At 71.6% G+C, this 114,339-nt stretch carries 102 protein-coding genes, 5 tRNA genes and 1 riboswitch (1 of these 108 cut by a window edge); of the genes, 32 read left to right on the top strand and 75 right to left on the bottom strand.

The annotated features are described in order from the left end of the window. The 9 genes from IE255_RS29640 to rpsB form a co-directional block, all read right to left on the bottom strand. On the bottom strand, positions 1-1,658 hold the 5' portion of the coding sequence (locus IE255_RS29640) for an ABC transporter permease (RefSeq protein WP_190053455.1). The gene continues 7 nt to the left of window position 1, outside the view; the window shows 1,658 of its 1,665 coding nt (coding positions 1-1,658); it begins with the start codon at positions 1,656-1,658; its stop codon lies beyond the left edge, outside the window. Continuing rightward, entirely contained in the window at positions 1,634-2,671 is a 1,038-nt protein-coding gene (locus IE255_RS29635) for a thiamine ABC transporter substrate-binding protein (protein WP_190053547.1), read from the bottom strand. The genes IE255_RS29640 and IE255_RS29635 overlap by 25 nt, the downstream gene beginning before the upstream one ends. A 125-nt stretch (positions 2,672-2,796) precedes the next feature. Beyond that, positions 2,797-2,903, bottom strand: a riboswitch (TPP riboswitch). A 40-nt stretch (positions 2,904-2,943) separates the two neighbouring features. Further along, positions 2,944-4,050: a dual-specificity RNA methyltransferase RlmN gene (rlmN, locus tag IE255_RS29630; RefSeq protein ID WP_190053454.1), complete on the bottom strand. Its 1,107-nt coding sequence runs from the start codon at positions 4,048-4,050 to the stop codon at positions 2,944-2,946. Between the two features lie 69 nt (positions 4,051-4,119). Then, positions 4,120-4,569: an SRPBCC family protein gene (locus IE255_RS29625; protein ID WP_190053453.1), complete on the bottom strand. Its 450-nt coding sequence runs from the start codon at positions 4,567-4,569 to the stop codon at positions 4,120-4,122. 117 nt (positions 4,570-4,686) lie between these two features. Then, complete coding sequence (locus tag IE255_RS29620; RefSeq protein WP_190053452.1) at positions 4,687-5,838, bottom strand: phosphatidate cytidylyltransferase; 1,152 nt, start codon at positions 5,836-5,838, stop codon at positions 4,687-4,689. Further along, a complete protein-coding gene (gene frr, locus IE255_RS29615) occupies positions 5,838-6,395 on the bottom strand; it encodes a ribosome recycling factor (protein ID WP_190053451.1) in 558 nt (185 codons plus the stop codon). Before frr ends, IE255_RS29620 begins: the two co-directional genes overlap by 1 nt. Positions 6,396-6,562: 167 nt before the next feature. Further along, entirely contained in the window at positions 6,563-7,321 is a 759-nt protein-coding gene (gene pyrH, locus IE255_RS29610) for a UMP kinase (protein ID WP_190053450.1), read from the bottom strand. A 184-nt stretch (positions 7,322-7,505) separates the two neighbouring features. Further along, the gene (gene tsf, locus IE255_RS29605; RefSeq protein ID WP_190053449.1) at positions 7,506-8,342 is read right to left on the bottom strand and encodes a translation elongation factor Ts; all 837 of its coding nucleotides are present in this window, start codon (positions 8,340-8,342) and stop codon (positions 7,506-7,508) included. A 174-nt stretch (positions 8,343-8,516) separates the two neighbouring features. Continuing rightward, positions 8,517-9,425 (bottom strand): 30S ribosomal protein S2, encoded by a 909-nt coding sequence (gene rpsB, locus IE255_RS29600; RefSeq protein WP_190053448.1) that lies wholly within the window; start codon positions 9,423-9,425, stop codon positions 8,517-8,519. A gap of 273 nt (positions 9,426-9,698) precedes the next feature. Here rpsB and IE255_RS29595 point away from each other — a divergent pair, with 273 nt between their 5' ends. Further along, positions 9,699-10,259 carry a M23 family metallopeptidase gene (locus tag IE255_RS29595; protein WP_190053447.1) on the top strand — a complete coding sequence of 187 codons (561 nt, stop codon included), beginning with the start codon at positions 9,699-9,701 and terminating at the stop codon, positions 10,257-10,259. A 97-nt stretch (positions 10,260-10,356) separates the two neighbouring features. On the opposite strand, the gene IE255_RS29590 is transcribed toward IE255_RS29595, so the two are convergent. The 18 genes from IE255_RS29590 to proS form a co-directional block, all read right to left on the bottom strand. Next, complete coding sequence (locus IE255_RS29590; RefSeq protein ID WP_190053546.1) at positions 10,357-10,914, bottom strand: TetR/AcrR family transcriptional regulator; 558 nt, start codon at positions 10,912-10,914, stop codon at positions 10,357-10,359. A gap of 93 nt (positions 10,915-11,007) precedes the next feature. After that, entirely contained in the window at positions 11,008-11,850 is an 843-nt protein-coding gene (gene whiG / locus IE255_RS29585; RefSeq protein ID WP_086843182.1) for an RNA polymerase sigma factor WhiG, read from the bottom strand. 275 nt (positions 11,851-12,125) lie between these two features. Beyond that, positions 12,126-13,283: a DNA-processing protein DprA gene (gene dprA / locus IE255_RS29580; protein ID WP_190053446.1), complete on the bottom strand. Its 1,158-nt coding sequence runs from the start codon at positions 13,281-13,283 to the stop codon at positions 12,126-12,128. After that, positions 13,280-14,905 carry a YifB family Mg chelatase-like AAA ATPase gene (locus tag IE255_RS29575; RefSeq protein ID WP_190053445.1) on the bottom strand — a complete coding sequence of 542 codons (1,626 nt, stop codon included), beginning with the start codon at positions 14,903-14,905 and terminating at the stop codon, positions 13,280-13,282. The genes dprA and IE255_RS29575 overlap by 4 nt, the downstream gene beginning before the upstream one ends. Continuing rightward, on the bottom strand, positions 14,905-15,297 hold the full coding sequence (locus tag IE255_RS29570; RefSeq protein ID WP_190053444.1) for a YraN family protein: 393 nt from the start codon (positions 15,295-15,297) through the stop codon (positions 14,905-14,907). Before IE255_RS29570 ends, IE255_RS29575 begins: the two co-directional genes overlap by 1 nt. A 77-nt stretch (positions 15,298-15,374) precedes the next feature. After that, positions 15,375-15,683 carry a DUF2469 domain-containing protein gene (locus tag IE255_RS29565; RefSeq protein WP_003993268.1) on the bottom strand — a complete coding sequence of 103 codons (309 nt, stop codon included), beginning with the start codon at positions 15,681-15,683 and terminating at the stop codon, positions 15,375-15,377. Between the two features lie 56 nt (positions 15,684-15,739). Next, the gene (locus IE255_RS29560; protein ID WP_190053443.1) at positions 15,740-16,264 is read right to left on the bottom strand and encodes an NUDIX hydrolase; all 525 of its coding nucleotides are present in this window, start codon (positions 16,262-16,264) and stop codon (positions 15,740-15,742) included. Continuing rightward, positions 16,254-17,033, bottom strand: coding sequence for a signal peptidase I (gene lepB, locus IE255_RS29555; RefSeq protein WP_190053442.1), 780 nt, complete (start codon positions 17,031-17,033; stop codon positions 16,254-16,256). The genes IE255_RS29560 and lepB (IE255_RS29555) overlap by 11 nt, the downstream gene beginning before the upstream one ends. Positions 17,034-17,167: 134 nt before the next feature. After that, on the bottom strand, positions 17,168-18,130 hold the full coding sequence (gene lepB / locus IE255_RS29550) for a signal peptidase I (protein ID WP_190053441.1): 963 nt from the start codon (positions 18,128-18,130) through the stop codon (positions 17,168-17,170). Next, positions 18,018-19,109, bottom strand: a complete 1,092-nt coding sequence (lepB, locus tag IE255_RS29545; RefSeq protein ID WP_190053440.1) for a signal peptidase I — start codon at positions 19,107-19,109, stop codon at positions 18,018-18,020. Before lepB (IE255_RS29545) ends, lepB (IE255_RS29550) begins: the two co-directional genes overlap by 113 nt. Then, positions 19,102-19,824, bottom strand: coding sequence for a signal peptidase I (gene lepB, locus IE255_RS29540; RefSeq protein ID WP_190053439.1), 723 nt, complete (start codon positions 19,822-19,824; stop codon positions 19,102-19,104). The genes lepB (IE255_RS29545) and lepB (IE255_RS29540) overlap by 8 nt, the downstream gene beginning before the upstream one ends. 45 nt (positions 19,825-19,869) lie before the next feature. Further along, complete coding sequence (rplS, locus tag IE255_RS29535; RefSeq protein ID WP_003993262.1) at positions 19,870-20,220, bottom strand: 50S ribosomal protein L19; 351 nt, start codon at positions 20,218-20,220, stop codon at positions 19,870-19,872. Positions 20,221-20,355: 135 nt separating this feature from the next. Beyond that, positions 20,356-21,189 carry a tRNA (guanosine(37)-N1)-methyltransferase TrmD gene (gene trmD, locus IE255_RS29530; protein WP_190053438.1) on the bottom strand — a complete coding sequence of 278 codons (834 nt, stop codon included), beginning with the start codon at positions 21,187-21,189 and terminating at the stop codon, positions 20,356-20,358. Next, positions 21,189-21,767 (bottom strand): ribosome maturation factor RimM, encoded by a 579-nt coding sequence (gene rimM, locus IE255_RS29525; RefSeq protein ID WP_190053437.1) that lies wholly within the window; start codon positions 21,765-21,767, stop codon positions 21,189-21,191. Before rimM ends, trmD begins: the two co-directional genes overlap by 1 nt. Before the next feature lie 80 nt (positions 21,768-21,847). Continuing rightward, positions 21,848-22,087: an RNA-binding protein gene (locus IE255_RS29520; protein ID WP_003973401.1), complete on the bottom strand. Its 240-nt coding sequence runs from the start codon at positions 22,085-22,087 to the stop codon at positions 21,848-21,850. Between the two features lie 2 nt (positions 22,088-22,089). Then, the gene (gene rpsP, locus IE255_RS29515; protein WP_020270730.1) at positions 22,090-22,509 is read right to left on the bottom strand and encodes a 30S ribosomal protein S16; all 420 of its coding nucleotides are present in this window, start codon (positions 22,507-22,509) and stop codon (positions 22,090-22,092) included. Between the two features lie 292 nt (positions 22,510-22,801). Beyond that, positions 22,802-23,410, bottom strand: coding sequence for a hypothetical protein (locus IE255_RS29510; RefSeq protein ID WP_114255550.1), 609 nt, complete (start codon positions 23,408-23,410; stop codon positions 22,802-22,804). Between the two features lie 271 nt (positions 23,411-23,681). Next, on the bottom strand, positions 23,682-25,097 hold the full coding sequence (gene proS, locus IE255_RS29505) for a proline--tRNA ligase (RefSeq protein WP_190053436.1): 1,416 nt from the start codon (positions 25,095-25,097) through the stop codon (positions 23,682-23,684). Between the two features lie 199 nt (positions 25,098-25,296). Here proS and IE255_RS29500 point away from each other — a divergent pair, with 199 nt between their 5' ends. Together IE255_RS29500 and IE255_RS29495 are read left to right on the top strand one after the other, a co-directional pair. Further along, entirely contained in the window at positions 25,297-26,151 is an 855-nt protein-coding gene (locus tag IE255_RS29500) for a methyltransferase domain-containing protein (protein WP_190053435.1), read from the top strand. Positions 26,152-26,291: 140 nt separating this feature from the next. Further along, positions 26,292-26,894 (top strand): hypothetical protein, encoded by a 603-nt coding sequence (locus IE255_RS29495; RefSeq protein ID WP_190053434.1) that lies wholly within the window; start codon positions 26,292-26,294, stop codon positions 26,892-26,894. 77 nt (positions 26,895-26,971) lie between these two features. Here the strand turns inward: IE255_RS29495 and ffh are convergent, their stop codons facing one another. From ffh to nsdA, 5 genes are all read right to left on the bottom strand, one after another. After that, entirely contained in the window at positions 26,972-28,519 is a 1,548-nt protein-coding gene (gene ffh / locus IE255_RS29490) for a signal recognition particle protein (protein WP_190053433.1), read from the bottom strand. Positions 28,520-28,602: 83 nt separating this feature from the next. Continuing rightward, entirely contained in the window at positions 28,603-31,050 is a 2,448-nt protein-coding gene (locus tag IE255_RS29485) for a [protein-PII] uridylyltransferase (protein ID WP_190053432.1), read from the bottom strand. A 28-nt stretch (positions 31,051-31,078) separates the two neighbouring features. After that, on the bottom strand, positions 31,079-31,417 hold the full coding sequence (locus IE255_RS29480) for a P-II family nitrogen regulator (RefSeq protein ID WP_003993253.1): 339 nt from the start codon (positions 31,415-31,417) through the stop codon (positions 31,079-31,081). Further along, positions 31,414-32,757 carry an ammonium transporter gene (locus tag IE255_RS29475; protein ID WP_190053431.1) on the bottom strand — a complete coding sequence of 448 codons (1,344 nt, stop codon included), beginning with the start codon at positions 32,755-32,757 and terminating at the stop codon, positions 31,414-31,416. The genes IE255_RS29480 and IE255_RS29475 overlap by 4 nt, the downstream gene beginning before the upstream one ends. Before the next feature lie 334 nt (positions 32,758-33,091). Then, complete coding sequence (nsdA, locus tag IE255_RS29470; RefSeq protein ID WP_190053430.1) at positions 33,092-34,588, bottom strand: transcriptional repressor NsdA; 1,497 nt, start codon at positions 34,586-34,588, stop codon at positions 33,092-33,094. Positions 34,589-35,033: 445 nt separating this feature from the next. Here nsdA and IE255_RS29465 point away from each other — a divergent pair, with 445 nt between their 5' ends. Next, positions 35,034-35,711 (top strand): bifunctional DNA primase/polymerase, encoded by a 678-nt coding sequence (locus IE255_RS29465; protein WP_190053429.1) that lies wholly within the window; start codon positions 35,034-35,036, stop codon positions 35,709-35,711. A 100-nt stretch (positions 35,712-35,811) separates the two neighbouring features. Here the strand turns inward: IE255_RS29465 and ftsY are convergent, their stop codons facing one another. Next, positions 35,812-37,011, bottom strand: a complete 1,200-nt coding sequence (ftsY, locus tag IE255_RS29460; RefSeq protein WP_190053428.1) for a signal recognition particle-docking protein FtsY — start codon at positions 37,009-37,011, stop codon at positions 35,812-35,814. A gap of 307 nt (positions 37,012-37,318) precedes the next feature. Here ftsY and IE255_RS29455 point away from each other — a divergent pair, with 307 nt between their 5' ends. Beyond that, positions 37,319-38,290 carry an LLM class flavin-dependent oxidoreductase gene (locus IE255_RS29455; protein ID WP_190053427.1) on the top strand — a complete coding sequence of 324 codons (972 nt, stop codon included), beginning with the start codon at positions 37,319-37,321 and terminating at the stop codon, positions 38,288-38,290. 53 nt (positions 38,291-38,343) lie between these two features. Continuing rightward, the gene (locus IE255_RS29450; RefSeq protein ID WP_190053426.1) at positions 38,344-38,721 is read left to right on the top strand and encodes a hypothetical protein; all 378 of its coding nucleotides are present in this window, start codon (positions 38,344-38,346) and stop codon (positions 38,719-38,721) included. 112 nt (positions 38,722-38,833) lie between these two features. On the opposite strand, the gene IE255_RS29445 is transcribed toward IE255_RS29450, so the two are convergent. From IE255_RS29445 to IE255_RS29430, 4 genes are all read right to left on the bottom strand, one after another. After that, positions 38,834-40,252: a sugar porter family MFS transporter gene (locus IE255_RS29445; RefSeq protein ID WP_190053425.1), complete on the bottom strand. Its 1,419-nt coding sequence runs from the start codon at positions 40,250-40,252 to the stop codon at positions 38,834-38,836. A 201-nt stretch (positions 40,253-40,453) separates the two neighbouring features. Further along, on the bottom strand, positions 40,454-44,059 hold the full coding sequence (gene smc, locus IE255_RS29440) for a chromosome segregation protein SMC (RefSeq protein ID WP_190053424.1): 3,606 nt from the start codon (positions 44,057-44,059) through the stop codon (positions 40,454-40,456). 211 nt (positions 44,060-44,270) lie between these two features. Further along, positions 44,271-44,474: a hypothetical protein gene (locus IE255_RS29435; RefSeq protein WP_003993245.1), complete on the bottom strand. Its 204-nt coding sequence runs from the start codon at positions 44,472-44,474 to the stop codon at positions 44,271-44,273. 379 nt (positions 44,475-44,853) lie between these two features. Further along, positions 44,854-45,135 (bottom strand): acylphosphatase, encoded by a 282-nt coding sequence (locus IE255_RS29430; protein ID WP_190053423.1) that lies wholly within the window; start codon positions 45,133-45,135, stop codon positions 44,854-44,856. Positions 45,136-45,296: 161 nt separating this feature from the next. Between IE255_RS29430 and IE255_RS29425 the strand changes: the two genes are divergently transcribed. Then, the gene (locus IE255_RS29425; RefSeq protein ID WP_190053422.1) at positions 45,297-46,412 is read left to right on the top strand and encodes a CAP domain-containing protein; all 1,116 of its coding nucleotides are present in this window, start codon (positions 45,297-45,299) and stop codon (positions 46,410-46,412) included. A 91-nt stretch (positions 46,413-46,503) separates the two neighbouring features. Next, positions 46,504-46,908: a winged helix-turn-helix transcriptional regulator gene (locus IE255_RS29420; RefSeq protein WP_190053421.1), complete on the top strand. Its 405-nt coding sequence runs from the start codon at positions 46,504-46,506 to the stop codon at positions 46,906-46,908. Here IE255_RS29420 and mutM read toward each other — a convergent pair. The 8 genes from mutM to recG form a co-directional block, all read right to left on the bottom strand. Then, complete coding sequence (mutM, locus tag IE255_RS29415) at positions 46,881-47,741, bottom strand: bifunctional DNA-formamidopyrimidine glycosylase/DNA-(apurinic or apyrimidinic site) lyase (protein ID WP_190053420.1); 861 nt, start codon at positions 47,739-47,741, stop codon at positions 46,881-46,883. The two genes, IE255_RS29420 and mutM, sit on opposite strands and share 28 nt — an antisense overlap. A 103-nt stretch (positions 47,742-47,844) precedes the next feature. Next, entirely contained in the window at positions 47,845-48,681 is an 837-nt protein-coding gene (gene rnc / locus IE255_RS29410) for a ribonuclease III (protein ID WP_372487571.1), read from the bottom strand. A gap of 19 nt (positions 48,682-48,700) precedes the next feature. Beyond that, positions 48,701-48,874 carry a 50S ribosomal protein L32 gene (rpmF, locus tag IE255_RS29405; protein WP_007493396.1) on the bottom strand — a complete coding sequence of 58 codons (174 nt, stop codon included), beginning with the start codon at positions 48,872-48,874 and terminating at the stop codon, positions 48,701-48,703. Between the two features lie 2 nt (positions 48,875-48,876). Then, entirely contained in the window at positions 48,877-49,521 is a 645-nt protein-coding gene (locus tag IE255_RS29400; RefSeq protein WP_190053418.1) for a YceD family protein, read from the bottom strand. Between the two features lie 128 nt (positions 49,522-49,649). After that, positions 49,650-50,723 (bottom strand): F0F1 ATP synthase subunit B, encoded by a 1,074-nt coding sequence (locus tag IE255_RS29395; RefSeq protein WP_190053417.1) that lies wholly within the window; start codon positions 50,721-50,723, stop codon positions 49,650-49,652. A gap of 121 nt (positions 50,724-50,844) precedes the next feature. Then, positions 50,845-51,324, bottom strand: a complete 480-nt coding sequence (gene coaD / locus IE255_RS29390) for a pantetheine-phosphate adenylyltransferase (protein ID WP_190053545.1) — start codon at positions 51,322-51,324, stop codon at positions 50,845-50,847. Positions 51,325-51,350: 26 nt separating this feature from the next. Further along, on the bottom strand, positions 51,351-51,938 hold the full coding sequence (gene rsmD / locus IE255_RS29385; RefSeq protein WP_190053416.1) for a 16S rRNA (guanine(966)-N(2))-methyltransferase RsmD: 588 nt from the start codon (positions 51,936-51,938) through the stop codon (positions 51,351-51,353). Positions 51,939-52,044: 106 nt separating this feature from the next. Continuing rightward, the gene (recG, locus tag IE255_RS29380) at positions 52,045-54,270 is read right to left on the bottom strand and encodes an ATP-dependent DNA helicase RecG (RefSeq protein ID WP_190053415.1); all 2,226 of its coding nucleotides are present in this window, start codon (positions 54,268-54,270) and stop codon (positions 52,045-52,047) included. Between the two features lie 188 nt (positions 54,271-54,458). Between recG and IE255_RS29375 the strand changes: the two genes are divergently transcribed. Further along, positions 54,459-56,297 (top strand): HSP90 family protein, encoded by a 1,839-nt coding sequence (locus IE255_RS29375; protein ID WP_190053544.1) that lies wholly within the window; start codon positions 54,459-54,461, stop codon positions 56,295-56,297. Further along, entirely contained in the window at positions 56,294-59,263 is a 2,970-nt protein-coding gene (locus IE255_RS29370) for a tetratricopeptide repeat protein (protein WP_190053414.1), read from the top strand. The genes IE255_RS29375 and IE255_RS29370 overlap by 4 nt, the downstream gene beginning before the upstream one ends. Here IE255_RS29370 and IE255_RS29365 read toward each other — a convergent pair. Further along, positions 59,247-61,181, bottom strand: a complete 1,935-nt coding sequence (locus IE255_RS29365) for a DAK2 domain-containing protein (protein WP_190053413.1) — start codon at positions 61,179-61,181, stop codon at positions 59,247-59,249. The genes IE255_RS29370 and IE255_RS29365 overlap by 17 nt on opposite strands. 267 nt (positions 61,182-61,448) lie before the next feature. On the opposite strand from IE255_RS29365, the gene rpmB reads away from it, so the two are divergent. Beyond that, entirely contained in the window at positions 61,449-61,634 is a 186-nt protein-coding gene (gene rpmB / locus IE255_RS29360; RefSeq protein ID WP_003993230.1) for a 50S ribosomal protein L28, read from the top strand. Between the two features lie 85 nt (positions 61,635-61,719). Here rpmB and thiD read toward each other — a convergent pair whose 3' ends face one another. Both thiD and IE255_RS29350 read right to left on the bottom strand, forming a co-directional pair. Beyond that, entirely contained in the window at positions 61,720-62,511 is a 792-nt protein-coding gene (gene thiD, locus IE255_RS29355) for a bifunctional hydroxymethylpyrimidine kinase/phosphomethylpyrimidine kinase (RefSeq protein WP_190053412.1), read from the bottom strand. Beyond that, a complete protein-coding gene (locus IE255_RS29350; protein WP_190053411.1) occupies positions 62,508-63,473 on the bottom strand; it encodes a thiamine-phosphate kinase in 966 nt (321 codons plus the stop codon). The genes thiD and IE255_RS29350 overlap by 4 nt, the downstream gene beginning before the upstream one ends. Before the next feature lie 206 nt (positions 63,474-63,679). On the opposite strand from IE255_RS29350, the gene IE255_RS29345 reads away from it, so the two are divergent. Together IE255_RS29345 and IE255_RS29340 are read left to right on the top strand one after the other, a co-directional pair. Next, entirely contained in the window at positions 63,680-63,913 is a 234-nt protein-coding gene (locus IE255_RS29345) for an Lrp/AsnC family transcriptional regulator (RefSeq protein ID WP_003997603.1), read from the top strand. Between the two features lie 20 nt (positions 63,914-63,933). Next, positions 63,934-64,455 carry a DUF3515 domain-containing protein gene (locus IE255_RS29340; protein ID WP_372487570.1) on the top strand — a complete coding sequence of 174 codons (522 nt, stop codon included), beginning with the start codon at positions 63,934-63,936 and terminating at the stop codon, positions 64,453-64,455. Between the two features lie 22 nt (positions 64,456-64,477). Here the strand turns inward: IE255_RS29340 and IE255_RS29335 are convergent, their stop codons facing one another. From IE255_RS29335 to IE255_RS29325, 3 genes are read right to left on the bottom strand one after another with little or no spacing between them, the layout of a single operon-like run. Further along, the gene (locus IE255_RS29335) at positions 64,478-65,635 is read right to left on the bottom strand and encodes a D-alanine--D-alanine ligase family protein (RefSeq protein WP_190053410.1); all 1,158 of its coding nucleotides are present in this window, start codon (positions 65,633-65,635) and stop codon (positions 64,478-64,480) included. Positions 65,636-65,694: 59 nt separating this feature from the next. Beyond that, complete coding sequence (locus IE255_RS29330) at positions 65,695-66,705, bottom strand: NAD(P)H-dependent glycerol-3-phosphate dehydrogenase (protein WP_190053409.1); 1,011 nt, start codon at positions 66,703-66,705, stop codon at positions 65,695-65,697. Further along, positions 66,702-67,493 carry a lysophospholipid acyltransferase family protein gene (locus IE255_RS29325; RefSeq protein ID WP_190053408.1) on the bottom strand — a complete coding sequence of 264 codons (792 nt, stop codon included), beginning with the start codon at positions 67,491-67,493 and terminating at the stop codon, positions 66,702-66,704. Before IE255_RS29325 ends, IE255_RS29330 begins: the two co-directional genes overlap by 4 nt. A 158-nt stretch (positions 67,494-67,651) precedes the next feature. Between IE255_RS29325 and cofC the strand changes: the two genes are divergently transcribed. Together cofC and IE255_RS29315 are read left to right on the top strand one after the other, a co-directional pair. Next, on the top strand, positions 67,652-68,290 hold the full coding sequence (cofC, locus tag IE255_RS29320) for a 2-phospho-L-lactate guanylyltransferase (protein WP_190053407.1): 639 nt from the start codon (positions 67,652-67,654) through the stop codon (positions 68,288-68,290). A gap of 9 nt (positions 68,291-68,299) precedes the next feature. Then, positions 68,300-68,503 (top strand): hypothetical protein, encoded by a 204-nt coding sequence (locus tag IE255_RS29315; protein ID WP_190053406.1) that lies wholly within the window; start codon positions 68,300-68,302, stop codon positions 68,501-68,503. Between the two features lie 71 nt (positions 68,504-68,574). Here the strand turns inward: IE255_RS29315 and IE255_RS29310 are convergent, their stop codons facing one another. From IE255_RS29310 to leuC, 4 genes are all read right to left on the bottom strand, one after another. Continuing rightward, positions 68,575-69,213: an HU family DNA-binding protein gene (locus tag IE255_RS29310; RefSeq protein WP_190053405.1), complete on the bottom strand. Its 639-nt coding sequence runs from the start codon at positions 69,211-69,213 to the stop codon at positions 68,575-68,577. 136 nt (positions 69,214-69,349) lie between these two features. Then, positions 69,350-69,580, bottom strand: coding sequence for an SCO5555 family protein (locus IE255_RS29305; protein ID WP_114255519.1), 231 nt, complete (start codon positions 69,578-69,580; stop codon positions 69,350-69,352). A 277-nt stretch (positions 69,581-69,857) separates the two neighbouring features. Further along, a complete protein-coding gene (gene leuD / locus IE255_RS29300) occupies positions 69,858-70,451 on the bottom strand; it encodes a 3-isopropylmalate dehydratase small subunit (protein WP_190053404.1) in 594 nt (197 codons plus the stop codon). A gap of 6 nt (positions 70,452-70,457) precedes the next feature. Continuing rightward, positions 70,458-71,888 carry a 3-isopropylmalate dehydratase large subunit gene (gene leuC / locus IE255_RS29295; RefSeq protein ID WP_190053403.1) on the bottom strand — a complete coding sequence of 477 codons (1,431 nt, stop codon included), beginning with the start codon at positions 71,886-71,888 and terminating at the stop codon, positions 70,458-70,460. 195 nt (positions 71,889-72,083) lie between these two features. Between leuC and ndgR the strand changes: the two genes are divergently transcribed. After that, positions 72,084-72,800, top strand: coding sequence for an IclR family transcriptional regulator NdgR (gene ndgR / locus IE255_RS29290; RefSeq protein WP_010044585.1), 717 nt, complete (start codon positions 72,084-72,086; stop codon positions 72,798-72,800). A 167-nt stretch (positions 72,801-72,967) separates the two neighbouring features. Here the strand turns inward: ndgR and IE255_RS29285 are convergent. The 10 genes from IE255_RS29285 to IE255_RS29240 form a co-directional block, all read right to left on the bottom strand. Continuing rightward, positions 72,968-73,040, bottom strand: a tRNA-Glu gene (locus tag IE255_RS29285). Between the two features lie 28 nt (positions 73,041-73,068). Beyond that, a tRNA-Gln gene (locus IE255_RS29280) sits at positions 73,069-73,140 on the bottom strand. 20 nt (positions 73,141-73,160) lie between these two features. Next, a tRNA-Glu gene (locus IE255_RS29275) sits at positions 73,161-73,233 on the bottom strand. A 29-nt stretch (positions 73,234-73,262) separates the two neighbouring features. Next, positions 73,263-73,335, bottom strand: a tRNA-Glu gene (locus tag IE255_RS29270). A 21-nt stretch (positions 73,336-73,356) separates the two neighbouring features. Beyond that, positions 73,357-73,428: transfer RNA gene (locus IE255_RS29265), tRNA-Gln, on the bottom strand. Between the two features lie 92 nt (positions 73,429-73,520). Then, positions 73,521-74,252, bottom strand: a complete 732-nt coding sequence (locus IE255_RS29260) for an HAD family hydrolase (protein WP_190053402.1) — start codon at positions 74,250-74,252, stop codon at positions 73,521-73,523. Between the two features lie 29 nt (positions 74,253-74,281). Continuing rightward, on the bottom strand, positions 74,282-76,495 hold the full coding sequence (locus IE255_RS29255) for a T9SS type B sorting domain-containing protein (RefSeq protein WP_190053401.1): 2,214 nt from the start codon (positions 76,493-76,495) through the stop codon (positions 74,282-74,284). A 174-nt stretch (positions 76,496-76,669) separates the two neighbouring features. Beyond that, positions 76,670-78,154, bottom strand: a complete 1,485-nt coding sequence (gltX, locus tag IE255_RS29250; protein WP_190053400.1) for a glutamate--tRNA ligase — start codon at positions 78,152-78,154, stop codon at positions 76,670-76,672. Then, positions 78,147-78,923 (bottom strand): fumarylacetoacetate hydrolase family protein, encoded by a 777-nt coding sequence (locus IE255_RS29245; protein ID WP_190053399.1) that lies wholly within the window; start codon positions 78,921-78,923, stop codon positions 78,147-78,149. Before IE255_RS29245 ends, gltX begins: the two co-directional genes overlap by 8 nt. Positions 78,924-79,096: 173 nt before the next feature. Then, positions 79,097-79,288 carry a hypothetical protein gene (locus IE255_RS29240; protein ID WP_190053554.1) on the bottom strand — a complete coding sequence of 64 codons (192 nt, stop codon included), beginning with the start codon at positions 79,286-79,288 and terminating at the stop codon, positions 79,097-79,099. Between the two features lie 601 nt (positions 79,289-79,889). On the opposite strand from IE255_RS29240, the gene IE255_RS29235 reads away from it, so the two are divergent. From IE255_RS29235 to IE255_RS29195, 9 genes are all read left to right on the top strand, one after another. Continuing rightward, positions 79,890-83,648, top strand: a complete 3,759-nt coding sequence (locus IE255_RS29235; protein WP_190053398.1) for a sensor histidine kinase — start codon at positions 79,890-79,892, stop codon at positions 83,646-83,648. Between the two features lie 9 nt (positions 83,649-83,657). Continuing rightward, complete coding sequence (locus IE255_RS29230; RefSeq protein WP_030851929.1) at positions 83,658-84,071, top strand: roadblock/LC7 domain-containing protein; 414 nt, start codon at positions 83,658-83,660, stop codon at positions 84,069-84,071. A gap of 111 nt (positions 84,072-84,182) precedes the next feature. After that, on the top strand, positions 84,183-84,578 hold the full coding sequence (locus IE255_RS29225) for a DUF742 domain-containing protein (RefSeq protein ID WP_031121441.1): 396 nt from the start codon (positions 84,183-84,185) through the stop codon (positions 84,576-84,578). Further along, the gene (locus tag IE255_RS29220) at positions 84,559-85,134 is read left to right on the top strand and encodes a GTP-binding protein (protein ID WP_190053397.1); all 576 of its coding nucleotides are present in this window, start codon (positions 84,559-84,561) and stop codon (positions 85,132-85,134) included. The genes IE255_RS29225 and IE255_RS29220 overlap by 20 nt, the downstream gene beginning before the upstream one ends. Before the next feature lie 377 nt (positions 85,135-85,511). After that, positions 85,512-88,811 (top strand): nitrate- and nitrite sensing domain-containing protein, encoded by a 3,300-nt coding sequence (locus IE255_RS29215; RefSeq protein WP_190053396.1) that lies wholly within the window; start codon positions 85,512-85,514, stop codon positions 88,809-88,811. Positions 88,812-88,821: 10 nt separating this feature from the next. After that, entirely contained in the window at positions 88,822-89,235 is a 414-nt protein-coding gene (locus tag IE255_RS29210; RefSeq protein WP_004983065.1) for a roadblock/LC7 domain-containing protein, read from the top strand. Positions 89,236-89,329: 94 nt separating this feature from the next. Then, the gene (locus tag IE255_RS29205; RefSeq protein WP_190053395.1) at positions 89,330-89,914 is read left to right on the top strand and encodes a DUF742 domain-containing protein; all 585 of its coding nucleotides are present in this window, start codon (positions 89,330-89,332) and stop codon (positions 89,912-89,914) included. Beyond that, complete coding sequence (locus IE255_RS29200; RefSeq protein ID WP_014675207.1) at positions 89,895-90,476, top strand: GTP-binding protein; 582 nt, start codon at positions 89,895-89,897, stop codon at positions 90,474-90,476. Before IE255_RS29205 ends, IE255_RS29200 begins: the two co-directional genes overlap by 20 nt. A 78-nt stretch (positions 90,477-90,554) precedes the next feature. Then, entirely contained in the window at positions 90,555-93,575 is a 3,021-nt protein-coding gene (locus IE255_RS29195; protein WP_190053394.1) for an NACHT domain-containing protein, read from the top strand. 59 nt (positions 93,576-93,634) lie between these two features. On the opposite strand, the gene IE255_RS29190 is transcribed toward IE255_RS29195, so the two are convergent. The 4 genes from IE255_RS29190 to IE255_RS29175 form a co-directional block, all read right to left on the bottom strand. Further along, on the bottom strand, positions 93,635-93,829 hold the full coding sequence (locus tag IE255_RS29190; RefSeq protein WP_190053393.1) for an acyl-CoA carboxylase subunit epsilon: 195 nt from the start codon (positions 93,827-93,829) through the stop codon (positions 93,635-93,637). A gap of 35 nt (positions 93,830-93,864) precedes the next feature. Next, positions 93,865-95,448: an acyl-CoA carboxylase subunit beta gene (locus tag IE255_RS29185; protein WP_190053392.1), complete on the bottom strand. Its 1,584-nt coding sequence runs from the start codon at positions 95,446-95,448 to the stop codon at positions 93,865-93,867. A gap of 154 nt (positions 95,449-95,602) precedes the next feature. Beyond that, entirely contained in the window at positions 95,603-97,978 is a 2,376-nt protein-coding gene (locus IE255_RS29180) for a polysaccharide lyase 8 family protein (protein WP_190053391.1), read from the bottom strand. A 503-nt stretch (positions 97,979-98,481) separates the two neighbouring features. After that, positions 98,482-99,339 (bottom strand): SDR family NAD(P)-dependent oxidoreductase, encoded by an 858-nt coding sequence (locus IE255_RS29175; RefSeq protein WP_190053390.1) that lies wholly within the window; start codon positions 99,337-99,339, stop codon positions 98,482-98,484. Positions 99,340-99,678: 339 nt separating this feature from the next. On the opposite strand from IE255_RS29175, the gene hpnR reads away from it, so the two are divergent. Together hpnR and IE255_RS29165 are read left to right on the top strand one after the other, a co-directional pair. Beyond that, positions 99,679-101,178: a hopanoid C-3 methylase HpnR gene (hpnR, locus tag IE255_RS29170; protein WP_190053389.1), complete on the top strand. Its 1,500-nt coding sequence runs from the start codon at positions 99,679-99,681 to the stop codon at positions 101,176-101,178. Positions 101,179-101,193: 15 nt separating this feature from the next. Next, positions 101,194-102,072: a DMT family transporter gene (locus tag IE255_RS29165; RefSeq protein WP_190053388.1), complete on the top strand. Its 879-nt coding sequence runs from the start codon at positions 101,194-101,196 to the stop codon at positions 102,070-102,072. 23 nt (positions 102,073-102,095) lie between these two features. Here IE255_RS29165 and IE255_RS29160 read toward each other — a convergent pair whose 3' ends face one another. Beyond that, positions 102,096-103,397 carry a glycosyltransferase gene (locus IE255_RS29160; RefSeq protein WP_190053387.1) on the bottom strand — a complete coding sequence of 434 codons (1,302 nt, stop codon included), beginning with the start codon at positions 103,395-103,397 and terminating at the stop codon, positions 102,096-102,098. A 138-nt stretch (positions 103,398-103,535) separates the two neighbouring features. On the opposite strand from IE255_RS29160, the gene IE255_RS29155 reads away from it, so the two are divergent. Together IE255_RS29155 and IE255_RS29150 are read left to right on the top strand one after the other, a co-directional pair. Beyond that, the gene (locus IE255_RS29155) at positions 103,536-104,141 is read left to right on the top strand and encodes a YceI family protein (RefSeq protein ID WP_190053386.1); all 606 of its coding nucleotides are present in this window, start codon (positions 103,536-103,538) and stop codon (positions 104,139-104,141) included. Positions 104,142-104,356: 215 nt separating this feature from the next. Then, positions 104,357-105,142, top strand: a complete 786-nt coding sequence (locus tag IE255_RS29150) for a S1 family peptidase (protein WP_190053385.1) — start codon at positions 104,357-104,359, stop codon at positions 105,140-105,142. A gap of 83 nt (positions 105,143-105,225) precedes the next feature. On the opposite strand, the gene IE255_RS29145 is transcribed toward IE255_RS29150, so the two are convergent. Next, on the bottom strand, positions 105,226-105,804 hold the full coding sequence (locus IE255_RS29145; RefSeq protein WP_190053384.1) for a YdeI/OmpD-associated family protein: 579 nt from the start codon (positions 105,802-105,804) through the stop codon (positions 105,226-105,228). 39 nt (positions 105,805-105,843) lie between these two features. Beyond that, the gene (locus tag IE255_RS29140; RefSeq protein WP_190053383.1) at positions 105,844-106,428 is read right to left on the bottom strand and encodes a TetR/AcrR family transcriptional regulator; all 585 of its coding nucleotides are present in this window, start codon (positions 106,426-106,428) and stop codon (positions 105,844-105,846) included. A gap of 72 nt (positions 106,429-106,500) precedes the next feature. Between IE255_RS29140 and IE255_RS29135 the strand changes: the two genes are divergently transcribed. Then, positions 106,501-107,439 carry a DMT family transporter gene (locus IE255_RS29135; protein WP_190053382.1) on the top strand — a complete coding sequence of 313 codons (939 nt, stop codon included), beginning with the start codon at positions 106,501-106,503 and terminating at the stop codon, positions 107,437-107,439. A 164-nt stretch (positions 107,440-107,603) separates the two neighbouring features. Beyond that, a complete protein-coding gene (locus IE255_RS29130) occupies positions 107,604-108,776 on the top strand; it encodes a Cmx/CmrA family chloramphenicol efflux MFS transporter (RefSeq protein WP_190053381.1) in 1,173 nt (390 codons plus the stop codon). Positions 108,777-108,884: 108 nt separating this feature from the next. On the opposite strand, the gene IE255_RS29125 is transcribed toward IE255_RS29130, so the two are convergent. Beyond that, positions 108,885-110,237 carry a hypothetical protein gene (locus tag IE255_RS29125; RefSeq protein WP_190053380.1) on the bottom strand — a complete coding sequence of 451 codons (1,353 nt, stop codon included), beginning with the start codon at positions 110,235-110,237 and terminating at the stop codon, positions 108,885-108,887. Between the two features lie 173 nt (positions 110,238-110,410). On the opposite strand from IE255_RS29125, the gene IE255_RS29120 reads away from it, so the two are divergent. Further along, positions 110,411-111,070 (top strand): SLATT domain-containing protein, encoded by a 660-nt coding sequence (locus IE255_RS29120; protein ID WP_190053379.1) that lies wholly within the window; start codon positions 110,411-110,413, stop codon positions 111,068-111,070. A gap of 25 nt (positions 111,071-111,095) precedes the next feature. Here IE255_RS29120 and cimA read toward each other — a convergent pair whose 3' ends face one another. After that, positions 111,096-112,700: a citramalate synthase gene (cimA, locus tag IE255_RS29115; protein WP_190053378.1), complete on the bottom strand. Its 1,605-nt coding sequence runs from the start codon at positions 112,698-112,700 to the stop codon at positions 111,096-111,098. Positions 112,701-113,001: 301 nt separating this feature from the next. Further along, entirely contained in the window at positions 113,002-114,252 is a 1,251-nt protein-coding gene (locus IE255_RS29110; RefSeq protein ID WP_190053377.1) for a TolB-like translocation protein, read from the bottom strand. Positions 114,253-114,339 lie beyond the last annotated feature (87 nt).

Below are 114,339 nucleotides of genomic sequence, written 5' to 3'. Positions count from 1 at the left end.
TCCCCGGTCCGGTCGGTCCGCAGCCGCTCCAGCACCAGCAGCGCCACGGCGCACACCACCATCAGAATCGTCGACAGGGCCATCGCCTGCCCGTAGTTGAGGTCTCCGGGCCGCCCCAGCAGCCGCGCCACGGCCACCGGCAGCGTCGGGCTGTCGGGCCGCGCGATGAACACCGTCGCCCCGAACTCCCCGAGCGACACCGCGAAGGCGAACCCGGCCGCGATCAGCAGCGCCCGCCGCACCATCGGCAGGTCCACCTCCCGCCACACCCGCCACGGCGAGGCCCCCAGCACCGAGGCCGCCTCCCGCAGCCGGACGTCCACCGCCCGCAGCACGGGCAGCATGGTCCGCACGACGAACGGCACCCCGACCAGCGCCTGCGCGAGCGGCACGAGGATCCACGAGGACCTCAGGTCCAGCGGCGGCTCGTCGAGGGCGATGAGGAACCCGAAGCCGACGGTCACCGCGGACACCCCGAGCGGCAGCATCAGCAGCGCGTCGAAGCCGCGCACGAACCGCCCGGCGTCCCGGCGGGTGAGCGCGACGGCGGCGAGACCGCCGATCACCACGGCGATGGCCGTGGCGGCGACGGCGTACGACAGGGAGTTGCCGATCGCCTCGATCGGCGGGACCAGGAACACTCCCCCGTCGTCGCTGGTCAGCGCCCGGTAGTAGCCGAAGCCGGGCGCATCCAGGGACCGCTGCACCAGCACCGCGAGCGGCAGCAGGAGCAGCACGACGACGGTGACCAGGACCCCGCCCAGCAGCGCCCACTGCCCGGCACCGCGCGGCCGGCGCGCGGTCCCGGCGGCGTCCACCAGCCGCAGCGCGGTCTCCCGCCGCCGCACGGTCCAGGCGTGCAGGGCGAGGACCGCCCCCACCGCGACGAACTGGATCAGCGTCAGCACGGCCGCCGTGGACAGGTCGAAGATCTCGGACGTCTGCCGGTAGATCTCCACCTCCAGGGTGGAGAAGGTGGGCCCGCCGAGGATCTGGACGACACCGAAGGAGGTGAAGGTGAACAGGAAGACCATGAGCGCGGCGGCGGCCACGGCAGGGGCGAGGGCCGGCAGGGTCACCTGCCGCCAGGCCCTCAGCGGTGACGCCCCGAGCATCCGCGCGGCCTCCTCCTGCCGCGGGTCGAGCTGCGCCCAGAGCCCGCCGACGGTCCGGACGACGACCGCGTAGTTGAAGAAGACGTGCGCGAGCAGGATCGCCCACACCGTGGTGTCCAGCCGTACGCCCCACAGCTCGTCGAGCAGTCCGCCGCGCCCGACCAGCGCCAGGAACGCCGTACCGACGACGACCGTCGGCAGCACGAACGGGACGGTCACGACCGCCCGCAGCACCTGCTTGCCCCGGAAGTCGAAGCGCGCGAAGACATACGCGCCGGGGAGCGCGATCAGGAGCGTGAGCGCGGTGGAGACGAGCGCCTGCCAGGTGGTGAACCACAGCACGTGCCGGACGTCGGACTGCGCCAGCACCTCCCCGATCCGCCCGAGGTGCCAGGCCCCGTCGGCCTTCAGGCCGCGCGCGACGATCGCGGCGACGGGATAGGCGAAGAAGACCGCGAAGAACGCGACGGGCACGGCGATCAGCCCGAGCCGCGCCGCCGCGCCCCGCTTCCCGACGGCTACTTCAGTACGAGTGAGGTCCACGACTTGACCCACTGGTCGCGGTGGTCGGCGATCTTCGCCGGGTCCATGGTCTCGGGATCCTTGGCCTGCGGCCCGTACTTCGCGAACTCCGCCGGCACCTGGGCGCCCTCGCGCACCGGGTACACGAACATGTTGAGCGGCATGTCCTGCTGGAACCGCTCGCTGATCAGGAAGTCGAGGAGCGCCTTGCCGCCCTCGGGGTTGCCGGCGTTGCTCAGCAGCCCGGCGTACTCGACCTGCCGGAAGCAGGTGCCCTCGGCGACCCCGGTCGGTGCCGTGCTCGGCTTGGGGTCGGCGAAGACGACCTCGGCGGGCGGCGAGGAGGCGTACGACACGACGAGCGGCCGGTCGCCCTTGGCCTTCTTCCCGCCGGCCGAGCCGGAGAACTCCTCGTTGTAGGCCTGCTCCCAGCCGTCGACGACCTTCACGCCGTTGGCCTTGAGCTTCTTCCAGTAGTCCGGCCAGCCGTCGTCGCCGTACTTCGCGGCGGTGCCGAGCAGGAAGCCGAGGCCGGGCGAGGACGCGGAGGCGTTCTCGGTCACAAGCAGGTTCTTGTACTGCGGCTTGACCAGGTCGTCGAAGCTGCGCGGCGGCTCCAGCTTGTGGTCGGCGAAGTACTTCTTGTCGTAGTTGACGCAGATGTCGCCGGTGTCGATGGGCGTGACCCGGTGCCGGTCCTGGTCGACGCGGTACTCCGGCTTGATCCGGTCGGAGCCCTTCGCCTCGTACGGCTGGAAGAGGCCGTTGTCGAGGGCGCGGGACAGCAGCGTGTTGTCGACGCCGAAGAAGACGTCGCCCTGCGGGTTGTCCTTGGTCAGGATGGCCTTGTTCACGGCCTGCCCGGCGTCGCCGTCCTTGAGGACGTCGACCTTGTAGCCGGACTGCTTCTCGAAGGCCGCGATGACGTCCTTCGACGCGACCCACGAGTCGTGGCTGACGAGCGTCACGGTCTTGGAGTCGCCGGACCCCTGGGAGCCGTCGGACGACCCGCATGCGGCGAGCGTGCCGACCATGCCGAGTCCGACGACCACCGCCGTCAGCCGCTTCTTGTTGGTGCTCACTGGATTCCTCCTGGAGTGACCAGGAGAAGACGCGGCCCTGCCCGGGACTTCTGGGGGTCCCGGGCAGGGCGCAACAGCTCGAGTGGTGACCGATCTCCCTACCCAGAATGACCTGGGCCAGGTTCGGAGGGTCTGCGGCCGTGTGCCGCACTCTCAGCGCTGTGGCGCTCCCCTGTCGGAATATGCAAGGTGTCGAATATGCAGATGTGCTTACGACGGTCAGACTACCGTTCGGTGGCCGCGAGCTGACCACACGCCCCGTCGATCTCCTGACCACGGGTGTCCCGGATCGTCACCGGCACACCATGCGCGGCGATGGCCTCCACGAACGCCTTCTCGTCCTCGGGCCGCGAGGCGGTCCACTTGGAGCCGGGCGTCGGGTTGAGCGGGATCAGGTTGACGTGCACCGGCCGGCCCTTGAGCATCCGGCCCAGCCGGTCACCGCGCCAGGCCTGGTCGTTGATGTCCCGGATCAGCGCGTACTCGATGGACAGCCGCCGCCCGGACCTGGCGCTGTACTCGAAGCCCGCGTCCAGCACCTCCCGGACCTGCCACCGCGTGTTCACGGGCACGAGGGTGTCGCGCAGCTCGTCGTCGGGCGCGTGCAGCGAGATCGCCAGACGGCACTTGAAGCCCTCGTCGGCGAACCGGTGGATGGCCGGGACGAGACCGACGGTGGACACGGTGATCCCGCGCTGCGACAGCCCCACCCCGTCCGGCTCGGGATCGGTGAGCCGCCGGATGGCGCCGACGACCCGGTTGTAGTTCGCGAGCGGCTCGCCCATCCCCATGAACACGATGTTGCTGAGCCGCGCCGGACCGCCCGGCACCTCGCCGTCCCGCAGCGCCCGCATCCCGTCCACGATCTGGTGCACGATCTCGGCGGTGGACAGGTTCCGGTCAAGACCCGCCTGTCCGGTCGCACAGAACGGGCAGTTCATGCCGCATCCCGCCTGCGAGCTGATGCACATGGTCACCCGGTCCGGGTAGCGCATCAGCACCGACTCGACGAGCGTCCCGTCGAACAGCCGCCACAGCGTCTTGCGCGTGGTGCCCTGGTCGGTCGACAGATGCCGGACGACCGTCATCAGCTCCGGCAGCAGCGCCTCCTGGAGCCGGCCGCGGGCACCGGCCGGGATGTCGGTCCACTGCTCCGGATCGTGCGCGTACCGCGCGAAGTAGTGCTGCGAGAGCTGCTTGGCACGAAACGGCTTCTCCCCGACAGCGGCAACGGCCTCCTTGCGCTCGGCAGGAGTGAGGTCGGCGAGATGCCGCGGCGGCTTCTTGGCTCCGCGCGGGGCGACGAAAGTGAGTTCTCCGGGCTTAGGCATGGCTCAACCAGTGTCGCAGATCGTTCACGGTGGCCCGTGCCCCGCCTGCGGCACCCGGAGGGAGACGCCCTACTCGCCCGTGTGCTCCAGCCGGTCCTTGAGGAGCTGCTCGTTGCGCGGGAGTTCCTTGCGGACCTGCGGGCGCACGACGAGCGGTACCAGGACCTTGCCCATGCCGTGGCCCTCGAAGTCGATGTCGATCGTGACGTGGGAGCGCCGCCCCTCGTCGAACGGCTCTACCTCGCCGTGCACGCGTGCCCGCACCGGGCCGTCTACACCGCGCAGACCCCAGGTGTACGGCGGTTCGTACTCGGTGACCTCCATGGTCATCGGCATGGTGCGGCGACCGATGTGCCGGGTGACCCGGACCCGGGAGCCGACGTGGACGGGCCCCTCGTCGAGGCGTTCCGCGGACACGGCGCTCAGCTGCCACTCCGGCATGTGCTGGGCGTCCATGACGTAGTCGTAGACATCCGCGGGTGCGCGGTCGACATCGATGGACTGTCGGATGCTGGTCATGATGACCCCCTTTGCGGCCTTCATCTGAATCGTCCCACTCCATACCGCTCGATGCCTCCCTGGAACGACGGCGAGCCCCCGCCCAGATGGACGGGGGCTCGCCGGACACAGGTCCGCTCAGCCGGACCCCACGAAGAGCACGAGCAACAGCCACACCACCGGAGCCGTCGGCAGCAGCGAGTCCAGCCGGTCCATGATGCCGCCGTGACCCGGCAGCAGCGTGCCCATGTCCTTGATGCCGAGGTCCCGCTTGATCATGGACTCGCCGAGGTCGCCGAGCGTGGCGCTGACCGCGACCGCGAGGCCCAGCACCAGCCCCTGCCACCAGGCACCGTCGTCGATGAGGAACTGCATGCACAGCGCCCCGACGACCATGGCGAAGGAGACCGCACCGGCCAGGCCCTCGCGGGTCTTGCCGGGGCTGATGCGCGGGGCGAGCTTGTGCCGGCCGAAGCGCCAGCCGACGGCGTAGGCACCGGTGTCGCTGACGACCGTCAGCAGCAGGAAGGTGAGCACCCGCTGCGGCCCGTCGTCCGCGGTCAGCATCATCGCGACGAACGTCGCCAGGAACGGCACGTAGAACGCCGCGAAGACGCCCGCGGTGACGTCCCTGAGGTAGTTCTCGGGGGGTTCCGTCATGCGCCAGACCAGCACGGCCAGCGCGGTGAGCGCCATGGCGACCCACGCGCCCTCGGCGCCCCGGACGTACCCGGCGACGACCATCGCGGCGCCGCCGAGCGCGAGCGGCACGAGGGGCGCCCGGATGCCCTTGCGCTCGTCCAGCCGCTTGGTCAGCTCCCACAGACCCACCACGACGGCGACCGCGACGACGCCCACGAACACGGCCTTGACGACGAACAGGGACGCGACGATCACCGCGCCGAGCCCGACCCCGACCCCTATCGCGGCACTCAGGTCGCGACCCGCGCTCTTCTTCTGCGGCTTGGGCGCCGGCTGCGAGGAGTCGGGCATGGGCTCCGGATTCGTGTCGTTCCGGACCGGGGAGCCGCTCCGCCGAGCAGCCCCTCGGTCGTCATCCTGGTTTCCGCCGTATGTGGCTACGCCGGGCACGATGGGCATGGGCCGAGTCTGAGGCGCGTCATGCGCATCGTATGCGGGACCCGCCGGAGCGGCCCCCTGGACGTGCCCGTGGCCGTGGCCCTGGACCTGCCCGTGGCCGGGAACCTGGCCGTGTCCGTGGCCGGGTCCGTGGTCGGTGGGCCCCCAGTACCCGGCCTGCGGCGGCGCGCCCCAGGAAGAGTCGTTCATCAGACCTCGAGCAGTTCCGCTTCCTTGTGCTTCAGGAGCTCGTCCACCTGCGCGACGTACTTCGCGGTGGTGTCGTCGAGCTCCTTCTCCGCACGGCGGCCCTCGTCCTCGCCGACCTCGCCGTCCTTGATCAGCTTGTCGATCGCGTCCTTGGCCTTGCGGCGGACGGAACGGATGGAGACCTTGGCGTCCTCAGCCTTGCTCTTGGCGACCTTGATGTACTCGCGGCGGCGCTCCTCGGTCAGCTCGGGGAACACCACCCGGATGATGTTGCCGTCGTTGCTCGGGTTGACGCCCAGGTCGGAGTCGCGGATGGCCTGCTCGATGTTGCGCAGCGCGCTCTTGTCGAACGGGGTCACCACGGCCATGCGCGGCTCGGGCACCGAGAACGAGGCCATCTGGTTGATCGGGGTCGGCGCACCGTAGTAGTCGGCCACGATCTTGTTGAACATCGCCGGGTGCGCACGGCCGGTGCGGATCGCGGCGAAGTCCTCCTTGGCGACCACGACGGCCTTCTCCATCTTCTCCTCGGCCTCGAGGAGGGTCTCTTCGATCACCACTTGCTCCTGCGTGTCTTGAGTAGGCCCGGCTGCGGTTCCATGTGGGGCGGCGGCCGGCTGCGTCGCGTCTTCTTCCTGCACGGTTCCCGACCGGCAGGACATTGTCCATCCCCCGGCCCGGCTCCGTCCCGTCCGTCCCCCGGACGGGGTTGTTCCCGGGGCGATCAGTCCCGGCTGCCGGGTTCCCCCACCAGCGTGCCGATCTTCTCACCCTTGACGGCGCGCCCGATGTTGCCCTCCGCCAGCAGCTCGAAGACGACGATCGGGAGCTTGTTGTCGCGGCACAGCGTCACGGCCGTGGCGTCGGCGACCTTCAGGTCGCGGGTGATGACCTCGCCGTAGCCGAGGTGGTCGAACTTCACTGCGTCCGGGTTGGTCTTCGGGTCGGAGTCGTAGACCCCGTCCACGCCGTTCTTGCCCATCAGCAGCGCCTCGGCGTCGATCTCCAGGGCGCGCTGGGCGGCGGTGGTGTCGGTGGAGAAGTACGGCATGCCCATACCGGCGCCGAAGATGACCACGCGGCCCTTCTCCAGGTGGCGTACGGCGCGCAGCGGGATGTAGGGCTCGGCGACCTGGCCCATGGTGATGGCGGTCTGCACCCGGCAGTCCACGCCCACCTTCTCCAGGAAGTCCTGGAGGGCGAGGCAGTTCATGACCGTGCCGAGCATGCCCATGTAGTCGGAGCGGGCCCGGTCCATGCCGCGCTGCTGGAGTTCGGCGCCGCGGAAGAAGTTGCCGCCGCCGATGACGACCGCGATCTGCGCGCCGTCGCGCACGACGGCCGCGATCTCGCGGGCGATCTTGTGCACCACGTCGGGGTCGACGCCCAGGCCCCCACCGCCGGAGAAGGCCTCTCCGGACAGCTTCAGCAGAAACCGGCCGCGTACTTTGCCGTCGTCGCTCTTCTGGGCCTTGGTGGTCATGGGGGATCCCGCCTCTTTCACGTGGTGCACATGCGAGGAAGGCCATTGCCGGTGGGGCGTGTTTCGCATCCCATACGGCAATGGCCTCCTCGTCAGATCTGCTGTCGTCCGCCACCGGTGTGACGGCGTACGCGGACGACTGCTGTCGACCCTATCGGGGTCGGGCGTCGATCGCGGTACGGACTCAGATGCCGACCTTGATGCGCACGAAGCGCTTCAGGGTGACACCCGCCTCGTCCAGGACCTTCTGGACGGACTTCTTGTTGTCGAGCGCGTACGGCTGGCCGAGCAGCGTGGCGTCCTTGAAGAAGCCGTTGAGGCGACCCTCGACGATCTTCGGCAGGGCGGCCTCGGGCTTGCCCTCGGCGCGGGTGGTCTCCTCGGCGATGCGGCGCTCGGCCTCGACGACCTCGGCCGGGACGTCGTCCTTGGAGAGGTACTTCGGCGCGAAGGCGGCGATGTGCTGGGCGACGCCCTTGGCGACCTCGGCGTTGGGCTTGTCCAGCTCGACGAGGACACCGATCTGCGGGGGCAGGTCGGGCATCGTGCGGTGCATGTAGGCGAGGACGAAGCCGTCGGCGAACTGCGCGAAGCGGTCCAGGACGATCTTCTCGCCCAGGTTGGCGTTGGCCTCGTCGACGAACGCCTGGACGGTCTTGCCGGCCTCGATCTCGGAGGCGAGCAGGGCGTCGAGGTCGGCCGGGGCGGTCTTCGCGACGTGCTCGGCGATGGTCGTGGCGACGGCCTGGAACTTCTCGCCCTTGGCGACGAAGTCCGTCTCGCACTTCAGCTCGACGAGGACACCGGAGGAGTTGTCGTCGGCGATGATCGAGACCACGGCGCCGTTCTCGGCGGAGCGGCCCTCGCGCTTGGCGACGCCCTTCTGGCCCTTGATGCGGAGCGCCTCGACGGCCTTCTCGACGTTGCCCTCGGCCTCGTCCAGCGCCTTCTTGCAGTCCATCATGCCGGCGCCCGTGAGCTCACGGAGCTTCTTGACGTCGGCGGCGGTGTAGTTCGCCATGAGTCTGTGAATCTCTCTCGAAGTCTGGAAGATCGAAGATCTGCGGATGCGCCCATGGAGCCGGAGGACGCTGTCCTTCCGCTGACCTACGGGTGAACGGCGGGAGCGGACTTCACCACGCCGAAGGCGCTCTTGGCTGTAGTGCCGCTCCCGCCGTCAACTCGGACTGACGGGTCAGGCCTGCTCGGCCTCGGCGGCCTTCTCGCCCTCGGCCGGCTTCTCGGCCTCGGCCTCGGCGGGGGCGGCCTCGGCGGCCGGAGCAGCCTCGGCGGCGGGGGCCTCGGCAGCCGGAGCGGCCTCGTCGGCCTTCTTCTCGCCCTCGAGCAGGTCGCGCTCCCACTCGGCGAGCGGCTCGCCCGCGGCCTTCTCGCCCTTGCCCTCGGTGGCGACACCGCTGCGGGCGATGAGGCCCTCGGCGACGGCGTCGGCGATGACGCGGGTGAGCAGGGTGACGGAGCGGATCGCGTCGTCGTTGCCCGGGATCTTGTAGTCGACCTCGTCGGGGTCGCAGTTGGTGTCGAGGATCGCGACGACCGGAATGTTCAGCTTCCGGGCCTCACCAACGGCGATGTGCTCCTTCTTGGTGTCCACGATCCAGACGGCGCTGGGCACCTTCTGCATCTCGCGGATACCACCGAGGGTCTTCTCCAGCTTGGCCTTCTCGCGCGAGAGCACGAGAAGCTCCTTCTTGGTCAGACCGGACGCGGCGACGTCCTCGAAGTCGATCTGCTCGAGCTCCTTCAGGCGCTGGAGGCGCTTGTAGACGGTCGAGAAGTTGGTGAGCATGCCGCCCAGCCAGCGCTGGTTGACGTAGGGCATGCCGACGCGGGTGGCCTGCTCGGCGATGGCCTCCTGCGCCTGCTTCTTGGTGCCGACGAACATGACCGTGCCGCCGTGGGCGACGGTCTCCTTGACGAACTCGTAGGCGCGGTCGATGTACGACAGCGACTGGAGCAGGTCGATGATGTAGATGCCGTTGCGCTCCGTGAAGATGAAGCGCTTCATCTTCGGGTTCCAACGGCGGGTCTGGTGACCGAAGTGGACGCCGCTCTCCAGCAGCTCCCGCATCGTGACGACGGCCATGGCCGTATCTCCTTGTGCTTCTCGGTTGTGCCGCGGATGCCGGACGGCTTCCGCGCCTGACGCCCACTGCGCGCCGTGCCACGAGGGACCGAGGGGCGCTGATACGGCCCGTTGCCGGGGTGCGTATCGGGGCGTGCGAAGTCGACCCGGTGACCCGGATCGCCACCAGAAGTGTACGGGACCCGCGGGGCACCGGGTGACGCCGTTGTCCACAACCGGGCGACGGTCCACAGCCGCGGGTGGTGACCGACGGTGATCCGGGACGCTGTCCGCATGCGAGCGAAGCGATGTGTGCGCGTGTGCGCGCGGCTGATCCTGCTGCTGGTGGTCACGGTGACGGCCCTGCTGTCCCCGCCGCCGAGCCTGTCCGCGACCGGCACGGATGCCACTGTGCCGGCCGTCGGCCGCGCCTGGCCCGTGGGGTTACGGCCCCCGGTCCTGCGCGGCTGGGAGCCCCCGGCGACGGTCTACGGCCCGGGCCACCGGGGCGTGGACCTGGCGGCAGCACCCGGGACACCGGTACGGGCGGTGGCGGCGGGCCGGATCTCCTTCGCGGGCCGGGTGGCCGGCAAGGGAGTCGTCTCGGTGGACCTCAAGGGGACCGGCGATCCCCCGCTCCGCACGACCTACGAGCCGGTGACGGCGTCCGTGGAGGAGGGCGAGGAGGTGGCACCGGGCGAGGTGATCGGCACGGTGGACGCGACGGGCTCGCACTGCACGGCCACGTGCGTGCACTGGGGTCTGCGGCGGGGCGAGACCTACCTGAACCCGCTGTCACTCCTGCCGCCCTGGCTCCTTCAGAGGGGCCCGTCGCGGCTACTGCCGCTCGCTTAGCTGCGGGCAATCGTGCCGCCAAGGGCGGCACGGGTGGGCGCAGCGGCACCCCGCAGCGCCGGGTTGCGCACCCACCCGACCCCAGCCTCCACAGGGCTCAGCCCCGCACACCCCGCAGAGCCATCGACACAGCCGCATCGGTGATCGCCCCGGGCTCCTCCGCGGCCCCCAGCTCGATCCTCCGCACAGCCGCGTCCACCACCCCCTGCACCAGCATCGCCGCGAGCCGGGGCTGCTCATGCCGCAGCTCCCCCAGCGCCTCGACGATCATCGCGACGAGCCCGCCATGCGCCGCGCGGATCTTCTCCCGGGCCCCCGCGTCCAGCTCACTCGCGGAGATCGCGACCACGGCCCGGTGCCGCCGGTCCCCGACCAGCTCCAACTGCTGCCGCACATACGCCTCGACCTTGCCCTCGGCCGTGTCCGCCCGCTCCATCGCCGCCGACACTTCCGCCGCCCAGACCGGGAAGTCGACCTCGCACAGCTCTTCGACCACGGCCGCCCGCGACCGGAAGTACTCATAGACGGACGAGCGCGCGAGGCCCGTCCGCTCGGCGAGGGCCGGGAAGGTCAGCGCCTCCGTACCGCCCTCGGACAACAAGGAACGAGCCGCGTCCAGCAGGGCGGCTCGCTGCATCGACCGGTGCTCGGCCACGGAGGCCGCTCGAATCCTTGGCACGTCAACACTGTACGGACGCACCGGGCACGGCGGGAGTGGCTCCCTGCGAGCCGTCGCCATCCGGCCAGGTCAGCGGCCGAAGCTCGCCAGTTTCGCGCGGAGCTGGAGCACGGACTTGGTGTGGATCTGGCTGACCCGGCTCTCCGTCACGCCCAGCACGTTCCCGATCTCGGCCAGCGTGAGGCCCTCGTAGTAGTACAGCGTGACCACGGTCTTCTCCCGCTCGGGCAGCGTGTTGATCGCCCGCGCCAGGAACCTCCGCAGCTCCCGGTCCTCGGCGACCTCGACCGGGTTGTCGGCGGCCGTGTCCTCCAGCGTGTCCATGACGCTCAGCCCGTCGCCGCCCTCGCCCCCGCCGTGCAGCAGCTCCTCCAGGGCCACCACGTTGGCCAGCGACAACTGGCTGAACACCGCGTGGAGTTCCTCCACGGCGATGCCCATCTCGCCGGCCACCTCGCCCTCGGTCGGCGTCCGCCGCAGCCGCGCCTCCAGCGTGGCGTAGGCCCGCTCCACGTTGCGCGCCTTCTGCCGCACCGAGCGGGGGATCCAGTCCAGCGCCCGCAGCTCGTCGATCATCGCGCCGCGGATCCGGGTGATCGCGTACGTCTCGAACTTGATCTCCCGGTCGATGTCGAACTTCTCGATCGCGTCGATCAGCCCGAACACCCCGGACGAGACGAAGTCCGCCTGCTCGACGTTGGACGGCAGGCCCACGCTGACCCGTCCCGCGACGTACTTCACCAGCGGCGAGTAGTGCAGGATCAGCTGCTCCCGCAGCCGCTCGTCCCCCGTCGCCTTGTACGACCGCCACAGCTCGTCGAGCGTCGAGGGAGCGGGCGGCCGCACGCTGCCACCGTCACGGGCGGCTGGGGGGATCGCCGCCCGGTCGGACCCGGAGGTGTGCTGGGGCATTCGTCGCCTTGTGCCGTTCTGCTGCGGAGTGGTGCTGCTGGGGTGAGCTGTCTGTCTGATGTCGAGTTGCCTGTCCGTGTCGGGATCCTCGTGAGCGTAGCGTGACTGCGGTGTCGCGGTGCGCGAAGGAGGGAGGCCGAAGCGGGCGCAGATACGTTCCGGAAGGCGTCCCACCAGGGCGCCGCGATCGCTCGGGGTGATCACCGGAGAACCCCAACTGGGCGAATTTCCAAGGGGTGTCGGGGTTCCCCCGGACGGCCGAACAGGGGCGGTCCTCATGGCTCGGGACCACCGCGGACCGACATCACCGCCTGGCGTGTCAACTTCCAGCCGTCGCCGTGTCGTTCGACGTAACCGAGTGCTCGGAGTTCGTACAGTCTCGCGATCGCGTCGTCCTGTGCGGTCTGCGCGCGGCGCGCGATCTCGTCCGGCCGGGCGGCCCGGCTCCCCGGCAGCGCGGCGAGCACCTGCCGGGCGGCCGGCTCCAGCAGGTCCCGGGGCAGGACGGGGCCGCGCCGGTCGGGGGCGAGCTGCCCGATGTCGCCGACCAGCTCGACGATGTCGGCGGCGTCGGTGACGAGGGCCGCCTCTCCGCGCAGTAGTTCGTGCACCCCGGCGGAGAGCGCGCTGGTGGCGGGGCCCGGTACGCCCATCGTGTGACGGCCGAGGCGCTGGGCCGCCCGCGCGGTGACCAGGGAGCCGCTGCGGTGAGCGGCCTCGACGACCACGGTGCCGCGGGTGAGCGCCGCGATCACCCGGTTCCGCAGGATGAACCGGCTCGGCGTCGGGTGATCACCGGGCGGCAACTCGCCGATGACGAGGCCCTGTTCGGCGATTCTGCCGATCAGCCGGCTGTGTCCGCGCGGGTAGGGCCGGTCGACGCCGCAGGCGAGGACGGCGACGGTGGCGCCGCCCGCGCCGAGGGCTCCGCGGTGGGCGGCGCCGTCGACGCCGTAGGCCCCGCCGGACACCACGACCCAGCCCTGCTCGGCGAGGCCGGCGGCGAGGCCGGCCGCCATGTGGGCCCCGTACTCGGTGCAGGCCCGGGCGCCGACGACGGCGACCGACTTCAGCGCCCACATCCGCAGGCTGGGCCTGCCGCGCACCCAGAGCCCCAGGGGCCGGGCATCCCCGAGATCGTCGAGCTGCCCCGGCCACTCGGCGTCCCCCGGGCACAGGAACCGCACCCCCGCGTCCCGGGCGACCTCCAGATCCCGCTCCGGCCGGGCGGCCCCGGCCCTGGCCAGCAGCCCGGCCCACCGCTTCCCGCTCACCCCGGGCAGAGCCGCCCCGCCCTCCCTCAGCCGCCGCACCACTTCCCCGACCCCGAACTCCCGCACCCACCGCCCGCCGGCCTCGTCACCGGGCTCGATGACACGGGTGAGGAAGACGCGGGCGAGCAGTTCGTCGTCCGGTTCGTCGTGGACGCTCACGTCAGTGCCCCGATGGCCATGGGGACGCCCCTCGGCACCCCGGTGCGCAGTTGGAGGGCGAGGGCGACGTCCGTCGCGTCGGGCCGGTCGTGGCCGACGAGATCGGCGACGGTCCAGGCCACCCGCAGCACGCGATCGAGTCCTCGGGCGGTCAGGACGCCCCGCTCCAGGTTCCGCTCGGCCTCGTCCATCGCGCCGGGCACGGCGTACCAGCGGCTGCGCAGCTCGCGGCCGGGCACCTCGCCGTTGGTCCGCCAGGGAGTGCCGGCCAGGCGCTCCGCGGCCCGTTCCCTGGCCGCCCGGACCCGGTCGGCGACCATCGCGGTGGACTCGCCCCGGGCGCCGCAGGCGGTCAGCTCGGTACGGGTGACGCGGTCCACCTCGACGCGCAGGTCGACCCGGTCGAGCAGCGGGCCGGAGAGCCTGGCCTGGTAACGGCGGATCGCCGAGGGCGGGCACTCGCACAGGTCGTCCCGCTGGGAGAACCGGCCGCACGGGCAGGGGTTGGCCGCGAGCACCATGAGGAACTTCGCCGGGAAGCGCACGACTCCCGCACTGCGCGCGATCACGACGTGCCCCGCCTCCAGCGGCTGGCGCAGCGCGTCTAGGGCCTGGCTGGTGAATTCCGGCGTTTCATCCAGGAACAACACTCCGCGATGAGACAGCGACACCGCGCCGGGCCGCGCGATGCCCGGGCCGCCGCCGACGAGCGCCTGCATCGTGGCCGAGTGGTGCGGGGCGCAGTAGGGGGCGACGTCGATCAACGGCTTGCCGGGAGGCAGCAGGCCCGCCACCGAGTGGACCGCGGTGACCTCCAGGGACTCCTGTTGGGCGAGCCGGGGCAAGATGGTGGGCAGCCGCTCCGCGAGCATCGTCTTGCCGGCACCGGGCGGCCCCTCCAGGAAGAGGTGGTGCCCGCCCGCCGCGGCCACCTCCACCGCCGTGCGCGCCGAGATCTGCCCCACGACGTCCGCCAGGTCGTGGCCGTGGTCGTGCTGGGCCGCGCCGACACTGTGCATGCCGGTGGCCGCGCCCGTACCCGGCATCCGCAGGCCGGCGAGGAGCGGATCCGGGCGCCCCAGCTCGTCCGGCTCCTCGTCGGGCACGGGCTCGTCGGCCAGGATGGCGATCAGCTGCCGCAGACTGCGCACGCCCAGCACGGAGACCCCGGGCACGAGGGACGCCTCGGCGGCGGCGCACTCCGGCACCACCACCTGCTCGTACCCCGCATCCGCCGCCGCCAGCACCGCCGGCAGCACCCCCCGCACCGGCCGCACCCGCCCGTCCAGCCCCAGCTCGCCGATCATCACGATGTCGGCGAGGACCCGCGGGTCGATGCGCTCCGCCGCGCCGAGGACCGCCGCCGCGACGGCGAGGTCGAAGCCGCTGCCGGACTTCGGTACGGAGGCCGGGCTCAGGCCGACCGTGAGTTTCTTCTGCGGCCAGGCGGCGCCCGAGTTGACGACGGCGGCGCGCACCCGGTCCCGGCTCTCCGTCAGGCTCTTGTCGGGCAGCCCCACCAGCGTGAACGCCGCCACGCCCGGTTCGAGGTCGGCCTGGACCTCGACGACCACGCCCTCGACGCCCACCAGCGCCACCGAACACGTACGGGCGAATGCCATCAGGCCACCCCCCGCACGTGCTCGACCACGGCCGCGCCGCGGGCCGGCAGCAGTACCCCGACCACGTCGATGCGGACCCCGCCGGGCGGTGCGCCCCCGTGGGTCTGGATCCACCGCTCGGCGAGGTCCCGCAGCCGCTCCGCCTTCTGCGGGGTCACGGCCGCCATCGGATGCTCGAAGGGACCCTCCCTGCGGGTCTTCACCTCGCAGACGACCAGGACGTCCCCGTCCCTGGCCACGATGTCGATCTCCCCGGCCCGGCCCGAGCGCCAGTTGCGCTCCAGGACCGTCAGGCCGGTCTCCGCCAGCCGCCGGGCCGCCAGGCTCTCTCCGTACCTGCCCATCGCACTGCGTGCGTTCATGTCGGCACCACCTCCGGTGCCAACGATCACGCAGCCGCCCCCACGAAGTGGATCTTGGTGGACGGCTCAGCGGTTGTGGACAACCTGGTCACCCAGCGGGGTGAACCTCACCCGCTCGGCAGCTCCAGATCGCTCTTGTTCAGCTCCTCGATGTTCACGTCCTTGAACGTGAGGACCCGGACCTGCTTCACGAACCGCGCCGGCCGGTACATGTCCCACACCCAGGCGTCCGCCATCGACACCTCGAAGAACACCTCACCCTGGACCGAGTGCACCTGCATCTCGTAGTCGTTGGTCAGGTAGAAGCGCCGCTCGGTCTCGATCACGTATTTGAACAGACCGACGACATCGCGGTACTCCCGGTAGAGCTTCAGCTCCATCTCGGTCTCGTACTTCTCGAGGTCCTCGGCGCTCATGGCATGTTCCCCTTCAGCCGTGCGATCCCACCATTGTGCGCCAGTCCCGTGAGCCCCTAGACGATTTCCGGGTCAAGGATCACGGGCCTGGCCGGGGGACCTTCGTCGAGCAGCTGACGCAGCAGCCCGGCGAGTCTGGTCGGATACACCGTCTCATGTGCCCGGGTCAGTTCCGGACACGTCCACCAGCGCGCTCCGGCGACACTGCGCCGCTCCAGCTCGGTCAGCCCGGCGGCGGCGATCGCCGTACGGTCCGTCCGAGCCAGGAAGTACCACTCGTCCTGGTCCCAGCGGCGGCCCGCGAACGGGAACGAGCACCTCCGCCGCCACAGCACCGGGCCGAGCTCGACCTCGGTGATGCCCGTCTCCTCGGCGAGTTCCCGCAGGGCGGCCTGTTCACGGGTCTCGTCGCCCTCCACACCGCCGCCGGGCGTGAACCACCAGTCGTCGGCCGGATCGTCCGGCTCGTGCCCGTGCAGCAGCAGGATGCGGTCCCGCGGGTCGAGCAGCACGACCCGGGCGACCTTGCGCAGCCCGCCCTCGGAGCCGTCCTGGCCCGCCCTCACGGCCTCAGCGGGCACTCGCGGGCTCCGCGTTCGCCCGCCGGGCCCGGGCCGCGTCCGCGCGCTTGGCGATCGGGCCGTAGGCGCCGCCGCCCAGGACGAGCACGGCGCCGGCGATCACCAGGGCGGTGATCGTCCGCAGCGGTCCGGGCGAGGAGAGGCTGCCGAGCGGCTCGAAGCCGGTGGGGCGCTCCAGCATGCCCTTCATGGGCCAGACGACGGCGTCGACGCGGGCGTCCACCGTGGAGCGGGCCACCGTGCCGCTGGCGGCGTCGGTCAGGTGGGCGGTGGAGTCCACGGAGTTGCCGCGCTCGTCGCCGAGCAGGAACAGCCGGCCCTTGGGGACGGTCACCGTCGGGAAGTCGCTCATCTCGGCCGGTGTGCCCTTGGGCAGGTACGTCTCGTCGATCTCCTTGCCGTTGACCTCGAGCTTGCCGTCCTGGCAGCAGGAGACCGTGTCGCCGCCGATCGCGACCACGCGCTTGACCATGGGCACATTGGCCCAGCTCGCGTCCTTGAAGACGACGACGTCACCGCGGCGCACGTCGGCGCCGTCGATGCGCTGCGCCAGGATCCGGTCGCCCGCGTCGATCGTCGGGGTCATCGAGCTGGTGGGCACGGTGTACGGCCGGTAGACCACCGCTCCCCAGGCGAAACCGCCGAGGAACAGCACGAGGCCCAGTGCGACGGCCAGCCCGGACAACCGCTGTCCGGTCCGGCTGCCCACCGGGCCCGTCCCTGTGCCGCCGCTGCGCGGGGCCGTGTGCGTCATGCTCTCGCCACCCATGGGTCCGCACCCTACCCGGGGGTACCGGCCGGGGTCAGCAGACGGGTGGGATCACTGCTTCCCGGCCTGGGGATCACTGCTCCCGGCTGGGGAGGCTGCTTCCCGGCTGGGGATCACTCCGCCCCCAGGCCGCACTACCGCTTCCTGCGCCGCCACCACACCACCGGCACCACACCGGCGAGCGCCAGCCCCTGCGGCGCGACCGACCAGCCGGCGGCGGCCGGCTGCGCGTTCAGACCGGACTGGTCGAAGGTGTCCGGCACCGGCAGCGTGTCCCAGCGGTTGATCGGCCAGGCGATGACGATGGCCCGTCCGACGACGTCCTTCACCGGGACCATGCCGTGGTTCTTGTCCGACTGGTTGTACCGGGAGTCCCGGGAGTTCTGCCGGTGGTCGCCCATGACCCAGATGTAGCCCTCGGGGACCTTCACCTTGAACTGGCCGCCCTGGTCGTCGACGCTGCACGGCGTGTTGCCGGGGTAGACGTATGACGTCTCGTTCAGGGCCTTGCCGTTGACCGTCAGCGGGCCGGTGTTCTTGCACTCGACCGTGTCGCCGCCGACGCCGATCACGCGCTTGATGAGGTCCTTCTCCTCCACCGACGGCATGAGGCCGATCCAGCTGAGGAACGTCTGCAGGGCGTTCGGGTCCGTGGTCGGCTCGCCCGCCAGCCAGTTGTCGGGGTCGTGGAAGACGACGACCTCGCCGCGCTCGGGCTCGGAGCCGAACCAGGGGGTGAGCTTGTCGACCAGGACGCGGTCGCCCTGCTGGAGGGTGTTCTGCATCGAGTCGGAGGGGATGGAGAACGCCTGCACCAGGAAGGTCTTGATCAGCAGCGCCAGCACCAGCGCGATACCGATCAGGATGGGCAGCTCCTTCCAGAAGGAGCGCGGCTTCTTCGGTGTCCGGGCCGGACCGCCCGGCCCCTGGTCCTCGGCTGTCGTGTGCTCGCCTGTCACCCTGTCACCTTCGGCTGCCCCGGAGTCATTCCCGGAGGTCACGGCGCTGTCCGCGGCCGGGACGGCGGATTCCGCGGGGCGTCCGCGGTGCTCCTCGCCGTCGTGTCCGGACCGTGCGCCAACCGCCACATCCCCCACGCCAACTCCTCACTCTGTGCCGCCGCCTGCCCCATACACGACGCAGGCCCACCACTCCCATAACGAGCGGGAGTTCCGCAGGGGTCGGGAGCTGGATCGTTCCGTTCGAATCTTCGGAGGCAACCCTATGCGACAGCGGAGGAGCAGCGGTCGACCCGGTGGCCGAGTCGGACACGGAGGCGTAGGTGTTCGGTTCCTCCAGGGTGCTCCAGTGGCCGAGGGGCCAGGCGATGACCATGGCGCGGCCGACGACCTCCTCCTCGGAGACCGTGCCGCCGTAGTCGGTGTCCTGGTGGGCGCGGGAGTCCGCGGAGTTGTTCCGGTGGTCGCCCATCACCCACAGCCGCCCCGGAGGCACCGTGATGTCGAACGGCGTGTCGGACGGGGCGATGCCGGGGTACAGGTAGTCCTCGTTCAGCGGGATGCCGTTGACGGTCACGCGCCCTTGCGCGTCGCAGCACTTGACGCGGTCGCCGCCGACGCCGACGACCCGCTTGATGAGGTCCTTCTCGTTCTCGGACGGCAGCAGGCCGATGAAGGTGAGCCCTTCCTTGACCTGCTTGATGACGACGGGGTCGTCCTTCTGCGTGGTGGGCTGCTCGTCCTGGAGCCAGCCGCCGGGGTCCTTGAACACGACGACGTCCCCGCGCTGCGGCTTCGAGCCGAACCACGGGGTGAGCTTGTCGACCAGGACGCGGTCGCCGATCTGGATCGTCTGCTCCATGGAGCCGGACGGGATGACGAAGGCCTGGACGAGGAACGTCTTCAGCACGAGGGCTATGAGGACGGCGACGCCGACGAGGAGCGGTATCTCCTTGACGGCACCGCGCCTGCGGCGCCGCTTGACCTTCTTCTGGAGTTTGCGCCGCTCGGCGCGCGTGCGGCCGCCGGCCGGGCTGGCGGCGCGCCGGGCGCCGGTGGGCAGCAGGTTGTCCGCGGGGCTGGCGGGGACGCCGCGCGGTTTGCCGCGGTTACCCATGGGCGCCCGCCCTTCCGGCGGCGGGCACGCGCGCGTAGACGTCCGGGCGGTGCAGCCGGGTGGCGTGGGCGAAGGGCCAGACGATCCAGTCGGCGCGGCCGATCACGTCACCGACCGGGATCATGCCGCCGCCCGGTGAGCCGAGGTGGTTCCGGGAGTCGCTGGAGCGGCTGCGGTGGTCGCCGAGGAGGAACAGGGTGCCGCCGGGGACGACGACGTCGAAGGCCACCGTGGACGGGCTGTCGCCGGGGTACAGGAAGCCCGACTCGTCGACCGGCCGGCCGTTCACCTGGATCCTCCCCTCCTTGTCGCAGCACACCACGTGGTCTCCCCCCACGCCTACAACGCGCTTGATGTAGTCCGCGTGCCCGAAGTACCCGGTCCCGTCGAACACGACGATGTCTCCCCGCTGCGGCTCGGCACCGAAACGGTACGCCAACTTGTTTACGAGAACCCGGTCCCCGACCCTCAATCCCCGCTCCATGGATCCGCTGGGGATCTGGAACGGCCGCATCACGAACGTGCTGAGGAAGAGCAGGAACAGCAGGCAGGTCAGCAGGGTGAGAGTGATCCGGCCACCCGGGACCCATGCGCTGACACGCGACACCAACGCGAAACGCGACCGGCCCTCCGGCTCTCCGGGGTCCGAGGTCTGCTCGGAGTCGGAAGGGCGGGAGGAGCGGTCGCGCTCCGTCGGCTGTGCTTCGGTGTCCATCGGAGCCAGATGCTATCCGGCCCCGGTGTGAACCCCGGAGAGCGCTCAGCTCTCGCGCTTCTCCTTGATCTTCGCGGCCTTGCCGCGCAGCTCGCGCAGGTAGTACAGCTTGGCGCGGCGGACGTCACCCTTGGTGACGAGCTCGATCTTCTCGACGATCGGGGTGTGCACCGGGAAGGTGCGCTCGACGCCGACGGAGAAGGAGACCTTGCGGACCGTGAAGGTCTCGCGCACGCCGGAGCCCTGGCGACGGATCACGACGCCCTTGAACTGCTGCACACGGGAGCGGTTGCCCTCGATGACGCGGACGTGCACGTTGACCGTGTCGCCCGGGCGGAAGGCGGGGACGTCGCTGCGCAGCGAGGCGGAGTCGACAGTGTCGAGCAGGTGAGACATTTCGTCTGCTTTCTTCGCTGATGCCACAGGTCATCAACGGAAACTAGGTGTTCTGGATCAGGGCTGTGCGGGTCGGGACGGGCGTCGTCTCCCCCTGTGGCAGGGGCGCACGCCGGACGGACGCACAACAGCTGGCTATTCTTCCACGCCGTCGGTCCTGCGCCAAAATCGGCCGTACGGCTCCCCCGCCGGGTCCGGTTCCCAGCCCAGGATGGAGAGCATCTCGCGGTCCTTCTTGTCGAAGGCCTTGGGGTCGCACCGCTCGATGAGGTCGGGCCGGTGGGCCGTCGTACGCTTCAGGGCCTCGTCCCGCCGCCAGCGGGCGATCTTCCCGTGGTGGCCGCTGAGCAGCACGTCGGGGATGTCCCGGCCGCGCCACTCGGGCGGCTTGGTGTAGACGGGCCCTTCCAGGAGGTTCGCCATGGCGCCGGGTGCGAAGGAGTCGTCCCGGTGGGACTCGGCGTTGCCGAGGACGCCCGGCAGCAGCCGCGCCACGGCCTCCGTGACGACGAGCACGGCCGCCTCACCGCCGGCCAGGACGTAGTCGCCGATGGACACCTCGTACACCGGCATCCGTGTCGCGTACTCCTCGACGACCCGCCGGTCGATGCCCTCGTAGCGGGCCGGCGTGAAGATCAGCCAGGGGCGCTCGGAGAGGTGGACGGCGAGTTCCTGGGTGAAGGGCCGGCCGCTGGGCGTGGGCACGATGAGGGCCGGCTCGCGGGAGCCGGTCTCGTAGCCGTCGGCCAGGACGGAGTCCAGCGCCTCACCCCAGGGCTCGGTCTTCATGACCATGCCGGGGCCGCCGCCGTAGGGCGTGTCGTCGACGGTGTTGTGGCGGTCGTAGGTCCAGGAGCGCAGGTCGTGCACGTGCACGTTCAGCTGTCCACGCGCGCGTGCCTTGCCGACGAGGGAGACGTTCAGCGGTTCCAGGTACTCGGGGAAGATCGTGACGACGTCGAGGCGCATTACGGCTCTTCCCGGCTGGGGGCGTCTTCACGGCTGGAAGCGTCTTCGCGGCTGGAGGCGATCTCGGCGCGGTCGTCGATCAGGCCCGGCGGCGGGGTGATGACGGCCTTCTGCTCCTCCAGATCGATCTCGGCGACGATCTCCTCGACGAAGGGGACCAGCACCTCGCTGCCGTCGGGGCGCTCCACGATGAACAGGTCCTGGGTGGGCAGGTGCGAGATCTCCGTGATCCGGCCGACCGCCGCGCCGTCCGCGGTGACCACGTCGAGGTCGATGAGCTGGTGGTCGTAGTACTCGTCCTCGCCCTCGGGCAGTTCCTCCGGGTCGACATCGGCGATCAGGAGGGTGTTGCGCAGAGCCTCGGCGCCCGTGCGGTCGCTGACGCCCTCGAAGCGCAGCAGGAGACGGCCGCTGTGGACGCGGCCCGTCTCGATGGTGAGGGGTCCCGCGGAGGCGGGATCGGTGGCGAGTACGGCGCCCGGGGCGAGCCTGAGCTCCGGCTCGTCCGTACGGACCTCGACGTTGACCTCACCCTTGATGCCATGGGCACGGCCGATCCGTGCGACTACCAGCTGCACGTGTGCAATCTCCTGTCATACGACTACGGGCCGGGGACGGCCCTCAGGCCCTCCCCGGCCCTAGCCGGTTGCGTTCAGCGTCAGCGGACGTGGTCCACGTCGACGAGGTCGACGCGGACACCGCGACCGCCGATGGCGCCCACGACGGTGCGCAGGGCACGTGCGGTGCGGCCGTTGCGGCCGATCACCTTGCCGAGGTCGTCCGGGTGGACCCGGACCTCGAGCACTCGCCCGCGGCGCAGGTTGCGCGAGGCGACCTGCACATCGTCAGGGTTGTCGACGATGCCCTTCACGAGGTGCTCGAGAGCCTCCTCGAGCATGCTCAGGCCTCGGTCGAAGCGGACTCGGCAGCGGCCTCGTCCTTCTTCTCAGCCTTCTTCTTCTGGGTGATCGCCTCACCCTTGCCCTCGTCGTCACCGCCGAGAGCCTCGAACGACGGGCGCGCGGCCTTCTCGGGCTGCGTCAGCAGCGGAGCCGGGGCGGGCTCGCCCTTGAACTTCTGCCAGTCGCCGGTCTTCTTGAGGATGGCCATCACGGGCTCGGTCGGCTGGGCGCCGACACCGAGCCAGTACGCCACACGCTCGGCGTCGACCTCGATCACCGACGGGTTGTACGTCGGGTGGTACTTGCCGATCTCCTCGATCGCACGACCGTCACGACGGGTACGGGAGTCGGCGACGACGATGCGGTAGTGAGGCGAACGGATCTTGCCCAGACGCTTCAGCTTGATCTTGACTGCCACGGGAGTGGGTTCTCCTGGATTTGACGTGGTTGGGCACGGCGAGAAAGCCGCGTGGGGTTGCGGTACCCGAGTGCCCGATGGACGCGTCAGCCGGAGGAGAGAGGGGTCCTGTGCGGCTGTCGAGTACAGCTAGCCATTGTGCCATACCCTGCGGGTCGCTCTTGGCCAGGGGTGCGGCGTCGTGCGGGCACGCTGAGGGGGCACCCGGCGTGGAGGTGAAGTACGTCGGGTGCCCTGCCCGGCAGTGGCGGTGCTGTCCCGACCGGCAGCCACGAGATGCCGGTGGTGGACGTCAGCCGGCCACCGCTCCCGCCCCCACGACCTCCGGGATCCGGAACGGCTTGCCGCAGCCGCCGCAGACGATGGGGGCCTGGGCGAGGACCGACGGCACCACGCGGACGTTGCGGCCGCAGTCGCAGACCGCCTTGACGCGGACGCCGCCGCCGGAGGAGCCGTGCCGGGCGGCCGGGCCCCGGAAGGTGCGGGAGGTGTCGGAGGAGGTGGCCGCGGTGTGGGCCTTCAGGGCGCGCTGGAGGCGTTCCATCGTCGGGCGGTAGCGGCGCTTCGCCTCGGGGGTGAGCGTGACCAGGGAGAAGCCGCTGCTGGGGTGCGGTTCCTCGGGGTGGTCCAGGCCCAGCTCCTCGGCGATCGCGAGGAATCTGCGGTTGTGGTAGCGGCCGGCACGGGAGGTGTCGCGGACGCCGCGCGCGGCGGCGATGCCATGGACTGCCTCATGGAGCAGTCGCTCGAAGGAGAGTTCGTGACCGCACGCGGACGACGACTCCCCGATCAGGGACTCTGGCGCGGCAAGGTCGGGCAGCTCGGGGTGGTACCGCTGAATGTCGGCCCACGCCTGTGCCAGCTCTGCGGCGAGAACAGGTGGTGTCTGTGTCGTGCTCACGTAATGACAACGAGCCGGGGTGCCCCAGTGTTCCGATTCCGGGGCATCCCAAATAATTTGCACGTACCCGTCAGTTGCCTCTGATGCGTCCCGACGAGGGCGCGTGCGCTGATCTGTGGAGAAGCCTCGCAGCTCACCACAAGGTGGTGCGTAGCCCCGCGTACGCCCCGGCGCGTAGACGATGTCCGCGCGCCGGGGAGCCAGAGATCCGCAGGTGCGCAAGAGGCGTTCCGGCCGCCTTGCGCCCCACTCGGTCAGCGCGTGCCGCGGCTCAGTAAGCGCGTGCGACGACGGCGACGTTACCGGGTGCGTCGTCGGCGTCCGGCACCGACCCGTCCTCGGCGACCAGACACCGTACGGTCACGGCGTGCTCGGCGAGCTCGGCCTCGCCCTCCTCGCCGAGCACCGCCCAGGGGATGCGCGCCCAGCCGCCGGCGGTCGCGACCTCGACGGCCTCCTCGATCGTCGACACCTCGGCCGTACGGGACTCCCGGCGCTCGCGGGCCTGCTCCAGCAGCAGCGCCTGGTCCTCTTCGAGCACCTTGGGGAGCAGCTCGGCCAGGTCGTCCAGGGACACCGGCTCCTTGCCTCCGGGGATGCGGCGCGCCAGCATCGCGGTGCCGTTCTCCAGATCGCGCGGTCCGACCTCGATGCGCACGGGGACCCCTTTCAGCTCCCAGTCGACGGCGCGGCGACCGAACGGGGTGTCGGTGCGGTCGTCGACGTGGACGCGGACACCGGCCGCCTTCAGCCGGTCGCCGAGCTCGCGGACCTTGGCCAGAACCGCCTCGTCGCCCTTGATCGCGAGGACCACGGCCTGGATCTGCGCCAGCCGGGGCGGGACGCGCAGGCCGTTGTCGTCGCCGTGCATCATCACCAGGGCGCCGATCATGCGGGTGGTGGAACCCCAGGAGGTCTGCCAGACCAGCTCCTGACGGCCGTCCTTGGACAGGTACCGGGTGTTGAAGGCCTTGGCGAAGTTCTGGCCCAGTTCATGGCTCGTGGCCATCTGGAGGGCCTTGCCGTCGCCCATCATGCCTTCGAGGGTGAGGGTGTTGACGGCCCCCGCGAACCGCTCCTTGACGGTCTTGCGGCCGGGGACGACGTCCATCGCGAGGACGTTCACCATGAAGTCCTCGTAGACCTGCCGGTGAATGTGCGCGGCGAAATCGCGCGCCTCCTCGTACGTGGCGTGCGCGGTGTGGCCCTCCTGCCAGAGGAACTCGGTCGTGCGCAGGAAGAGGCGGGGCCTGAGCTCCCAGCGCACGACGTTCGCCCACTGGTTGATGAGCAGGGGCAGGTCGCGGTAGCTCTGCACCCACTTGGCGAAGTAGTCGTTGATGATCATCTCGGAGGTGGGGCGGACCACGGCGGGCTCTTCGAGCTCCTTGCCGCCGCCGTGCGTGACCACGGCCAGCTCGGGCGCGAAACCCTCGACGTGGTCCGCCTCCCTGGTCAGGTACGACTGGGGGATCAGCAGCGGGAAGTACGCGTTCTGGGTGCCCGTCTCCTTGATGCGGGCGTCCATCTCGGACTGCATCCGCTCCCACAGCCCGTACCCGTACGGTCGGATGACCATGGTGCCGCGCACCGGACCGTTGTCGGCGAGCTCCGCCTTGTTGATCAAGTCCTGGTACCAGCGCGGGAAATCGTCCGCCCGGGGAGTGAGAACAGGTGCTTTGGCCATGGCGCGATGGTACTGGCCCGGGTTGCCGGAATGTGAAATCTCGCCATAGGCACATGACAACTCATATGCCGTGCCGCATTCCACTGGACGACAGGTCGAGGGGGGAGTTTCCTGGCATACGGGGGTAGTGCGAGCGCACTGTCACGGGGGCCATGGAATCGGGCAAGAGGCAACTCTCGGCGGATTGGGGCGCTTACTTATGACACCTACGCTCGTGCGGCAGCACCTGCCTCACGCGGGGACCGCACCCCGCGTGGATTTGCGTGCACGCGCGCGTGACTGGTCCGAGATCCAGGAGCGGATGCTCGTACCGCTCTACGAGGCCGTCTACCAGCGACTGGACGTGGGTCCCACCACGCGGCTGCTCGGCCTCGGCTGCGGTTCCGGGCTCGCCCTGCTGATGGCCGCCGCCCGGGGAGCGGCGGTCACCGGTGTCGACGCTTCCCCCGAAAGAATGGCCCTCGCACGGCAGCGGCTGCTGCCCGAGGCGGGGAGCACGCGCGCGCGTACGGACACCCGGCTGGTCGACGGCTCGCCCCGGGACACGCGGGAGCCCGGCGCTCCCGCGTACAGCCTGGTCACCGCCTTCGAGCCGATCGGGTGCCTCGCGGGCGACTCGGAGGGGCTGGGCGGGCTGCTCGCGGAGGCGACGCCGCTCGCCGAGCGCGGCGCGGCCGTGGTGCTGGCGGGCTGGGGCCCGCCGGAGCGCTGCGCCACGACGTCCGTGCTGCGGGTGGCCACGAAGCTGGCCGAGCCGCTGCGCACCTCGGGCAGCTGGCGCCCCGCCCTCCGCGACGACCTGGAGGAGGTCGCCCAGCGGGCCGGCCTCGAGCCGGACGGGTCCGGTCGGGTGGCGTGCCCGTTCGGATACGCCGATGTGGACAGCGCGGTACGCGGCCTGAAGTCGACGGGGCTGTTCGACGCGGCGATGACGGCGACGGACCAGGTGCAGGTGGACAAGGAGCTGACCGAGGCGCTGCACCCGCACCAGCGGCAGGACGGGACGGTGTGGATGCCGAACGTGTTCCGTTATCTGATCGCCCGGACACCCTGACTGGCCTCTCTTGTTCGATGCAGGTGTGAATGGCGTGAAGAAAGCACCATGGGGTGCTTTTCGTTTCGCCAAGTGGATCTTGAACGCTTAGGGTGATCCACCGCTCGGGGGACTACACATCTGCATACAGGAGAGTTGTTTTGCCGCACCACAAGACCGCGCTGCGCCTCGTCGCGCCCGTCGCCGTTCTCGCCCTGACGCTCACCGCCTGCGGTGGCGGCGACGACACGGCGGACGCGAAGAGCGCGGCCACCGCCCAGGCCAAGGCCTCCCCGTCGCCGGAGCCGACCTCCGGCGGCGAGCTGGGGACCGGCGAGAGCGCCACGGGCAAGGTCGCCGAGGACCCGGGCGAGGTCACCTACGAGGTCCTGGCGCAGAAGGTCGACCTGGGCACCGAGGCGGAGGCCGCCAAGGCCGTTTCCGAGCCGGACAAGGTCAAGGGCAAGGTGCTGGCCGTCGCGCATGTGAAGTACACGCACAAGGGCGGGCCCGCCCTCACCGACGGCTCCGACGTGCACGACGCCACCACGGTCTTCGCCGACGGACAGCGCGGCAGCGTCCTCATCGGCGCGTCCGAGGACGCCCCGGGCTGCGAGGACCCGTACGACGTCGAGAGCTGGAAGCAGGGCGAGAGCCATGTCTTCTGCGAGACCTATGTGGTCCCGGCGAACGCCAAGAGCATCGAGGTGCACTGGTCCGAGGAGGACGGCGAGCCGTACATCTGGAAGTTCCCGAACGGCTGACCGACCGGCGGACCACTGAGGGCGCCCCCTTCGCGCAAGGGGGCGCCCTCAGCGCCGTTGTGCGGGACGGGCCGGCGTCAGCCCATGAACTTCTTGAACTCGTCCGGCAGTTCGAAGTCCTTGCCGCCCTGCTGCGGCAGCCCGAAGGCGCCTCCGGCCTCGGCGGCGGCCGCGCGGCGGGCGGCGGCCTCCTGCTCCTGCTGCTTGCGCTTCATCGGGTTGCCGGAGCGCTGCTTGCCCTTGGCCTGCTTCTGCTTCTTCTTCGCCCGGCCGGGACCGCCGCCCATGCCCGGCATCCCGGGCATCCCCGGCATGCCGCCCTGGGCCATGCGGGACATCATCTTGCGGGCCTCGAAGAACCGCTCGACCAGGTTCTTCACCGCGCTGACCTCGACACCGGAACCCCGCGCGATACGGGCGCGGCGCGAGCCGTTGATGATCGTCGGGTCCTGGCGCTCGCCCGGGGTCATCGACTTGATGATGGCCGCCGTGCGGTCGACGTCCCGCTCGTCGAGGTTGTTGATCTGGTCCTTCATCTGGCCCATGCCCGGGAGCATGCCGAGCAGCTTGCTGATGCTGCCCATCTTCCTGACCTGCTCCATCTGGGCCAGGAAGTCGTCGAGGGTGAAGTCCTGGCCCTTCTTGGAGGCCAGCTTCTCGGCCATCTTCTGGGCTTCGGCCTGGTCGAACGTCTTCTCCGCCTGCTCGATCAGGGTGAGCAGGTCACCCATGTCGAGGATGCGGGAGGCCATCCGGTCCGGGTGGAAGGCGTCGAAGTCGTCGAGCTTCTCGCCGTTCGACGCGAACATGATCGGCTTGCCGGTGATCTGCCGGATCGACAGGGCGGCACCACCGCGGGCGTCGCCGTCGAGCTTGGAGAGCACCACACCGTCGAAGCCGACGCCGTCGCGGAAGGCCTCGGCGGTGTTGACGGCGTCCTGGCCGATCATGGCGTCGACGACGAACAGGATCTCGTCCGGGGAGACCGCGTCGCGGATGTCCGCGGCCTGCTGCATCATTTCCTGGTCGATGCCGAGGCGGCCGGCGGTGTCGACGATGACGATGTCGTGGACCTTCGACTTCGCGAAGTCGATCGAGTCCTTGGCGACCTTGACCGGGTCGCCCACGCCGTTGCCCGGCTCCGGCGCGTAGACGGCGACGCCGGCGCGCTCGGCGACGACGCTGAGCTGGTTGACGGCGTTCGGGCGCTGTAGGTCACAGGCGACCAGCAGCGGCGAGTGGCCCTGCTCCTTCAGCCAGCGGCCGAGCTTGCCCGCGAGGGTGGTCTTACCGGCACCCTGGAGACCCGCCAGCATGATCACGGTGGGCGGCTGCTTGGCGAAGCGCAGGCGCCGGGTCTCGCCGCCGAGGATGGTGACCAGTTCCTCGTTGACGATCTTGAGGACCTGCTGGGCCGGGTTCAGCGCCTTGGAGACCTCGGCGCCGAGGGCGCGCTCCTTGACGTTCTTGATGAACGTCCGGACGACCGGAAGCGCCACGTCCGCCTCGAGGAGCGCGATCCGGATCTCGCGCGCCGTGGCGTCGATGTCCGCCTCGGAGAGCCGTCCCTTGCCGCGCAGGTTCTTGAAGGTCGCTGAGAGGCGATCGGAAAGAGTATCGAACACGGCGCTCGCGGTCCTCGGGGTCGGAGACAGACTGGGGAATCGCCCTCCAGGGTATCCCGGCGTGACAAGTCGCCGGGTCGGCCTCACCCACGCAGTGTCTCCTCCAGCTTCCGCGCCACCGCCGCCGCCTCGTCGCCGGGCAGCGGAGCGCCCTCCGGGCCGGTCACGTAAAAGGCGTCCACGGCGTTGGCGCCGAGCGTGGAGACGTGCGCGCTGCGCACCTGGACGCTCGCGTCCTCCAGGGCGCGGCCGATGCGGAACAGCAGGCCGGGTGCGTCCTGGGAGCGGACCTCGATGACCGTGGCCAGCCGGGAGGCGGCCGGGTGGACCGACACCCTCGGCGGCGGGGCGACCACACCCCGGCGGCGCGGATAGGCCGCGTCCCGTTCGGCGAGGCGGCCGGCGATGTCCAGGGAGCCGTCCAGGGCCCGGACGAGGTCCGCGCGCAGGCGGGCGGCCTGCGGCAGGGAGCCGTACTCGGCCGCCACCCGCCAGTCCAGCAGCAGGACGGAGCCGTCGACGCCGTCCGGGAGGGTCAGGGACCGCAGTTCGGCGGTCCGTACGGTCAGCCGGTGCATGGCGAGGACACCGGCCACCGCGGGCAGCACGCCCGGCTGGTCGGGCACGGCGATGAGCAGTTCCACGCCCAGCGGCTCGGGGTCGCCGGACGGCTCCTGCCCGGCGGGCGGCTCGGTCTGGGCCCGCAGGGCGAGCACCGGGCTGCCGGTCGCGACGGCCTCGATGGCGAGCCGCTCCTGCTCGGCGGTCGGCGCGGCCTCCTCGGGGTCGTCCGGGGCGTCCCCGGCGAGCACCGCCGAGACCCGTTTGACCAGGTCGGCGACGAGCGACCCGCGCCAGGACGACCAGGCGGCCGGGCCGGTGGCCAGGGCGTCGGCCTCGGTGAGTGCGTGCAGCAGTTCCAGGGTGCCCGGGGAGCCGACGGCCTCGGCGACCGCGCGCACGGTGGCCGGGTCCTCCAGGTCACGCCGGGTGGCCGTCTCGATGAGCAGCAGGTGGTGGCGTACGAGGGTGGCGATGACGGTCACGTCGTGGCGGTCGAAGCCGATGCGGGCGGCGACGTCCTTGGCGATGATCTCGCCGGCCACCGAGTGGTCGCCGGGCCAGCCCTTGCCGATGTCGTGCAGCAGCGCGGCGACCAGCAGCAGGTCGGGGCGGCTGACCCGGCGGGTGAACTCGGAGGCGCGCACGGCGGTCTCGATGAGGTGCCGGTCGACGGTCCAGATGTGCACGGCGTTGCGCTGCGGCCGGCAGCGCACCCGCTCCCAGTCGGGCAGCAGCCGGGTGATCAGCCCCTCGGCCTCCAGTGCCTCCCAGACCTCGATGGTCGGGCGGCCGGAGCCGAGCAGGGTCACGAGCTGTTCGCGTGCCTCGGCGGGCCAGGGCGTGGGGATCGGGCGCACGGTGGCCGCCATGCGCCGTACGGCGTGCAGGGAGAGCGGGAGTCCGGCCTGCGCGGCGGCGGCCGCGGCGCGCAGGGGCAGGACGGGGTCGCGCTCGGGGCGCGCGGCACGGGCGAGCACCACCTCGCCGTCCTGCTCCACCACGCCCTCCGCCAGGGGCGACCGTTCCGGGGCCGGTTTCCCGCCGCCCAGCATGGCGCGCAGCCGGGGCCGCACGGCGCGCGACCGCAGCACGCGCCCCACCTCGCGCCAGGTGACGTCACTGGCGTACGAGACGAGCCGCGCCGCCTCGTACACCTGCCGCAACAGCGTGTCCGCGTCGAGCAGGCCGAGTTCGGCGGCGACCTGGTCCTGCTCCTGGAGGGCGAGCCGGTCGGTCGCCCGTCCGGTGGCCAGGTGCAGGGCGTCGCGTACGTCGAGGAGGCGGCGCCGGGCGTCGGCGAGGCCCTCGCGCGGGGCGTCGGCGAGCCAGGAGGCGGCGACGGCGCGCAGGGCGGTGGCGTCGCGCAGCCCGCCGCGGGCCTCCTTCAGGTCGGGCTCCAGCAGGTACTGCAGCTCGCCCTGCCGCTCGGCGCGCTCGGCGCACAGTTCCTGGAGTTCGGGGAGGCGCTTGGGCGCCTGGTTGCGCCAGTCGGCCAGCACGGCCGTCCGCAGCCCGGCGGTGAGGCCCAGGTCGCCGGCGATGTGCCGGGCGTCCAGCAGGCCGAGTTGCACCTTGAGGTCCTCGCCGGCCGTCTTGCGGGCCTCGGCGGGCGTGCGGACGGAGTGGTCGAGGGCCAGGCCCAGGTCCCACACCGGGTACCAGAGCCGGTCGGCGAGGGCGGCGACCGCCTTGGTGTCGCTGCCGTCGTGCAGCAGGAGCAGGTCCAGGTCGCTGCGGGGGGACAGCTCACCGCGGCCGTAGCCGCCCACGGCGACGAGAGAGGCCCCGCGCAGTCCCTCGGCGCCCGCGCTGAACAGGCCGGAGAGCCAGTCGTCGGTCAGTTCGGCCAGGGCCGCACGGCGCGGCGGCCCGGACCGCGCCTCCTCGGTGAGGAGACGCAGCCGGGCCGCCGCGTAGCCGCTGGGTCCCGAGTCCTCTGCTTCCTTCTGCACGTCCGTACCCGTCACCCAGCGACTCCTGTTCTGTTTTCCTGCCTCAGAGCGCGTCCGGACCGCGCTCGCCGGTCCGGACCCGTACGGCCGTGTCGACCGGGATGGACCACACCTTGCCGTCACCGATCTTGCCGGTGCGGGCCGCCTTGACCACGACGTCGATCAGCTGCTCGGCGTCGTCGTCCTCGACCAGGACCTCGATGCGGATCTTGGGGACCAGGTCGACGGTGTACTCGGCACCCCGGTAGACCTCGGTGTGGCCCCGCTGACGACCGTAGCCGCTGGCCTCGGTGACCGTCAGGCCGTGTACGCCGAAGGCCTGGAGGGCCTCCTTGATCTCGTCGAGCCGGTGCGGCTTCACGACGGCGGTGATGAGCTTCATGCGTCCACCTTCTTGCTCTCGGCGCCGGCCACTGCGGCCGCGACGGCGGCGGTCTTGGCGGCACCGCCACCGGCGCCGCTGAAGTCGTATGCGGTCTCGGCGTGCTCGGCCTGGTCGATGCCGGCGACCTCGTCGTCCTCGGTGACCCGCATGCCCATGGTCTTGTCGAGGATGAAGGCGAGGAGCGCGGAGACGATCAGGGAGTAGGCGAGCACCGCGAAGACACCGGCGCACTGCTTCCAGAACTGGGTCAGGCCGCCGCCGTAGAAGAGGCCCGCGACGTCGGACTGGCCCTTGCCGCTGGCGAAGAAGCCGATCAGCAGGGATCCGACGACACCGCCGACCAGGTGGACCCCGACGACGTCGAGGGAGTCGTCGTAGCCGAACTTGTACTTCAGGCCGACGGCCATGGCGCACAGCACACCGGCGATGGCGCCGACGGCGATCGCGCCGAGCGGGGAGACCGCGCCACCGGCGGGGGTGATGGCGACCAGACCGGCGACCGCGCCGGAGGCGGCGCCCAGCGTGGTGAACGCGCCGTGGCGGATCTTCTCGTAGGCGAGCCAGGCCAGCATGGCAGCGGCGGTGGCGATCTGCGTGTTGACGAACATCAGCGCGCCGACACCGTCGTCGTTGCCGAGCCAGGAGCCGGCGTTGAAGCCGAACCAGCCGAACCACAGGAGCCCTGCGCCGAGCATGACCAGCGGCAGGCTGTGCGGGCGCATCGGGTCCTTCTTGAAGCCGACGCGCTTGCCGATGACCAGGATCACGCCGAGCGCGGCGGCACCGGCGTTGATGTGGACCGCCGTACCACCGGCGAAGTCGATGACGCCCAGCTCGAAGGCCCAGCCTCCGGCGCCCCAGACCCAGTGCGCGACCGGGAAGTACACGACCGTGGCCCACAGGGCGATGAACAGCGCCCACGCGCTGAACTTCACGCGGTCCGCGAGCGCACCGCTGATCAGGGCGGGTGTGAGGACCGCGAACATCAGCTGGAAGACCAGGAACACGAACACCGGGATGGTGTAGCCGTCCCACAGCTCGGTCAGGCCGATGTTGCTGAGGCCGACCCAGTCGGAGTTCCAGCCGATGAGGCTGCCGGAGTCGGTGCCGAACGCCATGGAGAAGCCGTACAGCACCCACAGGATGGTGACGATCCCGAGGCTGATGAAGCTCATCATCAGCATGTTCAGGGTGCTCTTGACGCGGACCATGCCTCCGTAGAAGAAGGCCAGGCCCGGGGTCATGAGCATCACCAGGGCGGAACAGATGAGCATGAACCCTGTGTTGGCGGCAGACAGCTTGGGTGCTTCTGCGGCAAGGGTGATGGCTGGTGCCATCGGCGTCTCCTCGTCGTTGGTACGGCCCCGTGCGGGCGAAGCCTCGAGCGGAATGAGGGGTGGGCCGGTTATGCGCCACGAGATTGGCGCAGCGCCGTTTCGGTGGAGGCCCCTCGTTGTTTCGCGGGCGTGACGAAGGCGCCTGCTGTGTTACGCGTCGATGAACTGCCGGATTGCGGGCGCGCCGATCGTTATCGTGGCGCAACCTTCGGTCCGGGCGGCCGTGGACACACGGGCCGGCCGCGGTCGGCCTTCCGATGACCTGGCATGGGGGAGCCGAGTCGGGCAGTTCGGGAGGGCCGGCCGCGGCCGGGGTTCAGGGCTGGGACGGTGCTCAGACCGCCTCGGCGGTCTCGGGCAGCTCGGCGGCGAGCCGCTCGGTGAGGTCGACGACCTCGCCGAGGTCGCCGAAGTCGCGCGCGGCCGTGTCGACCGTCTTTCGGATACGAGTGTTGACCCGCTCGGAGCGGACCTTCTTGGCGACCTGCATGGCCTGGGAAGCGAAGACCGTGCACTGCTCGGGCTCGCGCTGGAGGAGGTTCACCGTGGCCATCCCGATCAGGTTCAGCGCATACGACCGCTGGTGCTCGCCGTCCTCGGCGAACAGCTCCACGGCTCGCTTCATCAGTGGCTCGGCCAGCGAGGCGTACGTCGGGCTGCGGCCTGCCACATAGGCCAGGTCGCGGTACGAGTGGGAGTTCTCGCCGTACAGCTCGGCCTCGGAGAAGAAGCGGATCCAGTCGGGGTCCGGCTCGTCCCACTCGTCGGCCTCGGCGAAGGTGTCCTCGGCCATTCGGACCGCCCGCTTGCACTTGCCGGGCTGCCCCATGTTGGCGTAGGCGCGGGCCTCCATCGCATACAGCATCGACTGGGTGCGCGGGCTCGCGCAGTCCCGGCTGCCGTACTGCGCGAGGTGGATCAGCTCCAGGGCGTCGTCGGGCCGCCCGAGGTGGATCATCTGGCGGCTCATGCTGGACAGGACGTAGGAGCCCAGCGGCCGGTCGCCGGCCTCCTTGGCGGCGTGCAGCGCGAGGACGAAGTACTTCTGCGCGGTCGGCTGGAGCCCGATGTCGTACGACATCCAGCCGGCCAGCTCGGCGAGTTCGGCGGCGACCTTGAACAGGCGCCGGGTGGTGGCCTCGGGCTGGGGCTCCTGGAGCAGGTCGGTCACCTCGTGCAGCTGGCCGACGACCGCCTTGCGGCGCAGGCCGCCGCCGCACTGGGCGTCCCACTGGCGGAACATCACCGTCGTGGACTCCAGCAGGTCCAGTTCCGGCTTGGAGAGCCGGCCGCGGGCGCGCCCGGCACCGGCCGCGGGGTCGGGCTCGGACCGCGGCGCCGGGGGCGAGGGGACGAGCCAGCGCTGCATCGGCTCGATGAGGGCCGGGCCCGCGGACAGGGCCAGCGAGCTCCCGAGGAAGCCGCGCCGCGCCAGCATCAGGTCGCTGCGCGAGAACTCGCTGAGCAGGGCCACGGTCTGCGGGCCCGTCCAGGGCAGGTCGACGCCGGTCGCCGAGGGTGACTGGCGCGCGGTGCGCAGCCCCAGGTCCTCGACGGAGACGACGACGCCGAAGCGCTCCGAGAACAGCTCGGACAGGATCTTGGGGATCGGCTCGCGGGGGTTCTCGCCGTCGAGCCAGCGGCGCACGCGGGAGGTGTCCGTGGAGATGTGGTTGGCGCCCAACTGGCGGGCCCGGCGGTTGACCTGGCGGGCGAGCTCGCCCTTGGACCAGCCGCTGCGCACGAACCAGGAGGTGAGCAGCTCGTTCGGGCGCTTGTCAGGGTGCGTCGCGCTCGCAGCGTTCGTCCCGCTTCCGCCGTTGCCGCTCACTGGAACGCCCCCATCCCTGAGACCACTTGTCGCCGAGTGCGCCAAGCCCTATCAGCATGCCGGTTCGTACGGCCGTCCGTCCGGCCCTTGTCACCCTTCGAACGGAAAGCCGACTTGCCTCCGGCATACCCACGAGTGCATGTGCCCCCAGGACTCGTGCACACAAAGTAATCCTACGATCACCCGTCCAGCCACGGCTCACACGGAAACGCCACCATTCGCCACCCCATCGAATGAACTCACGTACGGCTGCGCGCGATTCACTTGACACAGGACAACCAGGAGCGGGTGCAGCGATGCACTCAGGGGCGCGCGTCGTCCAGCACACCACCCTGGACACTCCCGGGCGCTGAGTGAACCGACCGCCACCGGGAAGGCGGGAACAGAGAGTCACGCATCGCGTCCGCAGCGTAACCAAGGGTGCGTCGGACCCGTTGGAGGGGGTATGGGCTTCACGATCGGCATCAGCCGGGGCATGCGCGACATCAGGACCGGCTCGCGCCGCCGCAGCCGCACGTCGGACGGCACGGCCGTGGCCGAGTACACCGGGCTGTGGGGCTGGGACGTGGTGCCGGGCGCCCGGGCCGCGGCGGGCGCCTGCTCCTGCGGCCGCCGCGACTGCCCGGCGCCGGGCGCGCATCCGCTCGGCTTCGCGCCGGTGATCCCGGCCGGGGCGACGCTCGACGAGGTGACCGAGGCCTGGAGCGAGTTCCCCGGCGCCTCGGTGATGCTGCCGGTCGGCCGGACGTTCGACGTCATCGAGGTGGCCGAGCCCGCCGGCTGCCGCGCCCTGGCCCGGCTGGAGCGCATGGGCCTGCCCGTCGGCCCGGTCGCGGCCACCCCGGACGGCCGCGCCCAGTTCTTCGTCGCCCCCGGAGCGGCGGCCGACCTGCCCGGCCTGCTCTACCGCATGGGCTGGGACGACCCGGCCGCCCTCGACCTGCGCGGCCTCGGCCCCGGCTCGCACATCACGGCACCACCCTCGGACCGCGGCGGCCTCGGCCCGGTGCGCTGGCTCCGCTCCCCCGCCCTGGACTCGGCGTCCCGGCCGCCGGAGGCCCGCCTGGTGCTGGGCACGCTGGCGTATGTGGCGCACCGGTCACGGGCCGAGCCGCGGCCCTGACGCACACAGCGAAGCGCCCGTCCCCGACTGCACCTCGAGGGCGGGCGCTTCGTGCGCACGTACGGATTCTCGAAAGGTCGCTCCTCGGCAGGTGCCGAGCTCACTCCCCGATAAGGGCGTCAACGAACGCCTCCGGCTCGAACGGCGCCAGGTCGTCCGCGCCCTCGCCGAGCCCGACCAGCTTGACCGGCACGCCCAGCTCGCGCTGGACCGCGACCACGATGCCGCCCTTGGCCGTGCCGTCCAGCTTGGTGAGCACGATGCCGGTGATGTCGACGACCTCGGCGAAGACCCGGGCCTGGACCAGGCCGTTCTGGCCGGTGGTGGCGTCGAGCACGAGCAGCACCTCGTCGACCGGGGCGTGCTTCTCCACGACCCGCTTGACCTTGCCGAGCTCGTCCATGAGGCCGGTCTTGGTGTGCAGGCGGCCGGCGGTGTCGATGAGCACGACGTTCGCACCCATCTCCTTGCCCTCCTTGACCGCGTCGAAGGCGACGGAGGCCGGGTCGCCGCCCTCCGGCCCGCGCACGGTGTAGGCGCCGACGCGCTCGCCCCAGGTCTGGAGCTGGTCGGCGGCGGCGGCCCGGAAGGTGTCGGCGGCGCCGAGGACGACGCTCTGGCCGTCGGCGACCAGGACGCGGGCGAGCTTGCCGGTGGTGGTGGTCTTGCCGGTGCCGTTGACGCCGACGACCATCACGATGCCCGGCTTGCGGTCCTCCGGCTCGGTCTTGACCGCGCGGTCCATGTCGCGGCCGACCAGGGTGATGAGTTCCTCGCGGAGCAGGGTGCGCAGCTCCTCGGGAGTGCGGGTGCCGAGCACCCTCACGCGCTCGCGCAGGCGCTCGACCAGTTCCTGGGTGGGCTGCACGCCGACGTCGGCGGTGAGGAGCGTGTCCTCGATCTCCTCCCAGGTGTCCTCGTCCAGGTGCTCACGCGACAGCAGGGTGAGCAGGCCCTTGCCGAGGGCGTTCTGCGAGCGGGAGAGCCGGGCCCGCAGCCGGACCAGGCGGCCCTCGGTGGGCTCCGGGATCTCGATCTCGGGAGCGGCGGTGGGCGGCTCCTCGACGACGACCGGAGCCGAGCCGTCCGGAAGATCCACCTCCTCTATCGTGCGCCGCGGTTCCTCCCGCGGCGTCTCGGCCTCGTCGCCGACATGCGGCTCGGCCGGTGGGGCGGTGATGTCGGGCGCTGCGGGCGGGGGCGGGGGCAGTTGCTTCTTGCGTCGGCTGCCGACGATGAGCCCACCGAGCGCGCCGAGCACGACCACGGCGATGACTACAGCAAGGATGACGATTTCCATAACAAGCCCAGTATGGCGTGACCGCCCGCCCGGCCGTTCGTTGTCCACGCGGGGCCGCGAAAGCCCCACCGGGCCGGGCTGGCCCGCGGTCCGACCTTCCGTCGGCCGGAAGCCCCTCGATGCGGAGTCACAACGCGTCCAGTATCAGCTTGGACTCGTAGGGTGCGCGAGCAGCGCCCCCAGGGTGTGTCACGACCCATGCGGTGGGTCGTGACACACCCTTCTTTTCCATGAGCGAGCCCCTGGCAGCCTGACGACCCGTCAGCTATGGTCCCCCGGACACCGCCCGGTGGAGGGAGACGCCCCCATGCCTGTCACGGTCGCACGCTTCAACCTCGTCGCTCCCGGGGCCTCCCCCGCCGAGCTCGGCGCCCGGTACCGGGCGGCCCTGGAGATGGCCGCGTACGTCGACGACCGGGGCGTCACCACCGTGCAGACGGAGGAGCACCACGGGGCCGACAACAACTGGCTGCCGTCTCCGTTCGCCTTCGCCGGAGCCGTCTTCGGCGCGACCCGGCGTGTCGCGGTCACCGTCTCGGCGATCATCGGCCCGCTGCACGACCCGCTGCGGCTCGCCGAGGAGATCGCCGTGCTGGACCTGCTGAGCGGCGGCCGGCTGGTGACGGTCGCCGGCATCGGGTACCGGCCCGAGGAGTACGACCTGTTCGGGGTGGACTTCGCCCGGCGCGGGAAGCTCCAGGACGAGCTGCTGGAGACGCTGCTGCAGGCGTGGACGGGCGAGCCGTTCTCCTACCGGGGCCGCACGGTCCGGATCACCCCGCGCCCGTTCACCGACCCGCACCCGCTGCTCCTGGTCGGCGGCTCCTCCAAGGCCGCCGCCCGCCGGGCCGCCCGCCTCGGCCTGCCCTTCTTTCCCAGCGCGCATCTGCCGGAGCTGGAGGCGTACTACAAGGAGCGGCTCGTGGAGTACGGCACCGAGGGCTGGGTCATGATGCCCGGCGCCGAGACGCCACTGCTGCACGTGGCCGAGGACCCGGACCGGGCCTGGGCGGAGTACGGCCGGCACTTCCTGCACGAGGCCCGGACGTACGCCGCCTGGCAGTCGGGCGGTGTGCGCTCGGCGGTGAAGTCGGCGGCGACGAACGTCGAGGAGCTGCGCGCGGAGGGCGTGTACCGGATCCTCACCCCGGAGCAGTGCGTGGGCCTGGGGCTGGACTCCTACGTGCTGCATCCGCTGTCGGGCGGGATGCCGGTGGAGGAGGGGTGGCGGAGTCTCCGGCTGTTCTGCGAGCATGTGCTGCCGGGCCTGGAGGGCTGATGCCGGCGCTTGACCGGTGGCCCGCCGCAGCTGCCCGGTGATCCACTGTGGCCATGAGCTTGTCGGTCGACGTGTTTCTGCGCGAGCCGGACGGACGGCTGCGGATCCTCGACGTCCCCGAGGGGCGCGACGACTCGGCCGGGTTCGAGTCCTGGCGGACCGTGGTGTGGGGGTCGGAGGCGGTGCGTGCGGCGGGCGCCCGCTTCCTGCCGGTGCTGGCCGACGACGACCTGGAGATCGAGGCCGAGCACGTCGCGGACTTTCTGCGCGAGGTGGCCCTGCTGCGTGACCGGCTCGACGCGATCGCCGAGAGCACGCGGGGCCCGCGGGAGCTCGAGGAGCACCGGCGGGGCCTGGTGAGACGGCTGCGGAACCTGGAGGTGGCCGCCCTGCACGCCCGGATGATCGAGGGCGGGGTCATCGTCTGGTGAGACGACGGACCGCCGCCCCGGCTCGGGCAGTGGCCGAACCGGGGCGGCGGTGGGTTACGGGGAGAGGGGCAGCGGGGACTCAGGCCCTCCTCCCCGAGTGCGCGGGACGGGCTCAGCCCATCTCCTCCAGGGCCTTGCCCTTCGTCTCCTTCACGAACTTCAGGACGAACGGGATGGAGAGCGCGGCGAACGCCGTGTAGATCACGTACGTCACGGACAGGTTCCAGTCGGCCAGGGACGGGAAGCTCGCGGTGATGGCCCAGTTGGCGATCCACTGCGCGGCGGCGGCCACGCCCAGGGCGGCGGCGCGGATCCGGTTGGGGAACATCTCGCCGAGCATGACCCAGACGACCACGCCCCAGGACAGGGCGAAGAAGAGGACGAAGACGTGCGCGGCGATCAGGGCGATCCAGCCCTGCGTGGCCGGCAGCTTGCCGTCGACCAGGTGGTGGGAGAACGCCCATGCTTCCAGGGCCAGGCCGACGACCATGCCGACCGAGCCGATGATCGCGAGCGGCCTGCGGCCAATGCGGTCGACGAAGATCATCGCGATGACGGTGCCGACGATGTTGATGATCGACGTGGTGAAGGAGTAGAAGAACGAGTCCGTCGGGTCGACGCCGACCGACTGCCACAGCGTCGAGGAGTAGTAGAACGCGACGTTGATGCCGACGAACTGCTGGAAGACCGACAGGCCGATGCCGATCCAGACGATCGGCTTGAAGAAGAAGCTGCCGCCGAGCAGGTCCTTGAAGCTCGACCTGTGCTCGCTCTTCATGGCGCCCTCGATCTCGGCGACGCGGGCGTCCAGGTCGACGTCCTTGCCCTCGACCTCGGTGAGGATCTCGCGGGCGCGCTCGTGCTTTCCGACGGAGATCAGGAAGCGCGGGGACTCGGGGATGGCGAAGGAGAGCAGCCCGTAGAGGATGGCCGGGATGACCATGACGCCGAGCATGACCTGCCAGGCCTCCAGGCCCATCAGCTTGCCGCGCTGGTCGCCGTCGGCGGCGTTCAGCAGACCCCAGTTGACCAGCTGGGACACGGCGATGCCGATGACGATCGCGGCCTGCTGGAAGGAGCCGAGCCGGCCGCGGTAGGCGGGCGGGGCGACCTCGGCGATGTAGGCCGGGCCGATCACGGAGGCCATGCCGATGGCGAAGCCGCCGACGACGCGCCAGAAGGCGAGGTCGTACAGCGCGAAGGGCAGCGCGGAGCCGACGGCGCTGACCGTGAAGAGGATCGCGGCGATCTGCATGCACCGGATGCGGCCGATGCGGTCGGCTATGCGGCCGGCGGTCGCGGCGCCGATGGCGCAGCCGATCAGGGCGATGGCGATGACCTGGGCGAGGGCCGCGGAGCCGACGTCGTAGCGGTCCCGGATGGCCTCGACGGCGCCGTTGATCACGGAACTGTCGTAGCCGAACAGGAAACCGCCCATCGCGGCCGCCGCCGCGATGAAGATGACGTGCCCGAGATGATCGGGATGAGCCGTCCTGGCTCCTGACTTGGGTGCCTGCGCTGTGCTGGTCACGTGTACTCCTCGGGCCACCGGCAACGCTGCCGGAGGGGGTCAGCCCTTCGAGGTGCCACCTGAAGGTACCTGAAGGTAAAAGGAACGTTGCCGAGACTATTCCTTCAAGTTTCGAAGTCAATAGGCAGGGTGGTGTGAGGTTCGGGACGCAGAGGGCTGTTTTGTGTTCACTGTTTGAAGGTAAGGCGCAGGTAGCTGGAGTCAGCGCAGACGCTGGCTGATGACCTTCGACACACCGTCGCCCTGCATGGAGACGCCGTACAGCGCGTCGGCGACCTCCATCGTGCGCTTCTGGTGGGTGATCACGATCAGCTGGGAGGCTTCCTGGAGCTCCTGCATGATCCGGATGAGCCGCTGGAGGTTGGTGTCGTCGAGGGCGGCCTCGACCTCGTCCATGACGTAGAACGGGCTGGGCCGCGCCTTGAAGATCGACACGAGCAGCGCGACGGCGGTCAGCGACCGCTCCCCGCCGGAGAGCAGCGACAGCCGCTTGACCTTCTTGCCCGGCGGGCGAGCCTCGACGTCCACGCCCGTGGTGAGCATGTTGTCGGGGTCGGTCAGCACCAGCCGCCCCTCACCGCCCGGGAACAGCCGGCTGAAGACGCCCTCGAACTCCCGTGCGGTGTCCCGGTAGGCCTCGGTGAAGACCTGCTCGACGCGCTCGTCGACCTCCTTGACGACCTGGAGCAGGTCGGCACGGGTCTTCTTCAGGTCTTCCAGCTGCTCGCTGAGGAACTGGTGGCGCTCCTCCAGCGCCGCGAACTCCTCCAGGGCGAGCGGGTTCACCTTGCCGAGCTGCTGGTAGGCACGCTCGGCTGCCTTCAGGCGCTTCTCCTGCTCGGCCCGGACGAACGGCCTCGGCCGGTTGCGCGGGTGCTCGGGGTCCTCCGGCAGCTCCTCGCCCTCGGCGGGGGGCGAGGGCGGCACGAGCTGGTGCGGTCCGTACTCCGCCACGAGCCCGGCCGGTTCCACACCCAGCTCCTCCAGCGCCTTGGTCTCCAGCTGCTCGATCCGCAGCCGCTTCTCGGCGCCGAGTACCTCACCGCGGTGGACCGAATCCGTCAGCTTGTCGAGTTCGGCCTTGAGATCGCGTCCCTCGGTGCGGGCGCGGGCGAGTTCCTGCTCGCGCCGGGCCTTGGCGGCCTCGGCGGCGGTGCGTTCCTGATCGGCGCGGGCGACGGACACCTCGACGTGCGCGAGCAGCTGCCGGGCGCCGGAGGCGACGGCTTCGGCGACGGCCGCCTCGTGCCGCAGCCGGGCCCGCCGCTGCTCGGCACGCGCGCGTGCCTCGCGTTCCGCGCGGGCGGCCCGGTCGAGGGAGTCGGCCCGCCCGGCGAGGCCCTTGACCCGTTCCTCGTGCGTACGGACCTGGAGGCGGGCCTCCATCTCGGTCTGGCGCGCGTTGGCGCCGTCGGCGGCGAGCCGGTCCCGTACGGAGGTGTCGGGCTCCTCCTCGATCGGCATCTCCTCGGCGACGGCGAGCCGCTCGGCGAGTTCCTCCACCTCCTGGAGTGCCTTGTCGAGGGCGTCCTGGGCGCGGGCCGCGGCGGCGGTGGACCGCTCGGCCTCCCCGGCCGCGCCTCGCGCCTGCCCGGCGAGGCGGCCGAGCTGCTGGGCGACGGCCGACTTCTCCCGGTCGGCGGCCCGGCGCCGCTCCCCCAGCTCCTCGACCAGCGCGGCACACTCCTTGCGCCGCTCGACGGCCGTCTGCTGGACCTCGGCCAGCTCCTCGCAGCGGACGGCCAGCTCTTCCAGCTCGGCGGCGGCCTCGTCGACGGAGGCCTGCACCTCAAGGAGACTGGGGGCGCCGGCCGATCCGCCGTGGGCGAAGTGGGCGCCGAGGAGGTCGCCTTCGGCGGTTACGGCGGTGAGGTCGGGGTGGGCGTAGACGAGGTCTTCGGCGTCTTCGAGGGTGTTGACGACGACGATGCCGTGGAGCAGCCGTCGGACGGCAGGCATCAGTTCTGAGGGGCCGCGGACCAGGTCTGCTGCGAAGGTGTGTCGTGCGTCTGCGGGACCGTCGTGGCCGGTCGCGCCCACGCGGCGGCAGCCGCATGTCTGACACAGCCCCGCGCCCCTGGGGCGAGGATCTCCTGCCAGGAGCAGAGTTGCTCGGCCTCCGTCCTGTTTGCGGAGGAGTCTGATCGCGTCTGCTGCCGACGACGGGCTCGTCACCGCGATCGCGTCCGCCGCCACTCCGAAGGCAGCCGCGAGGGCGACCTCGTAGCCGGGGGTCACCGTCAGGAGTTCTGCCGCCGGGCCGAGGAGGCCGGAGAGGCGCTCCTTCGCCGCGAGCAGTATCCCGGTGCCGTCCTTGCGGCGCAGGCCGAGCGCCAGGGCCTCGTGGCGGGCCTGGGTGGCGGCGCGCTTGCGTTCCGCCGCCGTGGTCGCCTCGCGGGCCGCCGTGAGGGCGGCCTCGGCCTCGGTGAGCTGCTGCTTCGCGGCCTCGTGCCGCTCGGCGAGTTCGGCGTCGCCGGCGTCGAGGCCGTCGACCTCGGCCTTGAGGGCCTCGTACTCCTCCTGGGCGGTGACGGCACGTTCCTGCGCCTCGTCGCGGGCGGCGGCCAGGCGTTCGATCTCGGCCTGGGCGGAGGCCGCGCGGGAGCGGGCCGCGTTGACCTGGCCGCTGAGCCGGGCCAGGCCCTCGCGGCGGTCGGCGATGGCCCGGGCGACGTCCTTCAGACGCCGCTCCTCCTGGGCCAGTGCGCGCTCCAGCTCCGCGCGGTGGGCGACCGTGTCCTCCAGGGCACGCTCGGCCGCCTCCAGGGCCGCCTCCAGCTCGGCCTCCTGCTCACGGATGCGGGCGGCCTCGCGCTCCAGGTCCTCGGGGTCGCGGCCGCGCCGCTCCTCGGGGGGCGCGGAGGTGGCGCTCTTCACGCGGGCGTCGGCCAGCGAGATCGTGCCTCGCACCCGCTCGGCGAGCTGGGAGAGCTCGTACCAGGTCTGCTGGGCCCGCTGGAGGCGCGGCATGAGCTGCCGTACCTCGTCCTCCAGGAGGGCCTCGCGCTGGAGGGCCCTGCGCAGCTCCTGCTCGGCGGCCTCCTTGCGCTCCTTCAGCGCTGCCTCGTCGGCGACCTCGGCCTGGAGAGCTTCCCGGAGCCGTACGAGGTCGTCGGCCAGGAGGCGCAGCCGGGCGTCGCGCAGGTCGGCCTGGATGACGGCGGCCCTGCGGGCGACGGCGGCCTGGCGGCCGAGGGGCTTGAGCTGGCGTCTGAGTTCGTCGGTGAGGTCCTGCACGCGCGCGAGGTTGGCCTGCATCGCGTCCAGCTTGCGCAGCGCCTTCTCCTTGCGCTTGCGGTGCTTGAGGACGCCGGCGGCCTCCTCGATGAAGGCGCGGCGGCCCATGGGGTCGGCGTGCAGGACGGAGTCGAGCTGGCCCTGCCCGACGATGACGTGCATCTCGCGGCCGATGCCGGAGTCGGAGAGCAGTTCCTGGATGTCGAGGAGGCGGCAGGTGTCGCCGTTGATCTGGTACTCGCTGCCGCCGTTGCGGAACATGATCCGCGTGATGGTGACCTCGGCGTATTCGATGGGCAGGGCCCCGTCGGAGTTGTCGATGGTCAGGGACACCTCGGCGCGGCCCAGCGGCGGGCGGCCCGTGGTGCCGGCGAAGATGACGTCCTCCATCTTGCCGCCGCGCAGCGACTTGGCGCCCTGCTCGCCCATGACCCAGCTGAGCGCGTCGACGACGTTGGACTTGCCCGAGCCGTTCGGTCCGACGACGCACGTGATCCCCGGCTCGAACCGGAGTGTGGTCGCCGAGGCGAACGACTTGAACCCGCGGAGGGTCAGGGCCTTGAGGTGCACGCCGCCGGACTCTACCGCCCGGGTTCGTCTCACTCCATGAACCCACGGTTTCGCCGCTGAACGCGCAGGGCACACCAGACGTTAAAGACGGTGAAAGGATGCGCGGGGGCAAGAAAGAAGGGACGCCTAGGGCGTCCCTTGCACTTCTGAACCGTGGCGGTTGTGACGGGCGGCCCAACCACTGCTGTGCCGATGTGGAGCGGTGCAGTGATCAGGTGAGCGCAGGCTCCGCCTGGTGTGCGTCAACGCTCTCCATGATCCTGTCGTGAGAAGCGGCAGCCGTCAGCGCCTCGTTCTCGGCCTGGATCCGTACGAGCTCGGATTCCAGGTCCTGGACGCGCTGCTGGAGCCGTCGCATCTCGGCGAGGAGTCGAGGGTCGGAGCCGCCGACGTAACCGAGAAGCGCCTTTGCCATGATGGATGGTCCTCCACAATGAGTGACCGACCGATGCGGTGTGGGTCGTGAGGGATTCGCACCCGCAGCTTGGCAGGGCCTTCAGTTGTGCTGCCGTTCAGCCATGCCAAACAGCTAAGGTGCGCGGGGTGCTTTCAGCGTCTCACCAAAAAGTTTGACGGTCAACACGATCACGCCCCGTATTGGGGGCAACCCGGGCGCACGCGGCCTGGAACGGCGGCGCGGCGGCTTCTGCGGGGCCCGTGGGGCGTGGCGATCATCCTTGCGTGTGGAGCCTGCCAAGGCAAGCGGTTCTCGGCAATCACCAGCAAGTTTCCCTCCCGGGCGGCTGCCCGCGGCCCGCTCTCGGGCGGCTCGGAGGCCGCCCGGCGGTGCGGGGTCAGCGGATGGCGAAGCCGTCGTAGCCGCCGCGAGGTGTGTCCCAGGTCTCGGTGACACCGTCCACGCGGCCGGGCGTGTCGTCACTCTGGAGCCACTCCAGCAGGCCTTCACAGCCCTCTCGCGCGCCCTCCGCGACCACTTGGACCCGGCCGTCGCCCAAATTGAGAGCAAAACCACTCAGGCCGCCGATCTCCAGGGCCTTGGCCCGGGTGAACCAGCGGAAACCCACACCTTGGACGCGTCCCCGCACCCAGGCGACCAGTCGCACATCCTCGCTCATGACTGCAACCTAACCGCCCTGTCTCGCTCCAGGCACTTCCTCCACTTGCGCCATGCGGTACCGTCCCCCCTCAACGAATCTCATATGAAACTCACACGATCGAGTGAGTTTGGTGTTGATCTCGAGGACGAGTCGACCGCCAGGACGAGGAAGGCCAGGACATGGGACGCCACCGACGCTCCGCCGCCGGCCGCGCCGCCACGGGGATCACGCAGGCCGACGGCCCCGCGGAGGGCCACGACCCGCTGCACTCCACCGCGGGAGACGCCCCGACGATGGGCATCGCGCCCTACCTGAACCCGGAGGCGTACGCCGACACCTACGCGAAGAGCGAGGCCTACCTGTTCGGGGCGGAGGCGTCCGCAGCGGGTGACCCCTACGCGGACACGGCTGCCTACCCGAGCGACGGCTTCGCTCCCGACAACGGTGCCCGCCGCGCCGGCGCGCACCGCCGCCGGAAGAAGGCCGCACGGCCGATGCGCACCGGGCTGCTCGGCGTGTCCGCCGCGGTCGCCCTCGGCACGGTCGCGGTCGCCACGGGCGCGGTGCCCGGCCTCGAGAACTACAAGCTCGGCGGAAACGGCGGCGCGGACAAGGTCCAGGCCGGGGACACGCCGACGAACACGCCGACCGAGCAGGGCGGCACCTCCGGCAGCGCCGACAGCCGGGGCGGCGCGCCCACCAGCCGGGACGCCGAGCGCTCCGTCTCGCCGTCGCCGTCCGCGTCGAAGTCGTCGGCCGCGCCAACGAAGACGCCGGAGAAGCCGGAGAAGACTCGGGAGAAGACCCCGGAGAAGAAGACTCCGGCGGCCACCCCCAGCGAGAAGCCGGACAACACGCCCTCCCGTACGGCGACGAGGGCGCCGCGGACGCCCGGGGCCTCCGCCGCCCTGTCCGGGGAGTCCGCCGCCGCTGCCCAGGTGCTCAGCCTCGTGAACGAGGAGCGGGCCAAGGTGGGGTGCAGCCCGCTCGCCGCGAACAGCGCCCTGACCGAGCTGGCTCAGAACTACAGCGAGGACATGGCCGCGCGGGGCTTCTTCGACCACACCGACCCGGAGGGCCACACGCCGTGGGACCGGGCCGAGCAGGCCGGGATATCCAACCTCGGCGGCGAGAACATAGCCCGCGGCCAGGCCGACGCCGCGGCCGTGATGGACGCCTGGATGAACAGCCCCGGCCACCGCGCCAACATCCTGAACTGCGACTTCAAGACGCTGGGCGTCGGCGTCGAGTTCGGGTCCGGCGGCCCCTGGTGGACCCAGAACTTCGGCTACTGAACCGCTGCCGGCACTCCGGCTCCTCGGTGTTGCGCTAACCCACAGTTAGTGCAATCTGTCGGTTAGCGCTGTGCTGGCGTAGGCTGGGCGTATGACCACCACCCAGGAGCCCAGGGAGGGGCTGGACGACCTCCCGTACAACGTGTTCGCCAAGGCCTGTCCCTCGCGCGGCACGCTGGAGCACGTCACGGGCCGCTGGGGCGGGCTCACGCTCGGCGCCCTGTACGAGGGCTCGCTGCGCTTCAACGAGCTGCGCCGCCGCGTCGACGGCGTCAGCGAGAAGATGCTGTCCCAGACGCTGCACGCGCTGGAACGCGACGGCCTGGTGCACCGCGAGGCACAGCCCACCAACCCGCCCCGCGTGGACTACGAACTGACACCGCTGGGGCGCGGGATCGCCGAGCGGCTGCTCAGCCTCATCCACTTCGTGGAGGGCCGGATGGACGACGTGCTCGCGGCCCGCCGGCGCTACGACGAGACGCGTGGCGCCCGCTGACACGTCGGGCAGAAGTAGCTCGACCGGTTCATCCAGGGCCGTCGGCGCATGGGCGTGCCGCAACGCCGGCACGGCAGGCCCTCGCGGCCGTACGCGTCGAGCGACCGGTCGAAGTAGCCCGACTCGCCGTTCACGTTGACGTACAGGCTGTCGAAGCTCGTGCCGCCCACCGCGAGGGCCGCGTTCATCACGTCCCGCACATGGCCCAGGAGGAGCAGCGTGCGCGGGCGTGTGAAGGTCGCGGTCGGGCGCTCGTAGTGGATGCGGGCGCGCCACAGCGCCTCGTCCGCGTAGATGTTGCCGACGCCGCTGATCAGCGACTGGTCGAGCAGGGCCCGTTTGATCGTGGACCGCTTGCGGCGCAGCGCACGGTGGAAGGCCTCGTCGTCGAAGAGCGGGTCGAGCGGGTCGCGGGCGATGTGCGCGATGACGTCGGGCAGGCCGTCGGGGGTGTTGTCGTGCAGCGACAGGCCGCCGAAGGTGCGCTGGTCGACGAACCGGAGTTCGGTGGCGAGGTCGTCGGCGAAGCGGACGCGGATGCGCAGGTGCTTCTCGTCCGGCGCCGCGTGCGGCTGGACCAGCAGCTGACCGCTCATGCCGAGGTGGGCCAGGATCGACTGGTCCGTGTCCTCCAGGGGGAGCCACAGGTACTTGCCGCGACGGCTCGGGACGCCGATGCGGTGGCCCTTCAGGCGGTGCGCGAAGTCGTCGGCGCCCGCGAGGTGGCGGCGCACCGCGCGCGGGTGCAGCACCTCGGCCTCGGCGACGGTCCGATGGGCGACCCACCGCTGAAGTCCGCGCCGTACGACCTCGACCTCGGGCAACTCGGGCATGGGGTCCCCCGTCACAAACCTTGGATGAAGCGAGCGCCCGCCCCCGGGCAGGGGCGGGCGCTCGGGTGCGCTCTGCGGCCGTCGCCCGGAGGCGGCGGTCCTGTCAGCCGTCGACGCTGCTGTCGACGGCCGTCTGGGCGGCCTGCACGGCTGCCGTCTGCGTCGCCTCGGCGGCCTTCGCCGCCTTGACGCGCTCGTCCGCCGCGGCCCGGATGGACCGCCAGGCGGACTCGGCGGCCTGCTGCTCCGCCTCCTTCTTGCTGCGGCCGGTGCCGGTGCCGTACGAGACGCCTCCGACGCGGGCGGCAGCAGTGAAGGTCTTCTCGTGGTCGGGGCCGGTCTCCGTGACCAGGTACTCGGGAACGCCGAGCCCCTCGGTCGCGGTGAGCTCCTGGAGGCTGGTCTTCCAGTCCAGGCCGGCTCCGAGGTTGGAGGACTTCTCGATCAGGGGGTCGAACAGGCGGTGCACCAGCTCCGCCGCCGAGTCCAGGCCCTGGTCGAGGTAGACCGCGCCGATCACCGCTTCGAGGGTGTCGGCGAGGATGGACGCCTTGTCCCGGCCGCCCGTGCCCTCTTCACCGCGGCCGAGCCGGATGAAGGAGCCCAGGTCGAGCCCGCGGCCCACTTCGGCGAGCGCACGCGAGTTCACCACCGCGGCCCGCAGCTTGGCCAGCTGGCCTTCGGGCAGGTCGGGGTGGGTGCGGTACAGCGTGTCCGTGACGACGAGGCCGAGGACGGAGTCCCCGAGGAACTCCAGGCGCTCGTTGGTCGGCAGACCGCCGTTCTCGTATGCGTACGACCGGTGGGTCAGTGCTCGCACCAGAAGGGCGGACTCGACCTTGTAGCCGAGCCGCCCTTCCAGAAGCGTGTGGGACGAGGCCTGGTTGTCCGCCGTTGCGCTCCCGCTCACGCGGGAGGACTTGTTCTTAGGCGTGGACACAGTGCCTCTCACCAGCCGCTCAGACCTCGAGGACCTGGCGCTTGTTGTAGGTGCCGCAAGACGGGCACGCGATGTGCTGCAGCTTGGGCTCGTGGCAGCGCTCGCACGCAACCAGGGTGGGGACCGCAGCCTTCCACTGCGACCGGCGGTGGCGCGTGTTGCTGCGCGACATCTTCCGCTTCGGAACAGCCACGGCTACTTCTCCTGCTTCTCGTCGACGCCCGCTTCGGCGCCGCTCATCTCGTCCTTCTCGCCGTCCGACATGGTGTCGGCGAGTCCCTGCAATGCCGCCCAACGGATGTCGACGGCGTCGTGGTGGTGGTCCGGGTCGTCCGCCAGCCGTGCGCCGCACTCGGCACACAGACCAGGGCAGTCTTCCTGGCACACCGGCTGCATCGGCAGTGCGAGCACCACCGCGTCACGCAGCACGGGCTCGAGGTCGAACAGGCCGTCCTCGAGGAAGAGCCTGTCCTCGTCGTCCTCGGCGTCGTCGCCCGGTTCCGCGGTCACGCGGCCCCGGTCGTCGGCGTCAGGGTACGAGAACATCTCCTGGAAGTCCGCTTCGAGCTCCTGCTCCAGCGGCTCCAGACACCTTACGCACTCCCCCTCGGCCGTGGCACGGGCGGTGCCTGTGACGAGCACCCCTTCCATGACCGACTCCAGGCGGAGTTCGAGCTCGACCGGGGCGCCTTCCGGCACTCCGATGACTCCCTTGATACCGAAGTCCTTGGGAGCGTCGACCGTGCGGGTCAGGCGCTGTAGCGCACCAGGCCGCCGGCCCAGCTCGTGCGTGTCGAACACGAGGGGGTTGCGGTGGTCGAGGCGGGCGTTCAGGGCCATTCCTGCTTTCGGTCTTCGAGCTCAGAGGGATACTGCCCTTCGGTGTTCCCGGGCAGCGTTGATCGCGGACGTACGCGCGACCGAAGAGCCAGGATACTGGACCTTTCGCCGTCGGCCCAATCCGGTGCTCAGCCGTTGCCGCGGCCCTGCTCGTAGGCCCGCAGCTGCTCGGCACTGATCATGCTGGTGTCGAACAGGCTGGTCTCGTCGAGGGCGTATCCCTGGTGGTCCTGGTGCCCCTGTTGCGGTTGCTGCGCCTGCTGCGTCTGCTGCTGGGCCTGGTTCGGGTCGTACGCGGCCTGCTGCGGGTCGTAGCCCAGGTAGCCGTAGGGATCGGCCTGGTAGCCGTACGGGTCCTGCTGGGCGGCGTAGGCCGGCTGCTGGTAGCCGCCGTAGGGGTCGGGCTGCTGCTGGTAGCCGTACGCCGGCTGCGGCTGTGCGTAGTCCTGCTGCTGGGCGGGCCGCTCGGCCGGGGGCTTCTCCTCCGCGAGGGCGGCCAGGTCGGCGAGGTAGTCGGCGTCGCTGGAGTGCTGGATGGTGCTGGTGTCGTCGGCGAGGGCGCCGAGGTCGTCGGTGGCGATCCGGCCGTGCAGCTTCTGCCGGCCGCGGCCGACGGCCTCCAGGGTCTTGGCGAGGACCGCCTCGAAGGCGCCGAGCTTGGCGTCGACGTACTCGTCGGCGGTACGGCGCTGGGTGTCCGGGTCGTGGCTGCGCTCGGGGGCGTCCTCGTCCTCGTAGCCCTGCTCGTCGGTGCCGGGGCCGGTGCCGAGGAGCTTCTCGCGGCCGCGGCCGACGGAGCCGAGGGTCTTGGTGAGGACGACCTCGAAGTTGGCGAGCTTGGAGTCGACGTAGTCGTCGGCCTCGGCGCGGATCTCCTCGGCCTCCTGGCGGGCCTCGGCGAGGATCCGGTCGGCCTCGGCCTGGGAACGGCGGGCGACCTCCGTGTCGGAGATCAGCGAGCCGCGCTCGGCGTGCGCGCTCTCGATGATCCGCTGGGCCTCCTGGCGGGCCTGCTCGACCATCTGCTCACGGCCGCCGATCAGCTCCTGGGCCTGGGCGAGGGAGCCGGGCAGCGCCGCGCGCACCTCTTCCAGCATGGAGAGCAGTTCGGCGCGGTTGACCACGCACGAGGCCGACATGGGCATGGACCGGGCGCCGGAGACCGCGGCGACGATCTCGTCGAGCTTCTTCTGCACGTCCACCGTGTGCTCGCCACTCTCTACAGATGCGTTGGAGACGGACGGGACGACTGTACGGCCATGGGGTCTTGGGGGGACACCGGGTGACGGCTTGTCAGGCTCTGGCGGGGCGCCCGGGGCGCGTTCAGTCCTTCCGCAGGCGCTCGGTGAGGGCCTGGAGGACCTCCTCGGGCACCAGGTGGGAGACGTCGCCGCCCCAGGTCGCGACCTCCTTGACCAGGGAGGACGACAGGAAGCTGTAGGTGGGGTTGGTGGGGATGAAGAGGGTCTCCACGCCCGAGAGGCCGTTGTTCATCTGGGCCATCTGCAGCTCGTAGTCGAAGTCGCTGACCGCGCGCAGGCCCTTGACGATGGCGGGGATGTCGCGCTGCTTGCAGAAGTCGACGAGCAGGCCGTGGAAGGCCTCGACGCGGACGTTTCCGTACTCGGCGGTGACCCGGCGGATCAGGTCGATCCGTTCCTCGATCTCGAACAGGCCCTTCTTGGCCTGGTTGATCATCACCGCGACGTAGACCTCGTCGTACAGCCTGGAGGCGCGGGAGATGATGTCGAGGTGTCCGTTGGTGATCGGGTCGAACGACCCGGGACAGACGGCGCGGCGCACTTGTGATCCCTCGCTCTCCGGTCCGGTCATCGTGCGTCTTCGCACGTAGAGGCGGCGCGACCGTACCAAAACGTTCCCTCGCCGTAGCGACGGGCCCGCAGGGGTTCGAAACCCTCGGGCCATCGGAATTCGCCGCCTCTGGTGCTGCGCTCCACGGTGACGAGGGCTTCTTCGGCGAGCCACCCTTCCGAGCGGAGTGTGAGCAGGATCTCGCGAAGATCGTCGTCCGTGACGGCGTACGGCGGGTCGAGGAAGACGAGGTCGTACGGGTCGCCGGGGGGTGGGGTGCGGATGATCTGTTCCGCTTTGCCTGATCTGACCTCGGCGCCGGGGAGGCCGAGGTTCTTCACGTTCTCGCGGACCGCGCGGACGGCTTTGGCGTCGGCCTCTACGAGGAGGGCGTGGCCGGCGCCGCGGGAGAGGGCCTCCAGGCCTACGGCTCCTGAGCCCGCGTAGAGGTCGAGGACGCGTTCGCCTTGCAGGGGGCCGCCGAGGAGGGACTGCCAGGTGGAGAAGAGGCCCTCGCGGGCGCGGTCCGAGGTGGGGCGGGTGCCGGTGCCGGGGGGTACTGCCAGGCGGCGTCCGCCGGCTGTGCCGGCGATCACGCGGGTCATCTGTGGTCCTTGGTTGTGGGCGGCTTCAGGTATCAGTGTGGCTGGTCGCGCCCGCGCGGCGGTAGCCGCATATGGACTACAGACCGCGCCCCTTAGTTGGCATCACTCAGCCCTTTTCCAGGTACTGCTCCCTTTCCTCGTCCAAGAGGGCGTCCAGGGCCGTGCGCAGTGCGGGGAGGTGGGTCAGCTCCGGGTCCTTGGCCACCACCGCCGTCGCCTCCTCCCTCGCCTCCGCGATGATCTCCTCGTCCTCGATGACGGCGAGGACCTTGAGGGAGGTCCGGGCACCGGACTGGGCCTGGCCGAGGACGTCGCCCTCCCGGCGTTGTTCGAGGTCGATGCGGGAGAGTTCGAAGCCGTCGAGGGTGGCGGCGACCGCGTTGAGGCGCTGGCGGGCGGGGCTGGCCTCGGGCATCTCGGTGACCAGGAGGCAGAGGCCGGGGGCTGAGCCACGGCCTACCCGGCCGCGCAGCTGGTGGAGCTGGGAGACGCCGAAGCGGTCGGCGTCCATGATCACCATGGCGGTGGCGTTCGGGACGTTCACGCCGACCTCGATGACTGTCGTGGCGACCAGGACGTCGGTCTCGCCGGCGGCGAAGCGGCGCATGACGGCGTCCTTGTCGTCGGGGTGCATGCGGCCGTGCAGGACCTCCACCCTGAGGCCTTGGAGCGGTCCCTTGGCCAGTTGGTCGGCCACGTCGAGGACCGCGAGCGGCGGGCGCTTCTCGGCGTCCTCGGGGGACTCCGGGGACTTCTTCTTGCCGGCCTTCTTCGGGTCCTCCTCCTCGTCGCCGATGCGCGGGCAGACGACGTACGCCTGGTGGCCGTTGGACACCTCCTCGCGGACCCGCTCCCACGCGCGGGCCAGGAAGTGGGGCTTGTCGGCGGCCGGGACGACATGGCTGGCGATCGGGGAGCGGCCGGCCGGGAGCTGGTCGAGGACGGAGGTCTCCAGGTCGCCGAAGACGGTCATGGCGACCGTGCGCGGGATGGGCGTGGCCGTCATGACCAGCAGATGCGGGGGCTGCTTGCCCTTGCCGCGCAGGGCGTCGCGCTGCTCGACGCCGAAGCGGTGCTGTTCGTCGACGACGACGAGGCCCAGGTCGTGGAACTGCACCTTGTCCTCGATCAGCGCGTGCGTGCCGATGACGATGCCGGCCTCGCCGGTGGTGAGGTCGAGCAGGGCCTGGCGGCGGGCGGCCATGCCCATGGAGCCGGTGAGCAGCACGACCTTGGTGCCCTGCTCGGCCCCGCCGAGCATGCCGCCCTCGGCCAGTTCGCCCATCATCTCGACGATGGACCGGTGGTGCTGCTGGGCGAGCACTTCGGTGGGCGCGAGCATGGCGGCCTGGCCGCCGGCGTCGACCACGGCGAGCATGGCGCGCAGGGCGACCATCGTCTTCCCGCTTCCGACCTCCCCCTGGAGCAGCCGGTGCATCGGGTGCTCGGTCGCCAGGTCGTCGAAGATCTCCCGGGAGACCCGCTGCTGGCCGTCGGTGAGGGTGAAGGGGAGGCGGGCGTCGAAGGCCGTGAGGAGGCCGTCCGGGGTGGGCTTGCGGGGGACCGCCGGGAGTTGGGCGTCCGCGTGGCGGCGGCGGGCGAGGGCGACCTGGAGGACGAACGCCTCGTCCCACTTGAGGCGGGAGCGGGCGTCCTCGATGTCGGCCTTGGTGTGCGGGCGGTGGATCTTGAGGAGGGCCTCGGGGAGGGGGACCAGGCCGCGGCCCCGGCGCAGCGAGTCCGGGAGCGGGTCGGTGGCCTCCTGGGCGGTGGGCAGGACCGTCTGGATCGCCTTGCCGATCTTCCAGGACTCCAGCTTGGCGGTGGCCGGGTAGATGGGGATCAGGGCGCCGGCCCAGGTCTCCACGGACTCCTCCGGGTCGCCGCGCAGCAACTCGTAGGCCGGGTGGGCGAGTTGGAGCCGGCGGTTGAAGACGGAGACCTTGCCCGCGAACATCGCGCGCGTGCCCGGCAGGAGCTCCTTGTGGGGCTTGTGAACGCCGTTGCCGAAGAAGACCAGTTGGAGCCGGCCGCTGCCGTCCGTGATCGTGACCTCCAGGCGCTGGCCCTTGCCGCGCGGGGTCCTGGCGGAGGCGAAGGTGTGCAGGCGGGCGTCGGCGACCTGGGCGACCACCGTGACGTGCTCGTCCATGGGGAGGTCGGCGAGATGGGTGAGCTGGCCGCGCTCCTCGTATCTGCGCGGGTAGTGGTGGAGGAGGTCTCCGACGGTGAGCAGGCCGAGGTGCTCGGCCATCACCTTCGCGGTGGCGGGGCCGAGCACCGACTTCAGCGGTTGTCGCAGGGGTTCTTCCAGTGCGGGCACGAGATCCATTGCACACCACGCCACTGACAATGGCGCCCCGGCCACGGCGGAGGTCGCCGTATACATCCCGGAAAGCCCTGGTCAGACCGCTGGTTGGAGCCTTAGGATGACGCGCCCCCGGCCCTTCCTCGCGGTCACCGCCTCACCGGGACCGCCCGACCCCGCGCCGTCGAGAGTCCCCCACCGGCGCCGTGATGATGGACTCCCAGATCTCACAGGCATCCCAGGCACCCCACTCACCTCCATCACCTCATACGTTCCAGGTCGACCTGCGTGGTCTGGTGGACCTGCTCTCCCACCACCTCTACTCCAGTCCCAAGGTGTATCTGCGGGAGCTGCTCCAGAACGCCGTGGACGCCATCACGGCCCGACGCGCGGACGAGCCCGGCGCCCCGGCCCGGGTGCGGCTGTACGCGGCGGGCGGGACCCTGCGCGTCGAGGACACCGGCGTGGGGCTCACCGAGGCGGACGTGCACAGCCTGCTGGCCACGATCGGGCGCAGTTCCAAGCGGGCCGAGGGGCTTCAGGAGGCCAGGTCCGACTTCCTCGGGCAGTTCGGCATCGGCCTGCTGGCGTGTTTCGTCGTCGCCGAGCGGATCCGGGTCGTCAGCCGCAGCGCCCGTACGCCCGGGGCGCCGCCGGTGGAGTGGACGGCGTCCGACGACGGTTCGTACACCGTGCGGACGCTGCCGGACGCCGAGCGGCCCGAACCGGGCACGACCGTGCATCTGGTGGCCCGGGCGGGGGCCGCGGAGTGGCTCGCGCCGGAGCGGGTCGAGGCGCTGGCCCGGGACTTCGGGTCGCTGCTGCCGTACGACGTCCGGGTGGGCGACGAGGCGGTCACCGACCTGCCCGCGCCCTGGGACCGGCCGTATCCGAGCCCGGCCACCCGCCGCGTCGCCCTCGCCCGGCACTGCCACGACCTGTTCGGCTTCACCCCGCTGGACACGATCGACCTGGCCGTGCCGCTGGCCGGCGTACGCGGGGTGGCGTACGTGCTGCCGTCGGCGGTCAGCCCGGCCCAGCGCGCCGGTCACCGCGTGCACCTCAAGGGCATGCTGCTGACCGAGCGGGCCGAACAGCTGCTGCCCGACTGGGCGTTCTTCGTGCGCTGCGTGCTCGACACGGACAGCCTGCGGCCCACGGCCTCGCGCGAGTCGCTCTACGAGGACGAGACGCTGGCCGCCGTACGGGAGGCACTGGGCGAAAGGATCCGCGCGTGGCTGACGGGCCTGGCGGCCGGTGATCCGGAGCGGCTGGCGGCGTTCCTGTCGGTGCACTACTTGGGCGTGAAGTCGCTGGCCCGGCACGACCGGGAGATGCTGCGCACGATGCTGCCGTGGCTGCCCTTCGAGACGACCGACGGGCGGCTGTCCCTGGAGGAGTTCGCGCAGCGGCACCCGGTGGTGCACTTCACGCGGACCGTCGAGGAGTACCGGCAGGTCGCGCCGATCGCGTCCGCGCAGGGCATCGGCGTGGTCAACGGCGGCTACACGTACGACAGCGAGCTGGTTCAGGCGCTGCCGTCGGTGCGGCCGGGAACGGTGGTCGCCGAGCTGGACGCGGACACGGTGACCGCGCATCTGGACGCGGTCGACCCGGCCGAGGAGCTGGCCCTGTCCGGCTTCCTGGCGGCCGCGCGGGCCCGGCTCGACCCGCTGGGCTGTGACGTGGTGCTGCGGGCCTTCCACCCGCTCTCCGTGCCCGCGCTGCACCTCGACGACCGGGAGGCCCGGCACGAACAGGCCCGGGCGGACGCCGAGGCGCGGGCCGACGACCTGTGGGCGGGCATCCTCGGCTCCCTGCGGGGCAGCGCCCCCCGCGCGCGTCTGGTGCTCAACCACCTCAACCCGCTCGTCCGGCGGATCAGCGCGCTGCCCGACCCGGAGCTGATCGGCACCGCCACGGAGTCGCTGTACGGGCAGGCGCTGCTGATGGCGCAGCGGCCGCTCCGGCCGGCCGACTCGGCGCTGCTAAACCGGGCGTTCATCGGCCTCCTGGAGTGGGCCACGCACAGCGAGGACGGTCGGGCATGAGCGAGATCACGGACTTCGACGCCCTGCGCGGGGCGATGGCGGAGAACGCCGAGCAGCCGGAGGGACCGGCCCGCAACGCGCGCGCGGAGGAACTGCTGGCCGCGGCCGAGAAGCTGAACATCCCGCTCGCCGTGATCGAGGCGCTCGGACACCAGCTGAAGGTCTACAACTACAGCTCCGAGAAGGGGAAGATGTTCGTCCCCTTCGCGCGGCTGCTGCGCATGTGGGACGAACGGCCCGAGGACTTCGACGAGTACGAGACGCACTCGCTGCACTGGGTCTTCAAGTGGGTGTCGTCCGGCATGCTCGACCAGCCGCACATCCCGCTCGCCTCGATCGAGAAGTGGCTCGGCGAGATGGAGCACCGCTACCGGCTCGCCGGGTACTCCGAGCGGGCCGTGCGCAGCGCCGAGCACAGCGTGGCCGCGCATGTCGGGGACGTGGCGCGGGCGGAGCGGGCGTACGCCGCGTGGCTGGCGGCCGACCGGGACGCCATGGCCGACTGCCACGCGTGCGAACTGCACGGGCAGGGCTGGTGGCAGGCCGAGCTGGGCCGGGACTCGGAAGCGCTTGAGCTGTGGCGGCCGGTGCTGCAGGGCGAGTACGCCTGCGCCCATGAGCCGCACACGGCCCTCGCGTCCTCCCTGGTGCCGCTGCTGCGGCTGGGCCGCCAGGACGAGGCCCGGGCCAACCACCTGCGGGGCTTCCGGCTCGTGCGGGCCATGGAGAGCATGCGGGGCGCGTACGCGGAACACGTGGAGTTCTGCGCGCTGACCGGCAACGAGGCGCGGGGGCTCGAACTGCTCGCGGAGCGGCCGGCGTACTTCACGGACGACGGGCATCCGCAGAGCAAGCTGGAGTTCATGAGCGTGGTGGCCCTGCTCATGGACCGGCTGACCGCGCTCGGTCTGGGCGAGCGGCAGGTGCCCGGCCCGGCCGGGCGGGAGTGGACCGCCCGCGAACTGGCCGCACACGCGCGTGCGGAGGCCCTCGCGCTGGCGGCGCGCTTCGACGAGCGCAACGGCACGGCCTACGTCAGTGAGCGGGCACGCGCGCGTATGGCGCAGGAGCCGCTGGTGGAGCGGCTGCCGCTGGGGGTGCGGTCGGTACGGCCGGTCCCGCCGCCCGCTCCCCCGGTGGTCGCGGCCCCCGTCGCCGGCCGGCCGGATCTGCCCGCGCTGCTGGCCGAGGCGCGGCGGCTGTCGGGCACCCTGCGGCCGGGTGCCGTGGAGGCGTGGGCGGCGGCCGCCCGGGCCGCGGAGGGCGTCGAGCTGGACCCGCGCGACCGGGCGGAGATGGCCGACCATGAGGCGATGGCGCTCGGCCCGGAGGGCGCCGCGCTCTTCGAACGGGCCGCCGGGCTCTACGCCGAGGCGGGCGATCCGGGCGAGGCCCTGGCGGCACGCACGCGTGCGGCGTACGTACGCGCGCTGGCCGGTGAGGTGGACGAGGCGGTCGCGGCCGTGGCCGGCCCGTACGAGGAGATCCTCGCGCTGCGTGCCGCCGGCGGCACGGGGATACGGCAGACGGCGTCGGTCCTGATGGGACGGGCCCGGATCCTGATGCGCCGGGCGCACGAGGAGCCCGGGTCGGACGCGGTGCGCGCCGAGGCGGAAGCCGCCGTCCGGGAGGTCCTGGCGCTCGTCGACGGGCGGACCGGGGAGGACGTACGGCTGGCCGCGCGGGCCGCCGAGGCCCAGGCGATGCTCGCCGAGCCGGCGGGACTGGCCGGGGACCTGAAGACGGCGGCGGAGCTGTTCGCGCGGGGCGCGGCGGCGTTCGTCGCGGCGGGGCTGCCCTGGTTCGCGGTGGAGTACGAGGCCCGGCTGGCCTCCCTGGCCCACCACCTCGGCGACACGGCCGAGGCGGAGCGGGCGCTGCGGGCGGCCCTGGAGCACGGCGGCGCCGAGCTGGAGGCGCCCGGGCGGGCCCAGCTGCACCTTCAGCTCGCAGAGGTGGCCGGCGGCCGGGACGATGCCGTGGAGGCCGCCGAGCACGCCCTGGAGGCCGCGCACTGGGCCGACGAGGCGGGCGAGGGCGCGACGCTGGGCGCCTGGGCGCGGCAGCAGCTCGGCGGGTTCCTGCTGCGGCAGGGGCGGTGGGCCGAGGCCGCGGAGGTGCTGGAGTCGGCGCTGCCCGATCTGACCGCCGAGACGCACGGCGACGGGGCGGTCGTGCAGACGCAGTGGTGGCTCGGCGACTGCCTGAGCGAACTGGGCGAGCACCGCGCTGCCGCCGAACGGCGCCTCCAGGCGGCCGAGATCGCCCGGCACTGGCCCGAGCAGCACGACCACGCGACCCTCGCCCACCTGGCCGGGGAGTCCCTCGGGCAGGCCGGGCTGGCCGCCGAGGCGGACCAGGCCTACGCCCGCGCGGGCGCCCTGTGGCGCGAACTCGGCAACGTCCACGGGCTGGTCCGCTCCCTGCGCGCCCGGGCCTGGCTGGCGCTGCGCGCGCAGGACGGGTTGGCGGAGGCCCGGGCTCTGATGGCGGAGGCGGTCCGGGAGTGCGAGGCGGCGCGGGAGACGGCCCCCGACGAGGAGTCCCGGGACCAACTCGTCGCCGAACTCGGCCACACGCACGGGCAGTTCGGCGACCTGCTGGCCCGGTCCGTCGCCGAGGGTCTGGAAGAGGAGGCGGTCCTGGCCGTGTTGGAGGAGGCCCTGTCCCAAGTCGTCCGGTCGGCGGAGGTGTTCGCCTCCCTCGGGGCGGACGCGCTGCACAGCCGTACCGGAGCCGAACTCGCCGCAGGCCGGCTGGAGGCCGACCTGGGCCGGTCCGCCGACGCGGTGGCACGCGCGCGTGGCGTACTCGCGGCCTACGAGGGACACGGCGACGACGAAAACGGCGACGAGGAGACCGGGGACAGCGAGGACGTGCGGGCCCGGCGCGCGGAGGCCGAGCAGCTGCTCCGGCTCCTGGCGGACCGGCCGGACGGAGGCTCAGGCCCTACTCCACTCCGATGAGCAGCAGGGATCCTTGCCGTCCGCCCCGGTACACGACGGTGTCGACGGCGAGGTACCCCTCGCGGACCCGGCCCTCCAGGTGCTCGGCGATGGCGTCGGGGGCCTCGTCGCCGAGTACCAGGGTGACCATCTCGCCCCCGGCCGCGAGCATGCGGTCCAGGACGGTCTCGGCGGTCGCTGTGACATCCGAGCCGATCACGGCCACGTCGCCGTCGATCAGGCCCAGGACATCCCCGGCCTGGCAGATGCCGGCCATCGTCCAGGACTGGCGTTCGGCGACGGTGACCTCGGCGTAGCGGGTCGCTCCGGCGGCCGACGTCATCGACACGACGTCCTCGTCGAAGCGGCGCTCCGGCTCGTGCACGGCCAGGGCCGCGATGCCCTGGACCGCCGACCGGGTCGGGATGAGGGCGACCCGGATGCCCTCCGTGCGGGCCTGCTCGGCCGCCGCCGCGGCGGTGTGGCGCAGCTCGGCGTCGTTGGGCAGCAGCACGACCTCGCGCGCGTGGGCCCGCCGTACGGCCTGGACGAGCTCGCCGCTCGCGGGCGGCTCTCCAGGTCGGGCGAGCACGGTGGTCGCGCCGGCTTCGGTGTACAGCCCGGCCAGCCCCTCCCCGGGCACGACTGCCACGACGGCCCGCTGGGCGCGCTCCCGGGGCGGCCGCTCGGCACCGGTGGTGTGCACGTCACCGGCGCCGAAGTGGGTGATGCGGATCCGGTACGGCCGCCCGGCCTCGATGCCGGCCTCCACGGCGGCGCCCGCGTCGTCGACATGGACGTGGACGTTCCACAGCCCGTCGCCGCCGACCACGACGAGGGAGTCCCCGAGGGCGTCGAGCCGCTCCCGCAGCCGTGTGACGGCCGCGTCCTCGGCCTCCAGGAGGTAGATCACCTCGAAGGCGGGCCCGTCCCGGCCGGGCCCGGCGGCACCATCGGCGCACTCGCCCGCGTCACCGGGCTGCGCCCCCTCGACCGGCCCGGGAGGCACGTCCGAGGGCGGCCCGTCCGCCTGTCCGGGCACCACGGGCGCGTGCGACCCCACGGGGCCGTCGGGCACCACAGGTACATGCGAACCCACAGGGCCTGCGGGCGCCACAGGTGCATGTGACCTTTCGGGGCCGTCGGGCGGTGCCACGCGCGCGTGCGCCGCCGCTGGCCCCTCCAGCGCCACGCCTCCAGACATCCCGGCCTCGGTCACGACCGTCGTGCCCGCCACCCCCGCCCCGGCTCGCACGGCACTCGTGATCACCGCCCGCGGCCTCTCCCCCGTGAACGTCTCCACCAGCGCCCCGAGCACCGCCACCAGCCCCCGCCCGCCGGCGTCGACCACCCCGGCGCGCTCCAGGACGGGCAGCAGGCCCGGGGTCGCGGCGAGGGCGGCGCGGGCACCGTCGTAGGCGGCCCGGGCCACCGTCCCGCAGTCGCCCTCGGCGTCGCCCGCGGCGTCGGCGGCGGCCGAGGCGACCGTGAGGACGGTGCCCTCGACGGGGTGGGCCACGGCCTGGCGGGCGGAGTCGGCCGCGTGCCGCAGGGCGAGCCGCAGGCCCTGGCCGTCGGCGCGCGCGGTCGCGTCGTCGGCCAGCACCTGGGCCATGCCGCGCAGCAGCTGGGCGAGGATGGTCCCGGAGTTCCCGCGGGCCCCGATGAGCGCGCCGTGCGCCATCGCCCGGACGGTGTCGGAGAGCGTGGGCCGCTCCTCCGGGCCGGAGCCCGCCGCGTGCCCCGCGAACACCGCCTCGACGGCCGCGACCGCCGACTCCACCGTCAGGTACAGGTTCGTGCCGGTGTCCCCGTCCGCCACGGGATACACGTTGATCGCGTCGATCTCCTCACGCGCCCGCCCCAGCGTCTCGAGCGCGAGACCGCACCAGGTGCGCACCGCGAGAGCATCGAGGAATGTCTGCGGCACCTGCGCCACTGCGCCTCCCTGAGCTGCTGGACGTGGCAGGCAGCGTAGACCCCGAGACGGTGTCCACCGGAAGAGGGCCGGGGACGGGCCCCTGAGCTGCCATGGTAGTTTCGCTCTACGGGTGCAGCCGTTGTATGCTGCTCCGGTTGCCCGATCTGATCGGGCCTTCCCCCTGGCAGCGCCACTCAGATCTCGACCGGCTCCTGGAGCCCCAAGATCTCGATCCCGGCATGCCGGGATTAACCGTAAGTGCATCTGAAGTCTTTGGAGTGACCCGTGGCTGCCAACTGCGACGTCTGCGGCAAGGGGCCGGGCTTCGGCAACAACATCTCGCACTCGCACCGCCGTACGTCCCGTCGCTGGAACCCGAACATCCAGCGTGTGCGTACCGTGGTGGGCGGGACGCCGAAGCGCGTGAACGCTTGCACCTCGTGCATCAAGGCCGGCAAGGTCTCGCGCTGACGCTCAGCTAGCGCGCGGCCACTGCTGGTTCGCTTACAGAGCCGGTCCACCTCAGGTGGACCGGCTCTTTGCCGTGTCCGGCTGCTCAGGAACCGGCCCGGAACCGCCAGCCGTGATCCACCGGCCCGATGCCCCCGCCGAGCGCGAACCCGGCCGCGATCGCCCCGGTGACGTACTCCTTGGCCGCCGCCACCGCCTCAGGCACCGAGTGCCCCTTGGCGAGCTGTGACGCGATCGCGGAGGCCAGGGTGCAGCCCGTGCCGTGAGTGTGCCGGTTGTCGAGCCTCGGGGCCCGCAGCCAGTGCTCCTCGGAGCCGTCCGTGAGCAGGTCCACGGCGTCCCCGGACAGGTGACCGCCCTTGATCACCACCCAGCGCGGCCCGTACGCGAGCACGGCCGCCGCGGCCTGCCGCAGCTCCTTCTCCGACTCGACGCGCACCCCCGTCAGCTGGGCCACCTCGTCGAGGTTCGGGGTGGCGACCGTCGCCGCCGGCAGCAGCTTCGTACGGACGGAGTCCAGCGCGGAGGCGGCCAACAGGGCGTCGCCGTGCTTGGAGACGCCGACCGGGTCGACGACCGCCGGGGCGTCCGTCCCCGCGATCAACTCGGCGACCGCCTCGACGAGTTCCGCGGAGGCGAGCATCCCGGTCTTGACCGCCTGGACGCCGATGTCGTCGACGACACTGCGGTACTGGGCCCGCACGGCCTCCACCGGCAGCTCCCAAGCCCCCTGCACACCGAGCGAGTTCTGCGCGGTCACCGCCGTGACGACGCTCATGCCGTGCACGCCGAGCGCGAGCATCGTCTTCAGGTCGGCCTGGATGCCCGCGCCGCCACCCGAGTCGGAGCCCGCCACCGTGAGGACGTTGGGGATCATGAGTCCAGGTCCCCGAAGTGATCCCAGCCGCCCTTGCTGGTCCACGGCGCCCCGTCGACCGTCACCTGGGGCAGCGCCGAGGGGTTGAGGACCTCGCCGATGACCTTCCAGCGGGCGGGCAGCTTCACGTCCGGCGGGAAGGTCGCCACGATCGCGTGGTCCTCTCCCCCGGTCAGCACCCACTGCATCGGGTCGACGCCGACGGCCTGCCCGATGTCGTTCATCTGGGACGGGATGTCGATCGCCTGGGAGCGGATGTCGATGCGCACCTTGCTCGCCTCGGCGATGTGCCCCAGGTCGGCGATCAGCCCGTCGCTCACGTCGCACATCGCGGTCGCCCCGAGCCCGGCGGCGGCCGGACCCGCGTGATACGGCGGCTCGGGGCGCCGGTGGGCCTCCACGAACGCCCGCGGCGAGCGGAACCCCCGCGACAGCACCGCGAACCCGGCCGCCGACCAGCCCAGCCAGCCGGTCACCGCGACGAGGTCGCCGGGCTGCGCGCCCGCCCGCGTCACGGGCTCCTGGTTGCGCAGATCGCCGAGCGCGGTGATCGACACCATGATCGAGTCGCCGCGTACGACGTCACCGCCGACCACGGCGGCGCCCGCCACCTGGCACTCGTCGCGCAGGCCGTCCATCAGCTCGCTCGGCCACGTCACCGGCAGCTCGGCCGGGACGACCAGGCCGAGCAGCAGCGCGGTCGGTACGGCGCCCATGGCGGCGATGTCGGCGAGGTTCTGCGCGGCCGCCTTGCGTCCCACGTCGTAGGCCGTCGACCAGTCCCGCCGGAAGTGCCGGCCCTCCACCAGGATGTCCGTACTGGCCACGACCCTGCGGTCGGGCGCGGCCACCACGGCGGCGTCGTCGCCGGGGCCGACCCGGACCGCCGGGGTGGTGGTCAGACGGGAGGTGAGCTCCCTGATGAGCCCGAACTCACCGAGCTCACCAACAGTGCCCTTCATTTCCCTTTCTCCCCTTCTGTCCCTGTCCGTGCCCGGTCGCGAGGCATCTCAGTCCTCGCTACGGTCGAAGTGACCGTCACGTTCTGCCGGACCTGCACCCCGGCGCGCAAGACCCGGTACCCGCAGGTCTCCCCGCGGCGAGCGGCAACGCGATACCGTGGCGTTCCTTTTCCCCACATGATCCTCGTGGCCGCCCTGGAGGTTCCGTGGTACAGGCGTACATCCTGATCCAGACGGAGGTCGGCAAGGCGTCGACCGTCGCCGAGACGATCAGCAAGATCCCTGGGGTCATCCAGGCCGAGGACGTGACAGGACCGTACGACGTGATCGTGCGGGCCCAGGCGGACACCGTCGACGACCTCGGCCGCATGGTGGTCGCCAAGGTTCAGCAGGTGGACGGCATCACCCGCACCCTGACCTGCCCGGTCGTGCATCTGTAGCCCCCGTCTACCCTGTGCCGGTGAACTCTTTCCGTCACCGGCACCGCTGTGTCTTCCGCGGTGTCCTCCGCCTGCCCGCTGTCGCGCTGTTGATCACTGCCGCGGGCTGCTCCTCAGCAGACGACAGCGCGTCGGCGGCGGTTCCCAGTCCGGACGCGAAGGTCACGGAACTGTGCCGGAACCTGGACAAGGTACTGCCCGCGAAGGTGGGCGGTGAGCGTCGCGAGGATCCCGAGCCCGCGTCGGCGCTGACGGCGGGCTGGGGCAGCCCGGCGATCATACTTCGCTGCGGTGTGCCGCAGCCGCCGAAGATGGTCGATCCGAAGGTGGCGGAGGGGCGGGACGCGGATGCGGTCGCCGGGGGTGTGAACGGGGTGGACTGGCTGATGGAGAAGCAGGGGGACGGGGGGTACCGGTTCACCACGGCGAACCGTGAGGCCTATGTGGAGGTCGCGGTGCCGGGGGGTGTGGACAGTTCCGGTGTTCTGATCGATCTGGCCTCTGCTGTGAAAAAGGCGATCCCCGAGGGGATCGCCTCCTAGCGCGCACGTCTGGATCTGTGGGTCAGCGCAAGCCCGTCGAGCGGCGAAGGGCCGCCTGTACCAAGCGGTCGATCAGCTCCGGGTACGTCACCCCGCTCGCCTGCCACATCTGCGGGTACATCGAGATGGGCGTGAAGCCGGGCATCGTGTTGATCTCGTTGATCACGAACTCGCCGTCCTCGGTGAGGAAGAAGTCCGCGCGGACCAGGCCCTCGCAGGACGCCGCCTCGAAGGCGTCGACCGCCAGGCGCTGCACCTCGGCCGTCTCCTCGGGCGTCAGGGGCGCCGGCACGATTCCGGGCGTGGAGTCGATGTACTTGGCCTCGAAGTCGTAGTACGCGTGCGCCTCGGGAGAGGGGATCTCCGCGGGGACGGAGGCCCGGGGGCCGTCCTCGAACTCCAGGACGCCGCACTCGATCTCGCGGCCGCGCAGGGCCGCCTCCACGAGGATCTTCGGGTCGTGGCGCTGGGCCTCGGCGATCGCCTCGTCCAGACCGGAGAGGTCGTCGACCTTGGTGATGCCGATCGACGAACCGGCGCGCGAGGGCTTCACGAACAGCGGCCAGCCGTGCTCCCCGGCGAAGTCGACGATCTTCTTGCGGGCGGCGGCCTCGTCGCGCTCCCACTCCCGCGGCCGGATCACCACGTACGGGCCCACCTTGAGCCCGAAGGAGGTGAACATCCGCTTCATGTACTCCTTGTCCTGGCCCACGGCCGAGGCGAGCACCCCCGAACCCACGTACGGGACGCCGGACAGCTCCAGAAGGCCCTGGAGGGTGCCGTCCTCGCCGTACGGGCCGTGCAGCACCGGGAAGACCACGTCGACCTCGCCGAGCGCCTTGGGGACCGATCCCGGCTCGCTGTAGACGACTTCGCGGTTGGCGGGGTCGACGGGGAGGATCACCGCGCCCTCGTCGGACTCGGCGAGCGCGTCGACGCTCGGCGGGCGCCGGTCGACGATCGCCATCCGCTCCGGTTCGTCCGTCGTGAGCGCCCAACGGCCGTCCTGGGTGATGCCGATCGGCAGTACGTCGTACTTCGTCCGGTCGATGGCCTTGAGGACGGCGCCGGCCGTGACCACGGAGATCCCGTGTTCGGAGCTGCGCCCGCCGAACACGACGGCCACACGCGGCTTGCGAGGCGGCTGCTCGGGGCTCTGGGGGAGGTTCTCGGTGCTCATATCGCGATGAGGGTACCCGTTGGTAGGGCCCGGAGACAGCGCCCGCGGCCTCGCGTCGCTCAGCGTCGTTCGGGCTTCGCGCTGCGCGACATCAGCTCCTTGAGGGCCACCACCGGGGGCTTGCCCTCGTGCACGATGCCGACGACCGTCTCCGTGATCGGCATGTCGACGCCGTGCCGACGGGCCAGATCCAGCACCGACTCGCAGGACTTGACGCCCTCGGCGGTCTGCTTGGTGACCGCGATGGTCTCCTGGAGGGTCATGCCCTTGCCGAGGTTGGTGCCGAAGGTGTGGTTGCGCGACAGCGGCGAGGAGCAGGTGGCCACCAGGTCGCCGAGGCCCGCGAGTCCGGAGAAGGTCAGCGGGTCGGCGCCGAGCGCCATGCCGAGCCGGGTGGTCTCGGCGAGGCCGCGGGTGATGAGCGAGCCCTTGGCGTTGTCGCCGAGGCCCATGCCGTCCGCGATGCCGACGGCGAGGCCGATGACGTTCTTCACGGCTCCGCCCAGTTCGCAACCCACCACGTCCGTGTTGGTGTACGGGCGGAAGTAGGGCGTGTGGCAGGCGGCCTGGAGCCGCTGGGCGACGGCCTCGTCGGTGCAGGCGACCACGGCCGCGGCGGGCATCCGCGCGGCGATCTCGCGGGCCAGGTTGGGCCCGGTGACCACGGCGATCCGGTCCGGGCCGACCTTGGCGACGTCGTCGATGACCTCGCTCATCCGCATCGCGGAGCCGAGTTCGACGCCCTTCATCAGCGACACGAGGACCGTGTTCGGGGCGAGCAGCGGGGTCCACTCGGCGAGGTTGCCGCGCAGGGTCTGCGAGGGGACCGACAGGACCGTGAAGTCGGCGTCCGCCGCGGCTTCCGCCGGATCCGTCGTGGCCCGCACGTTCTCCGGGAGCTCGACGCCCGGGAAGTAGTCGGGATTGGTCCGGGTGGAGTTGATCGCCTCCACCACCTCGGGGCGACGCCCCCACAGGGTGACCTCGCAGCCCGCGTCGGCGAGCACCATGCCGAAGGCCGTGCCCCACGAACCGGCGCTCAGAACCGCCGCCTTGACCGGTGTGCTCACTTGCCCAGCCCCTCTTCCTGCACGGTCTGCCCGGCCTTCTGGTGCGTCTGTGTCTGCGCCTGCGTGCGGCGCCGCTGCTCGATCCGCTCCCGGCGCGGGTCGTAGGGCGTCTCGGGCGCCCTCTCGCCGCGGATCTCCTCCAGCTGGCGGGTGATGGCGGCCATGATGGCCTCGGTCGCCTCCTTCAGGAGCTCCGCGGTCATCTCACGGTCGTAGAACGGCGTGAGGTCCACCGGCGGCCCGGCGAGCACGTGGTGCGTCTTGCGCGGCAGAAGGTGCGGCTTCTTCGCGTACGGCGGCAGCAGTTCGTTGCAGCCCCACTGGGCGACGGGGATCACCGGGCACTTGGTCTGGAGGGCGACGCGGGCGGCCCCGGTCTTGCCGGTCATGGGCCAGCCCTGCGGGTCGCGGGTGAGGGTGCCCTCGGGATAGAAGGCGACGCATTCCCCGCGGTCCACGGCCTCGATCGCGGCCCGGAAGGCGCTGAGCGCGTCCGTGCTCTCGCGGTAGACGGGGATCTGCCCGGTACCGCGCATCGCGGCCCCGACGAATCCCTTCTTGAAAAGCCCGCTCTTCGCGAGGAATCGCGGGACGCGGCCGGTGTTGTACTGAAAGTGCGCGTAAGCGAAGGGGTCGATGTGCGAATTGTGGTTCACCGCGGTGATAAATCCACCCTCGGCCGGAATGTGCTCCATTCCGCGCCAGTCCCGCCTGAGCAGAACCACCAGCGGCGGTTTGCAGATCACCGCGGCGAAGCGGTACCAGAAGCCGATTCTGCGGCGGGGCACGCGGACACCTTCCTCTAGGGCCTGAAGCGGAGGCCTCGGGGGGCCGCACAAGTGTCGCCCCAGGCCGCCGGTCTGTCGAGAACACCGTACGCCCCGACACGCCGCCCGCCCGATGCCCCGGGTGACAATGACCGCGACAAGAGGAGGACGGAACACCTGTGCTGTGGACCCTGGTCGTACCCCTGAAGCCCCTGGCCCAGGCCAAGAGCAGGCTTGCGGACACCGCGGACGACGGGCTGCGGCCGGACCTGGCGCTGGCCTTCGCCCAGGACACGGTCGCGGCCGCGCTGGCCTGCCCGGCGGTGCGTGATGTGGCAGTCGTCACGGACGACGCGCGGGCGGGCCGCGAGCTGGCCGCACTGGGCGCCGCGATCGTTCCCGACGAGCCGGGCGGCGGCCTCAACGCCGCCCTCGCGCACGCGACGGGGGTCGTGCGTTCCGCCCGTCCCGGAAGTGCGGTGGCCGCGCTGAACGCCGACCTGCCGGCGCTGCGCCCGCGGGAATTGTCCCGGGTACTGGATTCCGCCGCGGAATTCCCGCGCGCTTTTCTCCCGGACGCGGCCGCAATCGGCACGACTCTGCTGGCCGCCGCCCCGGGCCGCGAATTGCACCCGGCCTTCGGCACCGATTCCCGGGCCCGGCACCGCGCGTCCGGGGCCGTGGAACTGTCCCTCGCCGCCGTGGATTCCGTACGCCAGGACGTGGACACCGGCGACGACCTGCGCAGCGCGCTGGCCCTGGGGGTCGGCCCACATACGGCCGCGGCCGCCGCGCGGTTGCTGATCCCCGGGCAGTAGGCTGCGGCCATGCAGGCGACCGCGTACACGTACGACCCCGAAAGCCGCAGCGGGCAGGTGCTTCTGGACGACGGCACCCCGGTGCCCTTCGACGCGGCGGCGTTCGACGCGGGCGGCCTCAGGCTGCTGCGCCCGGGGCAGCGGGTCCGCATCGAGGTGGAGGGCCCGAAGGACAGCCTCCGGATCACTCTGGTGACACTCCAGACGCTCTGACCACTCCATGAACACGCCGCGGGCCGGACTCCATGCGGAGTCCGGCCCGTCGCGTGAGTACCCCAGCGGCCCTACTTCTTGCGGGCGGTGGTCTTCTTGGCGGTGGTCTTGCGCGCCGTCGACTTCTTGGCGGGCGCCTTCTTGGCCGTCGCCTTCTTCGCCGGGGCCTTCTTGGCGGTGGTCTTCTTCGCGGCGGTGGTCTTGGACGCCGCCGTGGTCTTGGCGGGCGCCTTCTTGGCCGTCGTCTTCTTCGCGGCCGCCGTCTTGGTGGTGGCCTTCTTCGCCGTCGTCTTCTTCGCGGTGGTCTTCTTCGCGGCGGCCGTCTTCGTGGTCGCCTTCTTCGCGGCGGCCTTCTTGACCGTCGCGCCGGCACCGCCGGTCAGGCTGCCCTTGGGCGCCTTCTTGACGGAGACCTCACCACCGCGCGGGAGCTTCTTCGAGCCGCTGACCAGGTCCTTGAAGCCCTGGCCCGCGCGGAAGCGCGGAACGGAGGTCTTCTTGACCCGAACCCGCTCGCCCGTCTGGGGGTTACGGGCGTAGCGGGCCGGACGGTCGACCTTCTCGAAGGAACCGAAGCCGGTGACGGAGACCCTCTCACCTGCGACGACCGCGCGGACGATGGCGTCCAGTACATGGTCGACAGCGTCGGCGGCCTGCTGTCGGCCGCCCATCTTGTCGGCAATCGCTTCTACGAGCTGCGCCTTGTTCACGTCTTCCCCTTCGGAGACATCGCCAGAACGAAAGTGTTCAAGCTTTTTCGCACGTTAGGCAGATATATACCGCAAATCAAACACGAAACGGGCTTATCACCCTTGCGCCGCAACGAACTCGACGGTGTCGACGGGTTCAGCGTTCCTCGTCGGGGAGACGCCCCTCGTCGAGGTCCGCGGTGAACCGCTCCAGCCGCCTTGCCGCGTCGGCGAGATCGTGCTTGGCCGCGGCCGTAATGACCAGCAGCTTCCGGGTCAGCGCCATCCGTACGCCCTCCGGGACTTGCAGTGCGCGCACCCTTGCGTGCGCTTCCTTGAGTTGGCCCGCGACTGCCGTATAGAGCTCGAGTTGGCCGTCGTGTTCCATGCACAGATTGTGCCATCTGGGGCGAGTTGTCGCCTGCGCAGGGGACAACTGCCGCCTCAAACGGCCTTCCGGGCACTCACGGAAGTCACGGCTGTACCACACGCGTACCCCAGCAACCACCGGCATAACGTGGGAAGTTGACGGCCCCGGTCGGGGCGTGCAGGGCCGTTCGGGTGTAGACACAGCTGTACCCCCGATCGGGCTGATCGGGGGTACAGCGGGGGTGTTGCGGTGGCCGAAAGTCGCCTTGTTCGCAGGCGGCGGATCGTGCTCCGGATCAGACCGGGAGCGTCCGCGGCTTGAACGACGGGCGCTTCGCCTCGTACGCGGCGATGTCCGGCTCGTTCTGGAGCGTGATCGAGATGTCGTCGAGGCCGTTCAGCAGCCGCCAGCGGGAGTTCTCGTCCAGCTCGAAGGCGGCGGTGATGCCCTCGGCCCGCACCTCGCGGCTCTCCAGGTCGACGGTGATCTCGGCCTGCGGGTCCTTCTCGGTGAGCTCCCACAGCGCGTCCACGATCTTCTGCTCCAGAACCACCGTGAGCAGGCCGTTCTTGAGCGAGTTGCCGCGGAAGATGTCGGCGAAGCGGGAGGAGATCACGGCCTTGAAGCCGTAGTTCTGCAGCGCCCAGACGGCGTGCTCACGGGAGGAGCCGGTGCCGAAGTCGGGTCCGGCGACCAGGACGGTCGCGCCCTGCCGCTCGGGCTGGTTGAGCACGAACGACGGGTCCTTGCGCCAGGCCTCGAACAGCCCGTCCTCGAAACCGTCGCGCGTGACCTTCTTGAGCCAGTGGGCGGGGATGATCTGGTCGGTGTCGACGTTGCTGCGGCGCAGCGGGACGGCCCGGCCGGTGTGGGTGGTGAATGCTTCCATGACTGATCAGACTCCAGCGGGCGTACGGACGTCGGCGTCGGACAGGTCGGCCGGGGAGGCCAGGTGGCCCAGCACGGCGGTAGCGGCCGCGACCTGCGGCGACACCAGGTGCGTACGGCCGCCCTTGCCCTGCCGGCCCTCGAAGTTGCGGTTGGAGGTGGACGCGGAGCGCTCCCCCGGGGCCAGCTGGTCGGGGTTCATGCCCAGACACATGGAGCAGCCCGCGTGCCGCCACTCGGCGCCGGCCTCCTTGAAGACGACGTCCAGCCCCTCGGAGACGGCCTGGAGACCGACGCGCGCGGAGCCCGGGACGACCAGCATCCGTACGCCGTCGGCGACTTTGCGGCCCTTGAGCAGCTCGGCGGCGGCGCGCAGGTCCTCGATGCGTCCGTTGGTACAGGAGCCTACGAAGACGGTGTCCACCTTGATGGAGCGCAGCGGCTGGCCGGCCTCCAACCCCATGTACTCCAGGGCCTTTTCGGCGGCGTAGCGCTCCGATGCGTCTTCGTACGAAGCAGGATCGGGGACGGACGCCGAAAGCGGTGCGCCCTGCCCGGGGTTGGTGCCCCAGGTGACGAACGGCGACAGCTCGGCGGCGTCGATGACGACCTCGGCGTCGAACTCGGCGTCGTCGTCGGTCCTCAGCGTCTTCCAGTACGCGACGGCGGCGTCCCACTCCTCGCCCTCGGGGGCGTGCGGGCGGCCCTTGAGGTACGCGAAGGTGGTCTCGTCGGGGGCGATCATGCCCGCGCGGGCGCCGGCCTCGATCGACATGTTGCAGATGGTCATCCGGGCCTCCATCGAGAGCTTCTCGATGGCCTCGCCGCGGTACTCCAGGACGTAGCCCTGGCCGCCGCCCGTGCCGATCCTGGCGATGATCGCCAGGATCAGGTCCTTGGCGGTAACGCCCTCGGGCAGCTCGCCGTCGACCGTGATCGCCATGGTCTTCGGGCGGGACATCGGCAGCGTCTGCGTGGCCAGCACGTGCTCCACCTGGGAGGTGCCGATGCCGAACGCCAGCGCGCCGAAGGCGCCGTGCGTGGAGGTGTGCGAGTCGCCGCAGACGACGGTCATGCCCGGCTGGGTCAGGCCCAGCTGCGGGCCGACGACGTGCACGACGCCCTGCTCGACGTCGCCCAGCGGGTGCAGGCGCACGCCGAACTCGGCGGCGTTCTTGCGCAGGGTCTCCAGCTGGACCCGGGAGACCGGGTCGGCGATGGGCTTGTCGATGTCGAGGGTGGGGGTGTTGTGGTCCTCGGTGGCGATGGTGAGGTCGAGGCGCCGGACCGTGCGCCCGCTCTTGCGGAGGCCGTCGAAGGCCTGCGGGCTGGTCACCTCGTGCAGCAGGTGCAGATCGATGAAGAGAAGGTCGGGCTCGCCCTCCGCGCGCCGGACGACATGGTCGTCCCAGACTTTCTCCGCGAGTGTCCTACCCATCGCTGTTCCCTCCGGCCGGCGACCGTCCGCCGACCCAACTAGAGATCTTGAGGAGGCGGGCCCGTGCCCCTGATCCCGGGCATCCGCCGCCAGGCCCGTACGTCACGGGCCGTTGTGACTTCGTGTCTTCCAGAGTGGCGGGTTCCACGGAAATTTGAACTTGCGTTTCACAGAGTGAGACGCGAGTATCGTTTCATGGACAACAGTAGCGGCGTCGGCGTTCTGGACAAGGCGGCCCTCGTCCTGAGCGCTCTGGAGTCCGGTCCGGCCACCCTCGCGGGCCTGGTCGGCGCCACCGGACTGGCACGACCCACGGCCCACCGCCTGGCCGTGGCCCTGGAACACCACCGCATGGTGGCGCGCGACATGCAGGGCCGTTTCATTCTCGGCCCCCGCCTGGCAGAGCTGGCCGCGGCCGCGGGCGAGGACCGTCTCCTCGCCACCGCGGGCCCGGTGCTCACCCACCTCCGTGACGTCACGGGCGAGAGCGCGCAGCTCTACCGCCGCCAGGGCGACATGCGCATCTGCGTCGCCGCGGCGGAGCGTCTGTCCGGCCTGCGGGACACGGTCCCGGTCGGCTCGACGCTCACGATGAAGGCCGGCTCCTCGGCGCAGATCCTGCTGGCCTGGGAGGAGCCTGAGCGGTTGCACCGCGGCCTCCAGGGGGCGCGCTTCACAGCGACGGCGCTGTCGGGCGTACGGCGCCGGGGCTGGGCCCAGTCGATCGGCGAGCGGGAGCCGGGCGTCGCGTCGGTCTCCGCGCCGGTGCGGGGTCCTTCCAACCGTGTGGTGGCCGCGGTGTCCGTCTCCGGGCCGATCGAGCGGCTGACGCGGCACCCTGGCCGGATGCATGCGCAGGCTGTGATCGATGCCGCGGGGCGTCTCTCCGAGGCGTTGCGGCGCACTGGCTGAGCGTTTCGGGGAAGGTCGGCCTCAACGCCGCGGCAGGCTTTCCCCGACCAGGCGCCGTATCAGTTGGGTTTCGTCGTCGGCTGCGGGCCGTCCGTGGTTGATCGCGCAGTTCCCCGCGCCCCCAAACAAGAAGGCCCCCCACTGACGTGGAGGGCCTTCCTCTTACGTACCCCCGACCGGATTCGAACCGGCGCTACCGCCTTGAGAGGGCGGCGTGCTAGGCCGCTACACAACGGGGGCGTGGACTCTGCGTTTCCGCAGGTCCGAGCTGGTCTACCTGGACTCGAACCAAGACTAACTGAACCAGAATCAGTCGTGCTGCCAATTACACCATAGACCAACGTGGTTTAGACCAGTCAGTACCCCCGACCGGATTCGAACCGGCGCTACCGCCTTGAGAGGGCGGCGTGCTAGGCCGCTACACAACGGGGGCCCTAGCGATTCCGACAAGATCGGAACCAGTACCCCCGACCGGATTCGAACCGGCGCTACTGCCTTGAGAGGGCAGCGTGCTAGGCCGCTACACAACGGGGGCTTTGCAGATGAGCTCTGCGAGCTGGCCTACCTGGACTCGAACCAAGACTAACTGAACCAGAATCAGTCGTGCTGCCAATTACACCATAGGCCACTGGAACGCAAGTCCCCGAGGGGGTCTTTGTTCTAGTTCGCTCCTCCGGGCTTCGGCCTTTCGGCCCGCTCCCCGGCGGCGCAGGAAGAACATTACCTGAAGGTGGACTGGGCTCCAAAACGAGTATCCGAGCCGAGGAGGGAGGGCAGTTCGGCGAGGGAGGCGATGCGGTGCGGCCCCACGGGCGGGTCGACGGTGGCGTACAGACCGCCGCGGTCGATCCACACCGACAGCAGCCCGGCGTCGGCGGCGCCCCGCCCGTCGATCTCCGGGTGGTCGCCGACGTAGGCCACCTGGTGCGGTGGCAGGCCGAGGAAGTCGCAGGCCGCGAGGAAGGCGCCGGCCTGCGGCTTGGAGACGCCGAGCTCGGCCGCGCACAGGATGGTCTCGAAGCGGTCGTGGACGCCGAGGGCACGCAGCTTGCGGTCCTGGACCTGGAGGCTGGAGTTGGACAGCACCGCGTGCCGGTGGCTGGCGGCGAGGGCGTCGAGGACGGGCAGGACGTCCGGGAAGAGGGCCCAGACCGCCTCGTAGTGGGCGATGTACCGCGTGAACCACGCGTCGGCCCCGGCGTCGGTCAGCTCCTGTCCGAGGAACATCCGCACGCGGTCGCGCCGCTGGGCCTCGAAGGTGGCCTCCCCGGCCGCGAAGCGCGCCCACTGGAGGTCGGTGATCTCCCGCCAGCGGGCGAGGGCCTGGTCGACGCTCTCGTAGTCGTCGAGCAGGCCCTCGGCCGCCAGGTGGGCGCGCATGCCGAGGCGGTCGGCGGTGGTGTAGTCGAAGAGGGTGTCGTCGACGTCCCAGACCACGGCGTGGATGCTCATGGTCCGACCGTACCCAGCGCGACCGGTTCTCAGCCCAGGGTCATGGTGCCGGAGAGCGTGAGGTCCGGGCCCTGGTCGTCGCGGGGGTGGGCGGTGAGCTTCCAGGTGTAGGTGCCGCCCGCGGGTCCGCCGTTGTCGGTGGTGCCGTCCCAGGCGGGGCGTACGGCGGCTCCGGTGGAGGCGCCGGTCAGGGTGCGGACGACGGTGCCGAAGGCGTTGGTGAGGGTGAGGGTCCAGGTGGAGGGCTTGTTCAGCTGCCACACCGGTGCCCAGGGGAACGACTTGCCGATCACGGACGGCGAGTAGACCTGGGCCTCCATCTGCGCGAGGGGCGAGGTGGGGACGCCGCTGGGGACGATCGACACCTCGCCGTAGGTGCCGTTGAGGTAAGCGATGTGGCCGCCGAAGCGGTCGACGGCCCAGCGGCCGTTGCTGCCGCCGGTGTTCTGGTCCGTGGCCGGCAGCCTGACCAGGGTGCGGGTGGTCGCGGTGCCGGTGTGGAAGTCGGTGAGCAGCAGCTCGTGGGTGGTGCGGTTCTCGCGGAGCAGGAAGCCGTCGGCGAGGCGGGCCGGGCCGAGGTCGGCCGGGACCGTGATCTTGCGGTGGGTGGCGCGGTCGTAGACGCCCGCGGTGCCGCCGCAGGACCAGTACAGCCAGGTGTTGACGGCCTGGATGTCGGTGGGGGTGCAGGGGGCGCCGGTGGCGATCGTGGTGGTCGTGCCGGTCTTGAGGTTGCGGCCGGTGACCGCGCCCTGGGTGCTGCCCGGGGTCCACAGGGTCTGGCCCCAGACGGCGGCGGCGGTGCGGTCGCGGGTGAGGGTGGTCTCGCCGTTCGTCGCGCCGCGCGGGAAGTCCACGACCCGCTGCTTGCCGGAGCCGCCGTTGTAGAGCACGTAGCGGCCGGTGCTGCCGGCGACGCGGCCGCCCGAGTCACCGTCCGTGGGCTCGTTGACGATGGTGCTGGTGTCGAGGCCGACGTTGAGGACGGATTCCTGGCCCGTGTCGCTGGTCCACAGGTAGCCGACCCGGCCGTCGCCCAGGGCCTCCAGCTGGGGGCAGGCGGCGTCGCCGGTGAGGCAGGTGGAGGGGCTCAGGCCCGGGCTGCGGCGGGTCTGGGGGCCGGCGGGCCGGCCGGTGGCGTCCAGCTGGAAGCTGCTGTAGCGGAGCGAGGCGCCGGGCGTCGCTCCGTAGAGGAACAACTCGCCGCCGGCGACGGCCAGTCCCTGCACGCCGACCGCCGCGGCGGGGACCTGGGCCACCTTGGTGGTGGTGAGGCCGCCGCTGTCGGTGAGGGTGATCCGGTGGATGTTCCAGTCGAGGCTGGAGGGGCCGGTGGTGGCCAGGGCGCCGCCGTCCAAGGTCGGTCCGATTCCGCCGAACGACGAGGTGAGGACGGTGCTCGTGGCGCCGGTGGCGAGGTTGCGGGCGGCCAGCGCGGCGTCGGTGCCGGCCTGGACGAAGTCCGGGTTGCCGATGAGGAGTTGGTCGCCGACGACGGCTTCGGGCTGGGCGCCGGCCCTGGTGAGCTGGGTGGGCTCGGTGCCGGGTTCGGTGTCCACCCGGATCGCCTTCCAGTCGGCGACGAGCCAGCGGTCGTTGAAGGCGAGTTCCGGGGTCGCGGTCTCGCTGGTGACGTACGTGCGGAAGGCGCCGTCGGCGAGGTTGACCAGACCGACGGACGTCTTGTCGTCCAGTACGGAGACGATCGCGAGGCGGCCGACCGAGCCGCCGGTGCGGTACGCGGTGGGCCGGGCGCCCGTGGGGAAGCCGGTGACGGGGGTGTCGGCGGTGGTGCCGTCGGCGGCGGCGCGCAGCACGTGCAGGGCACCGGTGCCGTCCATGGTCAGCACGCTCCAGCCGACGGCGGCCCGGTAGGCCTGGCCGGAGGGGATCGTGACGGTGGCGGTGACGCCCGTGGAGCGGTGCCGCTGGGTGACGGTCTGGCCGTCGCGGGTGTTCAGGACGTCGGTGCCGGTGGTCAGGTCGTCCGGGCCGGCGTGGGCGGGCGGGGCCACGTCGGGGTAGTCCACCGTGGTGACCGAACTGGTCCCCGGCCGGTACTGGAAGCCGGACGCGCCGGCCCACGGGTAGTCGACGGTCACGCGCTTCTCGGTGACGAGCCGCACCGTGCCGGCCGGCGCGTCGGCCTCGGGCGCCGCCTGCGCGGGTGCGGTCAGTACGGTGCAGGACAGGGCCACCACCCCGCCGACGGCCGCGTGGACAAGTCTTCGTGAACGGCTCATGTTCCCTCCCCCGGTATCAGGGCGCACACGCCTACGGTGTGCTCAGGGGGCATCCAACGTCTCTCCCGGGGACGGGAGTTGACCGGAACGGTGAATTCCGGGTGACGGCTGGGCGGACACGGCGAGGGCGGCGCCCGAACCGGACGCCGCCCTCGCCGTATGAGGTGCCGAGCGTTACGCGGCCAGCTTCGCCAGCGCCGCGTCGATCCGTGCCAGCGTCTTCTCCTTGCCCAGGACCTCCAGGGACTCGAAGAGCGGCAGGCCGACCGTGCGGCCGGTGACGGCGACACGGACGGGGGCCTGGGCCTTGCCGAGCTTGAGGCCGTGGGCCTCACCGGCGGCCAGGACGGCCTCCTTGAGCGACTCGGCGGAGGTCCAGTCGGCCGCCTCCAGCTTCTCGCGGGCCGTGCGCAGCAGGGCGTCCGAGCCCTCCTTCATGGCCTTCGCCCAGCTGGCCTCGTCCGCCACCGGCTCCGGCAGGAACAGGAAGTCGACGTTGTCGGTGATCTCGGAGAGCACCTTCAGGCGGGTCTGCGCGTGCGGGGCGACGGCCTGCCACTTCACCTCGTCGAAGGCCTCCGGGGCCCAGGGGGCGAACGGCGCCTGGAGCCAGGGGCGGCAGCGCTCGGTGAAGTCCTTCACGTCCAGCAGGCGGATGTGGTCGCCGTTGATGGCCTCGCACTTCTTCAGGTCGAAGCGGGCCGGGTTGGGGTTGACGTCCGCGATGTCGAAGGCCGCGACCATCTCGTCCATCGTGAAGACGTCCTGGTCGGCCGAGAGGGACCAGCCGAGCAGGGAGAGGTAGTTGAGCAGGCCCTCGGGGAGGAAGCCGCGCTCCCGGTAGAGGTTGAGGGACGACTGCGGGTCGCGCTTGGAGAGCTTCTTGTTGCCCTCGCCCATCACGTACGGCAGGTGGCCGAACTGCGGGATGCCCTTGGCGATGCCCAGCTCGATCAGCGCCTTGTACAGGGCGATCTGGCGGGGGGTGGAGGAGAGCAGGTCCTCGCCGCGCAGGACGTGGGTGATCTCCATCAGGGCGTCGTCGACCGGGTTGACCAGCGTGTAGAGCGGGGCGCCGTTGGCGCGGACGATGCCGTAGTCCGGGACGTTCTCCGGGGTGAAGGTCAGCTCGCCGCGGACCAGGTCGGTGAAGGTGATCGTCTCGTCGGGCATGCGGAAGCGGACGATCGGCTCCCGGCCCTGGGCCTTGTACTCGGCGACCTGGGCGTCGGTCAGCTCGCGGCAGTGGCCGTCGTAGCCGGAGGGCTTGCCGGCGGCGCGGGCGGCCTCGCGGCGGGTGTCCAGCTCCTCCTGGGAGCAGTAGCAGTGGTAGGCGTGGCCGGCGTCGAGCAGCTTGGCCGCGACGTCCTTGTACAGGTCCATGCGCTGCGACTGGCGGTACGGCGCGTGCGGGCCGCCGACCTCGGGGCCCTCGTCCCAGTCGAAGCCCAGCCAGCGCATCGAGTCGAGCAGCTGGGTGTACGACTCCTCGGAGTCGCGGGCCGCGTCGGTGTCCTCGATGCGGAAGACCAGGGTGCCCTGGTGGTGCTTGGCGAACGCCCAGTTGAACAGGGCGGTGCGCACCAGGCCCACGTGGGGGTTACCGGTGGGCGAGGGGCAGAAACGGACGCGTACGGGGGAGCCGGGTGCGCTAGCCACGCTTGACAACCTTGTTGGTGAGAGTGCCGATGCCTTCGATGGTGACGGCGACCTCGTCGCCGACGTTCAGGGGGCCGACCCCAGCCGGGGTGCCCGTGAGGATCACGTCGCCGGGGAGCAGCGTCATGGCCTCGGAGATGTTGACGATCAGATCCTCGATGGAGTGGATCATCTCGCTGGTCCGCCCGAGCTGGCGCTGCTGGCCGTTGACCGTGAGCTGGATGGTCAGGTCCGAGGGGTCCAGGTCGGTCTCCACCCAGGGGCCGAGCGGGCAGGAGGTGTCGAAGCCCTTGGCCCGGGCCCACTGCTTCTCGCGCTTCTGGACGTCGCGGGCGGTGATGTCGTTGGCGCAGGTGTAGCCGAAGATGACGTCCTTGACGCGCTCGCGCGGGACCTCGCGGCACATCCGGCCGATGACCACGGCCAGCTCGGCCTCGTGGTGCACCTCCGCGGAGAAGGAGGGGTACTGGATCTCGTCGCCGGGGCCGATCACCGAGGTGGAGGGCTTGAAGAAGGCGAAGGGGGCGTCGGGTACCTCGTTGCCCAGTTCCTTCGCGTGCTCGGCGTAGTTGCGGCCGAAGGCCACGACCTTGTTGGGGAGCACCGGGGGCAGCAGCCTGACCTTGCTGACCGGGACCTTCGTACCGGAGAGCTCGAAGTCCGCGAACGGGATGCCCTTGATGATGTCCAGGACGAGTTCGTCCTGCTTCTCGCCCTCGATGGCGCCGAAGGCGACGTTCCCGTCGATGGAGAATCTGGCGATGCGCACGGGATGCTTGGCCCCTTGACTGAAGCGGCTGGAGTCTGACGCTCCAGGCTAACGCGGGGAGGTGCCCGCGCCGCGCGCATGATGAAGGGGCGCCCCCGTCGTGGGGAGCGCCCCTCGAAGTTCGTATCCTGCCGCCGTGAGCATCCGGCGGCCGGCGCGCGTACTCCCTGGTGTCACTCGGCGGCAGCGGCGGCCGCGACGGGGACCTCGGTGAGGATGGTGCGCTTGGGGTTGGCGGTCTGTGCGGGGAGTTCGACGCGGTGCTCCGGCTGTTCCGGCGTCTGCAGTTCGTCGGCGTCGTCCAGGTGCGCCAGCGTCGTGCGTCGCGGGTTGGCGATCTTGTGGAACATCGTCGTCGTCTTCACTGTTTACTTGACCCTGTCCTGTGACGGGCGCCCGGAGGGTGCGAGACCCCCGCGGGGGGCGCGGGTTGTCGATTTTGCCATCTCTGTAAAGCGTCAGGCTAAACATGGGATTCCCGGCGCAGTTGCCGTGAGCACATGATCAGCATGTGAGTTTTCTCACGAATCAGAGGGCAAATCGACCAATCCGGACTCGCGAGTAGCCCCAACGAAACGGACATTGGCCCACTGAAGCCCTCATTCCGCTCCTGATCATGGCGACTGGGACACCCGTCACGGCTCGACGACTCGCGGGCATACGTCCGAAATGGACGAACTCGCTTTCTACGTCCGGTGATCCGCCCCTCACGTGGTGTCACCTATGTCACGGCCTGGCCTACGGGCCTTGTTGGAGATCCTGTGCTGTGCTGGAATCTCACGGACCGCCGCAGGATCGAGCCGGCGCACAGGGGGCGCACAGACGCGCCGAGTGGCGGCGAGAAGGGGGAGCCAGCGCCGGTCACCCACGACCACCACGGGGGCGTACTCAGGGCGTCCCCAGAACGCCGACACCGTGCTCCGCCGTTCCTACGACGGGGTGCCTGGTCCAGAGGTTGCGACGCTAGTGCAGGGACGTTTCAAGAGGGATGGCAGCGCTTCGGCGGAGCCGGAGCCGCACGGCGGGACCGACCGAGGTCCCTCGCCCCAGCACGCCCAGAACCCGGGCCCGGCCGGCGACGGCGGTGAGCGCTCCGGGCGCCCCGGTGCGTCGGCCCCCTCGGGGTCCGCGAGCCCGGCCCCGCCCCTGAAGCCGCCGGCGGGCCCTTCCGGCCCCGGCCCGCGAATAGCCCTGCGCAACTGGCGCATCTCCACCCGACTGGTCTCGCTGCTCGCGCTCCCGGTGGTCGCCGCCACCTCGCTGGGCGCACTGCGTATCAACCAGTCCATGGACGACATCCAGCAGCTCGACAACATGAAGCTGCTGACGGACATGACCAAGCAGGCCACCGAGCTGTCCGCCGCGCTCCAGGAGGAGCGCGACCAGTCGGCCGGCCCGCTCGCGCACGGCGGCAAGCCGACCGACTTCACGGTCAAGGGCCTGCGCGAGAAGACCGACCGGGCGATGAAGAACTTCCTCGACTCGTCCGAGGAGATCGACAGCGCCAGCAAGGACGGCAACCTCAAGGGCGTCCGCGAGTACCTGATCCAGCTCGCCGGCGAGCTGGGCGACCTGGCGCAGATCCGCAAGAGCGCCTACGCCTCCGAGGGCAACTCCACGCAGACGATCGAGGCGTACCACCGTCTGATCGAGAACCTGATCGACCTCTCCCAGGACATGGCCGAGGCGACCAGCAACCCGGACATGATCCAGCGCACCCGTGCGCTGGCCGCGTTCTCCTCCGCCAAGGAGTACTCCTCGATCCAGCGCGCGGCCCTCGCCGCGGCGCTGCCCGCGAGCAACACCACGACCGGCAGGCTCTCCCCGAACGACCGGCTCTACGCCCAGTCGGCCCTGGAGAGCCAGAAGTCCGAGATCCGCAGCTTCAAGAGCATCTACGGCGAGGACGCCGCCGCCGAGCTGCTGAAGCCGATCGAGGACGGCGGCAACTCCACGATCAAGGCGACCGACACCTACGCGGGTCGCGCCCTGGTCTCCGCGAGCGGACTCGCGCAGCAGGACAAGCGGTCCTACCGCGACTGGCTGGACGACAGCTCCACCAAGATCCAGCAGATGAAGAACATCGAGCACACGCTGCTCGAGGAGATGGAGCAGAAGGCCCGCGAGCTGCGCAGCGCCACCGAGCGCGACGCGATCATCTCCGGTGCGCTGATCCTGCTCGTGCTCGGTGTCTCGCTGGTCGGCGCCTTCGTCGTGGCCCGCTCCATGATCCGCTCGCTGCGCCGCCTGGAGGAGACCGCGACCAAGGTCGCCTCCGACCGGCTGCCCGAGCTGGTCAAGCAGCTGTCCGAGTCCGACCCGCAGGACGTCGACACCTCCGTGGAGTCGGTCGGCGTGCACTCCCGGGACGAGATCGGCCGGGTGGCCGCGGCCTTCGACGACGTGCACCGCGAGGCGGTCCGCCTCGCCGCCGAGCAGGCCCTGCTGCGGGGCAACGTCAACGCGATGTTCACCAACCTCTCGCGCCGCTCCCAGGGCCTGATCCAGCGCCAGCTGTCGCTCATCTCCGAACTGGAGTCCCGCGAGGCCGACCCGGACCAGCTGTCCTCGCTGTTCAAGCTCGACCACCTCGCGACGCGTATGCGCCGTAACGGTGAGAACCTCCTCGTCCTCGCGGGTGAGGAGCCCGGCCGCCGGTGGACCCGCCCGGTCCCGCTGGTCGACGTGCTGCGCGCCGCCGCGTCCGAGGTGGAGCAGTACGAGCGCATCGAGCTGGCCTCCGTGCCGACCACCGAGGTGGCCGGCCGCGTGGTCAACGACCTCGTGCACCTGCTCGCCGAGCTGCTGGAGAACGCGACCTCGTTCTCCTCCCCGCAGACCAAGGTCAAGGTCACCGGTCACGCGCTGCCCGACGGCCGGGTGCTGATCGAGATCCACGACACCGGTATCGGCCTGTCGCCGGAGGACCTGGCGGCGATCAACGAGCGGCTCGCCTCTCCCCCGACGGTGGACGTCTCCGTCTCCCGCCGCATGGGCCTGTTCGTGGTCGGTCGGCTGTCCCAGCGCCACGGCATCCGCATCCAGCTCCGCCCGTCCGACTCCGGTGGTACGACCGCGCTGGTCATGCTGCCCGTCGATGTCGCCCAGGGCGGCAAGAAGCCCCAGCCCAAGCAGGGCGGTCAGCCGCAGGTCGGCGGTGGCGGTCCGGCCGCCGCGCAGGCCGCCGCCGGTGCGGCCGCGGCCCGGCGGGCCGCCGGTGCCGGCCAGGGCGGCGGCGCCCTCGGGGCCGGTCCGTCCGGTGGCGGTGCCTTCGGCGGCGGCGCGTCCGGCGGGGGCCGGCTCGGTCCGGGCCAGGGCCCGCGGGCCGCGCTGCCCGGCCGGGACGGGGACGGTGGCCGTCCGGGAGCGCCGGGCGGAGCGCGCGGACAGCAGGGTCCCGGCAACTCCTCCTTCGAACAGGGTGGTCCCTCGCAGGGCCGCCCGGCTCCGGCGGGCGCCGGGTTCGGGCAGGCTCCGGGTGCCCCGCAGGGCCTTCAGGCCGCGGGCACCAACGGGCCGCAGGGCCAGGACTCCTACGGCGGCGGCCGCGGCCGTCAGCAGGGCGGCAACGCCGAGCAGGGCCAGGGCCGTCGGCCGCAGCTGCCGCCGCGCGGTGGCCCGCGGGCCGAGCTGCCCGGCGGCGACTCGCAGCCGCGCGTGCCGAGCTGGAGCGACGAGAACGCCCAGCCGCCGGTGCCGCGCGCCTCGCTGGACGCCCCGCGCGGTCATGAGGAGCCGGACGTCTCCCGTACGTCGGCCCTGCCGCGGATCGACGATCGCCAGGGCCCGGGCTCGACGGCGGAGATCCCGGTCGTGCCCCGCGACGACGACCGGCAGGGCCCCGGCTCGCCGGCCGACTTCGGCGGCCCCCAGACCGCGGACCCGTTCGGCGCCCCGGGCGCCAACGGCCCCCAGGGCCCGTTCGTCCGCCCGGACGTCTTCGGCGCCCCGAGCGGCCGCCGCGACGCCTCGTCGACGACCGGCCAGTACCCGGCGCCGCAGGGCTCGCCGTCCTACGACAACGGCTCCACGGGCCAGTACCCGGCACCCCGCCAGGACGACAACTCCACCGGCCAGTACCCGGCGCCCCGCCACGACAACGGTTCCGGCCGGCCCACCCTCCCGGGTCCGGCCACCCCGGCCGACCCGGCGGGCACGGGCCAGTTCCAGCGGCCGCAGGCGGGCGGCGCCCGGGGCGGGTCCGACTTCGGCGCCCCGCGTCCGCCCGCCCCGCAGGCACGGCCCGTCCGGCAGGAGCCCGAGGCCCTGCCGCCGGCGTCCGGCCCGGGCGACGGCCGTACGCCGCTGTACGACACGCTGGAGACCAACTGGTTCCACGGCCAGCAGGAGCAGCAGGAGCCGCAGAGCAGCGGCTCGGCTCCGGCCCCGCAGCAGCCGCAGGGGCCCACCGGTCCCCAGCGGTCCGCCCCCGCCGGCTGGCGTACCTCGCCGAACGACGACCTCGTCCGCCAGGCCGAGCGCGTCCGGCAGCCCGCCGCGGGCGGTGTCACCACCTCCGGCCTGCCTCGCCGGGTGCCCCGGGCGAACCTCGTTCCGGGCATGGCTCAGCAGCAATCGCACCAGAGCGGTCCTCAGGTCTCGCGCGCCCCCGATGACGTGCGCGGCCGGCTGACCAATCTCCGTCGGGGTATCGCACAGGGTCGACAGGCCGGCTCCACCCAGACCGGCAGCTTCCCACGACCCACTCACCAGCAGGAGCGTTAGTTGAGCCCGATGAGCCAGGCGGCACAGAACCTCAACTGGTTGATCACCAACTTCGTGGACAACACCCCCGGGGTGTCCCACACCGTCGTCGTGTCCGCCGACGGTCTCCTCCTGGCGATGTCGGAGGGCTTCCCACGCGACCGCGCGGACCAGCTCGCGGCCGTCGCCTCGGGCCTGACGTCCCTGACGGCGGGCGCCTCCCGGATCTTCGAGGGCGGTGAGGTGGCGCAGACGGTCGTGGAGATGGAGCGAGGGTTCCTTTTCCTGATGTCCGTCTCGGACGGCTCTTCCCTCGCGGTCCTCGCCCACCCCGAGTGCGACATCGGCCTGGTCGGCTACGAGATGGCGCTCCTGGTCGACCGCGCGGGCGCGGTCCTGACCCCCGACCTGCGGGCTGAGCTCCAAGGCAGTCTGCTCCATTGATCGGCCCCGGCACCACCCGTCTCACCACATCACCGTCCGGCCGCCACACACCCCACACAGGGCTCGTCAGACGGCTCGACCGACCGACTTGCTGTCCCGCCCGGAGGACTCATGACCCCGCCCACCGCCTCTCATGATCCGTACGCGGAGCCGTACGAGGACGAGGGCGACCAGCCGCTGGTACGGCCGTATGCCATGACCGGCGGCCGGACCCGGCCGCGCTATCAGCTGGCCATCGAGGCACTGATCAGTACGACCGCGGACCCCGCCGCGCTCATGGGGCTGCTGCCCGAGCACCAGCGCATCTGCCACCTCTGCCGTGAGGTGAAGTCGGTGGCCGAGGTCTCGGCCCTGCTCAACATGCCACTGGGGGTGGCCCGGATCCTGGTCGCCGACCTCGCGGAGGCCGGTCTCGTCGCGATCCACCAGCCGGGCGGCGACGAGGCCACCGGTGCACCGGACGTGACACTGCTCGAAAGGGTGCTCAGTGGACTTCGCAAGCTCTGACGCGGGTCGTTCCACCACGTCAGCGAAGATCGTGGTGGCGGGCGGCTTCGGCGTGGGCAAGACCACGTTCGTCGGCGCCGTCTCGGAGATCAACCCGCTGCGCACGGAGGCCGTGATGACCTCCGCCAGCGCGGGCATCGACGACCTGACCCACACCGGGGACAAGACCACCACCACGGTGGCCATGGACTTCGGCCGTATCACCCTGGACCAGGACCTGATCCTGTACCTGTTCGGTACGCCCGGTCAGGACCGCTTCTGGTTCATGTGGGACGACCTGGTGCGCGGCGCCATCGGCGCGGTGGTCCTGGTGGACACCCGCCGCCTGGCCGACTGCTTCCCGGCCGTCGACTACTTCGAGAACAGCGGCCTGCCGTTCGTCATCGCCCTCAACGGCTTCGACGGCCAGCAGCCGTACGCGCCGGACGAGGTCCGCGAGGCGCTGCAGATCGGCCCCGACACCCCGATCATCACCACCGACGCCCGGCATCGGGCCGACGCGAAGAGTGCCCTGATCACGCTGGTCGAGCACGCTTTGATGGCACGGCTGAGGTAGCACCCAATTCAGAAGCGCCATACGGCAGTTGTCGTAGATACTCCGGAGCCGACTGTGTCCTTTGACACGGTCGGCCAAGGTGTTCATAACGTTTCGGCAGAGGAATCTGGTGGTACGGCCACGCGTCGCGCACATCCGGTCTCGCTGCGCGCACAATCGCCCCGCCTTTTGGCGGGGCTCGCTCTTTATGACCGTTTTATCTGGGGCTTACACCACTCGGAATCCCGGCCCCGGACTGTTTGGAAGAGCGCAGGTCGACGTGCTGGAATGCCTGAACTGCCCAATAGTCAATGGCGTCCTCGTCCGTCGATGGCGTGTTGGGCTCTGAGACACTGCGGCACAACGTTGGTGCCGACCGCCGAGAGGTTGTTGGTCGAGTGAGGCGAAGCAAGAACAGTCCCGAGCCGTCGGCCCGGGGCAACTTCACCCCGCCGCCGCGCACAGCGGCGCCCGCCCCCGTGCCCGGTTCGGAGCCGACGGCCGCACCCGCTCCGAGCGGCGGCCGTCTCTCCCCGCGCAACTGGCGCGTGGCGACCAGGCTCAACGCGATCCTGCTCATACCCGTGCTGGTCGGCCTGGTCATGGGCGGCTTCCAGGTGAAGAGCTCGATCGACACCTGGCAGGAGGCCGAGGACGCGGAGAACACCGCGCGCCTGGTGCGGGCCGCACTGGCCTACGGCAACGAACTGCTGGTGGAGCGCGACGTGACCGCCGCGCCCCTGCTCCAGGGCAAGGGCGCGAAGGACCCGACGGTCGTGAAGGCCCGCGCGAACACCGACAAGGCGGCCGACGCCTTCGACGAGGCCGTCAAGAACATGCCCGACCGGCCCAACCTGGTGCGGCGCCTGGAGCGCTTCCGCGAGGTGGAGCCGCAGCTGGCGCAGCTGCGTGCGGCCGCCTACACCAGCCAGCTCAAGGGCGTGCAGACCGAAGAGGGCTACGTCGAGACCGAGCACAGGCTGCTGGAGTTCGCCAACGAGCTCGGCCTGGGCACCGGCAACATCACCAGCTACGGCCGTACCGTCTACGCCATCTCGCTGACCAAGGGCGCGCTCTCCCTCCAGCGCTCCATCGGCATGCACATGCTGATCAAGCCCGGTCCGGACGGCGGCAACCTGGCCAGCCAGCGCATCGCCCTGTCCTCGTACGCCTACCTGGAGCGCATCGCCATCCAGGAGTACCAGAGCGGCGGCACCGAGGCGGACAACGCCAAGCTGACGGCGGCCGAGAAGCAGATCAAGGCCGAGGGCGCGAAGATGGCCGCGGAGGCCAAGGCCAAGGACCCGGACTACGTTCCGCCGCCCGCCAACCCCACCACGATGATCGCGAGGCTCGCGGCGCTGCCGTCCACGGACCCGAGCGAGCGCGCCGACCTAGCCCAGGAGGGCATCACCGCGCAGAACTGGTGGGCGGTCACCACGCTGAAGTTCAACGCGTACAACAAGATCGAGACGGAACTGGCCGACACCGCGGTGAACGAGGCCTCGGACATCGCCGACGACGCCAAGCGCGACGCCATCATCACCGGTGCCGCCGTCGTGGTCGCCCTGCTCCTCGCCTTCATCCTGGCCGGTGCGGTCGCCCGCCAGATGAGCCGCTCGATGCGCCAGCTGCGCAACGCCGCCTTCGGCATCGCCGAGCAGCGCCTGCCGATGCTGGTCGACCAGCTGTCCCGCACCGACCCCGGCCGCGTCGACACCCGCGTCCAGGCCATCCCGATCACCACCACGGACGAGATCGGCGAGGTCGCCCGCGCCTTCGACCAGGTCCACCGCGAGGCCGTCCGGCTCGCCGCCGAGCAGGCCCTGCTGCGGGGCAACATCAACGCGATCTTCACCAACCTCTCGCGCCGCAACCAGTCGCTGATCGAGGGCCAGCTGACCCTGATCACCGACCTGGAGAACAACGAGGCCGACCCGGACCAGCTGGAGAACCTCTTCAAGCTGGACCACCTCGCGACCCGTATGCGCCGCAACGGCGAGAACCTCCTCGTCCTCGCCGGCGAGGAGCCCGGCCGCCGCTGGGACCAGCCGGTGCCGCTGGTCGACGTGCTGCGCGCCGCCTCCTCCGAGGTGGAGCAGTACGAGCGCATCGAGCTGTCGGGCGTGCCGGAGGCCGAGATCCACGGCCGGGCCGTGACCGACCTCGTGCACCTGCTCGCCGAGCTGCTGGAGAACGCCACGACGTTCTCCTCGCCGCAGACCAAGGTCCGTGTGACCGCCACCCGTCTCCCCGACGGCCGGGTCATGATCGAGATCCACGACAAGGGCATCGGCCTGACCGCCGAGGACTTCGCGGACATCAACCACAAGCTGGCCAACCCGCCGACCGTGGACGCCGCGATCTCCCAGCGCATGGGCCTGTTCGTGGTCGGCCGGCTGTCCGACCGGCACGGCATCCGTGTCCAGCTGCGCCCCTCCGGCGAGCAGGCCGGTACGACCTCGCTGGTCATGCTGCCCGACGCGATCACCCACGGCGGTGGCGGCGAGCAGCACGTGGACCGCGACGAGTTCACCGTCTCGCAGATCATCCCGGAGCAGAACTTCGGCGGCGAGAACTTCAACCAGCAGCCCATGCGCACGGCGGCGGAGCTCGGCTTCGACGACAGCCGGTACGCGGACGTCCCCGACGACATACGCGAGCTGGACCCCGTCGGCCGCTCCCTGATGCGCGAGGAGCGCCGGGCGGCCCTGGAGGCCCAGGCGCACCAGCAGCCCGCCCTGCCCGGGCAGCAGAACGCCCAGGAGTCCGCCGAGGCGTACTCCGACGAGTACAACGGGCAGCAGGGCTACGACACCGGCCAGGCCTACGACACCGGCCAGAGCGGCTACCCCGGGCAGCAGCCCTCCGCGTACGACCGCCAGGCGCCGTACGAGGAGCAGCAGCAGGCGTCGTACGGCGAGCAGCAGCAGACGTACGAGGAGCAGCAGCGCCAGTCGTACGAGGAGCAGTACTACGCGCCGAACGGCGGCCTGCCGCAGAACGACGCCTTCTCGCCGAACGGCGGCTACCCGGAGCCCTCCTATGCGGAGCCGGCCCAGGAGGAGCCCGCGGCGCCGGGTGCGGGTGTGCCCGACAACTTCCCCGCCTTCGAGCAGCGGCGCTACCAGGACGACTGGCCGCAGCAGGACGGCTACCAGAACGGCTACCCGAACCAGTACCCTGCTCAGGCTCCGGAAACGGAATCTGCGCAGGCCGCTGACGCGAGTGAGCAGGACCGCGTAGGCTTCGACCGTCCGGGACCGGCCCCCTCCGCCGCCCATGCGCTGACCGACGCCGGGCTTCCCCGCCGCGGATCCACCGCGAGCGGTGCGAACGGCACAGGTGGCGCACGGCACGCGAGCCAGGAGCCGCCGGCCTCCACTCAGGAGAGCAACGGCGACAGCGACTGGCGCTCGGCCAACGACGAGCGGTGGCAGCAGGCCTCGCAGCTCCGGAAGCCCAAGGCGGGCGGGGTCACCTCCTCCGGCCTGCCGAGGCGGGTACCCAAGGCCAACCTGATCGAGGGTTCCGCCGAGAGCACTCCCCAGGGAGGCCCACAGGTCTCCCGCGCCCCGGAGGACGTCCGGGGCAGGCTGAGCAACCTGCGTCGCGGTGTCCAACGCGGCCGCAACGCAGGCAGTGAAACGAACGGCCAGGGCTTCGGTCCTGACAGCACCTACAACCAGGAGCGTTAGTGTGAGCCCGATGAGCCAGGCGGCACAGAACCTGAACTGGTTGATCACCAACTTCGTGGACAACACCCCGGGGGTGTCCCACACGGTGGTGGTCTCCGCCGACGGACTCCTTCTGGCGATGTCCGAAGGCTTTCCCCGCGACCGCGCCGACCAGCTCGCGGCCGTCGCCTCCGGTCTGACGTCTCTGACGGCAGGCGCCTCCCGGATCTTCGAGGGCGGCAGCGTGAACCAGACGGTTGTGGAGATGGAGCGGGGATTCCTCTTCATCATGTCCATCTCCGACGGCTCGTCGCTCGCGGTTCTCGCACATCCGGAGGCGGACATCGGTCTCATCGGGTACGAGATGGCGCTGCTCGTGGACCGAGCCGGTACGGTCCTGACCCCGGACCTTCGTGCGGAGCTCCAGGGGAGCCTGCTCAACTAACAGACGGACGGTGCGTTTTGGCGTCCCATGGCCGTAAGGTCTTGGGACGCGGCTCCACAGCGATGGGTGCCAGGCACAGTCGGAGGAGGAGAAAGTGGCAACACCCCCAGGCGGTTCGTCTTCGGGCAACTGGTCGTACGGCCCTGCCCAGGGTCAGGGCGACGGTGGTCAGAACCCGAACCGTTACAACTTCCCCTCCGCGCCCAGCCACCGGCAGCCGTACGCGCCACAGGGCCCCGGCCCGTCGCCGTACGACCAGCCGCCGGCCCCGCGCATCCAGCCCGTGCAGCCGCAGCGCCGCACCCCCGAGCCGGCGCCCGGCGGGGCGTCGAACCATCACAATCCGTTGGTGCGTCCGTACGCCATGACCGGTGGCCGGACCCGCCCGCGTTACCAGCTCGCCATCGAGGCGCTGGTGCACACCACTGCGCAGCCGCACCAGATGCAGGGCCAGTTGCCCGAGCATCAGCGGATCTGCAACCTCTGCCGGGAAATCAAGTCGGTCGCCGAGATCTCGGCGCTCCTCACGATCCCTCTCGGCGTGGCCAGGATCCTCGTCGCCGACTTGGCGGAGGCGGGACTGGTCGCCATCCATCAGCCCGGCGGCGACGAGAACGCCGGCGGCCAGCCAGACGTGACACTGCTCGAAAGGGTGCTCAGTGGACTTCGCAAGCTCTAGCGGAGGGCCTTCCCGCTCCACCACGTCCGCGAAGATCGTGGTGGCTGGCGGCTTCGGCGTGGGCAAGACCACGTTCGTCGGCGCCGTCTCGGAGATCAATCCGCTGCGCACAGAGGCCGTCATGACGTCCGCTTCGGCGGGCATCGACGACCTCACCCACACCGGGGACAAGACGACCACGACGGTCGCCATGGACTTCGGCCGTATCACCCTGGACCAGGACCTGATCCTGTACCTGTTCGGTACGCCCGGTCAGGACCGGTTCTGGTTCATGTGGGACGACCTGGTGCGCGGCGCCATCGGCGCGATCGTGCTCGTCGACACGCGGAGGCTCGCCGACTGCTTCCCCGCCGTCGACTACTTCGAGAACTCGGGCCTGCCCTTCGTCATCGCCCTCAACGGCTTCGACGGCCAGCAGCCGTACACGCCGGACGAGGTGCGCGAGGCGCTGCAGATCGGCCCGGACACCCCGATCATCACGACGGACGCCCGCCACCGCGCGGACGCGAAGTCGGCGCTGATCACGCTCGTCGAGCACGCGCTGATGGCCCGCCTGCGGTAATCGGCACGTTCGCCTTGCGGCCCCCGTTCCTCCTGTGGGAGGAGTGGGGGCCGCAGGTGTTTCTCGGGAGGGGGCGCGATGAGCGCGGAGGCGGCGGCGTTACGGCTGGGCACGACTGTGGCGAAGACGGCGGCCGACCTGTGGCTCGGCGGCAGGCGGCGGGAACAGGAACGCCATCTGACGATGGCCGAGCTGCTGCGGGTCCGGGTGCCGGGACTGCGGCTGCGCCGGAGCGTGGAGCGCCAGTTCGGGCAGATCACGGACGCGGTGTTCGACCGGCTGGAGCCGTATCTGGAGCACGAGTTCCGGGGGCTGGACGAAGCCGGCCGGCAGGCGGTGATCGACGCGGTGTGCGACACGTTCGCGCGGGCGGACCTCTCCGACGAGGCCGTGCTCGCGGCGGATGCCAACGCCGCTGAGCTGATCCGCCGTATCACCGGGTCGGTGCCGGCGCCGGTGGGGCTGAACGAGGCGGAGTCCCGGCTGTACGAGGTGCTGTTCGCCGAGTGCGTCGAGTACTACGTGCGGATCGTGCGGAGCCTGCCCGTCTTCGAGGAACGGGCGGCGACGGAGCTTCTCGCCCGGACGGCCACGCTCGGCGCCGAGGTGGCCCGGCTCCTGGAGCGGCTGCCGGACCGCTCCCTGCTCGCGCCGGACGGCACGGACCAGGACACGGCGTTCCGGCGCCGGTACCTGGAGCTGGTCAGCCGGGACCTGGACGAGGTGGAGCTGTTCCGGCGTACGTCGGACCAGGCGGCGGGGCCCCGGGTGCGGCTGTCGGTCGCGTACGTGAGTCTGCGCGCCACCGGTGACGACGGGACCCGGCGGCGCACCGCCCGGCCCTTCTCCCGGCTGCGGCCCGACATGAGCGACTGGGAGGAGGCCGGGGGCGACAGCTCCGGGATGCGGGTCGAGGCCGGGCTCAGCGGTGCCTCGCGGGTGCTGCTGCGCGGCGAGGCGGGCTCGGGCAAGACGACCCTGCTGCGCTGGCTGGCCGTGACGGCGGCGCGCGGTGCCTTCTCCGGGGAGCTGTCCGACTGGAACGGCCTGACGCCCGTCTTCGTCAAGCTGCGGGAGTACAGCGGCCGTACACCGCCGAATGCGGACGCGATGCTCGACGGGATCGCCGGGCCGATCACCGGCATCATGCCCAAGGGCTGGGTGGAGCGGCAGCTCGACTCGGGCCGGGCGCTGCTGCTGATCGACGGGGTGGACGAACTGCTCGACCGGGAGCGCCGGGCGGTCCGTGACTGGCTGCGCAGGCTGCTGGTGGCGTACGACGGGGTACGGGTGGTCGTCACCTCCCGTCCGGCGGCGGCCGGCGCGGACTGGCTGCGCGGGGAGCACTTCACCGCGATGCACCTGGACCGCATGAGCCCGCCGGACCTGGCGGCGTTCGTCCGGCAGTGGCACCAGGCGGTACGGGAGCTGGGCGAGGACCTGCCCTGTCCCGTGGACGACCTGCCGCTGTACGAGCAGTCCCTGCTGACCAGCCTGAAGGACCGCCCGCACCTCCAGTCCCTGGCGGGCACTCCCCTGCTGGCGGCGATGCTGTGCGCCATGCACCTCAACCGGGGCCGGCAACTGCCCCGGGACCGCATGGAGTTGTACCGGAACGCGCTGCACACCCTGGTCCACGACCGGGACGCCGACCGGAACGTGCCGAGCGCGGTGGACAGCAAGCTGAGCCTCAGCGACAAGCTCGTCATCCTGCGGGACCTGGCCTGGCGGCTGTCGGACAACAACCGCAGCGAGATCTCCGTGGAGCAGGCCGCGGTGCACGTCGGCGGGAAGCTGCGGGCGATGCGGCATCTGGACGGCCTGGAGGGCGGGCAGGTGCTGGACCAGCTGCGGCACCGCTCGGGCATCCTCCGCTCCCCCGCCGAGGGCCGTCTGGACTTCGTGCACCGCACGTTCCAGGAGTACCTGGCCTCCGCCGAGGCGGCGGAGGAGGACCGGATGGGCAACCTCGTCGAGCGGGCGCATCTGGATCTGTGGCGGGAGACGGTCATCATGGCGGCGGGCCATGCGAACGCGCGCCAGCGGGAGGAGCTGCTGGGCGGCATCCTGGACCGGGCCGACCGGGAGCCCCGGCACGCCCGTGTTCTGCGGCTGCTGGCGGCCTCCTGCCAGGAGACGCTGCCGGAGGTCTCCGACGGGTTGGCCGTTCGGTTGGAGGAGGCGGTGTCGCATCTGCTGCCCGCGCGTCGGCCGACGGATCCGCCCGCGTTGGCGGCGGTGGGGACGAGTCTGCTGCGGAGGCTGCCGAGTTCTTTGGGAGAGCTGACGGAGAAGGCTGCCGCGCAGACGGTGCGGACGGTGGCGTTGATCGGTGGGGCGGAGGCGCTGGGGCTGTTGGCGGGGTATGCGCAGGACACCCGGGACGAGGTGGTCGACGCGCTCATCGAGGCGTGGGGGTATTTCGACGCCGATGCGTATGCCGACCGGGTTCTGGCGGGGGTGCCGCTCAAGGGCCGTAAGGTCACGGTCACCCACACGGGGCAGTGGCGTGCCGTTGGGCGCCTGCCCGCCGTCGACAACCTGTGGGTCAGCCACCCCGTCACGGATCTCACGGTCCTCACCGGGCTGCACCCGCTGGAGGAACTCACCCTGGTCGCACTTCACGGCGAGGTCGACATGTCGCCGCTCGGGACACAGTCCTCGCTGGTCGAGCTGGCGCTGAGCGGCCGTGCGTCCCTGAAGAACATCGATGTCCTGGGTGAACTCCCGGCGCTGGACATCCTCTACCTCGGATCCGAATGCCTGCCGAACCTCCGTGAGCTGAGCCTGCCGCCGACTCTCGACTACCTGTGCCTGCTGAACCTAGACGCCTCCATCGACCTCGCTCTGCTCCAGCACGAACACATCACGTGGCTGGGGCTGATGGCCGGGAAGACCTGTCTGCCCCAGGGGGTCCACGCCCTGTCCGCGCTGCCCCGGCTGAGAAGCCTGGCTCTCATGCATATCGACGTGGCCGCTTGGATGGAGGCGGGATCCTTCCCCCCGGCCGGCGTGACACACCTGCATCTGAACCAGTGCGTCCTCCCCGACGACCCCGCAGCGCTCGACTTCCCCGGCGTGAAGCTCACCATCCTCTGACCACACACCACGGCCCCGTCCTCCAGAAGGAGAACGGGGCCGTAAGGCGTTGAAGCTGCTCAGCGCCAGCTGTGCGGTGCGCGGAAGCCCGGCTCGCGCTCCAGGCGGCGCCAGCCGGCCTTCACGCGGCCGCGGTGCGCGGGGGTGGGGTCGGCAGGGCGGGCGGCGGCGCGGGCCAGGAGGATCGCCGTGATGGCGGCGACTTCCTCGGGCTCGGCGTGGCCCTTCTCGACGCGGATATCAGGAATGTCCATGGGTGTCAGTCTCCGTGAGAGAGATGTCCGCCGGGTTACTGCGGAGGGTTGCCGTGCTTGCGGGAGGGCAGGTCGGCGTGCTTGGTCTGGAGCATCGCAAGGGACTTGATCAGCACCTCGCGGGTCTCGGCGGGGTCGATGACGTCGTCGACCAGGCCGCGCTCCGCCGCGTAGTAGGGGTGCATCAGCTCGGACTTGTACTCCTTGACCATCTTCTGCCGCATCGCCTCGGGGTCCTCGGCCTCGGCGATCTGGCGGCGGAAGATGACGTTGGCCGCGCCTTCCGCGCCCATGACGGCGATCTCGTTGGTCGGCCAGGCGTAGGTCAGGTCCGCACCGATGGACTGGCTGTCCATGACGATGTACGCACCTCCGTAGGCCTTCCGCAGGATCAGGGAGATCCTCGGCACGGTCGCGTTGCAGTAGGCGTAGAGGAGCTTCGCGCCGTGGCGGATGATGCCACCGTGCTCCTGGTCGACGCCCGGCAGGAACCCGGGGACGTCCAGAAGAGTGATGATCGGGATGTTGAAGGCGTCGCACATCTGGACGAAGCGGGCCGCCTTCTCGGAGGCCTCGATGTCCAGGACTCCCGCCAGCACCTGGGGCTGGTTGGCGATGATGCCGACGACCTGGCCGTCCATCCGGCCCAGCGCGCAGATGATGTTGCGGGCCCAGCGCTCGTGGACCTCCAGGTACTCGCCGTCGTCGACGATCTCCTCGATGACCTTGGCCATGTCGTACGGCCGGTTGCCGTCCGCCGGGACCAGGTCGAGCAGGACGTCCGAGCGGCGGTCCACCGCGTCCGCGGACTCGGTGCGGGGCGGGTTCTCGCGGTTGTTCTGCGGGAGGAGCGACAGGAGGTAGCGGACCTCCGCGATGCAGGTCTCCTCGTCGTCGTAGGCGAAGTGGCAGACGCCGGACGTCTCGGCGTGCACGTCCGCGCCGCCCAGGCCGTTCTGCGTGATCTCCTCGCCCGTGACCGCCTTGACGACGTCCGGGCCCGTGATGAACATCTGCGAGCTCTCGCGGACCATGAAGACGAAGTCCGTCAGGGCCGGGCTGTAGGCCGCGCCGCCCGCGCACGGGCCGAGCATGACGCTGATCTGCGGGATGACGCCGGAGGCCTTGGTGTTGCGCTGGAAGATGCCGCCGTAGCCCGCGAGGGCCGAGACGCCCTCCTGGATGCGGGCGCCCGCGCCGTCGTTGAGCGACACCAGGGGGGCACCGGCCGCGATGGCCATGTCCATGATCTTGTGGATCTTCGTGGCGTGGGCCTCGCCGAGCGCGCCGCCGAAGATGCGGAAGTCATGGGCGTAGACGAAGACCGTCCGGCCCTCCACCGTGCCCCAGCCGGTGATCACACCGTCGGTGTACGGCTTCTTGGCGTCCAGGCCGAAGCCCGTGGCCCGGTGCCGGCGCAGCTGCTCGACCTCGCGGAAGGAACCGGGGTCGAGGAGAAGCTCGATGCGCTCCCGCGCGGTCAGCTTGCCCTTGGCGTGCTGCGCCTGGGTCGCCTTCTCGCTCGGGCCGGCCACCGCCTGCGCACGGATCTCGTGCAGTTCGGCCACGCGTCCACGCGCGTCGGTCGGCTCACCCGGCGCCTCATCCAAAACGGTCATGTAGCGACCTTACGAAGCCGAGCAAGGAATCCGGGCCGTCGACTCCTCACAGTCTCCGGCGTGTTTTCCTGGTACCCCTGAACAGAACCATGGGCCGGTGCAGCCTTTCCGACTGCTCAGAGGGCGTGCGGCTTGTAGGGGTCGCACAAGGGCCTCAGTTGAGTGTCACCTCACATCGGTGGGTGGCGCAGGCCGTTCCGGGGGTGACGCGCAGGCGCAGCCGGCGGCCGGTGGCGAGCACCTCGACCGTCTCGTCCGCGTGCAGGACCCGGCGGACCGGGCGGTTCAGGGTGATCTCCAGCGGCTCGCCCGTACGGGGCGGCTCGCTCACGCAGAGCGTAACCGTACGGCCCCGGCGCACGGCCAGCACGCTCGCGCCGGCGGAGGCGGTGAGCGGGCCCGCGCTGCCGGCCCGCCAGAAGTTCGCGGCCGTGAGGCCGAGGGCGGGCACGGCGACCGCCTGGCGGCCGGCGTCGTTGGCGAGGACGGACAGCCACCGGCGGTCGGCGGCGCGGCGCGCCACGGCACGGCGGGACGCCCCGGGCATCAGCACGTAGGCGTACGTGGCGTCCGCAGGGTCGGTGCCGTGGTCGAGCCAGAGGGTCTGCCAGCGGCGGGTGCGCCGCTCCGGCGTGCTGCCGGTGTTGATGTCGGACCAGGCTCCGGTGCGGTCCTCGCGGAGCGCCTCGGGCTCGCCGTCGAGCAGGACCCAGCCGCCGTGGTCCTCCAGATGGGCCCAGTCCGGGCCCCGTACGAAGCGCTGGGTGCCGTGCTCGCCGAGGTTGCGGTTGTCGACGATCGTCTCGACGGGGACGCCGTCGGAGCAGGTGATCCCGGCGCCGAGGCAGATCACCGCGTCGGCGGCGCAGAACCAGGACTTGCGGGCCTGGAGGGTGGAGCCGAGGCCCTTGAGGTGCTGGCCGAGCGCGGCGTACGTGCCGTCGGTGGTGCCGCCGACCCAGCGGGCGTCCGGGCGGGCCGTGCCCCACTCGCCGCCCTCCCGGTCGGCCAGCCGCCTGGTGGAGACGGTGGTGCCGGGCAGGCGGTACCAGTCGACGGTCGGCCAGAACCAGTCCGTGTACTGGTCGCTCGCGCCGGCCCACCAGTAGACCATCCCGGCACCCGTGTGCCAGCCGCGTGGGTTCTCGCCGTTGCCGCACTCGTAGTGGGCGATGCGGTCGCTGGCCATGGCGATGTTCACGGTGAAGCCCGGGCGGCGGTGGACGGCGCGGTCCATGGCGGCGAAGAGGTGGTGCCCGGTGGGTTCGGGCGCGGCCGGGACGGGCGAGGCGGCTATCGCGTGCAGCCGGGCGAGGTCGGCGACGCCGAACTGGGGTGCCGTCAGGAGCGGTGTCACGGTGTCGCGTTCGATCCAGCCCTTGATCCGGGCGTGCCAGCGGTCGCGTTCCGCCTGGCTCGCGGCCTGCGCGAGGAGTGCGATGGCGGCGATGAGCTGACCGCCGTGGAAGTGGTCCGAGCGCAGCACCTGCCGGTCGTCGGAGGTGAGGTGACCCCGGCTGATGGCCCGGCCGTTGACGCTGTCCATGACCAGCCCGTCGTGGATGAGCGGCGCGTAGGCCCGTTCGACGCTGTCGAGGACGATCTGCCGGTTCGGGTCGGTGACCTCCCAGTCGGATCCGGCGAGCAGGGCGAAGAGCCGGCCGAGGCCGTCGAGCATGACCTGGCCGTAGGTGCCCGAGTAGGCGACCCAGGTGTGCTGGACGAAGGAGCCGTCGGCGGAGAGGCCGTCGCCGCGGGTGACGTACGGGAAGACCGGGGAGAGCGCGTCACGGGCGAGGGCGATCTTGGCCGGGGCGCGGCCGAGGATGCCGCGCAGGGCGACGGAGCGGCACAGGTCGACGCGGTTGGCGCCGGTGGAGGTGCCGGCGTAGTCGCCGAGGGCCGAGTCGGGGACGAAGTGGTCGACGGCGGCGCAGGCGGCCTGGATCCGGGCGTCGCCCAGCTCGTCGTAGAGGGCGGCCGTGATGTCCATGAGCAGGCGCGGGCTGCCGATCTGCCATTCCCACCAGTTGCCGTAGCGGGTGGTGGCGGGGTTGTAGACGGTGGCGGAGAGGTGGTCGAGGCCGCGCAGGATGCCGGTGAGGAGGGCGGGGTCGGCGGTCGAGCCGGTGCCCTGCTGGACGTAGGCCTGGGTCATGGTCCACAGGCGGCCGTAGCTGTGGGTGATGCCGGCCGGCGGGTCGAAGGGGTGGCCGGGCCACAGGGAGTGCGCCGCCGGGGCCATGGTGGCGCGCAGGGTGCGGGCGCGTTCGCCGGTCCGGGCGAGACGGGAGGCGTACGGCTGTGCGGCCGGGTTGTAGCCGGTGCCGAGGGCGATGCCGAGCCAGCGCCCGCGGAGGGTGTCGTACGGGTCGGCGGCCTCGGCGGGAGCGCCGGTGACCCGGGCCGCGGGCGTCGCACCGCCGGTCGCCGCCAGGGCCGCGGCCGCCAGCAGCAGGGCGCGGCGGCCGGGCCGGGGCGCGGCGGCCCGGGTGGTGCGGCGGGGGAAGACGCGGCGCTGGGGAGTCATGCCCCTGCCCTACCACGGGGAGGCGGGCCCCTGAACGGGGGATCCGGCCGCGGTGACCGGAACGGCGGAACGGCTGGATGTGAGGCCGGGTCAGCCAAAGCGGTCGGGCAGGCGGAGCTCGAGCCCGGGGCCACACCCGGGCCCCCACACCAGCGGGGAGGCGGCCACTTGGACCGGGCACCTGGCCGGAGGGACCGCCAAGGCAGGACGGCGGGGTGTGAGGCCGGGTCAGCCAAAGCGGTCCGGCAGGCGGAGCTGGAGCCCGGGGCTACGCCCGGGACCCCCCACCAGCAGGGAGGCGGCCACGTGGACCGGGCACCTGGCCCGAGGGACCGCGAAGGCATGACGGCTGGATGTGAGGCCGGGTCAGCCAAAGCGGTCCGGCAGGCGGAGCTGGAGCCCGGGGTTACGCCCGGAACCCCCTACCAGCAGGGAGGCGGCCACGTGGACCGGGCACCTGGCCCGAGGGACCGCGAAGGCGGGACGGCGGGGGGTGAGGCCGGTCAGCCGAAGCGGTCGAGCAGGCGGCGGTAGAGGCCCGGGGCCAGGCCGCGGACCCGGCCTGGGAGGGTCAGCCAGGTGGGGATGTAGGCCTCGTCGCGCCCCTGGCGCACGGCCTGCCAGATCGCGCCGGCGACGTGGCCGGGCGAGGTGGGCCGGGGGCGGGAGCGGTCGTAGGGCCTGCCGCGGCGGGTGAAGAAGGCCGTGTCGACGGGGCCGGGCACGACGAGGGTCACGCCCACGCCCGTGCCGCGCAGTTCCTGGCGCAGCGCCTCGGCGAAGGCGGCCAGGCCGGCCTTGGCGGCGGAGTAGACCGCCTCCTCCCGTACGCCCACGCAGCCCGCGATCGAGCCGAGCAGCACCACGCGGCCCCGCCCGGCCGCGATCATGGAGGGCAGGACCTCGCGCACGAGGTGCAGCGTGGCGTTGAGGTCGAGGGTCAGCACCCGGTCGATGTCGGTGTGCGGCATGGTGGCGAACGGGCCCGCCCAGCCGATGCCCGCCCCGGCGACCAGGACGTCGATCCGGCCGGTGGTGTACAGCGCGGACTGGGCCAGCAGGCGGGGGCCGTCCGGGGCGGCGAGGTCGGCGGGCAGCACGATGGCCGAGGTGCCGGAGGCGGTCTGCTCCAGGCGGCGCCGGTCGCGTCCGCTGAGGAGCAGCTGCCAGCCGGCCATGGCGAAGCGCCGTGCCGTGGCCGCCCCGATGCCCGAGGAGGCCCCGGTGACCAGGGCCACGCGCCGGTCCAGGCGCGGGGGCGGCCCGTACGCGCGCAGCCGGGAGGGGACGGGTGCCGTGGCACGGCGCGGGGTGGCGCCCGCCGGTGGGTCGTGGGCCGAGCCGGAGCCGGTGAGTGTCACGAGTCGGTCTCCCTGCGCTGTACGTCCGCCGTGGTCTCGTTGTCTCGTCTGTCTCCCTGCGGTCCCGTGAAACGGAACCTCCTCTTCCAGGACACCGCCACCGCGGTGCCCCGCGCCAGTGCTGGGGCCGTTCCCGCGGACCGGGCTCACCCGATCCGACGCGCCCCTCCCGTGGGCGGTCTGCGGGCCGGGCCCCTGCGCACCGTGTCGGGCAGGACCACCCCTGCGGGCCGCGCGGTGCCGCCAGGCGGCGGTATGGGCAGCACGCGCCGCGGCGGCCTCGGGTTACGTAGGGGGCACCCTTCCGTGTCCGGTACGGCTCCCCGTGGCGAGGTGACCATGCGTGTGCTGCTCGTCCACCCCAGCGCCCTGATGTACTCCGAGATCTTCCTGCGGCTGGAGCCGCTGGGGCTCGAACGGGTCGCGGGCGCCGCCCGCGAGGCCGGCCACGAGGTGCGGGTCGTGGACCTCCAGGTGCTGAGCCGCCGCCGGCTGCGCGGTGAGGTGCGCTCCTTCCGGCCGGAGGCCCTCGGCATCTCGCTGAACTACCTGGCGAACATCCCGGAGGCGATCGAGCTGGCGGCGGAGGTGAAGCGGGCCGTGCCGGGCTGCTTCGTGTTCCTGGGCGGGCACAGCGTCTCGTTCGTCGCCGAGGAGGTGCTGGAGCAGGCGGAGGGGTCGGTGGACGCGGTGGTACGCGGCGAGGGCGAGCCGGCGATCGCGCCCCTGCTGGAGGCGGTCCGCGACGGGGGTGTGGAGGAGGTGCCCGGAATCGTGACGGCCTCGGGCCGGGGGCCCGCGCCGCTGATGCTGCACGGCATCGACACGCCGCTGCCCGCGCGGGACCTGATGCGCAGCCGCCGGCGGTACTTCATCGGCGAGCTGGACCCGTGCGCGTCCATCGAGTTCACCCGCGGCTGCCCGTGGGACTGCTCGTTCTGCTCGGCGTGGACGTTCTACGGCCGCAGCTACCGCAAGGCCTCGCCCGAGGCGGCGGCGGAGGACCTGGCGAACATCCGGGAGCCGAACGTCTTCATCGTCGACGACGTGGCCTTCATCCGGCCCGAGCACGGGGACGCCATCGCCGCGGAGGTGGAGCGGCGCGGCATCCGCAAGCGCTACTACCTGGAGACCCGGGCCGATGTGCTGCTGCGCCACCCCGAGGTCTTCGAGCGGTGGGCCAGGCTGGGGCTGAAGTACATGTTCCTCGGGATGGAGGCCATCGACGCGGAGGGCCTGGACCTGTACCGCAAGCGGGTCAGCCCCGACGAGAACTTCCGCGCCCTCGACACGGCCCGCCGGCTCGGCATCAAGGTCGCCATCAACCTCATCGTCGATCCGGCCTGGGACGAGGAACGCTTCCGGGTGGTACGGGAGTTCGCGCTGGCGGTGCCGGAGATCGTGCACTTCACGGTGATGACGCCCTACCCCGGCACGGAGATCTGGCACACCGAGTCGCGGCGCCTGACCACGCGCGACTACCGGCTCTTCGACATCCAGCACGCGGTCGTGCCCACCACGCTCCCGCTGGAGCGCTTCTACGAGGAACTGGTGCGCACCCAGGCCGTCATCAACCGCAAGCACCTGGGGCTGCGCACCGCCGTCGGCGCGGCGCGCGCCCTCGGCCGCAACCTGCTGCACGGGCAGACGAACTTCGCCCGCATGCTGTGGAAGTTCAACCAGGTCTACAACCCGCGCCGGCAGTTCGCCGACCACGGCATGCCGGTGCGCTACGAGCTGCCCCTGCCGCAGCACCTGGACGTCGGCGACCGGCGGAAGCTGTACGTGCACACCCGGGGCGCGACGCAGGGCGCGCCCTCCCGCCGGACCACCGACTAGGTCCCCGCGCCCGGCATGCCGATCGCGGTCCTGGCCTCCCTCGCCGCCGGTGTCTGCTTCGCCGTGGCCGGTGTGCTCCAGCAGTGGGCCGCGGGCGGGCGCCCGGACGCGGAGGCGCTGTCGCCGCGTCTGCTGGCCCATCTGGTCCGGGACCGGGTGTGGCTGGGCGGTATCGGGCTGGCCGTGCTGGCCTACGGTTTCCAGTCGCTGGCGCTGGCGTACGGGCCGCTCAGTCTGGTGCAGCCGCTGATCGTGGCGGAGTTGGTCTTCGCCGTGCCGCTGTCGGCGCGGCTGCACCGGATGCGGCTGGGGCCCCGCGAGTGGTTCGGCACGCTGGCGGTGGCGGCGGGGCTGGTCATGGCCCTGGTCTCGGCCCGGCCGCACGGGGGCCGGCCGGGCGCGGCGGACCTTGTGTCCTGGCTGCTGATCGTGGGCGCGACCGCCGCGCTCGTGGTGGGCGCGCTGGCGACGGCACGGCTGCTGTCCGGCCCGTGGCGGGCCTCGGCGACGGCCCTGGCGGCCGGGGCGGTCATGGGCACGCAGTCCGTCCTGCTCGCGGCGACGGTGGACCGCCTCCGCCACGGCCTGCTCGCGGCGCTCTCGGCCTGGCAGACCTACGCCCTCGTCCTCGCCAGCGTCGGCGGCCTCCTCCTCATCCAGAGCGCCTTCCAGCAGGGGCCGCTCGCGTCGAGCATGACGGTCCTGGACGCGACGGAGCCGGTGGTCGCCGTGACCGTGGGCACGGCCGTCTTCGGCGAGGCGATCCACACGGGCTGGCCGGTCTCCGCGGTGACAGTGGCGGGGCTGGTGCTGGTGGGGGCGGGGATCGTGAGCCTGGACGCGTCACCGGTGATCGCGGCGTTGCGGGGGCGGGGGGCCGGGGAGGGGCGGTGAGGTGGGACTCCGGGACCCGCTTCTCAGGCCGCCCGTGGGCGTTCCCGGTCCCGGGACGGCGGCTGGGGCAGCCAGACGGGGAGCAGGTCCTCGGTGAGGACCCGGTCCCAGGTCGGGTGGGTGGCGCGGGCCGTGGCCGCCGCGCGGTGGCGTACCGCCGACAGCAGGGGCGGGTGGTCGAGGAGCGCGGCCAGGGCGTCCGCCCACTCCCCCGGGTCGTCGCGGCGTACGACGATGCCGTCGCGGCCCGGTGCGGAGAGCCACTCGGCGGTGTGCGCGCCCTCGGGCAGCACCACCGCGAGGCCGCTGGCCATCGCCTCGGCGACGACGTTGCCGCAGGTCTCCGTGCGCGACGGGAACGCGAAGACGTCGCAGCCGGCGTACACCCGCGCCAGCCGGTCCTGAGGGAGCGGCCCGAGGAGGCTGACGTCGGCGCCGAGGGCGTGCCGGACGGGCCCCGCCTCCGCGCCGGCGCCGGCCATGACGAGGTGCACGGCCCGGCCCCGCTCCCGCAGCAGCCGCACGCTCGCGGTCAGCAGCGGCACGCCCTTGGTCGCGTCCAGCCGCCCCGCGAACAGCACCAGCGGACGGTCGGTCGGCACGCCGTACTCCCGGCCGAGCCGGCCCCGGGCGCCGGGGTCGGGGCGGAAGCGCTCGTGGTCGACGCCCCGGCGGAGCGGGGCGACCCGGTGCGGCCCGAGGACGCGGCCGAGTTCCGCCCGGCCCGCGGAGGTCGGCACCAGCACCCGTTCGCAGCTGTCCAGCAGCCGGTCCCGCCGCCGGCGCAGCAAGGTCTCGGCCCGGTCCGCGAGGAACGCGCCCGGCCCCGGCCGGTCGCCGGGCAGCCACCGGCCGGCCAGGTAGCGGGCGTAGACCGAGGCGAGCAGCGGGACGTCGGTGTGCACGGAGGCGAGCAGCCGGGGCAGCGGGCCGGATCCGCGGGCGGCGCGCCGGGCGAGGCGGACGGCGGTGGTGGCGTAGGCGAAGCTGTGCGTGCAGTGCCAGACGTCGTGGCGCGGCAGCAGGGCCGCGAGCCGGGGGTGGTGGGGCGCGAGGTCGGTGACGTCCTCCGCGCCGTCGGCCGACGCCAGCGCGGCCGTGCGGAGCACCGGGCGGAGCATGACGAGGCGCACCCGGGGCGAGAGGACCTCGACCCGTTCCCGCTCGCCGAGGAAGTAGACGGTCAGATCGAGGCCGGACCCGGAGCCGTCGGGCAGGCGCTCGGGGAGGCGGGCGGCGCTCTCCGCCAGACGCTCCCAGCACTTCACATGGCCACCCGATGTGCCGTTCCGCTCCAGCTCGACCAGGACCGCGACCGAGGACATGATCACTGGGTACCACGCGGGCCGCGGAAGCAATCGCGACACCGCATCCGATGATGTTGAACGTTGAATGGAATAGGTCTACGGTGGGTCGCGTTGATGTAGTTAAACATTCAACATCAATCGCAGGAGGCGTACTCCATGAGCATCTTCAGCCGCAACGACACCGAGACCGCCGCCGCCACGGGCGCCGCCGTGACCCCGGACCTCGCCGCCCTGACCGGCGACTACACGATCGACCCCGCGCACTCGACGATCGGTTTCGTCGCCCGGCACGCCATGGTCACCAACGTCAAGGGCAGCTTCCAGGACTTCTCCGGAACGCTCCACCTCGACGGCACCGACCCGTCCCGGTCCACGGCTTCCCTCGACGTCGTGATGGACAGCATCGAGACGGGCAACGCGGACCGCGACGGCCACCTCAAGAGCGCGGACTTCTTCAAGGCGGACGAGTTCCCGACCATGACGTTCCGCTCCACGAAGGCGGAGGCCCTCGGCGGTGACGACTACCGCATCACCGGCGACCTGACGATCCTCGGCACCACCCGCCCCCTGACCATCGACCTGGAGTTCAACGGCGCCGCGAAGGACCCCTTCGGCAACGAGCGCGTCGGCTTCGAGGGCAAGGCGGAGATCCTGCGCTCCGAGTGGGGCCTGACCTGGAACGCCGCCCTGGAGACCGGCGGCGTCCTGGTCTCCGACAAGATCAAGCTGAACTTCGACGTCTCGGCGATCAGGAACGCCTGAACCGCGGCGGCCACGCCGCACGGCCGAGGTCGTGCGGCGTGGCCGAATCGCGCCCCTTGTGCGAGAACTGTCGGCGTTCCCATAATCCAGCAGCAGAATTTGACCAGTCCATGCCAGCACATGGACGTTTCTTTTGCCTTGCTGCTGACATGCCCTCGTCAATCTGATGCTTCGGTTGCACGTCCCCAGGTCAACCCCCCACGAAAGGCATCACGTTGAAGAGACTTCTCACGGCGCTCAAGAGATGCGCGGTCCTCGGCGCCGCCGCGCTCGCGATCGCCAGTCTCCAGCCCGTCTCCGCCGCCCAGGCCGCCCCGTCGCCCGTCGTCGGCGGGACGCGGGCCGCGCAGGGCGAGTTCCCGTTCATGGTCCGGCTCTCCATGGGCTGCGGCGGCGCGCTCTACACCCAGCAGATCGTGCTCACGGCCGCGCACTGCGTGAGCGGCTCCGGCAACAACACGAGCATCACCGCCACCGCGGGGGTCGTCGACCTCCAGTCCACCAGCGGCCGGGTCCAGGTCCGCTCCACCAAGGTGCTGCGCGCCCCCGGCTACAACGGCACCGGCAAGGACTGGGCGCTCATCAAGCTCGCCCAGCCCATCAACCTGCCGACCCTGAAGATCGCCACGACCACGCAGTACAACACCGGTGACTTCACCGTCGCCGGCTGGGGCGCGAACCGCGAGGGCGGCGCCCAGCAGCGCTACCTGCTGAAGGCCACCGTGCCGTTCGTCAGCGACGCCGCCTGCAAGGCCTACGGCGGCCTGTACAGCGGTCTCGTCGCGAACGAGGAGATCTGCGCCGGCTTCGACGCGGGCGGTGTCGACACCTGCCAGGGCGACTCCGGCGGCCCCATGTTCCGCAAGGACAACGCCGGCAACTGGATCCAGGTCGGCATCGTCAGCTGGGGTGAGGGCTGCGCCCGGCCCGAGGCCCCCGGCGTCTACACGGAGGTCTCGACCTTCGCCTCCGCCATAGCCTCGGCGGCGTCCTCACTCTGACCCGCCCCGTCTCCGGCAGCCTGTGGGCCCGGTGCCGTTCGGCGCCGGGCCCGACGCGTGCGAGGTGACGGCCTCCGCCGGCCTCATCGGTCCGTCCCTCCTGACTCCAGCTTCCGCACCGCCGCCTCCGCCTGGGCCTGCCGGCTGCGCGCGGTGCGGGCCCGGAGCACGCCGAGCATCGCGAGGTACCGGTCTGTCCGGCCGAGCGCCTCGAAGGCCGCGGCGGCGCGCGGGCTCCGCTCCAGCGCCGCCGCCAGTTCCTCGGGGACCCCGGCCTCCTTCTGGGACGCGTACGCCGCCTCCCAGCGCCCGTCCGTCCGCGCGGCCGCCACCTCGGCGAGCCCGCCGGGCCGCATCCGCCCGGCGGCGGTCAGCTCCTCGACCCGGCGGACGTTGACCATGGACCAGAGGCTGCCGGGCCGCCGCGGGGTGATCCGCTGGAGATACCAGGAGTCGTCGAGTCCCTTGCGCTGCCCGGTGATCCAGCCGTGGCACAGCGCCACGTCGTTGACGTCGGCGGCGGTGACGGAGGGGATGCCCGAGCCCTTCTTCGCGACCTTGACCCAGAGGCCGGGATGCGGGGCGGGATGGGCGGTCAGCCAGGAGTCCAGCGCGGCCACGGTCGCGAAGGCGAGAGGGGCGGTTCCGTCGGAGGTGGTCATGGCACCACCGTAGGCAGGAAAGAGGACAGATTCCGTCCGCTATGCGAGCAACGCGCGCGCCTGGTCGCGGGCGTGGGCGATGGGGTCCGGGAAGACGGCCAGCCCGTGGGCGACGAGGGCGCCCTCGTGCAGGAGCATCAGCGTCCGGGCCAGAGAGTCCGCCCTCTCGGGCGCGATGTCCGCGGTGAGGCGCGTGAACAGGGCGAGCATCCACTGCTTCTGGCCGGTGATGACCGGGTGGGCCGGATGGGCGGGGTCGCTGATCTCCGCGTGGGCGTTGACCATGCTGCATCCCTTGGGGCTCAGCTCCCGCGCCCAGGCCCGCGAGGCGTCGAAGACCGCCAGGACGCGCTCCCGGGGGTCCGGCCCCGCCGCGTCCAGGTGCTCGGCGAGGAAGGCCCGCCAGCGCTCGTCACGGTCCGCGAGGTACTCCACGACGATCTGCTCCTTGGAGCCGAACCGGTCGTAGAGGGTCTTCTTCGTCACCCCGGCCTCGGCGGAGATGAGGTCGACCCCAACCGCGTGGATGCCGCGCTCGTAGAACAGCCGGGCGGCGGCCGCCAGGACGCGGCGGGCGGCGGGCGTCATCGTGACGCGGCGGGGGTTCGGTGAGGTGGTGCCCATGGCATCCGACTATACCGATCTGTATAGTGGGCGCGGAACGGGTATACCGATCTGTCTAGTGGTTGTGATGTCGTGAACATCCTCCTGTCCCTCGCCTTCGTCCTGTGCTGGAGTTCCGGGTTCATCGGCGCCAAGCTCGGCGCCGGCAGCGCGTCCGCGATCACCGTCCTGATGTGGCGGTTCCTGCCGCTGGCCGTCGTCCTGCTCGCCGTCGCCGTCCTCATGCGCGGCGCGTGGCGGGGGCTCACGGCCCGGGACGTGACCCGGCAGGCCGTGATCGGCTTACTGTCGCAGAGCGGCTATCTGCTCAGCGTCTACTACGCCATCCAGCTCGGCGTCTCCAGCGGCACGACGGCCCTGATCGACGGCGTCCAGCCCCTGGTCGCCGGTGCCCTCGCGGGGCCGCTGCTGGGCCAGTACGTCTCGGGCCGGCAGTGGATCGGCCTGGGCCTGGGGCTGAGCGGCGTCGCCGTGGTCACCCTGGCCGACGCCGCGGCGGGCACCGGCGTGGCCTGGTGGGCGTACGCCGTCCCGCTGCTCGGCATGCTGTCCCTGGTCGCGGCGACGTTCCTGGAGAGCCGGTCCCGCGCGCGGGTCGCTCCCTCGGTGTCGCTGACCGTCCACTGCGCCACCAGCGCCGTCCTGTTCACCGCGCTGGCCCTGGGCACCGGAGCCGCCGCGCCGCCCGCCGAGGGTGCGTTCTGGGTGGCGGTCGCCTGGCTCGTGGGCCTGTCCACGTTCGGCGGGTACGGGCTGTACTGGCTGATCCTGGAGCGCTCCGGCGTCACGAAGGTCAACACGCTGATGTTCCTGATGGCCCCGGTCACGGCCGTCTGGGGCGCGCTCATGTTCGGTGAGCCGTTCGGCCTCCAGACCGCCCTGGGGCTGGCCGTCTGCCTCGCGGCCGTCGTCATCGTCCATCGCGGTGCCGGCCGGCGGAGCACGGGCCCGGCCACCGCCCGGGGAGAGCGGCGGGAAAACCGGTGGACCCGGTCCCCCGGGTCCACCTAGCCTGGCGCCCATGTCCAGCCCCGAAGCGTCCAGACTGCGGCCACCGGCTTTCCGGTGGCTGTTCGTGACGCTGATGCCGGGCCGCTGAGGCCCGCTCGCTCCGCTGCCGGTCTGCCGTCCGACGTGTCATGTCCGTCGTCGACTTCCGGGTGCGGAGTTCTTTCATGCCATTCGCTGTTCTTCTGCTGGGCCTTGCCGTGTTCGCGCAAGGCACGTCCGAGTTCATGCTGTCCGGGCTGGTGCCCGACATCGCGCGGGATCTGGGGGTGTCCGTTCCCGCGGCGGGGGCGCTGACCTCCGCCTTCGCGGTGGGGATGGTCGTGGGGGCGCCGCTCGTGGCGGGGCTCGCGCGGCGCTGGCCGCGGCGGGGTGCGCTGCTGGCGTTCCTCGGCGTCTTCCTCGCCGTCCATGTCGTCGGTGCGCTCACCGGCAGTTTCGAGGTGCTGCTCGCCACACGGGTCGTGGGGGCGCTGGCCAACGCCGGGTTCCTCGCCGTCGCCCTGGTGGCCGCCGTGGGCATGGTCCCGGCGGACGCGAAGGGGCGGGCGACGTCCATGCTGCTGGGCGGGGTGACGCTGGCGTGTGTGGCCGGGGTGCCCGCCGGGGCCGTGCTGGGCGAACTGTGGGGCTGGCGTACGGCGTTCTGGGCCGTGGCGCTGGTGTCGGTGCCCGCGCTGGTGGCGGTGGCGCGGTCCGTGCCCGGGGGCAGGGCCGAGGGCGCGCCGCCCGCGCTGCGGGGTGAACTGCGGTCGCTGCGCAGCCCCCGGCTGGTCGTCACGCTGCTGCTGGGCGCCCTGGTGAACGGCGCGACGTTCTGCACCTTCACCTATCTCGCGCCGCTGGTCACCGAGGTGACGGGGCTGGGCAGCGGCTGGGTGCCCGGGGTGCTCGCGCTGTTCGGCGCCGGGTCGTTCGCGGGGGTGAGCGCGGCGGGCCGGTTCGCCGACCGGCGTCCCGCGGCGGTCCTCGTCGGCGGGGGCGTCGCGGTGTGCGTGGGCTGGTGCGCCCTGGCGCTCGGTGCCGGGCACCCGGTCCTGGCCCTCGGGCTCGTCTTCGCACAGGGGGCGCTGTCGTTCGGCGTCGGCTCCACGCTGATCTCCCAGGTGCTGTACGCGGCGCCGGGCGCGCCCACGCTGGCCGGCGGTTTCGCCACGGCCGCGTTCAACGTGGGCGCCGCACTGGGCCCCTGGGCCGGCGGCGTGGCCATCGGCGCCGGGTTCGGCTACCGGTCACCGGTGTGGGTCAGCGCGGGGCTGGTCGTGCTGGCGGGCGCCGTGGCCGGGGTGGCATGGCGGCAGCGGGAGCGGATCGTGGGCAGGGAGGTGGTACGGAGCTGAGCTCCGGCTCGGGTGTGCGGGCGGGGACCACGGGCCGCTGAGCTGAACGGCCCGAGTGCCGGGAACCGCCCTGGAGGTCCCCACCCCGTGGCACCGGCAGCAGGGAGGTCAGAAGCCGCCGCCGAAGTCGCCGCCCCCGCCGCCGAAGTCGCCTCCGCCGTAGCCCCCTCCGAAGCCGCCGCCGAAGTCGCCGGTGTCGAAGTCCGCGCCGGAGACGTCACCGCCCTCGTAGCCGCCGAAGTCTCCGTAGCCGGAGCCGTAGTCGGCCGCGTAGGCGGGGCCGGCCATCATGCTGCCGAGCATGGTGCCGATGAGGAGGCCGGGCAGGATGCCGCCGCCGAAGTAGCCGCCGGCCCAGGGGCCGTACGCCGGGCCCGCCTCCCAGTACGGGCGGCGGCCGTAGTCGGTGTCGACCTCGCGGACCACCGGGTCGCGGCCCTCGGCGAGACGCGTCCGGTCGGCCGCGCAGACCGGGACCTCACGCGCGGCACCGCCCGGGGGCGTCCAGCTCGCGTCGGCGACCGAGGGGCCGTGGCGCGGGTCGAAGAAGCAGGGCGGGCGGCGCTCCGGCAGCGGTGCGCCCTCGCGGCGGGCCGCGAGCCGGGCCAGGGAGAACCGGCCGTCCTCCACGGCCTGGGTGACGGCCCGGACGTCCTCCGGTTTCGTCGCGGCCGCCATCAGCGACTTCGCCCGCTCGTAGGCGTCCAGGCCATGCTCGTAGTCGGCGCGCATCCCGTCGTCGGCGCCCGGTTCCCCGGGGTGGAAGTCGAGGCGGTCGAGTTCCTCGCCGAAGGCGGTGATGTCCTCGTCGACGACCACCCGCAGCTTCTCCAGCGCGGCCCGCTGCTCCTCCGCGTGGCGGCGCCGGTTGCGCCGGACCAGGGCGTACGCGCCCGCGCCGCCGGCCGCGGCCAGGGCGCCGACCGTGATCAGGCCGCCGACCGGCACGTCGGTGCCCGAGCCGTCGCTCCAGCTGCTCGGCGCCGAACCGCCCACGTTGCGCAGGGCGTCGTCGACGAAGTCGTTCAGCTGGGCCTTGACGTCACCCGCACCCTGGACGGCCGTGACCAGGTTGGACACCGCCTGGCGGCTCATCACCGCGCTGTCGGCGCGGGCGTCGAACTCGTCGCCGACGCGGATGCCGTACAGGCCGGTGACGCCGGTCTCGGTGCGCAGGTTCCGGAAGAGGTCCTGCGTGGGGTAGTCGGCCGGGAGGACCGCCACGAAGACGGGCTTGTCCGCGTCCTTGATCTTGTCGGCGAGCGCCTCGGCGTCCGACGCGGCCAGCTGGCCGGAGGCCGCCGGATCGACGTAGACGGGGTTCTCGCGCAGCTCCTGGGCGACCTTCGAGAGGTCGGTGGCCGCGTGCGCGCCCGGCGCACCGGCCAGCAGCACCGCCAGTACGGCGGCGACCGGCACGATCAGCAGACGTACGACGGTACGCACCAGTGCGGCCTTCATATGTTCGAAGCTACCCGAATCGGTACAGAAACGGATATCCGTCGGGGCGGGGATTTCGGGAGGCCGCTGCGCCTACGATGCCCTCGGACTTACTGCCGTGGGCCGGTCGGCCCGCCGGCCGCAGCGGAAGGGGCGGGAACAGGGGCATGGTCGGACGACGCAGAGCCGCGGACATGACGGTGTCCGCACTCACCGAGCTGGACCGGTCGCGGACGCGGGCCGATCTGTTGTGGGAGCTGTTCCGGCATGCCGAGGCGGAGGTGACGTCGGCGATCGGCTGGTACCTGGCCCGGCGCCGGGGGCCGGCGCTGTGGTCGCGTTCGCTGCGGGCGCTCGCGGCGCTGCTGGGGATCGTCGGCACGCTCACCCCGCTGGTGCACGCCGCCGCTCCGACGACCGTGCAGCCCGAGTGGGGCTTCGTGTTCCTGGCCGGCGGGGCGGGCTGCGTCCTCTTCGACCGGATCTTCGGCTTCTCGGCGTCCTGGACGCGTTATATCCGTACCGAACTGGCGTTGCAGCAGATCCTCAAGAAGGCCCAGTCCGACTGGGCGCAGGCGTTCCTGAGGACCACCGACTCGCCCAGCGACAAGGAGCAGGCCGCGCTGCTCGGGGTGATCGAGCGGCTGCGGACGGACGCCCAGCGGATCATCGAGGAGGAGGGCACGGCCTGGGTCGGCTATCTGGCCGACGGCGTGGAGGAGCTGACCCGCTCCACGGCCCACGCCACCGGCCAGCGCCCCCACTCCGCGGGCCTCTTCCGCCTCGACCGCGCACCGGGCCGCGACCGGGGCGGCGAGGTGCCGGGGCCGCGGTCCCGGGACACGGCGATGTGAACCGGGCCCCGGGGAGGCCGTTGCGCTACTCGGCCGGAGCGACCCCCGCGCGCAGCAACCCGTATGTGTACGCGTCCTCCAGGGCCTGCCAGCTCGCCGCGATGACGTTGTCGGCGACGCCCACCGTCGACCACTCGCCGGAGCCGTCGGACGTGGAGATCAGGACGCGGGTCGTGGACTGGGTGCCGTGCACGCCCTCCAGGATGCGGACCTTGTAGTCCACCAGGTCCAGCTTGGCGAGCTGCGGGTAGATCTTCTCCAGGCCCACGCGCAGGGCCCGGTCCAGGGCGTTGACCGGGCCGTTGCCCTCGGCCGTGGCGACGATGCGCTCGCCCTTGGCCCAGAGCTTGACGGTGGCCTCGTTGGCGTGGGACCCGTCGGGCCGGTCCTCGACGATGGCACGCCAGGACTCGACCTCGAAGTAGCGCAGAGGCTTGCCCTGGACCTCGGTGCGCAGCAGGAGTTCGAAGGACGCGTCGGCCGCCTCGTACGTGTAGCCCTTGAGCTCGCGCTCCTTCACCCGCTCCACGACCCGGCCGACCAGCTCGCGGTCGCCGCCGAGGTCGATGCCGAGTTCCTTGCCCTTGAGCTCGATGGAGGCGCGGCCGGCCATGTCGGAGACCAGCATCCGCATGGTGTTGCCGACCCGCTCGGGGTCGATGTGCTGGTACAGGTCCGGGTCGACCTTGATCGCCGAGGCGTGCAGGCCGGCCTTGTGCGCGAAGGCGGAGACGCCGACGTAGGGCTGGTGCGTGGAGGGGGTGAGGTTGACGACCTCGGCGATGGCGTGCGAGATGCGGGTCATCTCGCGCAGGTGGCCCGCGGGCAGGACCTGCTTGCCGTACTTCAGTTCCAGGGCCGCCACGACCGGGAAGAGGTTGGCGTTGCCGACGCGCTCGCCGTAGCCGTTGGCCGTGCACTGCACATGGGTCGCGCCCGCGTCGACGGCGGCCAGCGTGTTCGCCACCGCGCAGCCGGTGTCGTCCTGGGCGTGGATGCCGAGCCGGGCGCCGGTGTCGGCGAGGACCGTGGAGACGACGGCCTGGATCTGCGCCGGGAGCATGCCGCCGTTGGTGTCGCACAGGACGACGACGTCCGCGCCGGCCTCCGACGCCGTACGGACGACCGACTTCGCGTACTCGGGGTTGGCGCGGTAGCCGTCGAAGAAGTGCTCGCAGTCGACGAAGACGCGGCGGCCCTGCTCCCGCAGGAAGGACACCGTGTCGCGGACCATCGCCAGGTTCTCGTCGAGGGTGGTGCGCAGGGCGAGCTCGACATGGCGGTCGTGCGACTTGGCGACCAGCGTGATCACCTGCGCGCCGGACTCCAGGAGGGCCTTGACCTGCGGGTCCTGCCCCGCGGTGGTGCCGGCGCGGCGGGTGGAGCCGAACGCGACCAGCTGGGCGTGCCGGAAGTCGATCTCCTGCTGGGCGCGGGCGAAGAACTCGGTGTCGCGGGGGTTGGCGCCCGGCCAGCCGCCCTCGATGAAGCCCACGCCGAAGTCGTCCAGGTGCCGTGCGATGGCCAGCTTGTCCGCGACGGTGAGGTTGATGCCCTCCCGCTGGGCGCCGTCGCGCAGGGTGGTGTCGAAGACGTGGAACGAATCGTCGAGGTCGCTGGTAGCGGTCATGGTGTCAAGGCTCCTGAGGATGGGATCTCGGTCGTACCGGAATGACCGGCTCCACCGCCCTCACATACTCCCTCGCGCTCTCGCCTCCGGCTGTGGGTGGGCCAGAAATGCGAAAAACCTCTCGCGGGTGCGAGAGGTCTGCGCGCGGGTCGAGGACGACGGTGTCCGCCCGTACCTGGTCGTACGTGGCGGTCACTGCGGACCGGCGCGCCTGCTGCCAATAATCGTGGCGAACGAGAGCACGGAGGCAGTGTGGCACAGCCTCCGCGCCTCGCTCACGGTTGTCTCAGGATGCGGTCGGTCACCTCATGTGGCGGACGTAGACATGCGTGGTGTCGTACGTGTCGCCGGGCACCAGGTCGGGTGAGGCGCTGCGGAAGGCGACCGTGCGGCCGTGCCGGTCGAGCACCGCGGCGGACACGTCCTGGTCGTTCGGGCCGCCGCCGGCGTCCGGGCTGGCGAGGGTCGTGCGGCCGGTGCGCAGGTCGCGGACGTACGCGCGGGTGGTGTGGTTCGTGTCGCCCGGGTCGGCCGAGACGAAGGCCAGGTACCGGCTGTCGGCGCTGAGTTGCGGAGAGCCGGTGTAGGCGGCCGGGTCGGCGGCGTCGATCCGGCGCAGCTCCCCGGTCTTCAGGTCGCGGACGAAGACGTTGTGCCCCTTGTTGGTGTCGCCCGGGGTGAGGCGCGAATCCAGCGAGTTGAAGACGGCGTACCGGCCGTCGGCGCTGACCTGCGGGGCCTCGGTCTGTCCGTCGGACTTCTGGCCGTCCGGCGCCCGGTCGGCCTGGAACAGCTCGCCGCTGGGCACGTCCCGCACGTAGGCGTCGCTCCAGTCGCCCGAGGAGGGGTGCGGGACGAAGAGCTGGTAGCCGACGCGCGTGCCGTCGGCGCTGATGGACGGGTGGGTGGCGGCGGTCTTCCGGTCGCCCGCGGCGGGCACCTGGCTGATGCGGACGGCCTCGCCGCTGGTGCGGTCGACGCGGTAGACCCGTCCCCAGCGGTCCTCGCCCTCCCCGAGGCCGGACTGCTGGGCGACGAAGGCGACGTAGCGGCCGTCGGCGCTGAGGGCGGGCTGCCGGCCGGTGTCGTAGCCCGGGTCGACGGTGTCCGCGATGCGCTGGAGTGCGCCGGTCCTCAGGTCCTTGACCCAGATGTGGCTGCGGCCGTCTCCGGGGTCGGTGGCGCTGAAGGCCAGGTGGCGGCCGTTGCCGCTCAGGGCGACGTCGTCGACGGAGCCGCCGTCCGGCGCGGTGCTCGCCAGGCGGGTCGTGCCGGTCTTGAGGTCGCGGACGAAGGCGTCGGCGGCGCCGTCGGTGTCACCGGCGACGAGGTTGTCGGCGCTGGAGACGAAGGCCAGATGGCGGCCGTCGGCGCTCAGGCTCGGCCCGCCCGAGGGGCCGTTGCCGTCGGTACCGTCCGGGGCGACGCTCGCCTTCTCGGTCCGCGGCGCCGGTGTGGGCACGGCGGTCGCGGGCAGCGCGGCGGCGGCGCCGAGCGTGACGGCCAGGGCCACGCCGAGCGCGGTCGACGTGGCCCTCCTGGTGCTGGTCATTGCTGTTCCCCCTGTTTTCCCCGTTGACGCTTCTCCCCCGGCCCCGCGCCGAGGGCTTCCCCAGAGCCAACAGCACCACGGACCACA

The organism is Streptomyces lomondensis, assembly GCF_014651035.1.
GTDB lineage: Bacteria > Actinomycetota > Actinomycetes > Streptomycetales > Streptomycetaceae > Streptomyces > Streptomyces lomondensis.
This window is presented reverse-complemented; position numbering and strand designations above follow the sequence as displayed.

Bases quoted from the DNA above. Each gene is read 5' to 3' on its own strand.
- IE255_RS29375 (WP_190053544.1), top strand. From the start codon at position 54,459: ATGGACTCCCAGATCTCACAGGCATCCCAGGCACCCCACTCACCTCCA.
- IE255_RS29230 (WP_030851929.1), top strand. From the start codon at position 83,658: ATGAGCCAGGCGGCACAGAACCTCAACTGGTTGATCACCAACTTCGTG.
- recG (WP_190053415.1), bottom strand. From the start codon at position 54,270: ATGGATCTCGTGCCCGCACTGGAAGAACCCCTGCGACAACCGCTGAAG.
- thiD (WP_190053412.1), bottom strand. From the start codon at position 62,511: ATGATCCCCAACGTCCTCACGGTGGCGGGCTCCGACTCGGGTGGCGGC.
- rplS (WP_003993262.1), bottom strand. From the start codon at position 20,220: ATGTCTCACCTGCTCGACACTGTCGACTCCGCCTCGCTGCGCAGCGAC.
- IE255_RS29625 (WP_190053453.1), bottom strand. From the start codon at position 4,569: ATGACCAGCATCCGACAGTCCATCGATGTCGACCGCGCACCCGCGGAT.
- IE255_RS29120 (WP_190053379.1), top strand. From the start codon at position 110,411: ATGACGGTGTCCGCACTCACCGAGCTGGACCGGTCGCGGACGCGGGCC.
- IE255_RS29425 (WP_190053422.1), top strand. From the start codon at position 45,297: ATGGGACGCCACCGACGCTCCGCCGCCGGCCGCGCCGCCACGGGGATC.
- IE255_RS29435 (WP_003993245.1), bottom strand. From the start codon at position 44,474: ATGGCAAAGGCGCTTCTCGGTTACGTCGGCGGCTCCGACCCTCGACTC.
- IE255_RS29125 (WP_190053380.1), bottom strand. From the start codon at position 110,237: ATGAAGGCCGCACTGGTGCGTACCGTCGTACGTCTGCTGATCGTGCCG.
- IE255_RS29635 (WP_190053547.1), bottom strand. From the start codon at position 2,671: ATGGTCGGCACGCTCGCCGCATGCGGGTCGTCCGACGGCTCCCAGGGG.
- rpsB (WP_190053448.1), bottom strand. From the start codon at position 9,425: ATGGCCGTCGTCACGATGCGGGAGCTGCTGGAGAGCGGCGTCCACTTC.
- IE255_RS29575 (WP_190053445.1), bottom strand. From the start codon at position 14,905: ATGGCATTCGCCCGTACGTGTTCGGTGGCGCTGGTGGGCGTCGAGGGC.
- IE255_RS29370 (WP_190053414.1), top strand. From the start codon at position 56,294: ATGAGCGAGATCACGGACTTCGACGCCCTGCGCGGGGCGATGGCGGAG.
- mutM (WP_190053420.1), bottom strand. From the start codon at position 47,741: ATGCCCGAGTTGCCCGAGGTCGAGGTCGTACGGCGCGGACTTCAGCGG.
- IE255_RS29335 (WP_190053410.1), bottom strand. From the start codon at position 65,635: ATGAGCACCGAGAACCTCCCCCAGAGCCCCGAGCAGCCGCCTCGCAAG.
- IE255_RS29255 (WP_190053401.1), bottom strand. From the start codon at position 76,495: ATGAGCCGTTCACGAAGACTTGTCCACGCGGCCGTCGGCGGGGTGGTG.
- IE255_RS29480 (WP_003993253.1), bottom strand. From the start codon at position 31,417: ATGAAGCTCATCACCGCCGTCGTGAAGCCGCACCGGCTCGACGAGATC.
- IE255_RS29185 (WP_190053392.1), bottom strand. From the start codon at position 95,448: ATGACCGTTTTGGATGAGGCGCCGGGTGAGCCGACCGACGCGCGTGGA.
- IE255_RS29225 (WP_031121441.1), top strand. From the start codon at position 84,183: ATGACCCCGCCCACCGCCTCTCATGATCCGTACGCGGAGCCGTACGAG.
- IE255_RS29500 (WP_190053435.1), top strand. From the start codon at position 25,297: ATGACACCTACGCTCGTGCGGCAGCACCTGCCTCACGCGGGGACCGCA.
- IE255_RS29110 (WP_190053377.1), bottom strand. From the start codon at position 114,252: ATGACCAGCACCAGGAGGGCCACGTCGACCGCGCTCGGCGTGGCCCTG.
- ftsY (WP_190053428.1), bottom strand. From the start codon at position 37,011: ATGGAAATCGTCATCCTTGCTGTAGTCATCGCCGTGGTCGTGCTCGGC.
- IE255_RS29455 (WP_190053427.1), top strand. From the start codon at position 37,319: ATGCCTGTCACGGTCGCACGCTTCAACCTCGTCGCTCCCGGGGCCTCC.
- IE255_RS29130 (WP_190053381.1), top strand. From the start codon at position 107,604: ATGCCATTCGCTGTTCTTCTGCTGGGCCTTGCCGTGTTCGCGCAAGGC.
- lepB (WP_190053440.1), bottom strand. From the start codon at position 19,109: ATGGGTAACCGCGGCAAACCGCGCGGCGTCCCCGCCAGCCCCGCGGAC.
- IE255_RS29165 (WP_190053388.1), top strand. From the start codon at position 101,194: ATGCCGATCGCGGTCCTGGCCTCCCTCGCCGCCGGTGTCTGCTTCGCC.
- whiG (WP_086843182.1), bottom strand. From the start codon at position 11,850: ATGCCCCAGCACACCTCCGGGTCCGACCGGGCGGCGATCCCCCCAGCC.
- IE255_RS29620 (WP_190053452.1), bottom strand. From the start codon at position 5,838: ATGAACGACTCTTCCTGGGGCGCGCCGCCGCAGGCCGGGTACTGGGGG.
- lepB (WP_190053442.1), bottom strand. From the start codon at position 17,033: ATGGGTGGCGAGAGCATGACGCACACGGCCCCGCGCAGCGGCGGCACA.
- IE255_RS29145 (WP_190053384.1), bottom strand. From the start codon at position 105,804: ATGACCACCTCCGACGGAACCGCCCCTCTCGCCTTCGCGACCGTGGCC.
- IE255_RS29520 (WP_003973401.1), bottom strand. From the start codon at position 22,087: ATGCTCGAGGAGGCTCTCGAGCACCTCGTGAAGGGCATCGTCGACAAC.
- IE255_RS29430 (WP_190053423.1), bottom strand. From the start codon at position 45,135: ATGAGCGAGGATGTGCGACTGGTCGCCTGGGTGCGGGGACGCGTCCAA.
- trmD (WP_190053438.1), bottom strand. From the start codon at position 21,189: ATGCGCCTCGACGTCGTCACGATCTTCCCCGAGTACCTGGAACCGCTG.
- leuD (WP_190053404.1), bottom strand. From the start codon at position 70,451: ATGGAAGCATTCACCACCCACACCGGCCGGGCCGTCCCGCTGCGCCGC.
- lepB (WP_190053439.1), bottom strand. From the start codon at position 19,824: ATGGACACCGAAGCACAGCCGACGGAGCGCGACCGCTCCTCCCGCCCT.
- IE255_RS29595 (WP_190053447.1), top strand. From the start codon at position 9,699: ATGCGAGCGAAGCGATGTGTGCGCGTGTGCGCGCGGCTGATCCTGCTG.
- IE255_RS29195 (WP_190053394.1), top strand. From the start codon at position 90,555: ATGAGCGCGGAGGCGGCGGCGTTACGGCTGGGCACGACTGTGGCGAAG.
- IE255_RS29190 (WP_190053393.1), bottom strand. From the start codon at position 93,829: ATGGACATTCCTGATATCCGCGTCGAGAAGGGCCACGCCGAGCCCGAG.
- leuC (WP_190053403.1), bottom strand. From the start codon at position 71,888: ATGGGTAGGACACTCGCGGAGAAAGTCTGGGACGACCATGTCGTCCGG.
- IE255_RS29450 (WP_190053426.1), top strand. From the start codon at position 38,344: ATGAGCTTGTCGGTCGACGTGTTTCTGCGCGAGCCGGACGGACGGCTG.
- IE255_RS29180 (WP_190053391.1), bottom strand. From the start codon at position 97,978: ATGACTCCCCAGCGCCGCGTCTTCCCCCGCCGCACCACCCGGGCCGCC.
- rlmN (WP_190053454.1), bottom strand. From the start codon at position 4,050: ATGCCTAAGCCCGGAGAACTCACTTTCGTCGCCCCGCGCGGAGCCAAG.
- IE255_RS29260 (WP_190053402.1), bottom strand. From the start codon at position 74,252: ATGAGCATCCACGCCGTGGTCTGGGACGTCGACGACACCCTCTTCGAC.
- IE255_RS29305 (WP_114255519.1), bottom strand. From the start codon at position 69,580: ATGGAACACGACGGCCAACTCGAGCTCTATACGGCAGTCGCGGGCCAA.
- IE255_RS29140 (WP_190053383.1), bottom strand. From the start codon at position 106,428: ATGGGCACCACCTCACCGAACCCCCGCCGCGTCACGATGACGCCCGCC.
- IE255_RS29160 (WP_190053387.1), bottom strand. From the start codon at position 103,397: ATGTCCTCGGTCGCGGTCCTGGTCGAGCTGGAGCGGAACGGCACATCG.
- hpnR (WP_190053389.1), top strand. From the start codon at position 99,679: ATGCGTGTGCTGCTCGTCCACCCCAGCGCCCTGATGTACTCCGAGATC.
- IE255_RS29210 (WP_004983065.1), top strand. From the start codon at position 88,822: ATGAGCCAGGCGGCACAGAACCTGAACTGGTTGATCACCAACTTCGTG.
- IE255_RS29315 (WP_190053406.1), top strand. From the start codon at position 68,300: ATGCAGGCGACCGCGTACACGTACGACCCCGAAAGCCGCAGCGGGCAG.
- proS (WP_190053436.1), bottom strand. From the start codon at position 25,097: ATGGCCAAAGCACCTGTTCTCACTCCCCGGGCGGACGATTTCCCGCGC.
- rsmD (WP_190053416.1), bottom strand. From the start codon at position 51,938: ATGACCCGCGTGATCGCCGGCACAGCCGGCGGACGCCGCCTGGCAGTA.
- IE255_RS29400 (WP_190053418.1), bottom strand. From the start codon at position 49,521: ATGGCCCTGAACGCCCGCCTCGACCACCGCAACCCCCTCGTGTTCGAC.
- IE255_RS29420 (WP_190053421.1), top strand. From the start codon at position 46,504: ATGACCACCACCCAGGAGCCCAGGGAGGGGCTGGACGACCTCCCGTAC.
- IE255_RS29465 (WP_190053429.1), top strand. From the start codon at position 35,034: ATGGGCTTCACGATCGGCATCAGCCGGGGCATGCGCGACATCAGGACC.
- tsf (WP_190053449.1), bottom strand. From the start codon at position 8,342: ATGGCGAACTACACCGCCGCCGACGTCAAGAAGCTCCGTGAGCTCACG.
- IE255_RS29565 (WP_003993268.1), bottom strand. From the start codon at position 15,683: ATGAGCGCCGAGGACCTCGAGAAGTACGAGACCGAGATGGAGCTGAAG.
- IE255_RS29350 (WP_190053411.1), bottom strand. From the start codon at position 63,473: ATGAAGGGCACTGTTGGTGAGCTCGGTGAGTTCGGGCTCATCAGGGAG.
- IE255_RS29475 (WP_190053431.1), bottom strand. From the start codon at position 32,757: ATGGCACCAGCCATCACCCTTGCCGCAGAAGCACCCAAGCTGTCTGCC.
- cimA (WP_190053378.1), bottom strand. From the start codon at position 112,700: ATGACCGCTACCAGCGACCTCGACGATTCGTTCCACGTCTTCGACACC.
- pyrH (WP_190053450.1), bottom strand. From the start codon at position 7,321: ATGACCACCAAGGCCCAGAAGAGCGACGACGGCAAAGTACGCGGCCGG.
- ndgR (WP_010044585.1), top strand. From the start codon at position 72,084: ATGGACAACAGTAGCGGCGTCGGCGTTCTGGACAAGGCGGCCCTCGTC.
- IE255_RS29155 (WP_190053386.1), top strand. From the start codon at position 103,536: ATGAGCATCTTCAGCCGCAACGACACCGAGACCGCCGCCGCCACGGGC.